The 114,076-nt window shown below is 61.7% G+C and carries 109 protein-coding genes and 2 tRNA genes (1 of these 111 running past the window's edge); 61 read left to right on the forward strand and 50 right to left on the reverse strand.

Annotated features, from left to right (window positions below; all coding sequences use genetic code 11):
* The 7 genes from VZC39_RS14975 to VZC39_RS15005 form a co-directional block, all read left to right on the forward strand.
* Window positions 1–197 carry the end of a methyl-accepting chemotaxis protein gene (locus VZC39_RS14975; RefSeq protein WP_349919059.1) on the forward strand. Its footprint begins 1,681 nt before the window's first position, so 197 of the gene's 1,878 nt are visible here — the last part of the coding sequence; its start codon lies off the left edge, out of view; its stop codon occupies window positions 195–197.
* 522 nt (window positions 198–719) lie between these two features.
* Complete coding sequence (gene frdA, locus VZC39_RS14980; RefSeq protein ID WP_349919061.1) at window positions 720–2,504, forward strand: fumarate reductase (quinol) flavoprotein subunit; 1,785 nt, start codon at window positions 720–722, stop codon at window positions 2,502–2,504.
* Window positions 2,497–3,231, forward strand: coding sequence for a succinate dehydrogenase/fumarate reductase iron-sulfur subunit (locus VZC39_RS14985; protein ID WP_349919062.1), 735 nt, complete (start codon window positions 2,497–2,499; stop codon window positions 3,229–3,231). The genes frdA and VZC39_RS14985 overlap by 8 nt, the downstream gene beginning before the upstream one ends.
* 11 nt (window positions 3,232–3,242) lie before the next feature.
* On the forward strand, window positions 3,243–3,641 hold the full coding sequence (locus VZC39_RS14990; protein ID WP_349919063.1) for a fumarate reductase subunit C: 399 nt from the start codon (window positions 3,243–3,245) through the stop codon (window positions 3,639–3,641).
* 10 nt (window positions 3,642–3,651) lie between these two features.
* Window positions 3,652–4,008 (forward strand): fumarate reductase subunit FrdD, encoded by a 357-nt coding sequence (gene frdD / locus VZC39_RS14995; RefSeq protein WP_100861283.1) that lies wholly within the window; start codon window positions 3,652–3,654, stop codon window positions 4,006–4,008.
* Window positions 4,009–4,258: 250 nt separating this feature from the next.
* Entirely contained in the window at window positions 4,259–4,978 is a 720-nt protein-coding gene (locus VZC39_RS15000; protein ID WP_434663596.1) for a nucleoside recognition domain-containing protein, read from the forward strand.
* On the forward strand, window positions 4,975–5,442 hold the full coding sequence (locus VZC39_RS15005) for a YjiG family protein (protein WP_349919066.1): 468 nt from the start codon (window positions 4,975–4,977) through the stop codon (window positions 5,440–5,442). The genes VZC39_RS15000 and VZC39_RS15005 overlap by 4 nt, the downstream gene beginning before the upstream one ends.
* A 70-nt stretch (window positions 5,443–5,512) precedes the next feature.
* On the opposite strand, the gene VZC39_RS15010 is transcribed toward VZC39_RS15005, so the two are convergent.
* Window positions 5,513–6,724 (reverse strand): winged helix-turn-helix domain-containing protein, encoded by a 1,212-nt coding sequence (locus tag VZC39_RS15010; RefSeq protein WP_349922518.1) that lies wholly within the window; start codon window positions 6,722–6,724, stop codon window positions 5,513–5,515.
* A gap of 68 nt (window positions 6,725–6,792) precedes the next feature.
* Window positions 6,793–7,434, reverse strand: a complete 642-nt coding sequence (locus VZC39_RS15015; RefSeq protein ID WP_349919068.1) for a class I SAM-dependent methyltransferase — start codon at window positions 7,432–7,434, stop codon at window positions 6,793–6,795.
* A gap of 244 nt (window positions 7,435–7,678) precedes the next feature.
* Here VZC39_RS15015 and VZC39_RS15020 point away from each other — a divergent pair, with 244 nt between their 5' ends.
* The 3 genes from VZC39_RS15020 to VZC39_RS15030 all read left to right on the forward strand — a co-directional run bounded on the left by VZC39_RS15020 (window position 7,679) and on the right by VZC39_RS15030 (window position 10,722).
* Complete coding sequence (locus VZC39_RS15020; RefSeq protein ID WP_349919070.1) at window positions 7,679–8,497, forward strand: SDR family oxidoreductase; 819 nt, start codon at window positions 7,679–7,681, stop codon at window positions 8,495–8,497.
* An 81-nt stretch (window positions 8,498–8,578) separates the two neighbouring features.
* A complete protein-coding gene (locus tag VZC39_RS15025) occupies window positions 8,579–9,265 on the forward strand; it encodes a response regulator (protein WP_349919072.1) in 687 nt (228 codons plus the stop codon).
* On the forward strand, window positions 9,262–10,722 hold the full coding sequence (locus VZC39_RS15030) for an ATP-binding protein (RefSeq protein WP_349919074.1): 1,461 nt from the start codon (window positions 9,262–9,264) through the stop codon (window positions 10,720–10,722). Before VZC39_RS15025 ends, VZC39_RS15030 begins: the two co-directional genes overlap by 4 nt.
* 45 nt (window positions 10,723–10,767) lie before the next feature.
* Here VZC39_RS15030 and VZC39_RS15035 read toward each other — a convergent pair whose 3' ends face one another.
* Entirely contained in the window at window positions 10,768–11,283 is a 516-nt protein-coding gene (locus VZC39_RS15035) for an ATP-dependent zinc protease family protein (protein WP_349919076.1), read from the reverse strand.
* A gap of 401 nt (window positions 11,284–11,684) precedes the next feature.
* Between VZC39_RS15035 and VZC39_RS15040 the strand changes: the two genes are divergently transcribed.
* From VZC39_RS15040 to VZC39_RS15065, 6 genes are all read left to right on the forward strand, one after another.
* Window positions 11,685–12,728 (forward strand): GMP reductase, encoded by a 1,044-nt coding sequence (locus VZC39_RS15040; protein WP_434663599.1) that lies wholly within the window; start codon window positions 11,685–11,687, stop codon window positions 12,726–12,728.
* 90 nt (window positions 12,729–12,818) lie between these two features.
* A complete protein-coding gene (gene earP, locus VZC39_RS15045) occupies window positions 12,819–13,994 on the forward strand; it encodes an elongation factor P maturation arginine rhamnosyltransferase EarP (RefSeq protein ID WP_434663602.1) in 1,176 nt (391 codons plus the stop codon).
* Between the two features lie 43 nt (window positions 13,995–14,037).
* A complete protein-coding gene (gene efp, locus VZC39_RS15050) occupies window positions 14,038–14,604 on the forward strand; it encodes an elongation factor P (protein WP_349919081.1) in 567 nt (188 codons plus the stop codon).
* A gap of 196 nt (window positions 14,605–14,800) precedes the next feature.
* Complete coding sequence (locus tag VZC39_RS15055; protein ID WP_349919083.1) at window positions 14,801–15,409, forward strand: DUF2238 domain-containing protein; 609 nt, start codon at window positions 14,801–14,803, stop codon at window positions 15,407–15,409.
* A gap of 115 nt (window positions 15,410–15,524) precedes the next feature.
* Complete coding sequence (locus tag VZC39_RS15060; RefSeq protein WP_349919085.1) at window positions 15,525–16,274, forward strand: DUF3530 family protein; 750 nt, start codon at window positions 15,525–15,527, stop codon at window positions 16,272–16,274.
* Window positions 16,275–16,360: 86 nt separating this feature from the next.
* Window positions 16,361–17,317, forward strand: a complete 957-nt coding sequence (locus VZC39_RS15065; RefSeq protein ID WP_349919087.1) for a D-2-hydroxyacid dehydrogenase — start codon at window positions 16,361–16,363, stop codon at window positions 17,315–17,317.
* A gap of 53 nt (window positions 17,318–17,370) precedes the next feature.
* On the opposite strand, the gene VZC39_RS15070 is transcribed toward VZC39_RS15065, so the two are convergent.
* Together VZC39_RS15070 and VZC39_RS15075 are read right to left on the reverse strand one after the other, a co-directional pair.
* Complete coding sequence (locus VZC39_RS15070) at window positions 17,371–17,847, reverse strand: glycine zipper domain-containing protein (protein ID WP_349919089.1); 477 nt, start codon at window positions 17,845–17,847, stop codon at window positions 17,371–17,373.
* Window positions 17,848–18,076: 229 nt separating this feature from the next.
* On the reverse strand, window positions 18,077–19,636 hold the full coding sequence (locus VZC39_RS15075; protein ID WP_434663606.1) for a diguanylate cyclase domain-containing protein: 1,560 nt from the start codon (window positions 19,634–19,636) through the stop codon (window positions 18,077–18,079).
* A 289-nt stretch (window positions 19,637–19,925) separates the two neighbouring features.
* Here VZC39_RS15075 and VZC39_RS15080 point away from each other — a divergent pair, with 289 nt between their 5' ends.
* Both VZC39_RS15080 and VZC39_RS15085 read left to right on the forward strand, forming a co-directional pair.
* Window positions 19,926–20,528 (forward strand): nitroreductase family protein, encoded by a 603-nt coding sequence (locus VZC39_RS15080; protein WP_434663609.1) that lies wholly within the window; start codon window positions 19,926–19,928, stop codon window positions 20,526–20,528.
* Between the two features lie 104 nt (window positions 20,529–20,632).
* Window positions 20,633–22,096 carry a diguanylate cyclase gene (locus VZC39_RS15085; protein ID WP_434663610.1) on the forward strand — a complete coding sequence of 488 codons (1,464 nt, stop codon included), beginning with the start codon at window positions 20,633–20,635 and terminating at the stop codon, window positions 22,094–22,096.
* Between the two features lie 47 nt (window positions 22,097–22,143).
* Here the strand turns inward: VZC39_RS15085 and VZC39_RS15090 are convergent, their stop codons facing one another.
* Window positions 22,144–22,815, reverse strand: coding sequence for an HAD-IA family hydrolase (locus VZC39_RS15090; RefSeq protein ID WP_434663612.1), 672 nt, complete (start codon window positions 22,813–22,815; stop codon window positions 22,144–22,146).
* Window positions 22,812–23,057: a hypothetical protein gene (locus VZC39_RS15095; protein WP_434663615.1), complete on the reverse strand. Its 246-nt coding sequence runs from the start codon at window positions 23,055–23,057 to the stop codon at window positions 22,812–22,814. Before VZC39_RS15095 ends, VZC39_RS15090 begins: the two co-directional genes overlap by 4 nt.
* A 149-nt stretch (window positions 23,058–23,206) precedes the next feature.
* Here VZC39_RS15095 and VZC39_RS15100 point away from each other — a divergent pair, with 149 nt between their 5' ends.
* Window positions 23,207–24,106 (forward strand): LysR family transcriptional regulator, encoded by a 900-nt coding sequence (locus tag VZC39_RS15100; RefSeq protein WP_434663617.1) that lies wholly within the window; start codon window positions 23,207–23,209, stop codon window positions 24,104–24,106.
* Window positions 24,107–24,242: 136 nt separating this feature from the next.
* Here the strand turns inward: VZC39_RS15100 and VZC39_RS15105 are convergent, their stop codons facing one another.
* The 3 genes from VZC39_RS15105 to VZC39_RS15115 form a co-directional block, all read right to left on the reverse strand.
* Entirely contained in the window at window positions 24,243–24,911 is a 669-nt protein-coding gene (locus VZC39_RS15105; RefSeq protein ID WP_434663619.1) for a cold-shock protein, read from the reverse strand.
* Between the two features lie 106 nt (window positions 24,912–25,017).
* Window positions 25,018–25,584 carry a cysteine hydrolase family protein gene (locus VZC39_RS15110; RefSeq protein ID WP_434663621.1) on the reverse strand — a complete coding sequence of 189 codons (567 nt, stop codon included), beginning with the start codon at window positions 25,582–25,584 and terminating at the stop codon, window positions 25,018–25,020.
* A 152-nt stretch (window positions 25,585–25,736) separates the two neighbouring features.
* Window positions 25,737–26,900 carry an FAD-dependent monooxygenase gene (locus tag VZC39_RS15115; RefSeq protein ID WP_434663623.1) on the reverse strand — a complete coding sequence of 388 codons (1,164 nt, stop codon included), beginning with the start codon at window positions 26,898–26,900 and terminating at the stop codon, window positions 25,737–25,739.
* A gap of 253 nt (window positions 26,901–27,153) precedes the next feature.
* Between VZC39_RS15115 and miaB the strand changes: the two genes are divergently transcribed.
* The 5 genes from miaB (at window position 27,154) to lnt (ending at window position 32,841) form a co-directional block, all read left to right on the forward strand.
* Window positions 27,154–28,587: a tRNA (N6-isopentenyl adenosine(37)-C2)-methylthiotransferase MiaB gene (miaB, locus tag VZC39_RS15120; RefSeq protein ID WP_349919106.1), complete on the forward strand. Its 1,434-nt coding sequence runs from the start codon at window positions 27,154–27,156 to the stop codon at window positions 28,585–28,587.
* A 43-nt stretch (window positions 28,588–28,630) separates the two neighbouring features.
* The gene (locus VZC39_RS15125; protein WP_434663626.1) at window positions 28,631–29,674 is read left to right on the forward strand and encodes a PhoH family protein; all 1,044 of its coding nucleotides are present in this window, start codon (window positions 28,631–28,633) and stop codon (window positions 29,672–29,674) included.
* Window positions 29,671–30,135: an rRNA maturation RNase YbeY gene (ybeY, locus tag VZC39_RS15130; protein WP_434663628.1), complete on the forward strand. Its 465-nt coding sequence runs from the start codon at window positions 29,671–29,673 to the stop codon at window positions 30,133–30,135. The genes VZC39_RS15125 and ybeY overlap by 4 nt, the downstream gene beginning before the upstream one ends.
* A 98-nt stretch (window positions 30,136–30,233) precedes the next feature.
* Window positions 30,234–31,115 (forward strand): CNNM family magnesium/cobalt transport protein CorC, encoded by an 882-nt coding sequence (gene corC / locus VZC39_RS15135; RefSeq protein WP_349919112.1) that lies wholly within the window; start codon window positions 30,234–30,236, stop codon window positions 31,113–31,115.
* A 196-nt stretch (window positions 31,116–31,311) separates the two neighbouring features.
* On the forward strand, window positions 31,312–32,841 hold the full coding sequence (gene lnt / locus VZC39_RS15140) for an apolipoprotein N-acyltransferase (RefSeq protein WP_434663631.1): 1,530 nt from the start codon (window positions 31,312–31,314) through the stop codon (window positions 32,839–32,841).
* Window positions 32,842–32,919: 78 nt separating this feature from the next.
* Here the strand turns inward: lnt and VZC39_RS15145 are convergent, their stop codons facing one another.
* A complete protein-coding gene (locus tag VZC39_RS15145) occupies window positions 32,920–33,402 on the reverse strand; it encodes a zinc ribbon-containing protein (RefSeq protein WP_349919115.1) in 483 nt (160 codons plus the stop codon).
* A gap of 145 nt (window positions 33,403–33,547) precedes the next feature.
* Between VZC39_RS15145 and leuS the strand changes: the two genes are divergently transcribed.
* From leuS to VZC39_RS15220, 15 genes are all read left to right on the forward strand, one after another.
* Window positions 33,548–36,127 (forward strand): leucine--tRNA ligase, encoded by a 2,580-nt coding sequence (gene leuS, locus VZC39_RS15150; protein ID WP_434663634.1) that lies wholly within the window; start codon window positions 33,548–33,550, stop codon window positions 36,125–36,127.
* A 94-nt stretch (window positions 36,128–36,221) separates the two neighbouring features.
* Entirely contained in the window at window positions 36,222–36,704 is a 483-nt protein-coding gene (gene lptE, locus VZC39_RS15155; RefSeq protein ID WP_434663635.1) for an LPS assembly lipoprotein LptE, read from the forward strand.
* 13 nt (window positions 36,705–36,717) lie between these two features.
* Window positions 36,718–37,752 carry a DNA polymerase III subunit delta gene (holA, locus tag VZC39_RS15160; RefSeq protein ID WP_434663638.1) on the forward strand — a complete coding sequence of 345 codons (1,035 nt, stop codon included), beginning with the start codon at window positions 36,718–36,720 and terminating at the stop codon, window positions 37,750–37,752.
* Window positions 37,746–38,393, forward strand: coding sequence for a nicotinate-nucleotide adenylyltransferase (nadD, locus tag VZC39_RS15165; protein WP_434663639.1), 648 nt, complete (start codon window positions 37,746–37,748; stop codon window positions 38,391–38,393). The genes holA and nadD overlap by 7 nt, the downstream gene beginning before the upstream one ends.
* A gap of 185 nt (window positions 38,394–38,578) precedes the next feature.
* Window positions 38,579–38,917, forward strand: a complete 339-nt coding sequence (rsfS, locus tag VZC39_RS15170) for a ribosome silencing factor (protein ID WP_349919125.1) — start codon at window positions 38,579–38,581, stop codon at window positions 38,915–38,917.
* Between the two features lie 20 nt (window positions 38,918–38,937).
* Window positions 38,938–39,405: a 23S rRNA (pseudouridine(1915)-N(3))-methyltransferase RlmH gene (gene rlmH / locus VZC39_RS15175; RefSeq protein WP_259230594.1), complete on the forward strand. Its 468-nt coding sequence runs from the start codon at window positions 38,938–38,940 to the stop codon at window positions 39,403–39,405.
* Between the two features lie 146 nt (window positions 39,406–39,551).
* The gene (mrdA, locus tag VZC39_RS15180) at window positions 39,552–41,474 is read left to right on the forward strand and encodes a penicillin-binding protein 2 (protein ID WP_434668486.1); all 1,923 of its coding nucleotides are present in this window, start codon (window positions 39,552–39,554) and stop codon (window positions 41,472–41,474) included.
* Between the two features lie 95 nt (window positions 41,475–41,569).
* A complete protein-coding gene (gene rodA / locus VZC39_RS15185; RefSeq protein ID WP_434663643.1) occupies window positions 41,570–42,673 on the forward strand; it encodes a rod shape-determining protein RodA in 1,104 nt (367 codons plus the stop codon).
* Window positions 42,673–43,671, forward strand: a complete 999-nt coding sequence (mltB, locus tag VZC39_RS15190) for a lytic murein transglycosylase B (RefSeq protein ID WP_434663645.1) — start codon at window positions 42,673–42,675, stop codon at window positions 43,669–43,671. Before rodA ends, mltB begins: the two co-directional genes overlap by 1 nt.
* The gene (locus VZC39_RS15195; protein WP_434663647.1) at window positions 43,613–44,542 is read left to right on the forward strand and encodes a septal ring lytic transglycosylase RlpA family protein; all 930 of its coding nucleotides are present in this window, start codon (window positions 43,613–43,615) and stop codon (window positions 44,540–44,542) included. The genes mltB and VZC39_RS15195 overlap by 59 nt, the downstream gene beginning before the upstream one ends.
* 162 nt (window positions 44,543–44,704) lie before the next feature.
* Window positions 44,705–45,934: a serine hydrolase gene (locus tag VZC39_RS15200; RefSeq protein WP_434663650.1), complete on the forward strand. Its 1,230-nt coding sequence runs from the start codon at window positions 44,705–44,707 to the stop codon at window positions 45,932–45,934.
* Between the two features lie 263 nt (window positions 45,935–46,197).
* Window positions 46,198–46,461 (forward strand): DUF493 family protein YbeD, encoded by a 264-nt coding sequence (gene ybeD / locus VZC39_RS15205; RefSeq protein WP_349919136.1) that lies wholly within the window; start codon window positions 46,198–46,200, stop codon window positions 46,459–46,461.
* 81 nt (window positions 46,462–46,542) lie between these two features.
* Complete coding sequence (gene lipB / locus VZC39_RS15210) at window positions 46,543–47,220, forward strand: lipoyl(octanoyl) transferase LipB (protein WP_349919138.1); 678 nt, start codon at window positions 46,543–46,545, stop codon at window positions 47,218–47,220.
* 79 nt (window positions 47,221–47,299) lie between these two features.
* Window positions 47,300–48,265, forward strand: coding sequence for a lipoyl synthase (gene lipA, locus VZC39_RS15215; protein WP_349919140.1), 966 nt, complete (start codon window positions 47,300–47,302; stop codon window positions 48,263–48,265).
* A 154-nt stretch (window positions 48,266–48,419) separates the two neighbouring features.
* Window positions 48,420–48,926, forward strand: a complete 507-nt coding sequence (locus VZC39_RS15220; RefSeq protein WP_434663653.1) for a GNAT family N-acetyltransferase — start codon at window positions 48,420–48,422, stop codon at window positions 48,924–48,926.
* A 195-nt stretch (window positions 48,927–49,121) separates the two neighbouring features.
* On the opposite strand, the gene recJ is transcribed toward VZC39_RS15220, so the two are convergent.
* Window positions 49,122–50,852 carry a single-stranded-DNA-specific exonuclease RecJ gene (gene recJ, locus VZC39_RS15225; protein ID WP_434663656.1) on the reverse strand — a complete coding sequence of 577 codons (1,731 nt, stop codon included), beginning with the start codon at window positions 50,850–50,852 and terminating at the stop codon, window positions 49,122–49,124.
* Window positions 50,853–51,249: 397 nt separating this feature from the next.
* Here recJ and mscL point away from each other — a divergent pair, with 397 nt between their 5' ends.
* A complete protein-coding gene (gene mscL / locus VZC39_RS15230; RefSeq protein ID WP_434663658.1) occupies window positions 51,250–51,657 on the forward strand; it encodes a large-conductance mechanosensitive channel protein MscL in 408 nt (135 codons plus the stop codon).
* 68 nt (window positions 51,658–51,725) lie between these two features.
* Here the strand turns inward: mscL and xerD are convergent, their stop codons facing one another.
* Window positions 51,726–52,637 carry a site-specific tyrosine recombinase XerD gene (gene xerD, locus VZC39_RS15235; RefSeq protein WP_434663661.1) on the reverse strand — a complete coding sequence of 304 codons (912 nt, stop codon included), beginning with the start codon at window positions 52,635–52,637 and terminating at the stop codon, window positions 51,726–51,728.
* Between the two features lie 194 nt (window positions 52,638–52,831).
* Here xerD and fldB point away from each other — a divergent pair, with 194 nt between their 5' ends.
* The 4 genes from fldB to VZC39_RS15255 all read left to right on the forward strand — a co-directional run bounded on the left by fldB (window position 52,832) and on the right by VZC39_RS15255 (window position 56,979).
* A complete protein-coding gene (gene fldB, locus VZC39_RS15240) occupies window positions 52,832–53,350 on the forward strand; it encodes a flavodoxin FldB (protein ID WP_434663663.1) in 519 nt (172 codons plus the stop codon).
* Between the two features lie 241 nt (window positions 53,351–53,591).
* Complete coding sequence (locus VZC39_RS15245; RefSeq protein WP_434663666.1) at window positions 53,592–54,992, forward strand: TldD/PmbA family protein; 1,401 nt, start codon at window positions 53,592–53,594, stop codon at window positions 54,990–54,992.
* A complete protein-coding gene (locus VZC39_RS15250) occupies window positions 54,992–56,332 on the forward strand; it encodes a TldD/PmbA family protein (RefSeq protein WP_434663668.1) in 1,341 nt (446 codons plus the stop codon). The genes VZC39_RS15245 and VZC39_RS15250 overlap by 1 nt, the downstream gene beginning before the upstream one ends.
* A 353-nt stretch (window positions 56,333–56,685) precedes the next feature.
* Window positions 56,686–56,979 carry a hypothetical protein gene (locus VZC39_RS15255; protein ID WP_434663671.1) on the forward strand — a complete coding sequence of 98 codons (294 nt, stop codon included), beginning with the start codon at window positions 56,686–56,688 and terminating at the stop codon, window positions 56,977–56,979.
* A 75-nt stretch (window positions 56,980–57,054) separates the two neighbouring features.
* On the opposite strand, the gene VZC39_RS15260 is transcribed toward VZC39_RS15255, so the two are convergent.
* A complete protein-coding gene (locus VZC39_RS15260) occupies window positions 57,055–57,981 on the reverse strand; it encodes a L,D-transpeptidase family protein (protein WP_349919155.1) in 927 nt (308 codons plus the stop codon).
* A gap of 453 nt (window positions 57,982–58,434) precedes the next feature.
* Here VZC39_RS15260 and yegQ point away from each other — a divergent pair, with 453 nt between their 5' ends.
* The gene (yegQ, locus tag VZC39_RS15265) at window positions 58,435–59,799 is read left to right on the forward strand and encodes a tRNA 5-hydroxyuridine modification protein YegQ (protein ID WP_349919156.1); all 1,365 of its coding nucleotides are present in this window, start codon (window positions 58,435–58,437) and stop codon (window positions 59,797–59,799) included.
* A gap of 1 nt (window position 59,800) precedes the next feature.
* Complete coding sequence (locus VZC39_RS15270) at window positions 59,801–60,049, forward strand: YfhL family 4Fe-4S dicluster ferredoxin (RefSeq protein WP_349919157.1); 249 nt, start codon at window positions 59,801–59,803, stop codon at window positions 60,047–60,049.
* Between the two features lie 123 nt (window positions 60,050–60,172).
* Here the strand turns inward: VZC39_RS15270 and VZC39_RS15275 are convergent, their stop codons facing one another.
* Complete coding sequence (locus VZC39_RS15275; protein ID WP_349919158.1) at window positions 60,173–60,565, reverse strand: DUF1090 domain-containing protein; 393 nt, start codon at window positions 60,563–60,565, stop codon at window positions 60,173–60,175.
* Between the two features lie 162 nt (window positions 60,566–60,727).
* Between VZC39_RS15275 and VZC39_RS15280 the strand changes: the two genes are divergently transcribed.
* Entirely contained in the window at window positions 60,728–61,081 is a 354-nt protein-coding gene (locus VZC39_RS15280; protein WP_349919159.1) for a DsrE/DsrF/TusD sulfur relay family protein, read from the forward strand.
* Between the two features lie 3 nt (window positions 61,082–61,084).
* Here VZC39_RS15280 and VZC39_RS15285 read toward each other — a convergent pair whose 3' ends face one another.
* From VZC39_RS15285 to rlmE, 16 genes are all read right to left on the reverse strand, one after another.
* On the reverse strand, window positions 61,085–62,296 hold the full coding sequence (locus VZC39_RS15285; protein WP_434663676.1) for an MDR family MFS transporter: 1,212 nt from the start codon (window positions 62,294–62,296) through the stop codon (window positions 61,085–61,087).
* A gap of 153 nt (window positions 62,297–62,449) precedes the next feature.
* Window positions 62,450–64,585, reverse strand: a complete 2,136-nt coding sequence (pnp, locus tag VZC39_RS15290) for a polyribonucleotide nucleotidyltransferase (RefSeq protein ID WP_434663679.1) — start codon at window positions 64,583–64,585, stop codon at window positions 62,450–62,452.
* A gap of 180 nt (window positions 64,586–64,765) precedes the next feature.
* Window positions 64,766–65,035 (reverse strand): 30S ribosomal protein S15, encoded by a 270-nt coding sequence (gene rpsO / locus VZC39_RS15295; RefSeq protein ID WP_100861224.1) that lies wholly within the window; start codon window positions 65,033–65,035, stop codon window positions 64,766–64,768.
* A gap of 206 nt (window positions 65,036–65,241) precedes the next feature.
* Window positions 65,242–66,192, reverse strand: coding sequence for a tRNA pseudouridine(55) synthase TruB (truB, locus tag VZC39_RS15300; protein WP_349919162.1), 951 nt, complete (start codon window positions 66,190–66,192; stop codon window positions 65,242–65,244).
* Window position 66,193: 1 nt separating this feature from the next.
* Window positions 66,194–66,628, reverse strand: coding sequence for a 30S ribosome-binding factor RbfA (gene rbfA / locus VZC39_RS15305; RefSeq protein ID WP_100861222.1), 435 nt, complete (start codon window positions 66,626–66,628; stop codon window positions 66,194–66,196).
* A 55-nt stretch (window positions 66,629–66,683) separates the two neighbouring features.
* Window positions 66,684–69,386, reverse strand: a complete 2,703-nt coding sequence (gene infB / locus VZC39_RS15310) for a translation initiation factor IF-2 (RefSeq protein WP_349919164.1) — start codon at window positions 69,384–69,386, stop codon at window positions 66,684–66,686.
* 20 nt (window positions 69,387–69,406) lie between these two features.
* Complete coding sequence (nusA, locus tag VZC39_RS15315; protein WP_349919165.1) at window positions 69,407–70,909, reverse strand: transcription termination factor NusA; 1,503 nt, start codon at window positions 70,907–70,909, stop codon at window positions 69,407–69,409.
* A gap of 14 nt (window positions 70,910–70,923) precedes the next feature.
* Window positions 70,924–71,382: a ribosome maturation factor RimP gene (rimP, locus tag VZC39_RS15320; protein WP_349919167.1), complete on the reverse strand. Its 459-nt coding sequence runs from the start codon at window positions 71,380–71,382 to the stop codon at window positions 70,924–70,926.
* A 166-nt stretch (window positions 71,383–71,548) separates the two neighbouring features.
* A tRNA-Met gene (locus VZC39_RS15325) sits at window positions 71,549–71,625 on the reverse strand.
* A 91-nt stretch (window positions 71,626–71,716) separates the two neighbouring features.
* Window positions 71,717–71,801: transfer RNA gene (locus VZC39_RS15330), tRNA-Leu, on the reverse strand.
* Window positions 71,802–71,810: 9 nt separating this feature from the next.
* A complete protein-coding gene (secG, locus tag VZC39_RS15335; RefSeq protein WP_025326063.1) occupies window positions 71,811–72,137 on the reverse strand; it encodes a preprotein translocase subunit SecG in 327 nt (108 codons plus the stop codon).
* On the reverse strand, window positions 72,138–72,902 hold the full coding sequence (tpiA, locus tag VZC39_RS15340) for a triose-phosphate isomerase (RefSeq protein ID WP_349919168.1): 765 nt from the start codon (window positions 72,900–72,902) through the stop codon (window positions 72,138–72,140).
* 131 nt (window positions 72,903–73,033) lie between these two features.
* Window positions 73,034–74,368: a phosphoglucosamine mutase gene (glmM, locus tag VZC39_RS15345; protein WP_349919169.1), complete on the reverse strand. Its 1,335-nt coding sequence runs from the start codon at window positions 74,366–74,368 to the stop codon at window positions 73,034–73,036.
* A gap of 17 nt (window positions 74,369–74,385) precedes the next feature.
* On the reverse strand, window positions 74,386–75,231 hold the full coding sequence (folP, locus tag VZC39_RS15350; protein WP_349919170.1) for a dihydropteroate synthase: 846 nt from the start codon (window positions 75,229–75,231) through the stop codon (window positions 74,386–74,388).
* Between the two features lie 83 nt (window positions 75,232–75,314).
* Window positions 75,315–77,267: an ATP-dependent zinc metalloprotease FtsH gene (gene ftsH, locus VZC39_RS15355; RefSeq protein WP_349919172.1), complete on the reverse strand. Its 1,953-nt coding sequence runs from the start codon at window positions 77,265–77,267 to the stop codon at window positions 75,315–75,317.
* Window positions 77,268–77,312: 45 nt separating this feature from the next.
* Window positions 77,313–77,942, reverse strand: coding sequence for a 23S rRNA (uridine(2552)-2'-O)-methyltransferase RlmE (gene rlmE, locus VZC39_RS15360; protein ID WP_349919173.1), 630 nt, complete (start codon window positions 77,940–77,942; stop codon window positions 77,313–77,315).
* 97 nt (window positions 77,943–78,039) lie between these two features.
* Here rlmE and yhbY point away from each other — a divergent pair, with 97 nt between their 5' ends.
* The gene (gene yhbY / locus VZC39_RS15365; protein ID WP_349919174.1) at window positions 78,040–78,336 is read left to right on the forward strand and encodes a ribosome assembly RNA-binding protein YhbY; all 297 of its coding nucleotides are present in this window, start codon (window positions 78,040–78,042) and stop codon (window positions 78,334–78,336) included.
* Window positions 78,337–78,444: 108 nt separating this feature from the next.
* A complete protein-coding gene (locus VZC39_RS15370; protein ID WP_349919176.1) occupies window positions 78,445–79,038 on the forward strand; it encodes a PilZ domain-containing protein in 594 nt (197 codons plus the stop codon).
* Window positions 79,039–79,089: 51 nt separating this feature from the next.
* Here VZC39_RS15370 and greA read toward each other — a convergent pair whose 3' ends face one another.
* The 3 genes from greA to pomA all read right to left on the reverse strand — a co-directional run bounded on the left by greA (window position 79,090) and on the right by pomA (window position 81,372).
* Complete coding sequence (greA, locus tag VZC39_RS15375) at window positions 79,090–79,566, reverse strand: transcription elongation factor GreA (protein WP_349919177.1); 477 nt, start codon at window positions 79,564–79,566, stop codon at window positions 79,090–79,092.
* 133 nt (window positions 79,567–79,699) lie between these two features.
* Window positions 79,700–80,605, reverse strand: coding sequence for a flagellar motor protein MotB (locus VZC39_RS15380; protein ID WP_349919179.1), 906 nt, complete (start codon window positions 80,603–80,605; stop codon window positions 79,700–79,702).
* Window positions 80,606–80,613: 8 nt separating this feature from the next.
* Window positions 80,614–81,372 (reverse strand): flagellar motor protein PomA, encoded by a 759-nt coding sequence (gene pomA, locus VZC39_RS15385; protein WP_349919181.1) that lies wholly within the window; start codon window positions 81,370–81,372, stop codon window positions 80,614–80,616.
* A gap of 232 nt (window positions 81,373–81,604) precedes the next feature.
* Here pomA and xseB point away from each other — a divergent pair, with 232 nt between their 5' ends.
* Genes xseB through dxs form a run of 3 tightly spaced genes read left to right on the forward strand, consistent with a single transcriptional unit; the run spans window position 81,605 to window position 84,634 of the window.
* Window positions 81,605–81,856 (forward strand): exodeoxyribonuclease VII small subunit, encoded by a 252-nt coding sequence (gene xseB, locus VZC39_RS15390; protein WP_349919182.1) that lies wholly within the window; start codon window positions 81,605–81,607, stop codon window positions 81,854–81,856.
* A complete protein-coding gene (gene ispA, locus VZC39_RS15395) occupies window positions 81,857–82,747 on the forward strand; it encodes a (2E,6E)-farnesyl diphosphate synthase (RefSeq protein WP_349919184.1) in 891 nt (296 codons plus the stop codon).
* Between the two features lie 21 nt (window positions 82,748–82,768).
* Window positions 82,769–84,634 (forward strand): 1-deoxy-D-xylulose-5-phosphate synthase, encoded by a 1,866-nt coding sequence (gene dxs / locus VZC39_RS15400; RefSeq protein ID WP_349919185.1) that lies wholly within the window; start codon window positions 82,769–82,771, stop codon window positions 84,632–84,634.
* A gap of 71 nt (window positions 84,635–84,705) precedes the next feature.
* Here the strand turns inward: dxs and VZC39_RS15405 are convergent, their stop codons facing one another.
* The 15 genes from VZC39_RS15405 to torS all read right to left on the reverse strand — a co-directional run bounded on the left by VZC39_RS15405 (window position 84,706) and on the right by torS (window position 102,162).
* On the reverse strand, window positions 84,706–85,647 hold the full coding sequence (locus tag VZC39_RS15405; protein WP_349919187.1) for an ABC transporter permease: 942 nt from the start codon (window positions 85,645–85,647) through the stop codon (window positions 84,706–84,708).
* 5 nt (window positions 85,648–85,652) lie between these two features.
* A complete protein-coding gene (locus VZC39_RS15410; RefSeq protein WP_349919188.1) occupies window positions 85,653–86,627 on the reverse strand; it encodes an ABC transporter permease in 975 nt (324 codons plus the stop codon).
* A 100-nt stretch (window positions 86,628–86,727) separates the two neighbouring features.
* Entirely contained in the window at window positions 86,728–88,284 is a 1,557-nt protein-coding gene (locus VZC39_RS15415; RefSeq protein WP_349919190.1) for an ABC transporter substrate-binding protein, read from the reverse strand.
* A gap of 82 nt (window positions 88,285–88,366) precedes the next feature.
* Window positions 88,367–90,091, reverse strand: a complete 1,725-nt coding sequence (locus VZC39_RS15420) for an ABC transporter ATP-binding protein (protein ID WP_349919192.1) — start codon at window positions 90,089–90,091, stop codon at window positions 88,367–88,369.
* A 645-nt stretch (window positions 90,092–90,736) separates the two neighbouring features.
* Window positions 90,737–91,219 carry a phosphatidylglycerophosphatase A family protein gene (locus VZC39_RS15425; RefSeq protein ID WP_349922521.1) on the reverse strand — a complete coding sequence of 161 codons (483 nt, stop codon included), beginning with the start codon at window positions 91,217–91,219 and terminating at the stop codon, window positions 90,737–90,739.
* A 55-nt stretch (window positions 91,220–91,274) separates the two neighbouring features.
* The gene (gene thiL / locus VZC39_RS15430) at window positions 91,275–92,234 is read right to left on the reverse strand and encodes a thiamine-phosphate kinase (RefSeq protein WP_434663689.1); all 960 of its coding nucleotides are present in this window, start codon (window positions 92,232–92,234) and stop codon (window positions 91,275–91,277) included.
* A gap of 56 nt (window positions 92,235–92,290) precedes the next feature.
* Complete coding sequence (gene nusB / locus VZC39_RS15435) at window positions 92,291–92,704, reverse strand: transcription antitermination factor NusB (RefSeq protein ID WP_349919195.1); 414 nt, start codon at window positions 92,702–92,704, stop codon at window positions 92,291–92,293.
* A gap of 11 nt (window positions 92,705–92,715) precedes the next feature.
* Window positions 92,716–93,180, reverse strand: a complete 465-nt coding sequence (gene ribH, locus VZC39_RS15440; protein WP_349919196.1) for a 6,7-dimethyl-8-ribityllumazine synthase — start codon at window positions 93,178–93,180, stop codon at window positions 92,716–92,718.
* Window positions 93,181–93,407: 227 nt separating this feature from the next.
* Complete coding sequence (ribBA, locus tag VZC39_RS15445; RefSeq protein WP_349919198.1) at window positions 93,408–94,517, reverse strand: bifunctional 3,4-dihydroxy-2-butanone-4-phosphate synthase/GTP cyclohydrolase II; 1,110 nt, start codon at window positions 94,515–94,517, stop codon at window positions 93,408–93,410.
* 289 nt (window positions 94,518–94,806) lie between these two features.
* Window positions 94,807–95,460: a riboflavin synthase gene (locus VZC39_RS15450; RefSeq protein ID WP_349919200.1), complete on the reverse strand. Its 654-nt coding sequence runs from the start codon at window positions 95,458–95,460 to the stop codon at window positions 94,807–94,809.
* A 207-nt stretch (window positions 95,461–95,667) separates the two neighbouring features.
* The gene (gene ribD / locus VZC39_RS15455; RefSeq protein ID WP_349919202.1) at window positions 95,668–96,777 is read right to left on the reverse strand and encodes a bifunctional diaminohydroxyphosphoribosylaminopyrimidine deaminase/5-amino-6-(5-phosphoribosylamino)uracil reductase RibD; all 1,110 of its coding nucleotides are present in this window, start codon (window positions 96,775–96,777) and stop codon (window positions 95,668–95,670) included.
* A gap of 67 nt (window positions 96,778–96,844) precedes the next feature.
* Complete coding sequence (nrdR, locus tag VZC39_RS15460; RefSeq protein ID WP_349919204.1) at window positions 96,845–97,294, reverse strand: transcriptional regulator NrdR; 450 nt, start codon at window positions 97,292–97,294, stop codon at window positions 96,845–96,847.
* Between the two features lie 150 nt (window positions 97,295–97,444).
* Window positions 97,445–97,873, reverse strand: coding sequence for a hypothetical protein (locus tag VZC39_RS15465; RefSeq protein ID WP_349919206.1), 429 nt, complete (start codon window positions 97,871–97,873; stop codon window positions 97,445–97,447).
* 106 nt (window positions 97,874–97,979) lie between these two features.
* On the reverse strand, window positions 97,980–99,233 hold the full coding sequence (glyA, locus tag VZC39_RS15470; RefSeq protein ID WP_349919207.1) for a serine hydroxymethyltransferase: 1,254 nt from the start codon (window positions 99,231–99,233) through the stop codon (window positions 97,980–97,982).
* Between the two features lie 127 nt (window positions 99,234–99,360).
* Window positions 99,361–102,162 carry a TMAO reductase system sensor histidine kinase/response regulator TorS gene (gene torS, locus VZC39_RS15475; protein ID WP_349919209.1) on the reverse strand — a complete coding sequence of 934 codons (2,802 nt, stop codon included), beginning with the start codon at window positions 102,160–102,162 and terminating at the stop codon, window positions 99,361–99,363.
* A gap of 70 nt (window positions 102,163–102,232) precedes the next feature.
* Between torS and torT the strand changes: the two genes are divergently transcribed.
* The 3 genes from torT to VZC39_RS15490 all read left to right on the forward strand — a co-directional run bounded on the left by torT (window position 102,233) and on the right by VZC39_RS15490 (window position 104,104).
* Complete coding sequence (gene torT, locus VZC39_RS15480) at window positions 102,233–103,276, forward strand: TMAO reductase system periplasmic protein TorT (RefSeq protein WP_349919210.1); 1,044 nt, start codon at window positions 102,233–102,235, stop codon at window positions 103,274–103,276.
* Window positions 103,277–103,386: 110 nt separating this feature from the next.
* On the forward strand, window positions 103,387–103,683 hold the full coding sequence (locus VZC39_RS15485; RefSeq protein ID WP_349919211.1) for a hypothetical protein: 297 nt from the start codon (window positions 103,387–103,389) through the stop codon (window positions 103,681–103,683).
* A 16-nt stretch (window positions 103,684–103,699) separates the two neighbouring features.
* Window positions 103,700–104,104, forward strand: a complete 405-nt coding sequence (locus VZC39_RS15490) for a GFA family protein (RefSeq protein WP_349919213.1) — start codon at window positions 103,700–103,702, stop codon at window positions 104,102–104,104.
* 81 nt (window positions 104,105–104,185) lie between these two features.
* Here VZC39_RS15490 and torR read toward each other — a convergent pair whose 3' ends face one another.
* On the reverse strand, window positions 104,186–104,899 hold the full coding sequence (torR, locus tag VZC39_RS15495; protein WP_434663695.1) for a two-component system response regulator TorR: 714 nt from the start codon (window positions 104,897–104,899) through the stop codon (window positions 104,186–104,188).
* Between the two features lie 146 nt (window positions 104,900–105,045).
* Here torR and torC point away from each other — a divergent pair, with 146 nt between their 5' ends.
* The 6 genes from torC (at window position 105,046) to acs (ending at window position 113,885) form a co-directional block, all read left to right on the forward strand.
* Window positions 105,046–106,209 (forward strand): pentaheme c-type cytochrome TorC, encoded by a 1,164-nt coding sequence (gene torC, locus VZC39_RS15500; protein WP_349919217.1) that lies wholly within the window; start codon window positions 105,046–105,048, stop codon window positions 106,207–106,209.
* Window positions 106,210–106,232: 23 nt separating this feature from the next.
* The gene (gene torA, locus VZC39_RS15505) at window positions 106,233–108,725 is read left to right on the forward strand and encodes a trimethylamine-N-oxide reductase TorA (RefSeq protein ID WP_434663698.1); all 2,493 of its coding nucleotides are present in this window, start codon (window positions 106,233–106,235) and stop codon (window positions 108,723–108,725) included.
* Window positions 108,726–108,822: 97 nt separating this feature from the next.
* Entirely contained in the window at window positions 108,823–109,491 is a 669-nt protein-coding gene (gene torD / locus VZC39_RS15510) for a molecular chaperone TorD (protein ID WP_349919220.1), read from the forward strand.
* A gap of 48 nt (window positions 109,492–109,539) precedes the next feature.
* Window positions 109,540–109,908 carry a hypothetical protein gene (locus VZC39_RS15515; RefSeq protein ID WP_349919221.1) on the forward strand — a complete coding sequence of 123 codons (369 nt, stop codon included), beginning with the start codon at window positions 109,540–109,542 and terminating at the stop codon, window positions 109,906–109,908.
* Between the two features lie 96 nt (window positions 109,909–110,004).
* A complete protein-coding gene (locus tag VZC39_RS15520) occupies window positions 110,005–111,762 on the forward strand; it encodes a putative bifunctional diguanylate cyclase/phosphodiesterase (RefSeq protein ID WP_434476156.1) in 1,758 nt (585 codons plus the stop codon).
* 176 nt (window positions 111,763–111,938) lie between these two features.
* On the forward strand, window positions 111,939–113,885 hold the full coding sequence (acs, locus tag VZC39_RS15525) for an acetate--CoA ligase (protein WP_349919222.1): 1,947 nt from the start codon (window positions 111,939–111,941) through the stop codon (window positions 113,883–113,885).
* Window positions 113,886–114,076 lie beyond the last annotated feature (191 nt).

Raw genomic sequence — 114,076 nt, forward strand, 5'->3', positions numbered from 1 at the left:
CCGACATGGCGACCCAGATCTCCAGCGCCGCCGAGGAGCAGCGGGCGGTCACCGACGAGGTCAGCCGCAATATCCAGGCGGTCAAGGATGTCTCGGACGAGCTGGCGGTGGATGCGGACAGCTCCCGCAACCTGTCGGCCCAGCTCAAAAATATCTCAGGCGAGCTGAACAATCAGGTGGGCATGTTCCGGATTTGATCTCATTCCGACAAGATGACAGAGAGGGCCTGATGGGCCCTCTTTTTTAGTAAAACCCTTTTCATTTCAATGGTTATAATTGTCCTTCACCACCGCTATGCTGTGATCTGCCTCCCCCTTCGGCCAATGAGATGACGCATTAGAATCCCATCGCGGCTATATTCGCATTACTTTTTCGAAGCCTTTTGGCCACAAACAAGATGTGAATAATTATTATTAAATTTTCTTGATAAAAAACTTAAAAACTTTATGGGTAATACCTAAAAAGAGAGGTATTTCTCATTTTACTGAAAGAAAAATACGTACAATCTTGGGGTTAAAGCAATGAAGGCAATGGCTGCGGCCGATCCGGAACAGCGATGGATGGCGATAACGACGGCATTTTTCTCCAAGGAATGGGGTGGTTTCAACGAAAACCACCATTGCCACGCACTAAAACAAAGCAGTTTGACTTGCATCAAGCCTGAATTTTTTTCATAGAGCAAAATCGTGCCTAGCAAATCTATCCCTAAGGAGGCAGATGTGGATATTATCAAGACCGATGTCGCCATCATCGGTGCCGGTGGTGGTGGCCTGCGTGCCGCTATCGCCATCGCGGAAGCTCACCCGGAACTGGATATCGCCCTGATTTCCAAGGTTTACCCGATGCGCAGCCACACAGTGGCCGCAGAAGGCGGCGCCGCCGGTGTCGTCCGTGACGATGACTCCCTCGAGAACCACTTCAACGACACCGTATCCGGTGGCGACTGGTTGTGTGAGCAGGACGTGGTCGATTACTTCGTCCACAACGCCACCAACGAGATGATCCAGCTGGAGCACTGGGGCTGCCCCTGGAGCCGCAAGCCGGACGGCAAGGCGAACGTGCGCCGCTTCGGCGGGATGAAGATCCCCCGCACCTGGTTTGCCGCCGACAAATCCGGTTTCCACATCCTGCACACCCTGTTCCAGACCTCTATCAAGTATCCGAGCATCAAGCGCTTCGACGAGCACTTCTGCATGGACTTGATCGTGGAAGATGGCCGCGTGCAAGGTGTCCTGACCTTCGACATCCAGAACGGCATCACCCGCTTCATCCAGGCCAAATCCGTCATTCTGGCCACCGGCGGCGCCGGCCGTGTCTATCGCTACAACACCAACGGCGGCATCGTCACCGGTGACGGCATGGCGCTGGCCTACCGCCACGGCGTGCCCCTGCGCGACATGGAATTCGTGCAGTATCACCCGACCGGCCTGCCCGGTACCGGCATCCTGATGACCGAAGGTTGTCGTGGTGAGGGTGGCATCCTGGTCAACAAGGATGGCTACCGCTACCTGCAAGACTACGGTCTGGGCCCGGAAACGCCGGTCGGCCAGCCGAAGAACAAGCACATGGAACTGGGTCCGCGCGATCGCCTCTCCCAGGCATTCTGGCAAGAGCAGCAAAAAGGCCGCGTGATCCAGGGCCCCATGGGGGATGTGGTTCACCTGGACCTGCGTCACCTCGGCGAGAAGTACCTCAAAGAGCGTCTGCCCTTCATCTGCGAGCTGGCCAAGGCCTACGTGGGTGTGGATCCGGTGAAAGAGCCGATCCCGGTACGCCCGACCGCCCACTACACCATGGGTGGCATCGAGACCAACGGTCAGTGCGCGACCCGCATGCCGGGTCTGTATGCCCTGGGCGAGTGTGCCTCCGTCGGTCTGCACGGCGCGAACCGTCTGGGTTCCAACTCCCTGTCCGAGATCGTGGTGTTCGGCAAGGTGGCCGGTGAGCACGCCGCTGAATTCGCCAAGACCCAGGATCACGGCAACACCCAGGCTCTGGCCGCCAAGGCAGAAGCGCTCATCAAGCAGCATCTCGCCCTGCTGGACATCGACGGCACCGAGAACCCGGCCGATATCCGCAACGAGCTTGGCATGTCCATGGAAGCCGGGGTCGGTATCTACCGTACCGAAGAGCTGATGCAGGGCACCATCGACAAGATCAACGAGCTCAAGGCCCGCTACAAGAAGATCAAGATCAACGACAAGTCCTCTGTCTTCAACACCGACCTGCTGTACGCCATCGAACTGGGCTACATGCTGGACGTGGCCGAAGCCATGGCTCACTCCGCCATCAACCGTAAAGAGTCCCGTGGTTCCCACCAGCGTCTGGACGGTTATGAGGAGCGCGATGACGTGAACTTCCTCAAGCACACTCTCTCCTTCTACAACGATGAAGGGGCCCCGACCATCGATTACTCCGATGTGAAGATCACTAAATCCCAACCGGCAAAACGTGTGTACGGTTCCGAGGGTGAGAAACAAGACGAGGCTAAGAAGAATGGCTGAGATGATCGAAATTGAGATCCTGCGCTACCGACCGGAGCAGGACAACGAGCCCTGGATGCAGACCTTCCAGGTGCCCTACCTGAAAGAGATGTCCCTGCTGGACGCCCTGCAGTACATCAAGGATCAGCTGGACTCCACCTTGAGCTTCCGCTGGTCCTGCCGGATGGCGATCTGCGGCTCCTGCGGCATGATGGTCAACGGCATTCCCAAACTCGGCTGCAAGACCTTCCTGCGGGACTACCTGCCGGGCAAGATGACCATAGAGCCGCTCAACAACTTCCCCATCGAGCGCGATCTGGTGGTGGACATGTCCGACTTCATCGAGAAGCTGGAGAGCATCAAGCCCTACATCATCCCGAGCGAACCGCGCAGCCTGTGCGACGGCGAGTACACCCAGACCCCGGCAGACATGGCGAAGTATCACCAGTTCTCCATGTGCATCAACTGCGGTCTGTGCTACGCAGCCTGCCCGCAGTACGGCATCAACAAGAAGTTCACCGGTCCGGCGGCACTGGCACTGGCCTATCGCTACAACGCCGACAACCGCGACAGCGCGTCCAAGGAACGGATGAAGATCCTGAGCCAGGACGAGGGCGTCTGGGGCTGTACCTTCGTGGGTTACTGCTCTGATGTCTGTCCGAAGGGTGTGGATCCGGCCGCCGCCATCCAGCTTGGCAAGGTCGAGAGCGCCAAGGACTACATGATCGCCATGTTCAAGCCGGATTGAGGAGTGAGACCATGAACAACACCCAGAGCAAACGTAAGCCCTACGTGCGCGAAATGAAGAAAGACTGGTGGCTGAAGAACGCTTTCTACACCGGTTACATGATCCGCGAAGGCACCAGTATCTTCGTCTCCATCTACGCCGTGGTGCTGATGTGGGGTCTGATGCGACTGGTTCAGGGTCAGGAAGCGTTCAACGGCTGGCTGGAATCCCTGCAAAGCCCGATCGCCATCCTGTTCCACGTCATCGCGCTGGCAGCCTGCCTGTTCCACGCCAAGACCTGGTTCGCCCTGGCCCCCAAGGCCATGCGCATCTTCCGTGGTGAAGACCTGGTGCCGGAGAAGCCGATCGTCATCGCCCAGTACCTGGCACTGGCGGTGGTATCCCTGCTTGTTCTGATCATCGTGGCCTGAGGAGAAAATCATGAGACGTTCTGACGAACCCATCTACTGGGGTCTGTTTGGTGCCGGTGGCATGGTCGTTGCCATGCTGCTGCCGGTGCTGGTCCTCATCACAGGTCTGCTGGTGCCCATGGGCATCATGGACGTGGAGACCATGAGCTACGAGCGCGTGCTCGCCTTCGCCAGCTCCTGGTGGGGTGCCTGCATCCTGCTGGTGGTCATCGCCCTGCCCATCTGGCACGGCATGCACCGGATCTACCACGGTCTGCACGATCTGGGGATCCACACCACCAAGCTGCACCACTATGTGTTCTATGGCTTCGCTTTCCTGGTGTCCGCCATCACCGTCGGTCTGCTGATGGTGCTGGTATTCCAGTAAACCGATGCTGACCACTTGAAAAACCGGGCCCAGAGCCCGGTTTTTTTATGCCCAACGCTCCCGCCATCCGGACTCGCCCCTCCCTGACAACCTCCTGCAAATCAATATTCCAAATAACAAAAGATCCACACCACAAAACACTGATAAATACATCATTTGCAGTGATGTGAATTGATAATTATCAACATGGCAGTCAATAGCTCCAACATAATCAACCCCGAGCCAAACTCTTTCCATATGGAGCCAAATCATGACTAACAAGAAACGCTCGGTGACCCTGGGCAGTTACCTGGCACTGGCCTTCGCCATCGTCTTCTTCTCGGGGCTATTGCAGTCCAATCAGTGGTACGGGGTGTTCGATTTCACCACCCTCAACGGATCGTTCGGCACCATGGTGCACAGCGTCAGCGACAGTGGTGACGGCATCAAGACCGCCATGACCGACATGCGGGGCAAGGGGGGCAACGGCGCCCGGGACGGCTTCCTGTTCGCCCTGACCCTGATCCCCACCGTGATGTTCGCCCTCGGCATGATCAACGTGCTGGAGCACTACGGCACCCTAGAGGCTGCCCGCAAGCTGCTGACCCCGTTGCTGCGCCCCTTGATGGGAGTACCGGGCAATACCGGCCTCGCCCTCATCGCCTCCCTGCAGAGCACGGACGCCGGCGCCGCCATGACCCGTCAGCTTAAGGATGAAAAGCTCATCACCCAGCGCGAGACCGACGTCTTCACCATGTTCCAGTTCTCCGCCGGCGCCACCATAGTGAACTTCTTCTCCTCCGGCGCCGTGCTCTTCACCCTGACCCTGGCGGACGGCACCCCGGCGGTGGCCTCCTCCATCGGCCTCGCGGTGATCGTGATGTTCGCCTTCAAGTTCGTCGGCGCCAATCTGTTCCGCTTCTACCTCAACCTGACCGAGGGTAAGTCCAGCGAGAACGCCCCCACTTCAGCCCAGGAGCAAGCCAAATGAGCCAGGCCAACGTCAAGAAACCCATCGTCACCGACATCTTCGTGGAAGGGGCCAAGAAGGGCTGGGTCATCGCCACCACCTCCACCGTGCCCAACGTGCTGATGGCCTTCGTCATCATCAAGGCGCTGCAGATCACCGGTGCCCTCGGCGCCATGGTCACGATTTTCGCCCCCATCATGGCCGTCTTCGGCCTGCCCGGCGAGGCGGCCGCCGTGCTGATCGGCGCCTGGATGTCCATGGGCGGTGCCGTCGGCGTGGTCATCACCCTGTTCGACCAGGGCATACTGACCGGCACCCACATCGCCATCCTAGCCCCCGCCATCTACCTGATGGGCTCCCAGGTGCAGTACGTGGGCCGCATCCTCGGCTGCATCGGTACCGAGGGACGCTACATCCCCATCATGATCGCCATCTCGGTGCTCAACGCCTTCGGCGCCATGCTGGTGATGAACCTGATCCTCTGACGCGCCCCCGCCCAACAAAAAAGCCAGCCGCGGATAACGGCTGGCTTTTGTCATTGAGACGAGGTGAGGTCTACGCCTGCCACAGGGCCAGCAGGGGTGCCGGAATGGCGCCAAGGCGCAGGCTCGGGGTCTGGTGCCAGTCCGCCAGCTTCTGGATAGCGTTGAGGAGATCCTGGGCCAGACTCTGGCTCACCTTGACCCCGTCCTCCAGATAGAGGCTCTTGACCTCGAACACACCTTCCTTGCGATGGGCCTTGGCGTCCATCCTGCCCACCAGCTTGCCGCGACGCAGCAGGGGCAATACGAAGTAGCCGTACTGGCGCTTGGGGGCCGGGGTGTAGCACTCGATGCGATAGTCGAACCCGAACAGCTCGCTGGCCCGCTTGCGATCCCACACCAGGGGATCAAAGGGCGACAGCACGGCGCTGTGGGTCGCCTTGAGGGTCCCTGCCTGCGCCCGCGCCAGCTCGTCTGCCAATGCGGCGTGCACGAAGGCGCCGTGCTGCCAGCCTTCCACCCGCACCGGCGACAGCTCCCCCTCGTCCGCCAGTCGATGGAGCAGCTCATCGTACTTGCCCCGGCGCAGTCGATAGTAGTCCGCCACCCAGCCGGTCTTGACCAGCCCCAGTGCCCGGCAACTGGCGCGCACCATGTCTCGCTGCACGCGCTCCTTGCTCGGCAAGTCCCGGCCGTCGTCCCAGTCCGGGCGCACCCGCTCGGCGAGATCGTAGATGCGCTGGAAGTTGTGGCGCTCCTTTACCATCAGCTGGCCGGCGGTGAACAGCACCTCCAGGTGGCGCTTCTCGGGTTTCCAGTCCCACCAGCCATTGCCCTTGCCCGCCTTGCGCTCGAAGTCGCTGGCCCGCACCGGCCCGCTCGCACGCACCCGCTCGAGGATCTGCGTTATCTCGTCTTGGTGGGTCTCGAGCCACTGGGCGGAGAACTTCCAGCCCATGGCGGCGGGATCCAGCATGCGGTGGCGCAGCAGCCGATAGTCCTCACGGGGTACGAAGCAGGCCTCATGGGCCCAGTATTCGAAGATCTCCCCTCGCGCCAGCAGGCTGTCCAGCCAGCTCGGCTCGTAGTGACCGAGACGGCTGAACAGCACCAGATAGGGGCTGCGAGCTACCACCTGGATGGTGTCTATCTGCAGCAGCGCCATGCGGCGGATGCAGGCCAGTACATCGGCCGAGGTTGCCTTGCGTCTGGGGGGCGTCAACAAGCCTTGAGCGGCGAGTTGCAGGTGGCGGGCATCTTGCAGCGAGAGATGGGGGATGGACATGGCGAAACCGGCTCCTTGGTAGCAGGTCATCAGCATGCCCAACTCGGCGGCAAATGGAAACGGCGGCCTCAGGGTTTGGTGAAGACCACCACATCCGAATGGGGGAACGCGACCCCGGCCTGCCAACGGCTCCCCAGGGTGTGAAACGACGCCTCGGCGAAGAAGGTGATGTGGGTGGGATCGTGGCGATAGCGCCAGGTTTTGAAGCGATCGTCCCCCAGCACCCGCTGGGTCTGCAGTACCAGCACGCCGCCGGATTTCAGGCAGTGCCAGAGCCCGTCCAGCACGGCCCTGGGGTCGGCCAGGTGCTCGATCACCTCGGTGCTGGTGATGAAATCATACTGGCGGTTGAGCAACTCGGGTTCGTCGGCATAGAACTTGTCGTAACCCGCCATCTGGTAACCCGCTTCCCGCCCCATGGCGATGAGGGCAGGCCCTGGGCCACAGCCAAAGTCCAGGCCGCTGGCAGGGGGCGATACCCGGGACAGCACCTCCCCGAAGGCGCGCATCAGAAACCCGCGATAGCCGGGATCGTCCACCCGGTTGTCGTGACCGTCATAGACCGCCTTCTCCGCCCCGGCATCCAGATGATCCGCCGCCTCCAGCCAGACCAGTTCGCAGCCCTGGCAGCGATGGTAACGCTTGCCCGCCACGGGCAAGGGGTAGCTGTGGGGATGCTCGCAGAGCGGGCAGGAGGGGGAGGCAGACATCGTGGGTTCTCGCTGTGGGTGAGCTCGGTGTTGATGGCCCGCAGGTTGCCTGCCCCGGGCGGCGCTGACAAGGTTTTTTACCCAGAGTCTTCCCCGGAAGAACCAAGCTCCTCTCTTATCAAGCCCTTAATCCTCTCTTAAGTCTCGCCCGTTAACCTTGGGCATCATGGGCAAGGCAGCGATCCCCCGATGATCGCCCCTGCCTACTCGCCCCTTCGGCTGGCTTATCGATGGACACCTCACCATGAACCTGCAAGGAAAAACCGTGCTGCTCACCGGCGCCAGTGGCGGCATAGGGGAGGCGCTGGCCCAGGAGCTGGCAGCGCAAGGAGCAAACCTGTTGCTGCAAGGGCGCAAGGGTAGCGCGCTGGAGCGCCTGCGCCGGGAGCTCCCCCATCCTGAGCGCCATCAGATAGCAATCGCCAACCTCGCCCTGCCCGGCGAACGGTCCCAGCTGTTGCAACATCCGGCGCTGGACGAGGGGCTGGACGTGCTCATCAACAATGCCGCCACCCTCCAGTTTGCCTGGCTGGAAGATCAGAGCATGGAGCAGGTGGAGCGCCAGTTGCGTCTCAACGTGGAGGCCCCCATCCAGCTAACCCGCGCCCTGCTGCCCCGGCTGCGCAAGCCCGCCATCATCATGAACATCGGGGCCAATCTCGGTGGCGTCGGTTATCCGGGGTACAGCGTCTACTGCGCCAGCAAGTTTGCCCTGCGCGGATTCAGCGAAGCCCTGGGCCGTGAGCTGGCGGGGGCCGGCATCCGAGTGCTCCATTTCGCCCCGCGCACCACCCGTACCCGGCTGGACTCCGAGGCCGCCTACGCCATGCACCTGGCCATCGACACCCCCATCGACAGCCCCTATGACGTGGCCGAGCAGGCCATCATCGCCCTGTGCAGCGAGACTCGTCGCCGCTGGCTGGGCTGGCCAGAGGGACTGATGGTTCGCCTCAATGCCCTCTGCCCCTGGCTCATCGACTGGCAGATGGCCCGCAAGGCACCACTCATCGAGCGTTATGCCCGCCATGGGCCCGCTGGCGATACGGAGCACAACGCCAGGTAAGGGTCGCCACCTGTCACCCCTTATGATGTAAACTGAGGCCGCCCACCGCTGTGGCGGCCCGACCTATGGAGAAAAACGACGATGCGGATCCTGCTGGTGGAGGATGATGTAATGCTGGGGGATGGCATGCAGGATGCCCTGCGCCACAGCGGCTATACGGTGGACTGGCTGCAACTGGGGTTGCCGACCCTGGCGGCCCTCAAGAGCGATGAGTTTGCCGCCATGATCCTGGATCTCAACCTGCCGGACATCGACGGCCTCAGCCTGCTGCGCAAACTGCGCCGGGAAGGCCATCAGTTGCCGGTGTTGATCCTCACCGCCCGCGATGCCCTGGACGACAGGGTGATCGGGCTGGACGCCGGTTCCGATGACTACATGGTCAAACCCTTCGCCCTGCAGGAGCTCAATGCCCGCCTGCGGGCCCTGGTGCGCCGCAGCAAGGGACAGGCCCAGGCCATGATCAGCTACGGCGAGATCCTGATCCAGCCGGACGCCCAGCAGGCCAGCTACCGGGGCGAGATCGTCAGGCTCACCCCCCATGAATACAAGATCCTGCTGGAACTGGTAAGCCATTCTGGCCGGGTGCTGAGCAAGGAGCAGTTGCAGCAGAGCCTCTATGGCTGGGACGAGGGGGCCGAGAGCAATGCGGTGGAGGTGCACATCCATCACCTGCGCAAGAAATTCTACCCCGAGCTTATCCGCAACATTCGTGGCGTCGGCTACATAGTGCCGCCCCTGGATAATCCAGTAACGGGCGCCCAGTCATGACCCGGGTCCGCTCCATCCGCCGCTTCCTGCTCTCGGGCATTCTGGCCCTGGTCAGCGTCAGTCTCGCCGTCAGCGGTTTCATCGGTTATCTGGAGGCCAACCACGAGATGGAAGAGCTGTTTGATGCCCGTCTCGCCCAGTCTGCCCGCATCACCAACCAGCTGCTCAAGGGCTACATGGCCCAGCACAGCCGCTTGCCCGAGGGCGGCGCCATCTATCAGGAGTGGGAACAGAACGCCCCCGAGCCCTACCAGAAGGACACCAGCCTCAATCTGCTGGCGCGGGATCGGGAGTTCACCCCCTATGGCCATGAGTTTGAGCGCAATCTCTATTTCCAGTTGCTCAACGAGCAGGGGGAGATCCTGGTGCGCTCCCCCAGCGCGCCGACCCAACCATTGACCACCCTGGAGCGCGGTTTCAACAGCGAGACCAAGGATCATCACGAATGGCGTACCTTCACCCTCTACAACGAGGAGGAAGGCACTTGGCTCATCGCCGCCGAGCGGGATGACGAGCGTGGCGAACTGGCCAGTACCATGGCCACCCTGACCATGCTGCCCCTGTTCATCACCCTGCCCTTCCTGCTCGGCCTGCTCTGGTGGCTCATCTCCACCGGTCTCTCTCCGCTGCGCCAGGTGGCCCAGGCCATCAGCGAGCGTCACCCCGCCAATCTGAGCCCCCTCAACTTGACCATCAAGGCCAGGGAGCTGACGCCCATCGTCAACGAGATAAACCGCCTGATGCACACCCTGGCGGACACCATAGCGCGGGAGAAGCAGTTCACCAACGAGGCGGCCCATGAGCTGCGCACGCCGCTCGCGGTACTGCGCATTCACAGTGAGAACCTGATGGCCGCCGAGGATCAGCAGGAACGCGACCAGGCCCTGCACAAGATGCTGCTGGCGTTGGATCGCAGCGATCGGCTGATCCGCCAGTTGCTGACCCAGGCCCGCATCGACAATCAGCAGTCCCTGGCCCTCACCCCCCTCGATCTCAGCACCCTGCTGCAGGGGGCCCTCGCCGCCCTCGCCCCCCTGGCGCTCAAGAAGGGGCAGCAGCTATCCCTTGAGGGGGAAGAGCACCTGCAGGTCATGGGCCAGAGCGTGTTGATGGACCTGATGTTCAGCAACCTCATCGACAACGCCCTGCGCTATACGCCGGCCGATGGCGAGATAGCGGTCGTGGTCACAGCTGAGGGGAACCGGGTCAGAGTCGACGTCAGGGACAGCGGCCCCGGCATCCCGGCCGCCGCCCTCTCCCGCCTGTGCGAACGCTTCTTCCGGGTCAATCCCCAGCAAGGGGACGGGGTGGGCCTCGGCATGGCCATCGTCTCGCGCATCGCCGAGCTCCATGGCGCGGATCTGGACGTGCACAACCGCCCCCACGGCGGTCTGGAGGTCAGTATCTGGCTTCCCATCCCCCACGCTGCCACCGCCCCAGCCCGTCAGCCCCAATAGAAAACGGCCCCGCGGGGCCGTTTTCATTCACAAAAAGCGAAGGGATCAGTCGCAGCTCGGCTGCACGGTGAAGGTGCGGCTGGAGTCCACCGGTCCCAACTCGGCCAGCAGGCGCCGCCCCAGCAATACCGGATAGTTCATGTCGCTGCGATCCCGCAGGGTGAACCACTCCTTGTAGACCTTGTAACCGAGACAGATGGATATGGTCACCGTGGGCCGCTCCTCCATACCCCCTGCGCCGCGCACGGTGACGGTGCGCTCAACCGGTCGCTCCAGCGTCTGGCGCACCTCCTTGTCGGTATTGGCATCGGTCAGCACCAGAGAGAAGCGTACCCAGGGCTTGCCATCGCGTTTGAAGTGTTGCAGCGAGCGCGCATCCATCGAGGAGGTGAGAGCGCCGGTGTCGAGCTTCATTTTCACCGCCACCCCCTTGTTCGCACGGGTATCCGGCATGATCAACCCCTTCTCGACCCAGCCGTAGACGGTGGGGGCGGCCTGGGCTGCCACAGGCAGGCAAAGCAGGGTCAATAACAGCCAACTGGCCTTGTGTGATCCGGGCATGATCTTTTCCTCATCGGGCTCGGCCTCTGGTGGCTCGCCCTGTCAGAGTGAGCAGACGCAAGGGGAGTGTCAACTGGCAAGATCCCCGCAGCAGTCAGGGGTGAGCAATGGGCGAGGGTTTGGCCAAGTCCCGCGACAGCGGCTGACTCCGGGGAGAAAAAATGGGCAACGAGGAGATGAGATGAGTCCCTGACGTGGCGCTGGATGACACCCGTCGCTGAGCTCAGGTTGTGACGCCAAAGGCTACCACAAGGATTTGCAAATTATCAGTCTTGTTCTGACGGGATTTTTGCCTAGACTGTTGTAAACCGGAGGCCTTGAAAACCTGCGGTTTTTTTGTGCCTGCCGATAATTTGCCACTGCAAAGTGACGCACCAACAAGGCTCAAAAAGGAATTCTCAATGCGTATCGAAGAAGACTTGAAGCTCGGTTTCAAGGATGTACTGTTCCGCCCCAAGCGCTCTACTCTCAAGAGCCGTTCCCAAGTCAGCCTGACCCGTCAATTCACCTTCAAGCACACCCAGACCCAGTGGCAGGGGGTACCCGTCATCGCCGCCAACATGGATACCGTGGGCAGTTTCGCCATGGCAAAAACTCTGGCCAGCTTCGAGATGATGACGGCGGTGCACAAGCACTACAGCCTCGCGCAGTGGCAAGCCTTCGTGAACGGCACCGACCCGGCCCTGCTCGGCCATGTGATGGTCTCCACCGGCACCTCGGAGGAGGACTTCACCAAGACCCGCCAGATCCTGGCCATGTCCGACGCCTTGCGCTTCATCTGCGTGGATGTCGCCAATGGCTACTCCCAGCACTTCGTCGAGTTCCTGCGCAAAATTCGCGAAGCCTGCCCGAACCACGTCATCCTGGCAGGCAACGTGGTCACCGGCGAGATGGTGGAGGAGCTGATCCTCTCCGGTGCCGACATCGTCAAGGTGGGCATAGGCCCGGGCTCGGTCTGCACCACCCGCGTCAAGACCGGGGTCGGCTACCCCCAGCTTTCCGCCATCATCGAGTGCGCCGATGCGGCCCACGGCCTTGGCGGCCAGATCGTCGGTGACGGCGGCTGCACCTGCCCGGGGGATGTGGCCAAGGCCTTTGGCGGCGGTGCTGACTTCGTGATGCTGGGCGGCATGCTGGCGGCCCACGAGGAGTGCGGCGGCGAACTGGTGGAGGTCGATGGATCCCCCTTCATGAAGTTCTACGGCATGAGCTCGTCCAGCGCCATGGACAAGCACGCAGGTGGCGTCGCCGACTATCGCTCCTCCGAGGGCAAGACGGTACTGCTGCCCTACCGCGGCCCGGTGGAAAATACCGTGCGCGATATCCTCGGCGGTGTGCGCTCCACCTGTACCTATGTCGGTGCCAGCCAGCTGAAAGAGCTGACCAAGCGAACTACCTTCATTCGGGTGCGTGAGCAGGAAAACAACGTCTACGGCAAGGAGTAACGCCCGCTTAGACCCCGCCGTCGACCGTTAGAAGCCAAGCCACCGGTGTGCTACCCTGCGCACCGGTTTTTTGCATCTGGATGCCCTGACATGACCCCCTCCCTCCCCCCGTTTGACTGGGATATCTTCTGCACCGTCGTGGATAATTTCGGCGACATCGGCGTCACCTGGCGGCTCGCCCGTCAGTTGCAGCAGGAGAATCATGGCCTCGTCAGGCTCTGGGTGGACGATCTGGCGAGCTTCGCCCGCATCTGCCCCGGACTGGATCCGGCCCAGGACAGCCAATGGGTGGAGGGCATCCATGTCCAGCACTGGCACGATGTCCTGCCCGCCGATGCCATACCTGCCAGGGTGGTGATAGAGGCCTTTGCCTGCACGCTGCCCACCCCCTTCATCGAGCGCATGGCCCAGCAGAGCCCCCCGCCCTGCTGGATCAACCTGGAGTACCTGTCGGCCGAGTCCTGGGTCGAGGAGTGCCACGCCCTCGCCTCCCCCCAGCGGGTCGGCAATCAGAGTCTCGACAAATACTTCTTCTTCCCGGGCTTCACCGCCAGGACCGGGGGGCTCTTGTGCGAACAGGGGCTGATTGCGGCGCGAGAGCAGTGGCAACAAGATGAGGCGGGGCTCGATGCCTACTGGGCCAGCCTGGGATTAGCCCCCAAGGCACAAGATGAGCTGAGAATAAGCCTCTTTACCTACGAGAGCGCGGCACTTGGAAGCCTGGTGCAAAGCTGGTGCCAGAGCACTACTCCGGTCACCCTGCTGCTGCCGCTCGGGCGCTCCCTCAATGACGTACTCACCGGCGCCGGGCTGGAGGAGGCCATCACGACAGCCAGCGCGGGAGATCGGCTGCAAGCGGGTAACCTTTGTATCAAGCTGCTGCCGATGACGGATCAGGCCGGTTACGATCGACTGCTCTGGAGCTGCGATCTCAACCTGGTACGCGGGGAGGACTCCTTCATACGGGCCCAGTGGGCCGCCCACCCCTTCCTGTGGCACATCTATCCCCAAGACGATGAGGCCCACATCGCCAAGCTGGACGACTTCCTCACGCACTATCTGGCGGCGTTGCCCGCAGATGCGGTCCAGTGGCTGCGCGATGTCAGCCACGCCCTCAATCACGGGCACGATGTCGGCGAACTCTGGGCACAATGGCCACAATACGCCACAGTTTGGCAACAACATGCGCGAGCCTGGTCACAGAAGCTGCTCGTCGACGGGGATCTCGTCACTCGGCTGGTGAAATTTTTAGAAAGCCGTATATAATCTGGCAGTTTTTATCTGCCCGTATACGAACAGGAATTTTTACATGAAAACCGCACAGGAAATCCGCGCTGGTAACGTCGTCATGATCGGTACCGAGCCGATGGTGGTCCAGAAAGCCGAATTCAACAAATCCGGCCGTAACTCCGCCGTGGTCAAGATGAAGCTGAAAGGCCTGCTGAACGGCAGCGCCACCGAGACCGTATTCAAGGCTGACGACAAGCTGGAAGTCGTTCAACTGGAGCGTAAAGAGTGCACCTACTCCTACTTCTCCGACCCCCTGTATGTCTTCATGGATACCGAGTACAACCAGTACGACGTCGAGAAAGACAACCTGGGTGACGCGCTGAACTACCTGGTAGACGGCATGGAAGATCTGTGTGAAGTGACTTTCTACAACGAGAAAGCCATCTCCGTAGAACTGCCGACCACCATCGTTCGCGAAGTTGAGTACACCGAGCCGGCCGCCCGTGGCGACACCTCCGGTAAAGTGACCAAGCCGGCCCGCCTGAAGGGCACCACCTACGAGCTGGCCGTTGCCGCCTTCGTAGAGATCGGCGACAAGATCGAAATCGATACCCGTACCGGCGAGTTCAAGCGTCGCGTCAACTAAGTTGACTGCGAAGCCAGTTCGGACAAAAAGCGAGCCCAAGGCTCGCTTTTTCTTTATCTGCCCTAGGTTCGCGGCTGGTTCAGCCCCGGTCAATGACCCTAGGCCCAGGATCAGAGAAAATGCCATTGCCCCTTTTCATTGGCCACAATTGCGGCTACATCATGACATCAGGTTTCTTCTTCATCACAGGCGCCCTATGACATCTTCTCAAAAAATCCTGCTGCTGTTGCTCACCCTGATCCTGCTGGCGCTCTCCGGCTGGCAACCCTATGACCGGCTGACCTGGCTGCTGGAAATCGTCCCCGTACTCATCGTCATGCCGCTGCTGATCCTCACCCACAAGCACTTCCCCCTCACCACCCTGCTCTATCTCGGGATCACCGTGCACGCCGCCGTGCTGATGCTGGGGGGGACCTATACCTATGCCAGGGTGCCGCTGGGTTTCGACCTGCAACAGTGGTTTGAACTCAGCCGCAACCCCTATGACAAGATTGGCCACTTCTTCCAGGGTTTCGTCCCCGCCCTCGCCTGCCGGGAGATACTGCTGCGAGGTCACCATGTGCAGGGCAAGCGCATGCTGGCGTTCCTCGTCATCTGCGTGGTGCTGGCCATCAGTGCCAGTTATGAGCTGATCGAGTGGGGAGCGGCCCTCGCGCTCGGTCAGGGAGCCGACGAGTTCCTCGGCACCCAGGGGGATCCCTGGGACACCCAGTCCGACATGTTCTGTGCCCTCGTTGGCGCCATCAGCGCCCTGCTGCTCCTGACTCCCCTGCACGACAGGCAGCTCGCCAGACTCACTTGCTGAGGGCTGAGGGGAAGGGATGGCCCTTCCCCTGTCAGCACGATCCTGTCGCGTCATCGCACGTTTCCCTTCAGAAAACGGGCCCGCCGCCGCTAACCCAGTGAACCGGGGAGCGCCTATGGTCAAATCATCCTTACTGCTGTTGTTGAGCCTGCTGGCAAGCACCACCGTGCCGGCCAGCGAGATCACGCCCCCAGCCCCCCTCGATCACTGGCAATCGGGGGACTGGCAGGGTCTGCCGGACAGCACCCAGGTGGACAAGCAGCGGGTCTTGTTCGCCAGACACAGCAGCGACAACTACCTGGGGCTCGCCATCCTGTTGCCGGACTGGCAACGCAGCGGCCAGCTCTGGCAGCTGACCCGGGATCTGGGCCGGCTCGGCTTCGATACCCTCTTGCTGCTCCCCTCCCCCCAGCAGTTCGAACTGGATCCGGCGGCCGAGAAGAAACAGGCATCCATCGACAGCTTCCGCCAGCAATTTGCCGAGCGGATCGTCAAGCTCAGCGACGCCAAGTTGCAGGAGGGGGGCTTCAAGCTGTTGTTGGCCCAGGGCACCAGCGCGGCCTGGGCCGCCAACCTCATCACCAGCGAGCAACTGCCCGCCCCTGACGCCCTGGTGCTGCTGGATGGTTTCTTCCCCAACCCGCAGAGCAATCAGACCCTGGCCAAGCAGGTGGCCCAGGTCAGCATCCCGACCCTGGATCTCTATCAGGAGGAGGGGGCCCGCTGGCCTCTGCTGGCGGCCGAGGCCAGGCGCAGCGAGAGTCGGCGCAGCCACAAACTCAACTACCGCCCCTACGCCCTGATGGCGCTCGACGAGACCCCTGGTCGCATCCAGGGCTGGTTGACCCATCTCGGCTGGATCTGAGACATCCAGCGACAACGGCCACAGGCTGCACTGGTCAGCCAGCCCCCCTTTTTGGCATCATGGCCTCATCAATGGCAGGAGGCTTCATGCAGCAAATCGTGTTTCTCGACAGCGACACCCTGGACGCCGGCATCAAGCTGGGTCGCCCCGATTTTCCCCATCACTGGCAAAGCTACCCCCGCACTGCGCCGGATCAGGTGGTGGAGCGGCTCCAGTGCGCCAGCATCGCCATCATCAACAAGGTGCGCATCGGCGCCGCCGAGCTGGCCAGACTGCCGGATCTCAAGTTGATCGCCCTGGCGGCCACCGGCAGCGACAACCTGGATCTGGACGCCTGTCGCGCGGCTCAGGTCGCCGTGTGCAACATTCGCAACTACTCGGGCCCCTCGGTGCCCGAACACGCCATGGCGCTGATGCTGGCCCTGTCGCGCAATCTGTTCGCCTGGCGCCAGTCCCTGCTGGAAGGCCGCTGGCAGCAGAGCGGTCAGTTCTGCTTCTTCGATCACCCCATCTCGGATCTTCACGGCAAGCGTCTCGGCATCATCGGCAAGGGCACCCTGGGGCAGGCCCTGGGTCAACGGGCCAGCGCCATCGGCATGGAGGTCTTCTACGCCCAGAGCCAGGTCGGGGCGCCCGGAGATGATGACCGCCTGCCCCTTGAGACCCTGCTGCAGAGTTCGGATGTCATCAGCCTGCACTGTCCGCTGACCCCCTATACCCGTCACCTCATCGGTGAGCGGGAGCTGGCCATGATGAAACCGGGCGCCCTGCTCATCAACGTGGGGCGCGGTGGCCTGGTGGATGAACAGGCATTGCTGATGGCGCTGGCCAACGGTCGGCTCGGTGGCGCCGGCTTCGATGTGGTGAGTCAGGAGCCGCCCCCGCCGGATCATCCCCTGATGCGGGCCCTGCAATACCCGAACTTCATCCTGACCCCCCACGTGGCCTGGGCCAGCGATGAGTCGATGCAGCGCCTCGCGGATCAGCTGATCGACAATATCAACGCCTTCTCTCTGGGGCGCCGTCAGCACCGCCTGGTCTGAGGGCCGGGATCAAAAAAGGGGCCAAGGGCCCCTTTTTTCATGTGCAGATGCAATCAGTCATCGTCATGCCATCTGTGCTTGCGGTGTTTCTTGTACTTCTTGTGGTGCTTGTGATAGCGCCTGTCGTCGTAATAGCGATCGTTCTTGCTCTCGTGACCGTCACCGGTACGGGCACCGATGGCGGAGCCACCGGCACCGCCGATGCCGGCCCCGATCAGGCGGCCGGTATCCCCCCCCACGCTCTTGCCGATGGCGGCGCCACCCAGGGCACCGACCGCACCGCCAAGGGCGGCCTCGTTCTTGTTGCCTCTGTCGGCGGTCGCCGCGCCACCAGCCGCACCACCGAGGGCGGCCCCCACCAGGGCACCGGTGTCACCACCGAGCTGCTTGCCTATCATGGTGCCCGCCACCCCGCCGGCCCCGCCGCCGAGTATGGTATTGAGGGTTTCCGAAGCCTGCGCCGCACCGCTGGCCAGCATCAGTGCTCCCAACAGCGCCATCGCGCCCATGCCGTGTTTTTTCGCGTCCATGGAGTACTCCTGTCAAACCTGATTGATTATTTTCCTGCACTATACAAAGCGCCGGACGCTCCGCTACTGGGACAAGCAGCATGCCATCGGCCAACAGACTGTCTCTGCTCTGCGACGCTGTTAAATTAAACAGGTTAACCATTTGAAAATTCATTAAAAAAAAAGGTCACAGTGGAAATTATCCCCCCTGTGACCCACTTTCCATTTACCACTGACTATTTTTGCTTCATCACGCTCGGACAGATACTGTCACGACCCCTCCCTCGAGGGGCTGATCCCGCGCGGCAGGCAGGTGCCAGCAGTCTCTTCCCTGATGCTTGCTCCGATACAGATACTCGTCGGCCCGTTCAAACAGGCAACCCTCTGTGTCCGGGTAGTGCGCCCCTCCCGCGCTCAGGGTGATGGACTCCTTGAACTCGCGCCACTTCAGCCCTCGCACCCTAGCGAGGAGGTGGGTCAGCCGGGATTCAACCTCGTGGCGATCCCAGAGCAAAATAGCGGCAAACTCATCACCGCCGATACGGTATACCTGCTCATCCCCAAGAGTCCGGGCCAATATGGTAGCGATGCGGTAAAGCACAGCATCCCCGACGCCATGTCCCCAGTTGTCATTGATCCGCTTGAAGCGATCCACGTCGATCAACACCAGCCAGTAGGGCGTGCCCGCCTGCTCGAGCTTGCACCTGTACTCATCGAAGGCGCGCCGGTTCATGATGCCGGTGAGAGGATCGTGCAACAGGGCATCCTGCCCTTGCAGCAAGCTGGTTCTGACCTCATCGAGGCCGCCCAGGCTATCGTGCACGAACCAGGTTCTGGGCCGGCCAGGAGTGTTCGCCATGGCCGTGTTTTGCATGATGCCTTGCAGCGAGCCTTCCACCAGCGCCTGCTCCTGGCGGAATATCCGCACCAGGAAGATCAGGCTGCAGAGCCAGAGAGCGAGCAGTGCCAGCAGGGGCAGCACCACCATCAGCAATGTCTCCCGCAAGCTATCGTGAAACTGGGCCGGTGGCAGGTAGATATTGAGATCCCAGCCCACATCGGCCAGCTCGGTCTTGAGGTGACGGCCATGTCGGATAACGTTCAGCCCGAGGGCCCCCGGCTCCGCGTTTTCGTCCTGCACTGCCGGAATCAAACCCAAGTTGTCCCCCACTATGACCTGGCCAGTCTTGCGCGCCGTGAGGTAGATGGCGACCTGCTCATCCCCCATGGCCCGGTGCAGCGCTTTTTGCAAGCTGTCAAACGATAGGTCCACCATCAGCAGGCCCAGTAGCTTGCCATCCCCTTCGACTCGCTTGATCAGAGTAAGACTCTGATTGTCGGAGTTGAAGTCCTGATAAGGGCCAAACCAGAGCAGCTCGCCGCTATCGCTGTTCATGGCTTGGTACCAGGGTCGTTGTCGCGGATCGTAATACATGGGCAAGGCCCTGGCGGGGTAGCTGCTGATCTCGTCAAAGCGGGCGTTGTAGAAGTAGAGATAGTGAGCGTCGTGCTTGAACTGGTGGGCGATGGCCCAGATAGGATTAACGGCCGACTCGCCCCTAGCGATGGCCTGTTTGTCCAGCGACGCCTCCAGCACGGCGAGCTGACGCTGGTTGTCCAGCACCATCTCCTGGATCAGGGTGGCATCGATGGAGGCGAGCATCTGCTCATAGCCAGCCACCGTCTTGTCGATGCTGCGCAGGTAGCTGGCCATGGCCAGCAGCAAGGTGGAGATGAGCACCAGAGCACCGAGGAAGAAGGAGAGCGGGGTCAGTATGTAGTAACGTTTTTTGATGATCCCGCCAGCCATGCCGCCCTCTATAAAATATGATACCGCCTCGATTCTATGGTGAAATATGCTTCAAATTAATTGATTGAAATCATTAACACCTCCGTTTATTGATAAAAGCGACATTGTTTATCCCGGCCACGATTTCCGGTTTTGTCATGTGAATATTCATAAAAAGTAGAAACAGTCATTACCCAGCGTTGACGGCTTATCGTGCGGAAGGTGTTATAGTCGATCACTCGAGAAATCGGAGCCAGACGGCCTCTTTGGCCGCCACTGGTTTGATGGTTTATCAAACAAAGGAGATGTTATGAGCAGTCCATTTATCGAACAGATCAAGGTACGTCGTTCCATCTATGCCCTGGGTGACCAGGTTTCTCAAACCCCGACCCAGCTGACCGCCCTGATCCAGGAGGCCATCAAGCAGAGCCCTTCCGCCTTCAACTCCCAAAGCTCACGCGCCGTCATCCTGTTTGGCGAGCAGCACCACAAGGTGTGGGATCTCGTCAAAGCCGAGCTGAAAAAGATTGTGCCGCCCGAAGCCTATGCCCAGAGTGAAGGCAAGGTCGACGGCTGCTTCCGCGCCGGCTTTGGTACCGTGCTCTTCTTTGAAGACACCGATGTCGTCAAGGGACTGCAAGAGCAGTTTGCGCTCTATGCCGACAACTTCCCGGTCTGGTCCGAACACTCCACCGGCATCGCCCAGTTCTCCGTCTGGACCGCCCTGGCCCAGGAAGGGATTGGCGCCACCCTGCAGCACTACAACCCGCTGATCGACGAGGCCGTGCGCAAGCAGTGGGACCTGCCCGCCAGCTGGCGCCTGCGCGCCCAGATGCCCTTTGGCAGCATCAAGCAGGCCGCCGGTGACAAGACCTTCATCGGTGACGACGTTCGCTTCCGCGTATTCGGTTGATTGACTCAAGCCTCCCCCTCGGGGGAGGCTTTCCACTGATTTCCCCCCGTCGCCTCTGACTTGCCCCCATACTCATGACACCCGACCAAGATGAGGAGAGTCTCATGAAAGAGGCCCGCCCACAGAGTGCGCCATCCAGACTCTTCCCACTCTACGCCCTGCTCTGGGTCACCGCCCTTGTCTGCCTGTTTTCCCTCATCGGCATCTTCACCCGCCCCCCCGAGCTGCTGGCCGCCTTCTGGCCCGCCAATGCGGTTCTGCTCGGCATCATGTTGCGCTACCCGCGACTGGCCTCACCGGCAGGCTGGCTCGGCGGGATCGCCGGCTACCTCATCGCCGCCCTCTTCACCGATGACAGTGCCATCAAGACGACCCTGCTGACCCTGGGCAACCTGGCGGGGGTCGGCGTCGGTTATCTGCTGTTTCGTCGCCTTGATCACGAAGATATCCGCCTCAGACGCCCGACCTCCATCGTCTATCTGCTGCTGATCACCATTGCCGCCTCCCTCGCCGCCGGCCTGGTCGGCGCCTTCATCAACCCAGTGCTGTTCAGCGGTGACATCCTCTACGGACTCGGCTTCTGGTTTGCCAGCGAGCTGGTCAACTACATGGCCATCTTGCCGGTCATCCTGGCCCTGCCCTCGCTCGCCGTCATGACCCGGTGGCGCACCGACTTCTACCGGCCAGACATCTCGTGGGCCAAGCTGCTGCCGCTGCTGAGCTTCTTGGCCACCCTGCTGCTGGCCCTGCTGATCGAGGGGCCCGGATCCATCGTCTTCCCGGTGCCCGCCCTGCTCTGGTGCGCCGTCAGCTATTCGCTGTTCAGCACCACCCTGCTCTCCCTGTGCTTCAGCACCCTGACCCTGATCGCGCTCTCCAGCGGCTACCTGACCATCAATCACGACGCCCAGACCCAGTACTGGATGTTTTCGGTCCGCATCGGCCTCATGCTGATCGCCCTCACCCCCCTCACCGCCGCCAGCATCATGGCCGCCCGCAACGCCCTGCTGAACAAGATGGAATATCTGGCCCATCACGATCACCTGACCGGCGCCCTCAACCGCACCGGCTTCTGGCCCCAGGCCCAGACCATGCTGGCGCACCAGGCGCTGCGGCAGCAGTCCGTCGCGGTCTGCATGCTGGATCTGGACAACTTCAAGCGCATCAACGACAACCATGGCCACGAAGCGGGTGACACCCTGCTCAAGGCCTTCAGCGATACCGTTCGCCAGCACTTGCGCAAGGGAGATCTGTTCGCCCGCCTCGGGGGGGAGGAGTTTGTGGTGCTGCTGCCGGCGACCACCCGGCCCCAGGCGCTGGAGGTGGTCGAGCGGCTGCGTGAGCAGGTGGCCGCACTGAGCGTCAGGGACGAGGCCCAGCAGGGGGTCAGCGCCACCGTCAGCATCGGCATCATCTGCCAGCAGGGCGGCCCCTATAGCCTTGACAGGCTGCTCTCAGGGGCGGACAAGGCGCTTTATCAGGCCAAGCGCAACGGTCGCAACCGGGTGGAGCAACATCCCGATGACGAGCAGGATAATCCCGTGCCTACCCGGCCACTCAGCCTCTGATCCATTCGGTTGATGGCCTCCTTTGCCACAGTATCATCTACCGAAATTCAACCAGGCAGCGGTTCACACTGCTCAGGCAGCATCAGCCGCAGGCCCTCGACCTCATCCGTTACCTGCACTCGCCGCCAGTCAGGGATCCAGCCGCTCGCCCGCTCATGGTGCAGGCGAGTTCCCCCGACCTGCACCACCCGGCAACCGGCCTGCAAAGCGCTGGCGATGCCCGCCGGTGCGTCCTCGAACACCAGGCAATCGGCGGGATCCAGACCAAGGCGGGTGGCTGCCAGCAGATAGGGCTCGGGATCCGGTTTGCCCCGCACCACGTCATCCCCACCCACCATCAACCCCGGCTGCGGCAGGCCGGCATCGGTCAGTCGACCCCGAGCCACCCGCTTGCTGGCGGAGGTGACCAGGGCCCAGCGAGCGGCGGGCAGGCCATGGAGCAAGGGATGAGCCCCCTCAATAGGCTCGGCCACGCCCCCATGTAGCAACTCCAGCTCATCCAGCCGCGCCATCTCCTGCGCCATGTCCAGCCAGGGGGCCAGCGCCTCGATGATCTCCCTGGCCCGCACGCCGTGACACATGGCGAGCACGGGCCCGGGCGCCAGCCCGTGGTGCAGGCACCACTGGCGCCATACGGTCTCCACGCCTGCGGTCGACTTGATCAGGGTGCCATCCATGTCCAGCAGCAGAGCCTTGGCCCGCAGCACGATGGCACTCATGTCGTCGCCCCCGCCAGCACGGGTTCGACACCGGACAGCGAAGTGACGAGAGCCTGACGCTGGGCCCTCCCCTCGTAACAGGCCAGGGCCTGCTCGGTGTCGCTCGCCCACACCAGCAGGGGAGCGACCACGAAGCCTTGCGACAACAGGCTGGTCAACAGCTCCCCCGTCTCGGCCGCCGCCAGCGGCTGGGCCATGATGAGGCTGCCCTTGATTAAAAACAGATAGCGTTCGCTTTGCATGGTGTGACTCCTCGTTCCCCGTTCAGGCCGACCTCCGGCCCGCTGCGACACCATTAGAACAAGGCAAATAGATAATTTATAATCACTAAATCGCCACATTTGATAATCAAACGGAATGGATAACCAAGCGGAATGGATAACCAAGCGGAATGAAATTCGATCTGAGGCAGTTGCAGGCATTCGTGACCCTGGCGGAGACGGCCAACTACCGGGAGGCCGCCAACCGGCTGTTCATCACCCAGCCGGCGCTCACCAAGCAGATCCAGGGGCTGGAGCTGGCCCTTGGCAGCACCTTGTTCAACCGGGGTCGCCACGGCGCCGAGCTGACCGCCATCGGCGTGCAGTTGCTCAGCCAGGCCCGCGCCCTGGTCGATCATGGCAGGGAGTTCGAACGCCATGCCCTGGCGCTGGCGAGCGGCCTCGCCGGGCGGCTCAAGATGGGATTCGGCCTGTCGAGCTTCGTGCTGGCACCCTCCCTGGTGGCCCGCTTCAAGCAGCAGATCCCCGAGGTGATGGTGCATCTGCAGGACATGCCCTCCGCCATCCAGCACGAGATGCTGCTCTCCGGCCAGTTGCAGGTCGGTTTCATGCGAAGGCCACAGGCGCCACAGCTGCACGAACACAGGTTGCTGACGGACAGCCTGGTGCTGGCGGTCCCCACCCAGCTGATAGGGCCGGATCCCGCCGCCTTCGAGGTGGAGAAGGCGCTGGTAGAACAGCCCCTGCTGCAGATGGTGGGCCATCGTTGTCCCGGCCTCACCCAGCAGATCGCCAACTACCTCGGCGCCAACCGGCTGACCGGCGTCATCCAGGAGGCGGAGGACATCCAGACCCTGGTGGCCCTGGTCGCCGCCGGGATCGGCAACGCCATCCTGCCCCGCAGCGTCAGCTTTATCGCCGGGCCTGACGTCACCCTCTACCCCCTCTTCGGCCCCTATTCACAGTGGGAAATCAGCCTGGTGTGGAATTCGACCTTCGCCGATCCCATCCGGGATCAGTTTCTGGCGCTGGTCAAGGCGGCCCACCCGCAGATCAGATCTGCCACCTGAGGCATGAGGCATGAGGCATGAGGCATGAGGCATGAGGCATGAGGCATGAGGACTCTGCCATTGCGGCCACTCTCGTCAATCAAACAGGTCAGTCAGCCCAGGTCGGCTGACCGTTTCTCCCGCGAGCCTGGGTCGCTCAGTGGCCACACCACTGGCTTTCGCAGGGAATGCCGTTGCCTCTGCCGTGGCCATCCATCTTGGTATTGGGGCAATTTTGCAAAAACCAGGTGGCCTCCTCGCACGAGGTCATCTGGGAGCAGTACTGCCTGCCGTCGCATTGTTTGATAAAGGTGGGAGCCGACGGGGCGCTATCGAAAGCATTGACCTCAGCACTCATGGGCGAGGAAGCCGGCAGGGGGGAGGGTGACTCGACCGAGAAGCGGGAATAGAGGGAAAACAGGCCCGCCAGCACCAGCAGGGGGATCAGCTTGCCCCGCCAGTTGCTCTTGCGCCTGTAGGTGGGACGGGGCCGCGCCGTCGCTGGTGCAGTGACCCTGACCGACTCGTTGCGCCGCGGCGCCGATCGTTCTGGGGCGGGGGTGAAGCCATCGGCAAGGGACAGGGGCCGCTCGGGGAAGAACACCTGCTGGGCGCAGGGCTTGCCGTCCTTGCCGGTCCCGAGCAGATAAGAGACTCGCTCCCCCACCTTGGGGGGCCCGCCATCATGGTTGATCGCCGAGGCGTGCACGAAGAGATCCGGCGTCCCTTGCGCCTCGCTGCCCACCCCCTGGGCCCCCGACTCCGGCTTGATAAAGCCAAAGCCCCGCGACGCGTTCCAACTCACTATCCTGCCCTGATAACGCATGTCCTCATCCTTGTGGTCAGCGGTGTGTCACCATGTTGCCCGAAATGCGCGCGGTATCAATAGCCGCCGTGCCGTTTCAGACCAACAGGGCGGGACAGGGGCGGCCTCAGCCCAGCTGATCCACCTTGATGATCTCGGCGATGCGCCCAAGCTGGCGCAAGGAGCCGTGATGATCCATGGCATCGGCGGCGGCGCAGGCGTCCTCCAGAATGGTGATGGCGTAATCCCTGTCGTGTCCATCCCGGGTGGCGGCCTGGATGGCCCAGCTGGTGCTGACCCCGCACAGATAGAGGTGATCGATCCGGTTGGCCCGCAGGGCAGGCTCCAGCGCCGTGCCGTAGAAGGGGCTGACCCTCGGCTTGGTCAGCACCAGATCGCCGGGCTGCACATCCAGCTCGGGGTGAAAGTCGGTGCCGCTGCCCGCCAGCGACAGGGCGCCAAACTGCTTGGCCCGCCCGAACATGGGGGAGTCCTTCGGCTGCAACTGGTAACCGGCGTCGAAGCCCACCTTGATGAGGATCACCAGCCAGCCCTGGGCCCGAGCATGGGCCAGCGCCTGATTGGCGTGAGCGATGGCATCCTGCTCCACCACATGGGCCGCCGAGGCGGCGATGCGCCCGTCCGGGTGCGCGATGTCGTTGATAAAGTCGATGACCAGCAGTGCCTTGTTCATGATGTGCTCCCGTATGGTGAGATATCGTTCAGCCCTCGCGTCTGCTGACATCATCAGCGGCGCGGCCTGCAGCCATATAAAACACTAAATCCATCAATCCTTAAGACTTATAATTCACCAAATGCAAATAAAACAGTGGAACTCACTGCCATCTAGACCAGCCCCAGCGCATAGCGCAGCGCCATCTCCTTGAGGGGGCCCGCCTTGTCCGCCAGACTGAGCGCCAGGTTGCGAGCAAAGCGCAGCGGCCCAATCTCGTTGCTGAAGACCCCGTAGAAGAGATCCATCCCCGACTGCATCAGCAGGTTGTCCGGACGACGGCGACGCGCGTAGCGTTCGGCCAGCGCCATCTCATGCCAGTCGCTTCCCGCCCTGGCGAGCAGTTCCACCCAGCAGGCCACATCCTTGAAACCGAGGTTGACCCCCTGCCCCGCCAGGGGATTGATGGTGTGGGCCGCATCCCCGAGCAGCACCACCCGGCCGGCGTGATAGTCGTTGGCGTGGCGGCGCACCAGGGGAAAACTGCCTTTGCCGGTGACGGCGAAGCCACCGAGCCGGGCCGGGAAGTGGCGACGCACCTCGGCGGTCAATGCCTCGTTGCTCATGGCCGAGAGGGCACGGATCCGGGCCGGACTGTCGTACCACACCAGGGAACCATGCTGGCCCGGCAGCGGCAGGAAGGCGCGCGGGCCGCTCGGGGTGAACTGCTGCCAAGTGATGTCTTCTTGCGCAAAGTCGGTGTCGATATTGATCAGCATGCAGTGCTGGCGGTACTCGAAGCGTGACACCCCGATGCCGGCGAGCCGACGGGTGTGGGATTCGGCACCGTCACAAGCCAGCACCCAGCGCGCCCGCAACTCGGTGCCATCGTCCAGCAGCAGGGTCGCGTGTTCGCTATCCTGGGTGAGGCGCTGCACCGCCGCCGGGGTATGGGTCTGGATGTTGGGGAAATCGTCCATTCTGTTGAGCAGGGCGAGCTGCACCAGTCGATTCTCGATGATGTAACCAAGCTGGGGCAGCCCCAGGGTGGCGGCATCGAAGCGGGTGGCAAAGCCGTCCAGCTCCCAGGTCTCCAGCCGGCGATAGGGGCACAGCCGCATCTGCTGCAGTGCCTGCCAGGCCCCCGCCTGGGCCAGCAGGCCCACCGAGGCCTGGCTGATGGCGCAGACCCGCAGATCCAGCGGCTGCTCGGGGGCATAGGGCTCGGGCAACCGGGTCTCGATGACCCGAACGGAGAGCCCCTCTGCCGCCAGCAGGCAGGCGGTGGCGGCCCCCACCATGCCCGCGCCGACGATGGCGATATCGCAATGTTCCATGACGTACTTCCTGAAATGGGCGCCCCGCAAACCCACGGCGGGGCTAAACCGAATGGAGGCATGATAGCGCAAGGAGGGGGGATAAACAGTGAGAGAGGCGGCGAATTGCCGTGCCCAATCAGAGACAAAGCCACTGTTGGCGCGGCCAGCCAGCCCATGGGCCTGCCGGATATTAACTAGTCAGCCCCGCCATTGCGGAGTAAAATGCCCGGTCCTTTGACCCCGTCGATAGCAAAAACAGTCAAGAGTAGCGATGAGCAAGAAACTTCATATCAAGACCTGGGGCTGCCAGATGAACGAGTACGACTCGTCCAAGATGGCGGACCTGTTGGACGCCAGCCATGGTTATCAGCTGACCGAGGAGCCCGCAGAGGCGGACGTCCTGCTGCTGAACACCTGTTCCATCCGCGAGAAGGCCCAGGAGAAGGTGTTCCACCTGCTCGGTCGCTGGAAGAAGCTCAAGGCCAAGAAGCCGGGTCTGGTGATCGGGGTGGGCGGCTGCGTCGCCTCCCAGGAAGGGGACAACCTGAGAAAACGCGCCCCCTACGTGGACATCGTGTTCGGCCCCCAGACTCTCCATCGCCTGCCCGCCATGATCAAACAGGTGCAGGAGGGCCATGGCGCCCAGGTGGACATCGCCTTCCCCGAGATAGAGAAGTTCGACAACCTGCCGGAACCGCGCGCCGAGGGGGCCACCGCCTTCGTCTCCATCATGGAGGGCTGCTCCAAGTACTGCTCCTTCTGCGTGGTGCCTTACACCCGCGGTGAAGAGGTGAGCCGGCCGCTGGACGACGTGCTCTACGAAATCGCCCAGCTCGCCCAGCAGGGGGTGCGCGAGGTCAACCTGCTCGGCCAGAACGTCAACGCCTATCGCGGCCCGACCTTCGAGGGGGATGACTGCACCTTCGCCGAGCTGCTCAGACTGGTGGCCGCCATCGACGGCATCGACCGCATTCGCTACACCACCAGCCACCCCATCGAGTTCACCGACGACATCATCGAGGTCTATCGGGATACCCCCGAGGTGGTCAGCTTCCTGCACCTGCCGGTGCAAAGCGGCTCGGATCGCATCCTGACCATGATGAAGCGTCCCCACACCGTGCTGGAGTACAAGTCCAAGATCCGTCGCCTGCGTCGCGTGCGCCCCGACATCACCATGAGCTCGGACTTCATCGTCGGCTTCCCGAACGAGACCGACGAGGACTTCGAGGCCACCATGAAGCTGATCGAAGAGATCAACTTCGACATGAGCTTCAGCTTCATCTACAGCCCGCGCCCCGGCACTCCGGCCGCGGACCTGCCGGACGATGTGGACATGGAGGTGAAGAAGGCTCGTCTCACCCGGCTGCAGAACCAGATCAACCACCAGTCCATGCTCATCGGCCGCGCCATGCTGGGTTCGGTGCAGCGCATCCTGGTGGAGGGGCCCTCCAAGATGGATCCCATGCAGCTCTCTGGCCGCACCGAGAACAACCGGGTGGTCAACTTCGAGGGCTCCCACCGCCTCATCGGCGGCTTCGCCGACGTGGAGATCACCGACGTGCGCCCCTTCTCCCTGCGCGGCCGTTTCATCCGCGGCGAGGACGAGATGAACCTGCGCATCGCCACGGCGCCGAGCGAGATCCTGGCCCGTCGCCCCGACAACGTCCCCGATCCCCTGGGCGTTGCGGCCTTCACTCCCCATTAATCGCCCTTCCCCTGCGGGGGAAGCGCCTTGAGACGAGGTCAATTTGAGCCGACATATCGCGACCCTGAACCTGCACCTTGAGCCCGCCGACAACCAGCGGCTGGCCAGCCTGTGCGGACCCTTCGACGACAATCTCAAGCAGCTGGAGCGTCGCCTCGGCGTCGAGATCAGCTACCGTGACAACCACTTCCAGCTGCTCGGCAAGCAGGCGCAGATCGACGCCGCCGCCGTCATCCTCAAGCATCTTTATGTGGAAACCCAGCCCCTCAAGGGCGGCAAGGTGACCGACATCACCCCGGAGATGGTGCACCTGGCGGTGCAGGAATCCCGGGTATTGGAGCAGGACGAGGAAGAGGCCCCCAGCCTGCCTTATGGCAAGGAGGTCACCGTCAAGACCAAGCGCGGCCTCATCAAGCCGAGGAGCCCGAACCAGGCCCAGTACATCGCCAACATAGTGCGCCACGACATCAGCTTCGGCATCGGCCCGGCCGGTACCGGCAAGACCTATCTGGCGGTGGCCGCCGCGGTGGACGCCCTGGAGCGCCAGGAGATCCGCCGCATTCTGCTGACCCGTCCGGCGGTGGAAGCGGGCGAGAAGCTCGGCTTCCTGCCGGGCGATCTCTCCCAGAAGGTGGATCCTTACCTGCGCCCCCTCTACGACGCCCTGTTCGAGATGCTGGGCTTCGAGCGGGTGGAGAAGCTGATGGAGCGCAACATCATCGAGGTGGCGCCGCTTGCCTATATGCGCGGGCGCACCCTGAACGATGCCTTCATCATCCTGGATGAGGCCCAGAACACCACCACGGAGCAGATGAAGATGTTCCTGACCCGCATCGGCTTCAACTCCAAGGCGGTGGTCACCGGCGACATCACCCAGGTGGATCTGCCCCGCAGCACCAAGTCCGGTCTGCGCCACGCCCTGGAAGTGCTGCAGGGGGTCGATGGCCTCTCCTTCAACTTCTTCGAATCCAAAGACGTGGTGCGTCACCCCGTAGTGGCCCGCATCGTGCAGGCCTACGAGGCGTTCGACGCCCAACAGGCAGCCGACAAGGCCGCCACCAACATCAAGCAAGAGAATGCCCAATGAGCCTGACCCTGGATCTGCAACTGGCCTGTGCCAACGCCGAAGGATTGCCCACCGAAGCCCAGCTGCAAGGCTGGCTCGAGAGCACCATTCTGGGTTTCCAGGACGAGGCCGAGGTGACGGTGCGGCTGGTGGACGAGACGGAGAGCCGTGAGCTCAACCACACCTATCGCGGCAAGGACAAGCCCACCAACGTGCTCTCCTTCCCGTTCGAGGCCCCTCCCGGCCTGGAACTGCCCCTGCTCGGGGATCTGGTGATCTGTCGCCAGGTGGTGGAAGCCGAGGCGATCGAGCAGAACAAACCCCTCATGTCACACTGGGCCCATATGGTTGTGCACGGCAGTCTGCATCTGCTAGGTTATGACCATATCGAGGACGAGGAGGCCGAGGAGATGGAGCAGCTCGAGCGCGACATCCTGCAGGAGATGGGCATCCCCGATCCCTACCTCGACGACGAAGAGTAAGGCCATGGGGATGGTCACCTGATTGAAACAGGCTGTTACTATCCTCATATAGTGCCAAGACAACGATCCTGTGTTCACACGAGTAACCAAGAGAGAAAATGACCGACGATCACCCTAGTACCGGCTCGCCGAAGAAAACCTGGCTCGACAAGCTCAGCCAACTCTTCCAGGGCGAGCCAAAAGACCGCAACGATCTGGTGGAAGTCATCGCCGATGCCGAAGAGCGAGACCTCATCGATCAAGACACCAAGGACATGATCGAGGGCGTGCTCGAAATTGCCGAGCTGCGCGTACGCGACATCATGATCCCCCGCTCCCAGATGGTGACCATCGAGAAGTCCCAACCGGTGGACGAGTTCCTGCCGGTCATCATCGAATCCGGTCACTCCCGCTTCCCGGTGATCAACGAAGACAAGGATCATGTGGAGGGCATACTGCTCGCCAAGGACCTGTTGCCGTTCGGTTTCGGCGGCCAGCATGCCAGCGAGCCCCTGCAGCTCGAGAAAATCCTGCGCCCCACCGTGATCGTGCCGGAGAGCAAGCGGGTCGATCGCCTGCTCAAGGAGTTCCGGGAAGAGCGCTACCACATGGCCATCGTGGTGGACGAGTTTGGCGGTGTCTCCGGTCTGGTGACCATCGAGGACATCCTCGAACTCATCGTCGGCGAGATTGACGACGAGTTCGATGACATCGAGGACGAGCCGGAAGAGATCCGCCGCATCAGCAAGCGGGTCTTCTCCGTCAGTGCCCTCACCGAAATCGAAGACTTCAACGACTTCTTCGGCACCCAGTTCAGCGACGAAGAGGTCGATACCGTGGGCGGTCTGGTGATGCACGCCTTCAGCCACCTGCCGAAGAAGGGCGAGGAGATCGAACTCGACGGCTACCTGTTCAAGGTGATGCACGCGGACAGACGTCGCCTGCAGCAGCTGCAGGTGAAGATCCCGGAGAATCACGCGGCTGCCCAGCCGGAGTCCTGATTCACCCTCCGCGCATCGCATGTTCAACGCCCCTGCCAAGGGGCGTTTGTCATTCTGACCTGCGCCCTTTTCTCTCATCATCTCCCTGTCACTTGCCTGTGATACTCCGCTCGCCGGGAGGCTCGCCGTTGGCAGCGTTTGCGGTTAAGATGTCGGCCACTTAACTTTTTTCAGTCCAATTCGAGCCCCTAGCCCAGTGAAATCCAAATTTCTGACCAGCCTCTTCGCCCTGGCCTCCGGTGCCATCGCCGTCCTGGCCTTCTCCCCGTTCGGCTACTGGCCCCTGGTGATCCTCTCGCTGCTCGGCCTCTATGCCCTGCTGGACAAGGCGACCCCCCGCCAGGCGGCCTGGTGCGGTTTCGGCTATGCCATGGGCCTCTTCCTGCCGGGCCAATGGTGGATCCACGTCAGCATGACGGAATTCGGCGGTATCCCGCTGCCGGCGGCGTTTGTGCTGCTTGCCGGGCTTTGCGCCTATCTTTCTCTCTACCCGACCCTGGCCTGCTGGTTGTTTGCGCGGTTTTTCAGCGGTCGTCACTGGAGTCGCTGGCTGCTCGCCTTTCCGGCGCTCTGGCTCGGGGCCGACTGGCTGCGGGGCTGGGTGATGACCGGCTATCCCTGGCTCTGGTTCGGCTACACCCAGATCGACGGCCCCCTCAAGGGCTTCGCCCCCATCCTGGGGGTGCAGGGCATCACCCTGGCCCTGCTGCTGTGCACCTCCGCCCTCTGGCTGGTATGGCAGAGCCGCAAACCGGCCTGGCTGCTGCTCCCCGTCGCCCTGGTGGGTACCGCTCACGCCCTGATGCAACTGAACTGGGTAACCCGGGGCGAGCCGGTCAAGGTGGCCCTGGTGCAGGGCAACATCGCCCAATCTCTCAAGTGGGATCCGGAGGCGCTGATCCCCACGGTGCGCACCTATCAGGATCTCAGCCGCGAGAATCAGGATGCCGACATCATCGTCTGGCCGGAGTCCGCCATCCCTGCCATCGAGAAGGAGATGGGCACCTATCTGGAGAGCCTGGACAAGGCGATGAAGGTCAATGACACCGGCCTGCTGGCGGGGATCATCCACTACGATCTGCAGCAGCAGCGTTTCTACAACACCGTGCTCGGCATGGGGGTACAGGATGCAGAAGGCAAGGAGTCCTACCACTACGAGCACAAGAACCGCTACTACAAGTACCACCTGCTGCCCATCGGCGAGTTCGTGCCGTTTGAAGATCTGCTGCGCCCCATCGCCCCCTTCTTCAACCTGCCCATGTCCTCCTTCAGCCGGGGTGACGAGGTGCAGCCGAACCTCATCGCCAAGGGGCTCAAGTTCGCCGCCGCCATCTGCTACGAGATCATCTTCCCGGACGAGGTGCGCCGCAACGTGCAGCCGGACACCGACTTCCTGCTGACCGTCTCCAACGACGCCTGGTTCGGCACCAGCATCGGCCCCTGGCAGCACATGGAGATCGCCCGCATGCGCGCCCTGGAGCTGGCCCGCCCGCTGCTGCGCGACACCAACACCGGCATCACCATCGTCACCGAAATCGACGGCAGCATCATCGCCCAGATCCCGCAGTTCGAGGCCGGGGTATTGCGCGCCGAGGTGCGCCCGGCCCATGGCCAGACTCCTTATCTGCGCTTTGGCAGCTGGCCCATGTATGGCATCGCCGCCCTGCTGCTGGGCCTTGGCCTGGCCCTGCGCCCCCGCGCCCACCCCTGGGCCCGCAAGGACTGAGTGCCAACCGGCCGATAGCCAGCCATAAAAAGAGGCGCCCAATGGGCGCCTCTTTTCTATCGGCTCAGCCAATATGACTCAGGGTGAGAGCGGCTCACGGTGATACTCGTTGGCCCCGCACTCCGGACAGGTGCCGAGTCGCTCGGGGTGCAGCACGGTGTGGCGCCACTCGCAGTGATCGCACACCAGCACGCCGAGCCCGACCCAGTCACCGGCCCGGTAGATGCCCTTGTGCTCCAGCTCGTCGGCGAGCTCGCGCCACTCCACCTGGGCACGGTCGGTCACATCCGCGAGCCAGGACCAGGCGGTGTCCTTGAGCGCCAGCATGAAGGCAGACTCAGGGGCCTCGGCCCGGCCTTCGTCATAGTTGCCGAGATCGCGCTTCACGTACTCGGCGATCAGCGCCAACTCATCCTGGGTCAGATCGCTGGCCGCTTCCAGATAGGCCTGCACCTTGGCGATCATCCGGTTCAGGCGCTCCCCCTGAAACTCCTCCGTCTCCTCCCACTGCTTCTTGAGCTGGGCGATGAAGGCTTCATACCCTTTTTGCTGTTTGTCCATGGCCGTTACTCCTCTGCTGCACGCTGATCATGGCCGGCCCGAGATCCGGCGGATGCTGGCGGTTGTTGCCGCCGCAGGATATGGGTATTCTATCGGGATTTCCCAGCTGATTTATCTATTCATTTCACAGATCCGGATGTCACCAATGCAAGAGCAATACGTTCCCCAATCCATAGAACCAGCAGTGCAGCAGCACTGGGATGCCAAGAAAACCTTCAAGGCCGTGGAAAAAGTAGACAAAGAGAAGTTCTACTGCCTCTCCATGTTCCCCTATCCGTCTGGTCGTCTACACATGGGGCACGTGCGCAACTACACCATAGGTGATGTGATCTCCCGTTATCAACGCCTCAATGGCAAGAACGTGCTGCAACCCATCGGCTGGGATGCCTTCGGTCTGCCGGCCGAGAACGCCGCCATCAAGAACAACACCGCGCCGGCGCCATGGACCTACGAAAACATCGAATACATGAAGAACCAGCTGAAAATGCTGGGTCTGGGCTATGACTGGGATCGGGAACTGGCCACCTGCAAGCCGGATTACTACCGCTGGGAGCAGTGGTTCTTCACCAAGCTCTACGAGAAGGGTCTGGTCTACAAGAAGACCTCCTCCGTCAACTGGTGCCCGAACGACATGACGGTGCTGGCCAACGAGCAAGTGATCGACAACTGCTGCTGGCGTTGTGATACCCCGGTTGAGCAAAAAGAGATCCCCCAGTGGTTCATCAAGATCACCGACTACGCCGAAGAGTTGCTCAGCGATATCGACAACCTGGATGGCTGGCCAGAGATGGTCAAGACCATGCAGCGCAACTGGATTGGCCGCTCCGAAGGGGTCAACATCAGCTTCAAGGTCGACGGTCAGGCTGACAGCCTGGAGGTTTACACCACTCGTCCCGACACCTTCATGGGCGTGACCTATGTGGGTATCGCCGCCGGTCATCCTCTGGCAGCCCTGGCGGCCGAAGGCAACCCGGCGCTTGCCGCCTTCATCGAAGAGTGCAAGCACACCAAGGTGGCCGAAGCGGACATGGCGACCATGGAGAAGAAGGGCATGGCCACCGGCCTCTATGCCATTCACCCCCTGGATGGTCGCAAGGTACCGGTCTGGGTCGCCAACTTCGTGCTGATGAACTACGGCACCGGCGCCGTGATGGCGGTACCCGGCCACGACTTGCGTGACCACGAGTTCGCCACCAAATACAGCCTCGAGATCAAGCCCGTCATCAAGCCCGTCGAGGGAGACGTCCCGGACGTCATCGCCGCCGCCTACACCGACAAGGGTGTGCTGTTCAACTCCGGCGAGTTCGACGGCCTCGAGTTCCAGGCTGCCTTCGATGCCATCGCCACCAAGCTGGAGAGCCTGGGTTGTGGCAAGCGCACCGTCAACTACCGCCTGCGCGACTGGGGTGTCTCCCGTCAGCGCTACTGGGGCGCCCCCATCCCGATGCTGACCCTGGCTGACGGCAGCGTGGTGCCGACCCCGGAAGATCAACTGCCGGTGCTGCTGCCGGAAGACGTGGTGATGGACGGCATCCAGAGCCCCATCAAGGCCGACCTCGAGTGGGCCAAGACCACTTACAACGGCCAGGAAGCGTTCCGCGAAACCGATACCTTCGACACCTTCATGGAGTCCTCCTGGTATTACGCCCGCTACTGCTCCCCGGACTACGACAAGGGCATGCTGGATCCGGCGGCCGCCAACCACTGGCTGCCGGTGGATCAGTACATCGGCGGCATCGAGCACGCCTGTATGCACCTACTCTACGCCCGCTTCTTCCACAAGCTGCTGCGCGACGCGGGTCTCGTGAACAGCGACGAGCCGTTCAAGCGTCTGCTCTGCCAGGGCATGGTGCTGGCGGATGCCTTCTACTACAAGGACGAGAAGGGCGGCAACGTCTGGGTCAGTCCCCTCGACGTAAAGATCGAGCGTGACGACAAGGGCCGCATCACCAAGGCCGTCGATCTGGAAGGCCGCGAAGTGATCCACTCCGGCATGACCAAGATGTCCAAGTCCAAGAACAACGGCATCGATCCCCAGCTGATGGTGGAGCGTTACGGCGCCGATACCGTGCGTCTGTTCATGATGTTCGCCTCCCCGGCCGACATGACCCTGGAGTGGTCCGACTCCGGCGTGGAGGGCGCCCAGCGCTTCCTGCGTCGCCTGTGGCGCATCACCTTCGAACACGTCAGCGCTGGCGCCGCCCCTGTCCTGAGTGTGGCCGCGCTGAACGCCGAGCAGAAGGCGGTGCGCCGCGAGCTGCACAAGACCATCGCCAAGGTGAGCGATGATGTAGGTCGCCGTCAGACCTTCAACACCGCCATCGCCGCCATCATGGAGCTGATGAACAACCTGGCCAGACTCGGCAACGACGAGCAGGACCGCGCCCTGATGCAGGAAGCGCTGGAGGCCGTGGTGGTCATGCTCTACCCCATCACCCCGCACATCGGCTTCGAGCTGTGGAAGATGCTGGGCCAGGAAGGGGACATCGACGTGACCGGTTGGCCGGTGGCCGATGAAGCGGCCATGGTCGAGACCGAGAAGCTGGTGGTGGTACAGATCAACGGCAAGAAGCGTGGTGAGCTGACCGTACCGGCCGAGATCAACCAGGCCGACATCGAGAAGCTGGCCATGGCAGATGCCTCGGTGCAGAAATTCACCGAAGGCCTGACCGTGCGCAAGGTGATCTACGTACCGGGCAAGCTGCTCAACATAGTCGCAAACTGATGATTGCGGACCGAACCTCGGTCACTGCACATCCATGAATGATGACGGCGGGCTGACGCCCGCCGTTGTTCAAAGATTTCAAAGAGGATTTTTCATGGGCATGCCCTTTACTCGCTGGATTGCCATCATCTTGGCGGGGCTGCTGCTGCAGGCCTGCGGTTTTCAGATGCGCAGCACCGCCATCCCCCCCGAGCTGATGACCATGAAGGTGGTCGGTGACAACAAGAGCGACTTCTATCGTCTGGTGACCACTCGTCTCAAGGCGGCCGGAGTCGAACTGGCTGACAAGGAGGGCATTCCGGTGCTGACCCTGGCAGGCGTGCGCAGCAGCAGTCAGGTCGCCTCCGTCGACGCCATCGGTCAGGATCGGGAATATCTGCTGGGTTACAGCACCCAGTTCAGCGTGACCGTGCCGGGCAAGCCAACCCAGGTCTTCCCCATCACCTTCAACCGCAGCTTCCTGAACAAGCCGGATGCCGCACTCGCCTCTTCTCGCGAGCAGGAGCAGCTCGGCAAGGAGATGCAGGAACAGGCCGCAAATCTGGTGATCCGCCAGCTAAGCCAGGTCAAGTTCTGATGCGAGCATCCTGATGAGAGTCTATCCGGAGCAGTTTGCAGACCATCTCAAAGCAGGGCTAAAGCCCTGCTATCTCGTTTTTGGTGACGAGCCACTGCTCAAGCTGGAAGCCGTTGACGCCATTCGTCAGGTGGCCGTCAAGCAGGGCTTCGATGAGCGCCACAGCTTCGTGGTCGAGGCCGGTCTGGACTGGAATCAGGTCTACGACGCCTGCCAGGCCATGAGCCTCTTCTCGGCCCGCCAGATCATCGAGCTTGAGCTGCCTGCCAAGGTCGACAAGGATCTCGCCGCCCGCATCACCGAGATTGGCAAACAGTTGCACCCCGATCTCCTGCTGGTGCTCTCGGGCAACCGCCTCAACCAGACCCAGATGAAAGCCGCCTGGTTTGACAAGCTGAGCCAGCTCGGCACCTATGTACCGGTCAATCACCCCGAGCCCCGCTTCTTTCCGCGCTGGATGAGCGCCCGCTTCCAGCGCTTCGGCCTCAAGGCCCTGCCGGATGCGATCAACTTCATGTGCCACGCCTACGAAGGCAACCTGCTGGCCGCGAGCCAGGAGATCGAGAAGCTGACTCTGCTCTCCCCGCCCCAACCCATCAGCGTCGCCTATCTGCAGGAGACCATCATCCGTCATGCCCACTTCACTCCTTTCCAGCTCATCGACTGCCTGCTGGAGGGCAAGGTGAACCGGGCCCAGCGCATCCTGCTGGCCCTGCGGGCCGAGGGCACCGAACCCGGCATGCTGGCCTGGACCCTGTGCCGCGAGCTGGAACAGCTGACCGAGCTGGCGCTGGCCGCGCGGGCGGGTCAGCCCCTGGTGGAGCACTTCTCCCGCCTGCGCATCTGGCAGAGTCGCCAGCAGCTCATTCAACAGGCCCTGACCCGGTTGCCCTTCGCCAAGATACAGCAGCTGTGGCAACTGATGGCCCGGCTCGACGACGCCCAGCGCCGTTTCGACACCGAACAGGCCTGGCTGATGCTGCAAACCCTGGCACTGGGTTTTCGCGATGGCGCACCGCTCCCGATGCTGGAGCCGCAATCGTGCTGACCCCCCCCATCGGCCTGTTGGGAGGCACCTTCGATCCCATCCATATCGGTCATCTGCGCCCGGCCATCGAGGCCCGCGAGGCACTGGATCTGGCCGAAGTGCGCCTGCTGCCGAATCATATTCCGCCCCACAGGGCCAGCCCTCTCTGCTCGAGCGAACAACGCCTCGCCATGGTCAGGCTGGCGGCGGCAGAGACGCCGGGATTCGTGGTGGATGAGCGGGAGCTTGGACGAGACAAGCCTTCTTACACCATCGACACCCTCATCGCGCTGCGAAAGGAACTGCCTGACACCCCGCTCTGCTTCCTGATGGGCATGGATTCCCTGCTCGGCCTGCCGAGCTGGCATCGCTGGCAGGAGCTGCTCGCTTACGCCCATCTGGTGGTCAGCGTCCGTCCGGGCTGGCAGCCGGATTACCCGGCCGAAATAGAGGATCTGCTCCGCCACCACCAAAGCCGGGACAAACAGGATTTCCATCGCCATCGCCATGGCCGAGTCTGGCTTTGCGACAACCTGCCCATCGAGCTTTCAGCCACTCGGCTGCGGACCTTGCTGGCAGAAGGGCGGGATCCCAGGTATCTGCTGCCGGCCTCGGTTGCGAGCCATATCGCCAAGCACGGACTCTATCAGCCGACACCCTGAGGCGCAGCGAGAGCCTGGGCGACTATTGCCCACGCAGGTTGCGCACTATAGTGATCAACAGGGCCCGCCTCCCTTGAGGCAGCCCAGGATGTCATCCCCTTTGCCGGACTGGGAAACGGGAATGACCATGATATAATCCGCCGCCCTGCAGTTACGCAGCGCGCCGGACAGAGTAGGAGAAGACATTGCAAGGCCAAGAATTACTCGCCTTTATCGTCGACAAGATCGATGACATGAAGGGTCGCGACATCATCACCCTGGATGTGCGCGGCAAGTCCAGCATCACGGACACCATGATCATCTGCTCCGGCAACTCCAATCGCCACGTCACCGCCATCGCCCACAACCTGGCAAGCGAAGCACGCCACGCCGGGCTGGATCTGCTCAGTGTGGAAGGAGAGCTCACCGGTGAATGGGTACTGGTGGACATGGGATCCGTCATCGTGCACGTGATGCAGGATGAATTTCGCGATTTCTACCAACTGGAAAAGCTCTGGGGCGGCGCCCAAGTACAGGTGCAATAAGGGTGCAAGTGTAAAGAACGATGAAGATCCAGTTGATTGCGGTGGGCACCAAGATGCCCGCCTGGGTAGAGCATGGCTTCGAAGAGTATCGCCGCCGTTTCCCCAAAGACATGCCGTTTGAACTCGTCGAAATAGGCGCGGGCAAACGGGGCAAGAATGCCGACATTCCCCGTATCCTGCAAAAGGAAGGGGAAGCCATGCTGGTCGCCGCAGGCCGCTCCCGCATAGTAACCCTGGACATTCCCGGCAAGCCCTGGACCACGGAGCAGCTGGCCGTGCAACTGGAGGCCTGGAAACTGGATGGTCGCGATGTGGCCTTGCTGGTGGGAGGCCCCGAGGGGCTTTCGCCCGAATGCAAGGCCGCTGCCGAGCAGAGCTGGTCCCTGTCGCCGCTCACCCTGCCCCACCCGCTGGTGCGGGTGCTGGTGGCCGAGAGTCTCTATCGCGCCTGGAGCATCACCACCAACCATCCGTATCACAGGGAATGAAGCATGCACAGCTGGCGCATCACCCTACCATGTCATCCATATCACAGAGCGTGAAGCATGTTTCCCCTGCACCGCCTCTCCCGTCGTATTCATGGCACCAGACTCCGGTCTGGTGCCATCGCTCATAAGGTAGCGGCATGCTGAAGATGAAGAATCGCATCGAGATGCGCGATCACAGCGCCGAAGGACGGCTGTTCTTCCGGCGCACCCTGGTCGCCTACATCGGCATGGTGGTACTCATGCTGGTGCTGCTCGGCAACCTCTACTACCTGCAAGTAGAGTCTTACGACACCTATCAGACCCGTTCCAACGACAACCGGATCCGGGTCGTGCCCGTGGCGCCGCCCCGGGGCCTCATCTATGACGCCAACGGCGTGCTGCTGGCGGAGAACCGCCCCGTCTACAGCCTGGAAATAGTGCCGGAAGAGACCGACGATCTGGAGAAGACTGCCGACGCCCTCATCGAGCTGCTGAAGCTGCCGGAAGGGACCAAGGAGAAGTTCCTGGCCGAGGTCAAGCGCCAGCGCCGCTTCAAGCCAGTGCCCCTGTTCGAGAAGCTGACCGAGTATCAGGTCGCCCTCTTCTCGGTCAATCAGCACAACTATCCGGGAGCCAGCATCGAGGCCTACCTCAAGCGTTACTATCCGTTCGGGGATACCCTCACCCACGCCCTAGGTTATGTGGCCAAGATCAACACCCGCGACGTGGAGCGCCTCGAGAAGGAGGACAAGCTCGCCAACTATGCCGCCACCAAGGACATCGGCAAGCAGGGGGTGGAGAAATTCTACGAGGATCAGCTGCACGGCGTGGCGGGTTATCAGGAAGTCGAAGTCAACAACCGCGGCCGGGTGGTGCGCACCCTCAAGTTCCAGCCTCCCGAGCCCGGCAAGGACATCTACCTCAACATCGATATCCGCCTGCAGTTGAAGGCCCAGGAGCTCTTGGCCGGTCGCCGTGGCGCCATCGTCATGATGGAGCCGAACACCGGCGCCATCCTGGCCATGGAGTCGAGCCCGAGCTATGACCCCAACCTGTTCGTGACCGGCATCTCCAGCACCAACTACTCGGCGCTGCTCAATGACCCCGCTCGTCCACTGGTGAACCGCACCACTCAGGGGATCTACGCCCCTGCCTCCACCGTCAAACCCATGATGGCGGTAATGGGGCTCAACGAAGGGGCCATCACCCCGAACTACCGCTACTTCGGCGGACCCAGTTTCTCCATCCCGGGCACCACCAAGAAGTTCCGGGACTGGCGCCGCTGGGGTCACGGCTGGCTCGATGTCTATCGCGCCATCGAGGTGTCAGCGGACACTTACTTCTACGATCTCGCCTACCGGGTCGGCATCGACAAGATCAACAGCTACATGACCAAGTTCGGCTTCGGTCAATACAGCGGTGTCGATCTCTACGAAGAGACCAAGGGGGTCATGCCATCCCGTGACTGGAAGATGGCACGCTGGCGTCAACCCTGGTATCAGGGGGACACCATCTCCATCGGCATTGGTCAGGGCTACTGGAGCTCGACCCCGATCCAGCTGGCCAAGGCGATCAGCATATTGACCCAGAACGGCCACGACGTGACACCGCACCTGCTCAAGAGCACCGCCTCGGCAGAGGGCGTGATCAATGCCCCCATCAATCCGAACATCGCGATCAAGGCCAAGAGCGACACCTACTGGCAGGTGGCCAAGGACGGTATGTGGCGCGTCATCAACGGCCACGAGGGGACGGGTCGGCGTGCCTTTGCCAACACCCCCTATGTGGCAGCGGGCAAGTCAGGCACCGCCCAGGTCGTGGGCCTGAAAGAGAATCAGGTCTACAACGCGGCCACCACCAAGGTGGAGCACCGTGACAACGCCCTGTTCGTCGCCTTCGCCCCCTTCGACGCCCCCAAGGCCGTGGTCGCCCTGGTGTTGGAGAACGCCGGGGGCGGCAGCGCCATGGGGGCGCCGGTCGCCCGCCACATGCTGGACGCCTACCTGCTACCGCCCGAGCCCCAGTTGCCACCGGCTCCCCAGCCGTCAGCTCCTGATACGGCCCCCAGTGGATCAACCCCCAGTGAGTAAGACAATGCAGGGACAGCGCCTTGACCCCCAGTGGCAGATCAGCCTGCCACTGGCTCTTCTCACCCCCTCATTGATGCAGAACGAGGTCTCCTCCCATGAGTAACTCCGCCCGCCAGCAGAGCATCTGGTACCGGCTGCATATCGACCTGCCGCTGCTGCTCGGACTGCTGGCCCTGATGACCCTCTCCATGGTGGTGCTCTACTCCGCCTCGGGTCAGGATTTTGATTCCATCGTGCGCCAGCTGGTGCGTGGCGGCCTGGCGTTCGCCCTGATGATAGGCCTGGCCCAGCTGCCGCCGTCCCTCTATGCGCGCTGGTCCGTGCCGCTGTTCGCCGTGGTGGTGGTGCTGCTCATCGCGGTGGACGTATTCGGCCACATCGGCAAGGGGGCGCAGCGCTGGCTGGATCTCGGCTTCATGAAGTTCCAGCCCTCCGAGGTGATGAAGCTCTCCATGCCCATCATGGTAGCCGCCTGGCTCAGTCGTCACTCCCTGCCTCCCAAATTCAGCCACGTGCTGATCGCCCTGGTGATGGTGTTGCTGCCCACTCTGCTCATCGCGGCCCAGCCCGATCTCGGCACCTCCATCCTGGTGGCCGCTTCCGGCTTCTTCGTCATCTTCCTGGCGGGGATCAGCTGGTGGCTCATCGGACTGGCGGCCGTGCTCATCGCCGCTTTCATGCCGGTACTCTGGTTCTTCCTGATGCACGACTACCAGCGCCAGCGGGTGCTGATGCTGCTGGACCCGGAGAAAGACCCCCTCGGCCGCGGCTATCACATCATCCAGTCCAAGATAGCCATCGGCTCCGGCGGCGTATTCGGCAAGGGCTGGCTGCAGGGCACCCAGTCCCAGCTGGAATTTCTGCCTGAGCGTCACACCGACTTTATCTTCGCGGTATTCAGCGAGGAGTTCGGCCTGGTGGGGGTCGCCCTGCTGCTGGTGATCTACCTCTACATCATCAGCCGTTGCCTGTTCATCTCCATGCAGGCCCAGAACAGCTTCGAGCGCCTGCTCGGCGGCGCCCTGACCCTCACCTTCTTCGTCTATGTGTTCGTCAACATGGGCATGGTGAGCGGCATCCTGCCAGTGGTGGGGGTGCCTCTGCCTCTGGTCAGCTACGGCGGCACCTCCATGGTGACCCTGATGGCGGGCTTCGGCATCCTGATGTCCATCCAGACCCACAGACGATTGCTCGCCTGATGAAGATCTGCTGGCTGGCGCTCTGCCTCTTTTCGCTCACGGCAGGGGCGAGCGTCTCTCCCGAACGGCTGGCCGAGCTTGCCAGCCAGCAGCAGGTCCCCCTCGCGGCACTGCAGGATGCCACCGCCAAGGCCCAGCTGCGTCAGGAGATCCTCGATACCATAGCCCGCCCCTGGGAGGCCAAGCCCTGGCATCGCTACCGGCCGCTGTTCGTCACCCCCGAACGGATCCGGGACGGACTCGCGTTCTGGCAGCGCCACGCCGCCCTGCTGACCCAGGCGGAGCAGGCTTACAGGGTACCGGCATCGGTCATCGTCGCCATCATCGGCATCGAGACCTTCTATGGCCGCCAGATGGGCCGCCACTCGGTGCTCGACAGCCTCTATACCCTGGGTTTTCACTACCCGGAGCGCAGCGATTTCTTTGCCAAGGAGTTTGCCCAGCTGGTTTTGCTAGCGCGGGAAGAGAAGTGGCCGCTCACCTCATTGAAGGGCTCCTACGCCGGGGCCATGGGCATGGGGCAGTTCATGCCCTCCAGCTATCGCCACTACGCCGTCGATTTTGACGGGGATGGCAAGCGAGACCTGTTTGCCAATCCGGCTGACGCCATCGGCAGCGTGGCCAACTACTTTGCCGAACATAAATGGCGCTGGGGAGAACCCGTGGTCGAACCCGCCTTGATCGGGCTGGCTCCTGTGAGTACTCTGCTGACACTCGGCCCCGAGTTCAGCCAGCAGTGGCAGGAGCTTGCCGCCGCCGGCATCGAACTCGCCGCCCCACCGGCCCCGGACACGCCAGTCAAGCTGCTGGCATTGGAGCAGGCGGACGGGCCCGAATACTGGGTCGCGCGCCACAATTTTTATGTGATCACCCGCTATAACCGCAGCCCTCTCTATGCGATGGCGGTGCATCAACTCAGCCAAGCAATCCAGGACGCTTATGCATTACAGCCACAGACTTCTTCCCCTCAGCCTGACCTTGTTGCTGGCCGCCTGTAGCAGCCAGCCAGAGCCACAGCCCCTTCCCGAAGCGCCCGTCCAGCAGGAAAAGCCGCAAGTCATCGAGATCCCCCAGGCCACCGGCGCCATCCCGCGCCCCGAGCCCCTGAGTGCCAGCGGCAACCGTGACTACTGGATCGGCAAGCAGAAGTACGAGGTGTGGCGCGACATCAAGCACTATCAGGAAGAGGGGACAGCCAGCTGGCTCTCACAGGATCTGGATGGCCAGAAGACCGCCAACGGCGATCTGCAAGACAGCAAACTGTTCAGCGCCGCCCATCGCAACCTGCCGCTGCCGAGCTATGTGCGGGTCACCAACCTCGGCAACGGGCTGGAGACGATCGTGCGCATCAACGATCGCGGCCCCTTCGGCAGCGATCGCCTCATCGACCTCTCCCACGCCGCCGCCAAGCAGCTCGACATGGTGGAAGGGGGAGAGGCCCGGGTGCGACTTGAGCTCATCAGCGACACCCCGGATCAGATGGTGGAGATGGTGCCCATGACGCCGATGCAGCCCATGCAACCGGCCGCGCAGGCCGACAATGCACTCTTGGAACCCACACCTGCCGCACCGGCGCCCGCCCCCAAGGCCGTGCCTGCCGCGACCATCAAGCCGGTCGCCACGGCGACCACCTCAACCCAGGCCACCAGCGGTCAGGGCAAGCTTATCCAGGTGCTGGCGAGCGGATCCCAGCCCAGAGCCGAGGCCATGGGCAAGGTGATGACCCAGCGCTACGGGGTGCCCTATCAGGTGGTGGCCCATGACGCCATCTTCCGGGTCTTGCTGGGGCCGGTTGCCAGCGACCAGCAAGCCGCCCTGCTTGAGCAGATCCGCCAGGGTGGGCTGGAGCAGGCCTTTATCGTTCCCTGATGAGCGCGGCATCACGTCGTATCCCGGCGTGATGCCGCCCATCGGGCCAGAAAATCCCGGCCAGATCGCATGTCGGGCTATGACCGACGGGCACATCTGGTATAGTGAAGCCCGCTTTTTTTAACATTGGGTCTACCCCATCCAGGCACCAGGAATTTCAAGATGTCCAAATTTGCCCGCTCCGTCATTCTGGCCTCCCTGTTAAGCGCCACCGCCCAGGCCAATCAGCCAGTGCCGACACCGGATTCAGCTCTGCCGTCTGCCCAGCCGGTCCCGACCCTGAACGCCGCCCCCATGGTCGTGCCTGCCGCGCCGGAAATCGCCGCCAAGGCTCATATCCTGATCGACTACTACTCCGGTCAGGTACTGGCCGAGCAGAACGCCGAAGAGCGTCTGCCGCCCGCCAGTCTGACCAAGATGATGACCTCCTACATCATTGGCCAGGAGCTGGCCAAGGGGAACATCAAGCGTACCGACATGGTGACCATCAGCCAGAACGCCTGGTCCAAGAACTACTCCGACTCCTCCAAGATGTTCATCGAGGTGGGCAAGCAGGTCTCCGTCGATGATCTCAACAAGGGCATCATCATCCAGTCCGGCAACGACGCCTGCGTCGCCATGGCCGAATACCTGGCAGGCAGCACTGACTCCTTCGCCAGCCTGATGAACAGCTGGGCCGCCAAGCTCGGCATGAACGACAGCCACTTCATGAACCCCCACGGCCTGGATGCCGAAGGGCACTACAGTACCGCTCACGACATGGCGCGCCTGGGTCAGGCCCTCATCCGCGATCTGCCGGAGGAGTACAAGATCTACGCCCAGAAGTCCTTCGTCTTCAATGGCATCACCCAGCACAACCGCAACCGTCTGCTGTGGGATCAATCCCTGCAGGTGGATGGCATCAAGACCGGTCACGTCAGCCAGGTCGGCTACAACCTGGTCTCCTCCGCCACCAACAATGAAGGCATGCGCCTGATCGCCGTGGTGCTGGGCGCCGGCAGCGAAGCCACCCGCGCCGCCGAGAGCAAGAAGCTGCTCACCTACGGTTTCCGCTTCTTCCAGAGCCTGACCCCGTACAAGGCCGGCACCGAGCTGGTGACCCAGAAGATCTGGATGGGTGACAAGTCCGAGGTGAAACTCGGTGTGGATCAGGACGTCTCCGTACTGGTGACCCGTGGTCAGGGCAACAACCTCAAGGCCGACTTCCAGCTCGAGAGCGAGCTGAAGGCACCGCTGGCCAAGGGTCAACGCGTCGGTACCGTCTTCCTCAAGCAGGGTGACAAGGAGATCAAGCAGGTTCCCCTGGTCGCCCTGGAAGAGGTACAGGAAGGTGGCCTGATGAGTCGCCTGTGGGATTACGTGGTGTTGCTGGTTTCCAGCTGGTTCAAGTGATCCACGCACAATATTGACCAAACAGCGGCGCCAACAGGCGCCGCTGCTGCCTTTGGCCTGTCCAACCAGTCAATAACCCTGCAAACTGCAGGTTCCGCCGACAAGGGATTTGTGGTAAAAAGCAGCACTTCCACGACTTGTCACCTCCCCCGGGCCTTGATCCCGGCGTGGGCCGTGCCCATATTGACAGGAACTGGCGGCCCCAAGGGGCCATGCAAGATCAAAGATAACGTCGCCTCGTGGACGACGAAAAAGGTGAGCAAATGAATACCAAGTTTGATGAACTGCTGGAGTTCCCCTGCAAGTTCCCGTTCAAGGTGCTCGGCGTGGCCGACCCTGCCCTGCCAGACATGGTGGTCGAAGTGCTGCAGCAGCACGCTCCCGGCACCTACAGCCCGACCGTTCAACCCAGCTCCAAGGGCAACTATCACTCGGTCCGGGTGACCGTTACCGCCCAGAGCAAGGAACACATCGAGACCATGTACGCCGCCCTTGGCAAGATTGAGCTGGTTCGCTACGTCCTGTAAATCGCCTCTCTCGCCCCGCCCAGGGGTGAGTGATTATCGCGTGTCCGGTTTTCCGGTTAAAGCGCCCGTCAGTGAGGAAAGATGTCACTTCAAACGCCTGCTCAGCCAGCGCTGCTCGTCAGACAGCTTGGTCGCCGCCCCTACCAGCCGGTGTGGGATGCCATGAAGGCTTTCACCGACAGTCGCACCCCCGATACCCCGGACGAGTTCTGGGTGGTGGAGCACGATCCCGTCTACACCCAGGGGCAGGCCGGCAAGGCCGAGCATCTGCTCGCCCCCGGTGACATTCCCGTGGTGCAGAGCGATCGCGGGGGCCAGGTGACCTATCACGGCCCGGGCCAGCTGGTGCTCTACGTGCTGGTGGACGTGCGTCGCAGCAAGCTGACGGTACGCGAGCTGGTCACCTGCCTCGAGACCGCCATCATCAATACCCTGGCCAAGAGCGATATTTCGGCCTATGCCAAACCGGATGCGCCGGGTGTCTATGTGAAGAATGCACAGGGGATGGAAGCCAAGCTGGCCTCCCTGGGGCTGCGTATTCGCAAGGGCTGCTCCTTCCACGGGCTGGCACTGAACGTTGACATGGACATGACCCCCTTCCTGCGCATCAACCCGTGCGGCTATGCGGGCATGAGCATGACCCAGACCAGTGCCCTCGGCGGCCCGAAGAGCGTGGCCGAAGCACAATCCCTGCTGGTGGTGGAGCTGGCCAGGCTGATCGGCTACCAGACGATCACCAATACCGAAGCGGCGGCATGAACAGACCCATGCTGCGCGGTCATGAGGGCCTGGGCCCGATGACCATCAATCAGACAATAACAAACACCGAGAGTGAATCATGAGCAAACCCGTTCGTATGGAGCCGGGCGTCAAGCTGCGCGATGGCGACAAGATGGCCCTGATCCCGGTGAAATTCATGCCGGATCCCGACGAAGAAGTGCTGCGCAAGCCGGACTGGATGCGGATCAAGCTGCCGCCGTCCAGCCAGAAAATCGAGCACATCAAGAGCACCCTGCGCAAGAACAAGCTGCACTCGGTGTGTGAAGAGGCCTCCTGCCCCAACCTGGCGGAGTGCTTCAACCACGGCACCGCCACCTTCATGATCATGGGCGCCATATGTACCCGTCGCTGCCCCTTCTGCGACGTCGCCCACGGTCGCCCGCTGGCGCTGGATCCCGATGAGCCGAAGAAGCTGGCACTGACCATCAAGGAGATGGGCCTCAAGTACGTGGTGATCACCTCGGTGGACCGTGATGACTTGCGTGACGGCGGTGCCCAGCACTTCGCCGACTGCATCAAGCAGATCCGCGAGCACAGTCCCCAGACCCGCATCGAGATCCTGACCCCGGACTTCCGTGGCCGGATGGAGCAGGCGCTGGAGGTATTCCGCGAGACCCCGCCGGACGTGTTCAACCACAACCTGGAAACCGCACCGCGCATGTACCGGGTCGCCCGCCCGGGCGCCGACTACAAGTGGTCCCTCGAGCTGCTGCGCCGGATCAAGGAGATGCACCCCCATGTGCCGACCAAGTCCGGCGTCATGATGGGTCTGGGCGAAACCAACGAGGAGATCGTGCAGGTGCTGACCGACCTGCGCGAGCACGGCGTCAACATGCTGACCCTGGGCCAGTATCTGCAGCCGAGCCGCCACCACCTGCCGGTCAAGCGCTACGTGCCGCCCGCAGAGTTCGACGAGCTCAAAGAGGTCGCCATGGGGCTGGGCTTCTCCCACGCCGCCTGTGGCCCCTTCGTGCGCTCCTCCTACCACGCGGATCTGCAAGCCAAGGGCGAAGAGGTCAAATAACCTCTCACGCCAGGGGAGCATTCCTCATGATGAAAAAGAGCGCCTTATGGCGCTCTTTTTCATTGAGGACTTCGGACTTGGCACCCCCGTCCCTTGGCGGGTGCCAGGCTCCGGGGTTAAGGTAGCGACTCCTTTTCTTTGAGCGAGGCACAGGATGCCCATCCCTATCGTTCATCTGATCCCCATGAGTGAGGCGGATTTCCCCGCCTATCGCGACTACTTCATCGACGACTACGCCAAGGATCTCGCCAGCAATCACAGGTTGTCCCTCGCAGAAGCCCATCAGCAGGCCGGGGACGCTTTGCAACAGTACCTGCCGCAAGGTGCCGCCACGCCGGGCGAGAGCCTGCTCTGCATCATTCCAGTGAGTGACAGTGTCGAGAGCGCTATCGCACCGACAGCGACCATCGCCGGCTATCTCTGGCACCGCATCGACACCGCCGCTCACACCACCTTTATCTATGACTTCTACATACAGCCAACTCATCGCAAACTGGGGTATGGCAAGGCCGCCATGGCGGCACTGGAGGCCGAGTTGAAGCGCCTTGGCGTCAGCCAGATCAAGCTGAGGGTTGCTTATGACAACCCCAGAGCCAGGGCGCTCTACCAGGAGATTGGCTTTCACATCACGGGTTACAACATGGCCAAGACTCTGAGTTGATGGCCCCCGCCATCCACTCTCTTTCGTCATGTCATGGTGAGCCGACGCTCACAGCGAGACCCAGTCAAAGACGTGAAGCCCAGCGACATCAGCCCCGCCACGGATAGACAGGTCAGCCCGGTCTAGCCATTTCCCATAACAAAACGGCCACCCAGGGGTGACCGTTTTACGAGAAGTGCGTTGAAGTGACGACGACTAGCTGCCGGCGGCTTCCAGATGCTCCACTAGCAGTTGCACGCTGCGATTGCCCCGCCACTCGTTCACATCGAGGCGATAGACCAGTCGCACCCGCTTCACCGACGCATCGGGCCAGCGTTTGAGATCGACCCCGAAGGCGATGGCATCCACCGCGTGGCCGGAGTCCGTGGTCAGCATCATCTTGAGGTGCTTCTCCCCCACCAGCCGCTGCTGCACCAGCACGAATTCACCGTCGAACAGCGGCTCCGGGAAGGCCTGCCCCCAGGGGCCGGAGGCACGGATGAGCTCGGCCAGCTCCAGACTCAACTCGTCGGAGAGCAGTTCGCCATCGGTGAGCAGCACCCCGGTCAGCAGCTCCGGGGTTACCAGCTCGCCGATGATGGCCTCGAAGGCGCGGCCAAAGGCCTCGACATTGGCCTTGGGCAGGGTCAGCCCCGCCGCCATGGCGTGGCCGCCGAACTTGCCCATGAGGCCGGGATGGCGAGTATCGAGCAGCTCCAGCGCGTCCCGCAGGTGCACGCCCGGGATGGAGCGCCCCGAGCCCTTGAGCTCGCTATCGCTGCTCTCGGCGAAGGCGATCACCGGTCTGTAGTACTTCTCCTTGATCTTGGACGCCACCAGCCCCACCACCCCCTGATGCCACTCGTCCCGGTGCAGCACTATGCCGTTTGGCACCTCGCCATCCCGGAAACGGATCTGCTCCAGGGTGGCAAGGGCCTCCTGCTGCATGCCCTGCTCTATCTCCTTGCGCTCCTGGTTGAGACTGTCCATCTCGGCGGCAAGCTGACGCGCCAGATTGATGTCATCGCACAGCAAACAGGCGACCCCGAGGGACATGTCATCGAGGCGACCCACCGCGTTGAGGCGCGGCCCGAGCGCAAAACCGAGATCGGCGGCGCAGAGGCGCCGGCCATCCCGGCCCGACACGTCCACCAGCGCCTGGATGCCGGGGCGACAGCGACCGGCCCGGATCCGCTGCAGACCCTGATGCACCAAGATGCGGTTGTTGCCATCCAGTGCCACCACGTCGGCCACGGTGCCAAGGGCCACCAGATCCAGGTAGTCCGCCACATTGGGAGGGCGAATGCCCAGACGCTCGTACCAGCCGCTCTGCCGCAGGTGGGTGTTGAGGGCCGCCATCAGGTAGAAGGCGACCCCGACCCCGGCCAGGGATTTCGAGGGGAAGTCGCAGCCACGCTGGTTGGGGTTCACGATGGCGTCGGCATCCGGCAGATCCTGACCCGGCAGGTGATGATCGGTGACCAGAACCTGCATGCCGGCGGCCTTGGCCGCCGCGACCCCGGCGATGCTGGAGATACCGTTGTCCACCGTAACAAGAAACTCTGCCCGGCGAGCTATTGCCAGTTCAACTATCTCCGGCGTGAGGCCATAACCGAATTCAAAGCGGTTGGGGACCAGAAAGTCGACATGTTCCGCCCCCATGGCCCGCAGCGCCAATACGCAGAGGGCCGAGCTGGTGGCGCCGTCACAGTCGAAATCGCCGACGATCAGGATCCGCTTTTGGGCCGTCAGCGCCGCCGCCAGCAAGGGCACCGCCTGCGCCATGCCAAACAGGCGCTGGGGGGGCAGCAGATGGCTGGCACTGCGTTCCAGCAGAGCGGGATCCACGACCCCGCGACTCGCAAAGATCTGGCGCAGCAACGGATGCAGATTGGCGGGAAGGTGGGAGTCATCCACCCGGGGACGACGACGAATTTGCAGGGGCATCGATAACATCCAGTAGCGTGAGCAGTGGTTCAGGGCAGCATGAGGGGAAGACCTCCCCGAGCCTGCCTTGAGGCCGAGCCCTGGCTCGGGCCGACACATAGGAGAGAGAGGATCGCATCATCGGCCGCCACAGTGCAACCCGACAGGGACCAACAATCTCCTCTGCGGTGACCCATTCCCCCGACAGGCGAACTGTGTGCAAATGGTTAATCAGCAATGAGTTAATAATGCCGGATGTTAAAAATTCCTATTCAGGAAGGTTGCCAATTGGACCGAGGCCCCGCAAGCTTATCGGGACGACAGGAAACACGATGGTCATCCCTCTGTTTTCCTGATGCTTTATTATTCAAATCGAGGGGCGGTAGCGGCCGCCCACATCCCATTTTTGGAGGGGAACATGAGTCTGATTCAAGAGTTCAAGGCCTTTGCGGCCAGAGGCAACGTCATCGATATGGCGGTCGGTATCATCATTGGTGCCGCCTTCGGCAAGATAGTCTCCTCCTTCGTGGGAGACGTCATCATGCCCCCCATCGGCCTCATCCTGGGCGGGGTGGATTTCAGCGATCTCGCCGTGACCCTGAAAGCCGCCGAAGGGGATGTGCCCGCCGTGGTGATCGCCTACGGCAAGTTCATCCAGACCATCATCGACTTCCTGATCATCTCCTTCGCCATCTTCATGGGGCTCAAAGCCATCAATACCCTGAAGAAGAAACAGGAAGAGGCCGCGGCCCCCGTCGGTCCCACCAAGGATCAGGAGCTGCTGACCGAGATCCGGGATCTGCTCAAATCCCAGCAGGGCAAATAAGCCCACCTCCTGTCGTGCATTAAAAAAACCGCCTGATGGCGGTTTTTTTATGGGCATAATCCTGGCGCTCAGGCCCTGGGATGGTGCTCCCCGTGCAATGCCTTGAGCCGCTCATTGGCCACATGGGTGTAGATCTGGGTGGTGGAGAGATCCGCGTGCCCCAGCAGCATCTGCACCACCCGCAGGTCGGCGCCGTGATTGAGCAGGTGAGTGGCGAAGGCGTGACGCAGGGTATGGGGGGAGAGCTCACCCCGGATCCCGGCGCGCTGGGCATAGATCTTGATGCGATGCCAGAAGGTCTGGCGGGTCATCATCCTCGCCTGCTTGGAGGGGAAGACCACATCCGAGCTGGTGCCGCCGAGCAGCAGGGTCCGCCCCTCCCTGAAGTAGCGCTCGAGCCAGTGAATGGCCTCCTCCCCCATGGGCACCAAGCGCTCCTTGTTGCCCTTGCCGACGACGCGCACCAGCCCCTGGCGCAGGCTGACATGTTCGGCGGTGAGCCCCACCAGCTCAGAGACCCGCAAGCCGGTGGCGTAGAGCAGCTCCAGCATGGCCCTGTCCCGCAGCTCCAGCGGGTCATCCACCAGAGGTGCAGTGAGCAGCGCCTCCACCTCCGCCTCGCTCAAGTCGGCGGGCAGCTTCTTGGGGAGTTTTGGCCCCTCCAGCAGCACGGTGGGATCGTCGGTTCTCAGTTTCTCCCGATTGAGGTACTGATAAAAACGGCGCAGAGCCGACAAGAAACGGGCCGTAGAGCTCGGGGCAAACTGCTGGTCCACCCGCCAGGCGAGGTAGTGCTGGATATCGTCGATGTTCGCCAGCAGCAGGGAGCTGCCCGCCTTGTCGAGCCAGAGCGCAAACTTCTCCAGATCGGTGCGATAGGAGCTGACCGTGTTGTCCGACAGTCCGCGCTCCAGCCAGAGGGCGTCGAGGAAGGGCTCTATCAGGGGGTGATCGTGCTGGGCGGGGACTGGCTTGGTCATGGGGCTACCGTCTTTGGCAAACGAGGGGCCATTGTAGCGCGACCCGCCGCCCTAGGCACAGGTCGTGACAGACGCCTCTTGCCCGATGAAGGGCGGCCGGCAATCTGCTAGACTGGCGCTCTTCCCCCGGGCCACCCTCTGGGTCCCGGCACCGGCAGCCCCACCGGCGGCCTACAGCGTTCAAGAGAAGTACGATGAAGATAGGTTTGTTTTACGGCTCCACCACCTGCTACACCGAGATGGCTGCCGAGAAGATCCGTGCCCTCATCGGCCCGGAGCTGGTCGATCTCCATAACATCAAGGATGTGCCGCTGGCCCGCATGCAGGAGTACGACATCCTGATCCTCGGTATCTCCACCTGGGATTTCGGCGAGCTGCAGGAAGACTGGGAATCCCGCTGGGAAGACATCCAGGACCTCGAACTGGAGGGGCGCATCATCGCCCTGTTCGGCATGGGGGATCAGCTCGGCTATGGGGAGTGGTATCAGGATGCCCTCGGCATGCTGCACGATCAGTTGTTGCCCAAGGGGGTCAAGCTGGTGGGCTACTGGCCCAATGAAGGCTACGAGTTCGACGCCTCCAAGGCACTGATCGACGATGGCCGTCACTTCGTCGGCCTCGCCCTCGACGATGCCAATCAGTACGACCTGACGGATTCCCGCATCGAGCAGTGGGTCGACCAGATCCTGGGCGAGATCCACGAGCTGCTGTAATCCAGCGCAGCGCCCGGCAGTGAGCGTCACCTCGTCCCCTGCCTGATCCCAGAATTCCCCCGTTCCGAGCGGCCCGCTGGCGGCTCGGACGTATATGGCACACCTGTTTTTTCAATCGGGCTCATCGCCTGCCGAGTAGCGACAATTTCATGCTGGTCTGCAACAATGCAGGCGACGCTCCATAACAATCCCAACCAGAGCGTCGGAAGCAAACAGGAAACAGACCAGAAAAGGATATTCTATGACGCCATTCTCCCTGTTGGCCCCCGCCATCGCCCGCGACGTGCTCGATCACGCCCTGGCGCTGGGTGCCGACTTCGCCGAGCTGTTCGTGGAGCGCAAGCGCCGCAGCCAGCTCAGCCTGCTCTCCAGCCAGATCGAAGCCATCAGCGGTGGCCTCGATTTCGGTATAGGGGTGCGCCTGTGTTACGGCCACAAGGTGCTCTATGGCTACACCAACCTGGCCGATCGCAACGAGCTGCTGCGCATCGTCAGCCTCCTGGCGGCCAAGGACAGGCGGGATCCCGTGGTGACCGCCACCGCCTTTGATTTCATCCGTCTGAATGATCGCAATCCGGTTGCCCTGCCGCTGTCGGCCGACAAGCAGCTGGAGCAGAAGATAGCCTACCTCCATGCCATGGATGCCGCCGCCCGCGCCGAGAGTGCCAAGGTGAGCCAGTTCTCCGGCAGCACCCTTGGCTGGGAGCAGGAGGTGGAGATCTTCAACAGCGAAGGCTTGCAGGTGAGCGATCGTCGCCACTACAACCGCATCACCGCCCAGACCATCGCCCTGGATGGCGGTGAGCAGAGCGTGGGCTATGAAGCCCCTGGCGCCATGATGGGCTGGGAGCATGCCGCCCTCATCGATCCCCGGGAACTGGCCCTCTCTTCCACCCGCCAGGCGCTGGTGAAACTTGGCGCGGCGCCCTGCCCGAGCGGCAACCTGCCGGTCATTCTGGAGAGCGGCTTTGGCGGCGTCATCTTCCATGAAGCGTGCGGTCACCTGCTGGAGACCACCTCGGTGGCCAAGAAGGCCTCTGTATTCCACGACAAGATGGGCCAGCTCATCGCCAACCCCGTGGTCAACGCGGTGGATGAAGGGCTGCAGGGCAACGCCTGGGGCTCCATCAACGTCGATGACGAGGGGATGGCGGTTCAGCATACCCAGCTCATCAAGGACGGCGTGCTCACCGGTTTTCTGGTGGACAGAATGGGGGCGCTCAAGACCGGCTATGCCCGCACCGGCTCAGGGCGGCGCGAGTCCTACCGCTTCGCCCCGGCGTCGCGCATGCGCAACACCTACATAGAGGCGGGCCACCACAGCCTGGATGAGATGCTGGCGAGCGTGGAGCACGGCATCTATGCCAGACGCATGGGAGGCGGTTCGGTGCAACCGGGCACCGGCGAGTTCAACTTCAACGTGCAGGAGGCCTATCTCATCGAGAAGGGCAAGATCACCCGCCCCCTCAAGTCGGCGACCCTGATCGGGACGGGCCCGCAAGTTCTGCAGGAGATCTCCATGGTGGGCCGGGATCTGGCCATTTCGGCCGGCATGTGCGGTTCCGTCTCGGGCTCCATCCCCGCTTCCGTCGGCCAGCCGCCGCTCAAGGTCGACAACATTCTGGTGGGAGGTAACGCCTGATGAGCACCATCGACATGACACCACTGCTCCACCGCCTGCTGGACAAGGTCGCAGACCTTGGCGCCGAGGCGGACATCATCGCCAATCAGGACAAGGCCTTCTCCCTCAAGGCGGACAAAGGTGAGCTCAGCGAATACAAGGTCACCAGCAGCCAGCAACTCGGCATTCGTCTCATCAAGGATGGTCGGGTCGGCCTCGCCTACTCCGAATCTCTGGATGAGTCGGCGCTGGATACCATGCTGCAGGATGCCCTCGATGCCTGCCGTTTCGCCAAGGTGGATCCGGATCAGCGCATCTCGGTGCAGGGAAGCCGTCTTAGCACGGATTGTCCCGAGATTTATCAACCAGACAACACCCCGGTGGAAGAGAAGATTGCCCTGGCCCTGCGCCTCGAGTCAGACATCCTGGCCCTGCCGGATGTGACCGGCGCCCCCTACAACAGCGTCTATGAAGGGGAGAGCCAGCTCTGCCTCGCCAACAGCCTGGGCACCCTCTGCCAGCACAAGGAGTTCAGCGTCGGCTGCTATAGCTCGGCCCTGATCGAGCGCGATGGTCGCCATTCTATGCACTATCAGGGGCAGCAGGCCCGCCGCTTCGATGAGCTGAACCCGGGTGCCCTCGTCACCCAGATCCATGCCATGGCCGATGACCTGCTGCCCGGTGAAGCCGTGCCGAGCGGTCGCTACAGCGCGATCTTCACGCTCGACTGCCTGGCCAGCCTGTTTGGCTGCTTCCAGGCGGCGCTCTCGGGCAAGTGGGCCCAGCAGGGGATCAACCCCTGGCGCGGCAAGCTCGGCCAGAGCGTGGCCTCCCGCTGGCTCACCCTGGAGAGCCGGATCCATATGCCGGGAGGCATGCGGATCAAGGGCTTCGACGGAGAAGGCACGCCGACCCAGGACGTGCTGCTCATCGGTGAAGGGGAACTCAAGACCCTGCTGCACAACAGCGCCAGCGCCCATCACTTCGGCGTAGTCAGCAATGGCGCGGCGGCCCGCAGTGCTCGCGGCGCACTGGATGTGGCCCCTCGCCACCTGGTATTCGGTCTCGGCCCCCACACGCAGGCCGAGGTCAAGGCAGGCGAATACCTGGAACTGGTCAAGCTGGATGGTCTGCACTCCGGCGCCGATGCGGTGAGCGGCGACTTCTCGTTTGGCGCCTCAGGCTTCCTGTGCCGGGACGGTGAGCGGATACAGCCAGTGCGGGGCATCACGGTGGCGGGCAACTTCTACCGCCTGCTGGGCGAGCTGGAGGCGGTCGGCGATGTGCTCCATCACGATGATGGCAAGGGCTTCTATGCTCCCCTGATCCGCTTCGGCGGCCTCAGCATCGCAGGCAAATGACCTGGGGAAATAGCTTGTTGCTGCGCGTCGCTATCGGCCCGCCTGGGCGACCTTCGCATCGCAGCCCCTCCCCGATATGCATGCGGCGCCATCAGGCGCCGCTTTTCATGAACAATTTTCTGCCCATAGCACGCAGCCCGGCCCCCTTGCGTATTGCAATGTCGGCATCATGAACCCTCCCCCCTTTATTTCCTCTGCTCAGGCGACTGACGCCAGGCGACCCTCGGCATTGGCAACCCGAAAGCCATCCAGAAAAATTGTGCTCTTGTCATCCCCCTTTGTGGTCGATAACGACCTTGATGACACTGCAATGCGCAGCGTCCTGCAAACAGGCAAGAGATCGGGAGATCACCATGAAAGCCACCACCATGACCCTCACCCTTGTCGCATTGGGGTGCTTGCCAACACTGTCGGCCTCGGCGGCCAACGGTGGTCAGCTGACGATCAGGGGCGCCATCGTGGCAGCAAGCTGCGACGCGAGTCAGCAAAGAGAGAGCATGCAAGTCACCTGCGATTCGGGCACACAGTCGGTCAACCTGACACACCTGGCGCAGGAGCCCTCCCGCGACCTGACCCGGGTGCAACTCATCCACCAATGGATTGCCCCACAACACACCAGAGCCATCATCACCCTCAACCACAACTAAACGACCGTCAGCCATGGCTGAAAACAACAACGGCGACCCTGGGGTCGCCGTTGTTGTTTTAACTGCCTTGCCGGATCAGGCCTCGGGATTGAGGCGGGTCGGCAAGCCACTACGCTGTTCCAGTACCTGTTTGACCAGGTTGGAGTCGCTGTCGGCGTGAGCGATAAAGCGGGTGATGGCCGGGGTCATGGGGAGCGGCACGGAGGCGGTGGAGTTGAACTCCGCCTCGGTACGGGACAGGGGCTCATGCACTTCCATGTAACGACCGCCATCCGGCTCGACGGTGGATTTGACCGGCTGGTTCACGAACTGGACACGGGTACCGACCGGTACCTTGTCGAACAGGTACTTGATGTCATCGGCGCGCAGACGCACGCAGCCGCTGCTCACCCGCAGACCGATGCCGAAGGTGGCATTGGTGCCGTGGATGGCGTACAGGTTGCCGATGTAGAGGGCGTGCAGACCCATGGGGTTGTCCGGGCCGGCCGGCCAGACCGCGGGCAGGGTCTTGCCCTGGGCGGCGTAACGGCGACGGATGTTCTCGGTCGGGGTCCAGGTCGGGTTGGCGCGCTTGCGCTCCACCTTGGTGATCCAGTTCTCCGGGGTATTCACCCCCAGCTGGCCGATACCGATGGGCAGCACCTGCACCACGTTCTGACCTTTCGGGTAGTAGTAGAGACGCATCTCGGCCACGTTGATGACGATCCCTTCGCGGGGCGCATTCGGCAGGATCAGCTGATGGGGGATGATCAGCTTGCTGCCCGGGGTCGGCAGATAGGGATCCACGCCCGGGTTGGCTTCCATGATGTTGGTCAGGCCCAGCTGGAAGTCGGAGGCGATCTGCTCCAGCGGACGGTTGTCCGCAGGCACCACGTACTCCTGGTTTTCTCCGATCAGGCGGCTGTTGGCGGCGGGCAGCACGTATTCAACGGCGGCGGCCTGCTGGCTGACCAGGGTCAGAGTACAAAAAAGGGCCGAAGCGGCAATGCGAAGGGGATTCATAAAATTCCTGTGTAGTTCCTGTACCTGTGGGCCTGAGACCATGTTGTCCTCGGTGGGCCTGGCTGCGCGTTGCCTGCGCTCGAGACCAATCACCGAGCGCGCATTCTTTCCCGAGTCGGCCAAAATTTCAACTTGAAGCGGTGGCTTTTTCACGGAAAAGATCCATTCTCCAGTCAACTCTCGGTTACGCAGTGCCTTCGATACCCTAACATCGCCAGTCTGAGCGTAAAATGAACAGCAATGCCACCTTGAAATACCCGCTGAAATTGCATGATGGGCCGGTGACGAGTACAATCTCGCACCCTTTATATCGGGAGTATCGAACCATTTCGTGCTCCGGGTGAACCGTCATCGGAGGCTGTGCGTCGAGTCTGGTCGCGCAGTGCCGATGAACCTATACGACGCCATCAGGTGGCGCCGTCCTGATTTGCAATCAGATACGAAGAGTCCAACATGTTCAAACCAGAATTGCTCTCCCCCGCCGGGACCCTCAAGAATATGCGTTACGCCTACGCCTATGGTGCCGACGCCGTCTACGCGGGCCAGCCGCGCTACAGCCTGCGGGTGCGCAACAACGAATTCGATCACGAAAACCTGCAGCTTGGCATCAACGAGGCCCACGCCCTCGGCAAGCAGTTCTACGTGGTGGCCAACATCCAGCCCCACAACTCCAAGTTGAAGACCTTCATCCGCGACATGCGCCCCGTGGTGGACATGAAGCCGGATGCGCTGATCATGTCCGACCCCGGTCTCATCATGATGATGCGCGAAGCCTTCCCGGACATGCCCATCCACCTGTCGGTGCAGGCCAACGCGGTCAACTGGGCCACGGTGAAATTCTGGCATCAGATGGGGCTGACCCGCGCCATCCTCTCCCGCGAGCTCTCCCTGGACGAGATCGAAGAGATCCGCATGCAGGTGCCGGAGATGGAGCTGGAAGTCTTCGTCCACGGCGCCCTGTGCATGGCCTACTCCGGTCGCTGCCTGCTCTCCGGCTACATCAACAAGCGCGACCCCAACCAGGGCACCTGCACCAACTCCTGCCGCTGGGAGTACAAGGTGCACGAGGGCAAAGAGGACGAAGTGGGCCAGATCGTTCACCGTCAGGAGCCTATTGCCGTACAGAAGGTCGACCCGACCCTGGGGGCCGGCAAGCCCACCGACGCCCTGGTGCTGCTGGAGGAGTCCAACCGCCCCGGTGAGTTCATGACCGCGTTCGAGGACGAACACGGCACCTACATCATGAACTCCAAGGACCTGCGCGCCGTCGAGCACGTGGAGCGCCTGACCAAGATGGGGGTGCATTCGCTCAAGATCGAAGGCCGTACCAAATCTTTCTACTACTGCGCCCGCACCGCCCAGGTCTATCGCAAGGCCATCGATGATGCCGTCGCCGGTCGTCCGTTCGATCCGACCCTGATGGGCACCCTCGAGAACCTGGCCCACCGCGGCTACACCGAGGGCTTCCTGCGTCGCCACAACCACAGCGAGTACCAGAACTACGACTACGGCTACTCCGTCTCCGACACCCAGCAGTTTGTCGGCGAGATCACCGGTCGCAACGGTGACATGGTGGAAGTGGAGGTGAAGAACAAGTTCCTGGTGGGCAACAGCCTGGAGCTGATGACCCCGCAGGGCAACCTCAGCTTCAACCTGGAACAGATGCAGAACCGCAAGGGCGAGCTCATCGACACCGCGCCGGGCAACGGTCACGTGGTCTATGTACCGGTGCCCAAAGAGGTCGACATCAACTACGGCATCCTGCTGCGCAACCTCGGCGAGCGCCAGGACACCCGTCAGCCCCACTCGGCTGCCTGAGATGGCCCTGCTCATCACCAGCAAATGCATCAACTGTGACATGTGCGATCCCGAGTGCCCGAACCAGGCCATCACCCTGGGAGCCAAGATCTACGAGATAGATCCGGATCGCTGCACCGAATGCGTCGGTCACTATGAGAAGCCGACCTGTATCAGCGTCTGCCCCATCGACTGCATCATCTGGGATCCCGCCCATGTGGAGACGGAAGATCAGTTGCTGGACAAGTTCGTCCGGATGCACAGGCAGTAACGAGGCGGCAGATCCGCTGCCGGGCATCCGAGACAGGATGTTCTGGTACTCCTCACCAGGATCTGCAGTGTCACCATAGAAAAAGCCGGGCATGCCCGGCTTTTTCTATTGCGCTGCTCGCCCTCAGGGCTTGATCAATTTCTGCAACGCCTCGAGCTCACGCTGGCCTTCCAGCAGCTCAGCCTGGGATTCTTCCAGCTTGACCTGCTTCTTGGCGATCTTGTCCGGCTTGCCAGATACCCGCGCACTCTGCAGATCCGCCAGCCGCTCTTCCACTTCTTCTTTCTGATCCGCGACCTTCCGCTGCTGCTCCTCGACAAGCTTGGCATCGGTGCAGTGGGCCTCAATATTGCGCAGGGCCTGCTCAAGCCCGGCCACCTGATCGGCATTGTTGTGGGCCTTGGCGATCACGAGTTGCTCCGACACCGCCTGATGCTTGGCCTTGCAACCGATGTTTTCACTGCCATAGGCCTGTCCAGCCAACAGTAATATGCCAATCCCGGCAACTTTCAACATAACAACCTCATAGTGCTTTCATACTGGATGGCCGCCCATGAGACCTCACTCATGCCGTCAGGTCAAGTCAACCCCCTCTGGGTTACGACAGAGTTTTGCACCAGGTCATGCTGAGCGAATCCGTCTGACGCTACAATGAGGCTTTTCCCTGTGGAGAGACCCATGAAGCAGCAAGTCGTCATCATCGCCAACGGCGCCCCCTACGGCAGCGAATCCCTGTTCAACGCCCTGCGCCTGGGGATAGCCCTCAACGAGCAGGGCGGTGTCGTGCTGAAGCTGTTCCTGATGTCCGATGCCGTCAGCGCGGCGCTGGCAGGCCAGGCACCGGCCGAAGGTTACAACCTGCGCCAGATGCTGGAGATCCTGCTGGCACAGGGCACCCTCATCCGGCTGTGCAAGACCTGCACCGATGCCCGCGGCATCAGCCCCCTCCCCCTCATCGAGGGCATCGAGATAGGCACTCTGCCCCTGCTGGCCCAGTGGACCCTGGCAGCCGACAAGGTGCTGACCTTCTAACTTCTAGGTCTCGGCCCGGATCCGGGCCGCTCGCGGTGCCCTGGTGCCCCATCCATAGAGTTGCAGGATGGCCAGACAAAGCAGGGCCATCACACCGTAAAGCAAGCTGCCTCCCCAGTGGGTCAGGATCCAGCCCCCCAGCAGGGCCCCGATGGCGATCCCGAGTCCGGACATGGAGGCCGCCCCGAAGTAACTGCCCTTGAGGTGCTCCGGTGCCATCTGATCGACCAGCACGTTGAGCAGCGGGAAGAGAATGCACTCGCCGATGCTGAGCAGGATCACCGCCACCATCCAGTGCCACCAGATGGCGGTATCCCCGAGCGCGAATTGCAGCTGGGCACCGAGGAAGAAGGCCACCCCGAGCTGCAACCGCCGCTTGGTGGACCAGTTGGCCGTCAGGTGCAGCAGGGGGAATTGCAGTATCACTATGGTCAGCGCGTTGATCGCTACCAAGTAGCCGATGAGGTGTTCCACCTCCGGGGCTCCCGCCCGCGTCAGGTACTGGATAAGGGGTGACTCGAACTGGGCATAGACCAGCATCAGCAGCAGGTTGGCCAGGGTCAGCAACAGAAAGCCCCGATCCAGCCAGAGCACCCGCAGTACGGCACGCATGTCGGGGCCGGCCGCCCGGCTCGCCTGACAACCCGCCAACCGGAAACCGATGATGAAGATGAGACCGAGCAGCAGATAGCTGGCGCTGAGCAACAGGAAGGTCTCCTGGCGCGCACTCAGGCCATAGCTGACCCCGAGCAAGGGGCCGATGGCCGCCCCCAGGTTCAGCAAGAAATAGCGCAGATGCAGCGCCAGTTCCCGCGCCTTGGGCTCGGCCAGGCTATCGGCCATCAAGGCCTTGCCCGGCGAGTCGATGAGACCATAGGAGAGACCGCTGCCGATCACCCCGAACGCCAGCCAGAATACCTGATGGGAGAGCCCGAGCAGCGCGACGCTCAGGGCGGAGACCAGACAGCCGAACAGCAGGATGTTGCGCCGTCCCCATTTGTCCGACAGCCAGCCGCCATAGAAGCTGACCAGGGTGGAGAGCGCCGCCGTCGCCCCCAGGATGAGGCCTATCAGGGTCGCCGACAGACCGTAATCACGGTAGAGCAAGATGGAGAGGAAGGGCCAGACCATGAAGAAGGTGGTACGCACCATGAAGGTGCCCAGGATGACGATCCAGACCAGGGGAGTAAATTGCCTGAGATAGGCCCATGACATACTGCAATTCCTTTTGACAGCGAGGCGGGGAATCGTCCCTTATAACAAGTGGTGCCGAAAGGAACAATGCCCTTTGTCGGCGGAACACCACTGCGATGCCATGACGCATAAAAAAGCCGACCCTGGGGTCGGCTTTTTCACTCTGCATAGGCCTTATTCGGCGGCAGGTGCCTCGACGGCTTCGACAGCCGGTGCGGCGGCTTCGGTCGGTGCGTTCGCTTCCTTGATGGAGAGACGCACGCGACCCTGACGATCCACTTCCAGTACCTTCACCTTCACCACGTCACCGATCTTCAGGAAGTCGGCCACGTTCTGCACGCGGGCATCGGTGATCTGGGAGATGTGTACCAGACCGTCTTTACCCGGCAGGATGTTGACGAAGGCGCCGAAGTCGGCTAGACGCACGACCTTGCCTTCGTAGATGCGGTTCACTTCGATCTCGGCGGTGATGGCCTCGATGCGACGGATTGCTTCCTTGGCGGCATCGTTGTCAACGGCGGAGATGCGGACGGTACCGTCATCATCCAGCTCGATGTTGGTGCCGGTCTCTTCGGTCAGGGCGCGGATCACGGAACCACCCTTGCCGATCACGTCCTTGATCTTCTCAGGATTGATCTTGATGGTGTGGATGCGCGGGGCGAAATCGGAGATCTCGGCACGCGGCGCCTGGATGGCTTCGTCCATCACCTTCAGGATGTGCAGGCGAGCGCCACGGGCTTGCTTGAGGGCAATCTCCATGATCTCTTTGGTGATGCCTTCGATCTTGATATCCATCTGCAGGGCGGTCACACCCTCGGTGGTACCGGCAACCTTGAAGTCCATGTCACCCAGGTGGTCTTCGTCACCCAGGATGTCGGACAGCACGACGAAGCCCTCTTCTTCCTTCACCAGACCCATGGCGATACCGGCGACGGAGGCCTTGATCGGCACACCGGCATCCATCAGCGCCAGGGAGGAACCACAGACAGAAGCCATGGAGGAGGAACCGTTGGATTCGGTGATTTCAGAAACCACACGCACCACGTACGGGAACTCGGCGGCGCTCGGCATTACGGCAGCAACGCCGCGCTTGGCCAGACGGCCGTGACCGATTTCGCGACGCTTGGGGCTGCCCATCATGCCGGTCTCACCGACACAGTACGGCGGGAAGTTGTAGTGCAGCATGAAGCGGTCGGCACGGTGGCCGGACAGCTCGTCGATGTTCTGGGCGTCACGCTCGGTACCCAGGGTCGCAACCACGATGGCCTGAGTCTCACCACGGGTGAACAGGGCGGAACCGTGGGCGCGCGGCAGGATGCCGGTACCAACGGACAGGGCGCGGATCATCTCCGGATCGCGGCCATCGATGCGCGGCTCGCCACGGACCACACGGCCACGGACGATGCGGCTTTCCAGGCTGTGGAACTCTTCGCCGATCTTCTTGGCATCTTCTTCCACGCCGGAGGCGATGACTTGCTCGACCACACGGGCCTTGATGGCACCGATGGCTTCGTAGCGCACGGCCTTCTCGGTGATGCGGTAGGCTTCGCCCAGCTCGGCAGAGGCCAGTTCGGCCACCTTGGCTTTCAGGGCTTCGTTGACGGCAGGCGCAGTCCAGGCCCAGGGCTTGGTGCCGACTTCGGCGGCGAATTCGTTGATGGCGTTGATGACGGTCTGCATCTGATCGTGACCGTAGACAACGGCGCCCAGCATGGTCTCTTCAGACAGGATGGCCGCTTCGGATTCCACCATCAGCACCGCATTGGCGGTACCGGCAACCACCAGATCCAGATCGCTCTCTGGCAGTTCCTTGGTGGTCGGGTTCAGCACATACTGACCGTTCATGTAACCCACGCGGGCTGCGCCGATGGGACCGCCGAACGGGATGCCGGAGATGGCCAGGGCCGCGGAGGCACCGATCATGGCGACGATGTCCGGGGAAACCAGCGGATTCACGGACATGACGGTGGCAACCACCTGAACCTCATTGAGGAAGCCTTCCGGGAACAGCGGGCGAATAGGACGGTCGATCAGACGGGAGATCAGGGTCTCGCCTTCACTCGGACGACCTTCACGACGGAAGAAACCACCCGGGATACGACCAGCAGCATAGGTACGCTCCTGATAGTTGACGGTCAGCGGGAAGAAATCACGGCCGTGGTCGGCCTCTTTCTTGCCGACAACGGTCACAAATACGCAGGTATCGTCCATGCTGACCATGACGGCCGCAGTGGCTTGACGGGCCATCACACCGGTTTCCAGGGTAACGGTGTGTTGACCGTACTGGAATGACTTTACAATAGGATTCACGTGAATTTCCTTTTTACAATTTGGCGCTTTAAATTCGCGTGCAAGTATACTTGATTCGAATCAAAAGGTAAGCGGAGAGACAAATTCTGTGAGGCAGGCAACGGCTTGCGGCACCTGAAAATCAGGCAAGAAAAAAGGGGAACCCTGAGGTTCCCCTTTTTCGCGAAATCTGATGGTCGATTAACGACGCAGACCCAGCTTGGCGATCAGAGCAGCGTAACGCTGAACGTCTTTACGCTTCAGGTAGTCCAGCAGCTTACGACGCTGGGAAACCATGCGCAGCAGACCGCGACGACCGTGGTGATCCTTCGCGTGCTCCTTGAAGTGACCTTGCAGATGGTTGATCTGGGCAGTCAGCAGGGCAACCTGCACTTCGGGGGAGCCAGTGTCGTTGGCAGCGCGGGCGTTGTCAGCAACGATGGAAGCTTTGATCTCAGCATTTAGAGACATGGTATTACTCCAGTAGAGAGTTTAAAGGTTCACAGCCGATCTCTAATTCAGCCATGAAATGAGGGCGGTATCATAATCGCACCCGCTCGCTTTCGCAACGAGAAAGCGCGGCAAGCAGCAAGATGGATGCCTGCCAGCCGCCGATACCGCCTGAACCCGGTTCACGGCCTGTCGTCAGACCCTGAACCGGTGTTGAGGGTCAAGAATCACTCTTCGTCGTGGTAGCGCACCAGACGCTTGGGCGCCACGCGACCGTCGTCGTCGATTTCACCCACTCCGATGAACTCGCGCTCCGGACCCACCGTCATGCGGACCTGACCGCTCTGCGGCGCGCCTGCGACCTGCACGGCCTGGCCCTGGTTCACATAGGCGGCAACCGCGGCCAGCATGTTCACCTCGGGCAGGGACGCCACGGCGGTATCCATCGGCAGCAGCAGGGGATCGAGCTGTTCACGCGGAGGAATGCTCTCGGTCTTGGCCTGCTCGAAGATGCACTCGAGCTGATCCAGGGTCAGCATCCGATCATAGGGATAGGTTGCAACCTGGGTACGGCGCAACTGGGTGACGTGCGCGCCACAACCCAGCACCTCGCCAAGGTCATCCACCAGGGAGCGGATGTAGGTCCCCTTGCTGCAATGCACCTCGAGGCGCACCTCATCCCCTTCGAAGCTCAGCAACTTGAGCTCGAAGACGGTGATGGGGCGGGCTTCGCGCTCGATCTCGATGCCTTCACGGGCGTACTCGTAGAGCGGACGACCGTTGTGCTTGAGCGCGGAATACATGGACGGCACCTGCATGATGGGGCCGCGGAACTGGTCCAGCGCCTCGATCAGGGTACCCACGGCCACGTTCACCGGACGAGTGGAGACCACTTCGCCGTCGGAGTCGCTGGTGTTGGTGCGCTCGCCGAGCTTGGCAGTCACCTCATAGCGCTTGTCCGCCTCCAGCAGATACTGGGAGAACTTGGTCGCCTCACCCAGGCAGATCGGCAGCATGCCGGTCGCCAGGGGGTCCAGGGCACCGGTGTGGCCGGCCTTGGCGGCATTGTAGATGCGCTTGACCTTCTGCAACACATCGTTGGAGGTCAGGCCGGTGGGTTTGTCCAGCAGCAGGATACCGTGTACGTCACGGCCCTTGAAACGACGTCTTCGAGACATCTCAGGCTTTGTCCTCAGTAGTATCATCCGGTGCGGCTTCGTCTTCGTCACGGCCGGCTTCGGTCATGCGACGCTTGTCTTCACGCACAGTGTTGGTCACCAGGTTGGAGAGGCGCATCCCCTCGACCAGGGTCTGGTCGTAGTAGAAACGCAGCTCCGGCACCACCCGCAGACGCATGGCGCTGCCCAGCAGGCTGCGGATGTAGCCGGCGGCTTCGGTCAGGCCCTTGAGCCCTTCCGCGATGCGCTCGGCGTCATTCTCCAGCTGCAGGAAGGTGACGTAAATCTTGGCATAGTTCAGGTCCTTGGACACTTCCACATCGGAAACGGTCACCATGCCGATACGCGGGTCTTTCACCTCGCGCTGCAGGATCAGCGCGATTTCACGCTGGATCTGCTGCCCGACCCGACGGGTCCGGCTGAATTCTCTGGCCATATTCTATCCTGCGATAAAAGGGGGCCGTGGCCCCCTATTTTGATTCACGCTCGGCTTACAGAGTCCGCTGGATTTCAACGGTCTCGTAAACTTCGATCTGGTCGCCTTCGCGTACGTCGTTGTAGTTCTTGACCGCGATACCACACTCGTAACCGTTGCGGACCTCGTTGACGTCATCCTTGAAGCGACGCAGGGATTCCAGCTCGCCTTCATAGATAACCACGTTGTCACGCAGAACGCGAATACGGTTGGAACGCTTGACCACACCCTCGGTGACCATACAGCCGGCAACGGCGCCGAACTTCGGTGACTTAAAGACGCTACGCACTTCAGCCAGACCGATGATCTCCTGACGATACTCAGGGGCCAGCATGCCGCTCATGGCCTGCTTCACTTCGTCGATCAGGTCATAGATGACGGAGTAGTAACGCAGATCCAGGCTCTCGGCATCGATGACCTTGCGCGCGGAGGCGTCGGCACGAACGTTGAAGCCCACCAGGATGGCGCTGGAAGCGGCAGCCAGGGTCGCGTCGGTTTCGGTGATACCACCCACGCCGGAGCCCACGATCTTGACCTTGACCTCGTCGGTGGAGAGCTTGACCAGCGCATCGCAGATCGCTTCCACGGAACCCTGCACGTCGGCCTTGATCACCACGTTCACTTCGGACACTTCGCCCTCGGTCATGTTGGCGAACATGTTCTCCAGCTTGGCCTTCTGCTGGCGAGCCAGCTTGACTTCGCGGAACTTGCCCTGACGATAGAGCGCCACTTCACGGGCTTTCTTCTCGTCACGCACGACGGTGGCTTCGTCACCGGCAGAGGGAACGCCGGACAGGCCGAGGATTTCCACCGGCAGGGACGGACCCGCTTCCTTGATCTCGCGACCCAGTTCGTCACGCATGGCGCGGACACGACCGTATTCCAGACCGCACAAGACGATGTCGCCCTGGCGCAGGGTACCTTCTTGTACCAGTACGGTGGCAACCGGACCACGACCCTTGTCCAGGAAGGACTCGATAACGACGCCGTTGGCCATGCCATCGAACACCGCTTTCAGCTCCAGAACTTCGGCCTGGATCAGGATGGCTTCCAGCAGCTCATCGATGCCCTCGCCAGACTTGGCGGAGACATGGACGAACTGGCAATCGCCACCCCAGTCTTCAGACATGACGTTGTAACGGGCCAGCTCGGTCTTGACGCGATCCGGATCTGCTTCCGGCTTGTCGATCTTGTTGACCGCGACCACCAGGGGCACACCGGCCGCCTTGGCGTGCTGGATGGCTTCGATGGTCTGCGGCATGACGCCGTCATCGGCTGCCACGACCAGTACCACGATATCGGTCGCCTGGGCACCACGAGCACGCATGGAGGTAAAGGCTGCGTGACCCGGAGTATCCAGGAAGGTGATCATGCCGCTTTCGGTTTCGACGTGATAAGCACCGATATGCTGGGTAATGCCACCGGCTTCCCCTGCGGCGACCTTGGCTTTGCGGATGTAATCCAGCAGCGAGGTCTTGCCGTGGTCAACGTGACCCATGATGGTCACGACCGGCGCGCGCGGCTTGGCTTCGGAGGTCTCGTCACGATCGGACAGTACCGCCTCTTCCAGCTCGTTCTCACGGCGCAGCACCACCTTGTGGCCCATCTCCTCGGCAACCAGCTGAGCGGTTTCCTGGTCGATGACCTGGTTGATGGTGGCCATGGCACCCATCTTCATCATCACCTTGATGACTTCGACGCCCTTGACGGCCATCTTGTTGGCCAGCTCGGCCACAGTGATGGTTTCACCGATCACCACGTCGCGGTTCACCACGGCAGCCGGCTTGTTGAAGCCGTGCTTCATGGCGTTGGGCATGGCAACCTTGCCACGCTTGCCCTTGCGAGCGCGCGGGTCACGGGAGTTGCGATCGTTACGATCGTCGTCACGGCGACCGACTTTCTTCGGTCCCTTGGCGGCGGCGGCGGTACGACGGCTGGTCTCTTCTTTGCGATCCAACTCATCCTCAGCCGCTTGCGCGTGCTTGTTGGTGGTCAGATGGTAGTCGCTGCTCTCTTTGGCACGAGCGGCTTCTTCCTCGGCCCAACGGCCGGCATTCTGTTCCGCCATGATGCGAGCCTCTTCGGCTTTCTTGGCGGCGAGTTCTTCAGCCTTGGTCAAGGCTGCCTGTTCTTGCTGGCGCTTCAGTTCTTCTGCTTCGCGCTTGGCCATCTTTTCTGCCTCTTGCTGAGCTGTGCTAACGGCTGCTTTGACGGGCTGTTGAGCCCGTCCGGCCTTCTGTTGTGCCTCGATCCGCGCCTTTTCCTCAGCTTCACGACGAGCCTGCTCAGCCTCACGGCGAGCCTTCTCCTCAGCCTCGCGACGAGCCTTCTCTTCGGCCTCGTGGCGAGCTTTTTCTTCTGCTTCCAAACGCGCTTTTTCCTCGGCTTCCGCCTGACGCTGTTCATCTTCCAGCGCCGAGCGTTTTACATAGGTGCGAGTCTTGCGTACTTCTACCTGCACTTCTTTGTTCTTGCCGCCAGTCCCCTGAACACTCAGGGTGCTCTTGGTCTTGCGCTGCAAGGTCATGCGGGCAGGCGCGGTGATCTCGTCACCTCCATGCTGTTTCTTCAGATGAGCCAGCAGAGTCTGTTTCTCAGACTCGCTGATCATGTCGTCGGCCTTGCTCTTAACGATACCGGCATCGGCGAACTGCTGGAGAAGACGATCAACCGGCGTGTCGATGTCACTGGCAAGTTGTTTGACTGATACTTCTGCCATTCATTTTCCTCCGTTTGATCTTAACTAGACTGCTCTTCTCCGAACCAACAGATATTGCGAGCAGCCATAATCAACTCACCTGCCTTCTCGGCGGTCAGCTCTTCAATGTCGGCAAGGTCATCAATACCTTGCTCTGCCAAATCTTCCAGGGTACCCACACCGCGAGCCGCCAGGGCATAGGCCAGATCACGGCTCAGGCCGGCCAGATTGAGCAGGTCTTCGGACGGCTCGACGCCTTCGAAGGACTCTTCTTTGGCCAGGGCCTTGGTGGTCAACACATCCTTGGCACGCTTGCGCAGCTCTTCGACCATGTCTTCATCCAGACCGTCGATGGCCAGCAGCTCGTTGACCGGGACGAAGGCGATCTCTTCCAGAGTGGAGAAACCTTCTTCCATCAGCAGGCTGGCGAAATCGTCGTCGATGTCGAGAGCGCTGGTGAACAGGGTCAGGATGCGATCGTTCTCGGCCTGGTGCTTGGCACGCATGTCCTCGACGGTCATGACGTTCAGCTCCCAACCGGTCAGCTGGGAGGCCAGACGCACGTTCTGACCGTTGCGACCGATGGCCTGGGCCAGGTTCGCGGCTTCCACGGCGATGTCCATGGTGTGGTTGTCTTCATCGACGATGATGGAGGCCACATCGGCAGGCGCCATGGCATTGATCACGTATTGAGCGGGGTTGTCATCGTACAGCACGATGTCGGCACGCTCACCGCTCAGCTCGGCAGAGACGGCTTGCACGCGGGCACCGCGCATGCCGATGCAGGCGCCGATCGGGTCGATGCGACGATCGTTGGTCTTGACCGCGATCTTGGCGCGGGAACCCGGGTCACGGGCGGCGCCCATGATTTCGATCATCTCTTCACCGATCTCCGGCACTTCGATGCGGAACAGCTCTTTGAGGAAGTCCGGGCTGGAACGGCTGACGAACAGCTGGGAGCCACGGGCCTCCGGGCGGACGGCATAGAGCAGACCACGGATGCGGTCGCCCGGACGGAAAGTCTCGCGCGGCAGCATGTCGTCACGGAAGATCACCGCCTCGGCATTGCTGCCCAAGTCCAGGATCACGTTGTCACGGTTGCTCTTCTTGACCACACCGCTGATGATGGTGCCTTCCTTGTCCTTGAACTGGTCAACGACTTGGGAGCGCTCGGCTTCGCGCACTTTCTGCACGATGACCTGCTTGGCGGTCTGGGTGGTGATACGGTCGAAGGTGACAGAGTCAATCTGGTCTTCTACGTACTCGCCGATCTGGATTTCCGGCTGCTCAATCTGAGCGGCTTCCAGGGTGATCTCGGCGTAGGGGTTCTCCATCGCGGCCTGATCGGCGATGACGACCCAACGGCGATAGGTGTCGTAGTCACCGGTCTTGCGATCGATCTCGACGCGAACTTCAATCTCGCCTTCGTACTTTTTCTTGGTCGCAGTCGCCAGCGCCGTCTCCAGAGCCTGGAAAATCTTCTCACGGGGAACCGCTTTCTCGTTGGACACAGCGTCAACGACCAGCAAAATCTCTTTATTCATATCCGATAGCCTCGTTAACCAAAGTTCGGCACTATGTTCGCTTTTTGGATATTGGTGAAAGCCAACACCTCGTCCTTACCATCTACCGTCAGGGTGATCATGTCCCCCTGCACAGCTTTGATTACGCCTTTGAACTTGCGGCGGTTGTTTGTTGCCATCCGAAGCGAAACCGCCGCCTCTTGGCCAACGTATTTTTCGAACTGGGTGACCTTGAACAGCGGGCGATCCAGACCGGGAGAAGAAACCTCAAGGTAGTACTCCTCGGTGATGGGATCTTCAACGTCCATGATGGCACCTACCTGGTGGCTCACCTCGGCACAGTTTTCAACCGTCACGCCTTGTTCGCTGTCGATGAAAACGCGCAGGGTCGAGTGTTTACCCGCACGGATAAACTCGACACCCCACAATTCGAAACCCAAGGCAACGACAGGAGCCTCGAGCAGATCGGTCAAACGTTGTTCCAACGTAGCCAAAGTCACCCTCCGAAAAACAAAAAAAGGGCATATAGCCCAGATAGAGATCGATTCAGAGTAAATTGCACATAACAAAAAGCCCCGATGTCAAATCGGGGCTTGGCGCGTTACCCTGATTGTCGCCTCGCAGCGACCGCCTTCCTGAGCGTAGGAAATGCGTGAAATTTGGTTGCGGGGGCCGGATTTGAACCGACGACCTTCGGGTTATGAGCCCGACGAGCTACCATGCTGCTCCACCCCGCGTCCGAAATCGTGCGAGATTATAGCCACTTCATTCTCGTCACACAAGACTGACTGGCTATAACACCCCGGTTACCCGGGTTCACTGCTTAATTGGTGCCGTGGGCGGGACTCGAACCCGCACACCCTAGAGCACTACCCCCTCAAGATAGCGTGTCTACCAATTCCACCACCACGGCAAAAACTCTTTATTCAGGAACGTCAGTATCTTTCTTCACTGGCGCTTTGGTCTGCTCAACTTGTTGAGTCTGTTGCAGATTTTCCCACTCGCTACCCTGTTTTACCTTGTTGCTGGACATGGATCCGAGCACCAGGCTAATCAAAAAGAACAGAGTCGCCAAAATTGCAGTTGTGCGGGTCAGGAAACTGCCTGAACCACCGGAGCCGAATACTGTATTCGATGCCCCTGCGCCGAAGGAGGCGCCCATATCAGCCCCTTTACCTTGCTGAATCATCACCAGGCCAATCAGGGCCAGCGATACCAGCAGATAAACGACTAAAAGAATTTCGTACATTTAACTTGCACCCTTTGCCGCTTCAACGATTCCTAAAAACGCCTTGTCATCGAGACTCGCTCCGCCGATCAGACCACCGTCTATATCAGTCTGGGCAAACAAATCTCGTGCATTGGCCGGTGTCACGCTCCCACCATAGATGATTCTGACTTTCTCACCTATTACCGGAGTATCCTCCGCCAAGCGACCGCGTATAAAGGAATGAACCTCTTGTGCCTGCTCGGGTGTGGCGCATTTACCTGTACCTACAGCCCAAATCGGCTCGTAGGCGATGATAGCATTATCGAAAGCCATCGCGCCATTTTTCTCTATGACGATATCCAGCTCTTCGGCGATCACCTCGAAGGTTCTTCTCGCCTGCCTCGCCGCACCCGACTCCCCCAAACAGAGGATGGGGATCAAGCCTGCTGCTCTGGCTGCCGCAAACTTCTCCGCGACGATAAAACTGGTCTCACCAAAGAGACGCCTGCGCTCGGAATGCCCTACCAATGCGTAGCGACATCCTGCCTCAATCAACATCTCACACGAGACTTCACCCGTATAAGCGCCCCACTGGTGCTGACTCACATTCTGAGCCCCCAACCTCATTACCTTCTGCTCATTGAGCAGTGCAGCTGTGAAGTCGAGATGCACATGGGATGGACACAAGACCACGTCTACTTCTTCATCCATGCCTTGAAGGCACTGACTCGTAAACTGCTCTAACTGCGACCTACTACCGTGCAACTTCCAATTGGCTGCTACAAACGGCTTGCGATGTCCCATCGGCAACTCCCTTGCGAAAGCGGGGCTGATAATATCCAGAGGATGCTCAGCTGACAAGTGCTATTTTCAAATTTTCGAATCGTTTGAACAAGATACGAACAGGGCGACTAAAAAGCCGCCCTTAATGCTCATTAAAACGCCGATTCGACCTGTTTGGCGATGCGATTCGCCATATCCAGAACCTGCTGCTCGTGCTCACCTTCCACCATCACCCGGATCAGGGGCTCGGTGCCGGATTTACGCAGCAAGACACGACCACGACCAGCCAGTTCCTGTTCCACCTTGGCCACTTCCTGCTGCACGGCGTCGGCCGTCAGCGGATCCTTGCCTTCGGCAAAACGTACATTGACCAGCACCTGCGGGAACTTGCTCATGCCGGAGCGCAACTTGGCCAGCGGCATTTCGGCGGTGCAGATCGCAGTGAGTACCTGCAGTGCCGCGACGATACCGTCGCCGGTGGTGGTCTGATCCAGGCAGATGATGTGACCGGAGTTTTCGCCGCCAATCCGCCAGCCCTTCTCGTTCATCATCTCCAGCACGTAGCGGTCGCCCACCTTGGCACGGGCGAAGGGGATGCCGAGGGTTTGCAGTGCCAGCTCCAACCCCATGTTGGCCATCAGGGTACCAACTACGCCGCCCTTGAGGCGGCCGTTGCGCAGGGCATCGCGAGCGATGATGTAGAGGATCTCGTCCCCGTCGATGATGTAGCCGGTGTTGTCCACCATCACCAGGCGGTCACCGTCACCGTCGAAGGCGACGCCGAGATCGGCCTTGCATTCCAGCACCTTGGCAGCCAACGCCTCGGGAGCGGTGGAGCCGACACCGTTATTGATATTCAGACCATCCGGGCTGCAACCGATGGCGATCACCTCGGCCCCCAGCTCACGAAACACGGAGGGAGCGATGTGATAGGTGGCACCATGGCCGCAATCCACCACCATCTTCAACCCTTCCAGGCTCAGGTGGCTGGGGAAGGTGCTCTTGCAGAACTCGATGTAGCGACCGGCGGCATCGTCGATGCGCTGGGCCTTGCCGAGCTCGGCCGACTCCACGCACTTGAGTTCGTGATCCAGCTCGGCCTCGATGGCAAGCTCGACGTCATCGGGCAGCTTGGTGCCGTCGGCGGAGAAGAACTTGATGCCGTTGTCGTAATAGGGATTATGGGAGGCGCTGATGACGATACCGGCCTCGGCACGGAAGGTACGAGTCAGATAGGCTACCGCCGGAGTGGGCATGGGCCCCATCAAGATCGCCTTGAGACCGGCGGCGGAGAGTCCAGCCTCCAGCGCCGATTCCAGCATGTAACCGGAGATGCGGGTGTCCTTACCGATCAGCACCTTCTTGGTGCCCTTCTTGGAGAGCACCTTGCCGGCAGCCCAACCCAGCTTCATCACGAAATCCGGGGTAATGGGGTATTCACCCACCTTGCCGCGCACGCCATCGGTGCCGAAGTACTTTCTGGTCATTGTCTGTTCTCTTTTTCTTATTTGGATACGAAATCTTGTCCCGTCATGGTCATCCAGCCCACGCGCAGCGCGTCCATGGTGGCGCGTACGTCGTGTACCCGGATGATCCTGGCACCCTGTTGCAACCCGATAAGGGCACAGGCCAAACTGCCCGCCAGCCGTTCATCGACCGGGCAGCCGAGCAGATTGCCTATCATAGACTTTCGCGACATACCCACCAAGAGCGGCAGATTGTAATCGAGCAACTTGTGCTGATCCGCCAGCAGTTGATAGTTGTGGGCCAGCGTCTTGCCAAAACCGTAACCAGGGTCCAGCAGCAGATGCTCGCGTCTGATCCCCGCCGACAGACAGGCGGCGATGCGCTCGTCAAAAAAAGCCCTCACCTCCCCCAGCAGATCATCATAGTGAGGTTCGGCCTGCATGGTGCGCGGCTGCCCCTGCATATGCATGAGACAGACGGGCACATCAGCCTCCGCTGCCGCAACCAGGGCTCCCGGCTCCAGCAAGGCTCGTACGTCATTGATGAGGTGTGCCCCTGCGGCGCAGCCCTCTCTCATCACCACGGCCTTGGAGGTATCAAGGGAGATCATCACCTCCAGCTCTTGCACTATCCGCTCGACCACGGGGATCACCCGGTCCAGCTCCTCCTGGTCAGTCACATCGGGTGCGCCTGGGCGAGTCGATTCACCGCCGATATCGATGATGGTCGCCCCCTCCGCCATCATCTGGCGCACACGGCTCAGGGCCAGCTCCACCTGATTGAAACGACCACCATCGGAGAAGGAATCCGGTGTCACGTTGAGGATCCCCATCACATGGGGACGCTCGAGGGAAAGACTGCACCCTTTGCTGCTCAATTGCATCTTCACTTCCATCTGCTGAGAAAATCACGCATGTCCGTATAAAGAAAAACCCCGGGCAAGCCCGGGGTTTGGATGATCACGACTTATTTGGCTGGCACGTCGTTCGCCTTGTCGATGTCAGTCAGCGGAGCGCTGCTGTCATCGGCCTGAGCTTTCGCTTCCGGCTCGCTGCTCACGCTGGCGCCACCTTGCGGGGTATCACCGTGTTCATCGTGCCAGTTGCTGGGAGCACGGACCTCGCGACGGGCCATCAGATCGTCGATCTGCTTGGCATCGATGGTCTCGTACTTCATCAGCGCATCTTTCATGGTGTGCAGTACGTCCATGTTGTCCAGCAGGATCTGCTTGGCACGGTCGTAGTTGCGATCGATGACCTGCTTGACCTCCGCATCGATGATGCGAGCGGTGTCGTCGGACATGTGCTTGGCCTTGGCCATGCTGCGACCGAGGAAGACTTCACCGTCCTCTTCCGCATAGAGCATGGGCCCCAGACGCTCGGACATGCCCCACTGGGTGACCATCTTGCGAGCGATGTCGGTGGCACGTTCGATGTCGTTGGACGCGCCGGTCGATACCTTCTCGGCACCGTAGATCAACTCTTCCGCCAGACGGCCGCCGTACAGGCTGGAGATCATGGACTCCAGATGCTGCTTGGAGTGGCTCCAGCGATCCTGCTCGGGCAGGTACATGGTCACACCCAGCGCACGACCACGCGGGATGATGGAGACCTTGTAGACGGGATCGTGATCCGGGACGACGCGACCAATGATGGCGTGACCCGCCTCGTGGTAAGCCGTCATCTCCTTCTCGGACTCCTTCATCACCATGGAGCGACGTTCCGCCCCCATCATGATCTTGTCCTTGGCCTTCTCGAACTCGCTCATGGAGACGACACGACGGCTCTCACGGGCAGAGAACAGGGCGGCTTCGTTGACCAGGTTGGCCAGATCAGCGCCAGAGAAGCCCGGGGTACCGCGAGCGATCAGGGCCGCATTGACGTCATCCGCCAAGGGAACCTTGCGCATATGCACCTTCAGGATCTGCTCACGACCACGGACATCCGGCAGACCGACCACGACCTGACGGTCGAAACGGCCCGGACGCAGCAGTGCAGGGTCCAGTACATCGGGACGGTTGGTCGCGGCGATAACGATGACGCCTTCGTTGCCTTCGAAGCCATCCATCTCGACCAGCATCTGGTTCAGGGTCTGCTCACGCTCATCGTGACCACCGCCGAGACCGGCGCCACGCTGGCGACCGACCGCATCGATCTCATCGATGAAGATGATGCAGGGAGAGGATTTCTTGGCCTGCTCGAACATGTCGCGCACCCGGGAAGCACCCACACCCACGAACATCTCGACGAAATCGGAGCCGGAGATGGTGAAGAAAGGCACCTTGGCTTCACCCGCTATGGCCTTGGCCAGCAGGGTCTTACCGGTACCGGGCGGGCCGACCAGCAGCACGCCGGTGGGGATCTTGCCACCCAGCTTCTGGAATTTGGTCGGATCACGAAGATAGTCGACCAGCTCCTTCACCTCTTCCTTGGCTTCGTCACAACCGGCGACGTCGACGAAGGTGGTCTTGATCTGATCTTCGCTCATCAGGCGAGCCTTGCTCTTGCCGAACGACATGGCACCCTTGCCACCGCCACCCTGCATCTGACGCATGAAGAAGACCCAGACACCGATCAGCAACAGCATCGGGAACCAGGAGATGAGAATGGACGTGATCAGAGACGGCTCTTCCGGCTTCTCACCCACGACTTTGACGTTGTGGTTGAGCATATCGTTGAGCAATTGGGGATCCGGCGCCGGGATGATGGTCGTGAAACGTTCACCGGTGCGCTTGACGCCATTAATGACCTTGCCATCCATCCGCACTTCACGGATCTGCTCTTGGGTCACTTCTTTAACGAAGCTGGAATAGTCCAGCTGGCGACTGTTGGTATCGCTGGGGCTGAAGCTATTGAACACCGACATCAACACGACGGCGATGACCAGCCACAGGATTAGGTTTTTCGCCATGTCACTCAAATCAATGACCTCGCAGACTGACAGTTAACGATGAGGGTTAGGGTACTACAGTTTAAAACCGGTAGCCACAATGTAGACTTCTCGTGAACGGGCACGGGACGAGTCGGGTTTTCGAATCTTGACGGCAGTAAAAAGTTTACGGATTTCATTGAGATAGGCATCAAATCCCTCTCCCTGGAACACCTTGACCACGAAACTGCCGTTGGTGCGCAGCACCTGGTTGCACATGTCCAGCGCCAGTTCGACCAGATACATGGAACGGGCCTGGTCGACCTGCTGGGTGCCACTCATGTTGGGAGCCATATCGGACATCACCACATCCACCTTGTTCGGGCCTACACGTTCCAGCAAGGCGCCGAGTACAGTTTCCTCCCGAAAGTCCCCTTGCAGGAAATCGACACCGGCGATGGAATCCATCGGCAGAATGTCACAAGCGATCACTCGTCCGTTGTCACCCACCTGATCGATGGCGAACTGGGACCAGCCACCGGGGGCCGCCCCGAGATCCACCACCGTCATACCCGACTTGAGCAGCCTGTCCTTGCCCTGGATCTCGTCAATCTTGAACACGGCGCGGGAACGCAGTCCCAATTTCTGGGCTTTTTTGACGTATTGATCGTCAAAATGCTCTTTTAACCAGCGGGTTGAACTCGGGGAATGCTTTTTCTGGGTCATGATTGTCGACTTTAAAAAACCACAAGGGCTATTAGTATTAAGGGCTAAGTGGGGGTAGAATACGCCCCTTTCAACCCTGACTTATGAAGAAATTGCCATGATTCTCAACAATAAACAGAGACAGTACCTCAAGGGCCTCGCCCACAGCCTGAAGCCGGTCGTCCTGCTGGGACAACACGGTCTGACCGAAGGGGTGCTGGCCGAGATCGATCTGGCCCTGGCCCACCACGAACTGATCAAGGTTAAGGTTGCGTCTGAAGATCGTGAGATGAAACAGCTGGTGATGGACGCCATCGTCCGTGAGACCGGCGCCACCAAGGTACAGAGCATGGGCCACGTGCTGACCATCTACCGTCAGGCCACCGAACCCAAGATCCAATTACCGCGCAAGTAACAGGAAAGAGCATTCGCTCTTTCCTTCATTTCTTTCCCTTCTTCCCAAGTCGCTTGCCAAAATAGTCATCAGGCCCTTAACCTGCGATGAATACTTGCGGATACCTCTATGGACAAGCAACCAATCCTCACCGATGAGGAGCTGACCATGCTGCGGGAGCTGGGAAACGCCGAGGAGATGGCCACCGGCCAGTTCCTGCGGGGTTACCTGAACCCTCCCCTGCAAAGCCTGCTGCAACGTGCCGACGCCCTGGTGCTCGAAGCCCGCATCGCCGGCCATCAGTTGCGCTTCCCTCTCTACAACACCGAGCAGGAGGAGGGCCACGGCGAACTGCGCATCGCAGCCCCGGCCATTTCCGAGCTGGGCCATGCTCATCTGCGCCCCTGGCGCCTCGATGTCAGCGCCAGCTTGCAGACGGCGGATGGAACCTATGAAGTTCCCAGCCTCTCGGTGGGTGGCCTCATCGCAACGGGATTGCCCCCAACCCTTGGCAGGGGCAATACGTTCGACGGGATCCTGCTGATCGAAAGCCTTCTCCCTCTGCCAATCACCGCCACCCTGATAAGACCCATCAGGTCCCATCGACCGGGACAGGATTGGGCGCTGCAGTACCAACTAGGTCAGGTAGACAGGGAGCGACTGCGGGACTGGATCTTCCTGCGCCACCAGGATGCCTTCACCCGGGAATATCAGGCGGAGTGAATGCAAACAGGGGAGCCGGGCTCCCCTGTTTCGTCAGTCACATCCCTTAGTTTAGAGATATTCGACTGCCAGGATCTCGTACTCCACGTCACCCGCAGGGGTCTTGACGATGGCCACGTCGTCCACTTCCTTGCCGATCAGGGCACGGGCGATGGGAGAGTTCACGGAGATCATGTTCTGTTTGATGTCCGCCTCGTCATCACCCACGATGCGGTACACCACTTCCTCTTCCGTCTCGCTTTTCAGCAAGGTCACGGTCGCACCAAAAATGACGCGGCCATTGTTGGCGATCTTGGTGATGTCGATCACCTGGGCATTGGAGAGCTTGCCTTCAATCTCCTGAATGCGGCCTTCACAGAAACCCTGTTGTTCACGAGCGGCATGGTATTCGGCGTTTTCTTTCAGATCACCATGCTCACGGGCCTCAGCGATCGCTTCGATAATCTGGGGACGCAGCTCGCTCTTCAGATAGTCGAGCTCTTGGCGCAGCTTCTCGGCGCCGCGAACAGTCATCGGAGTATGATTCATAGTCGAAACCTGGGTTGCTTTATAAAGAGAAGCTGCGGCAATCAAAGAGAGCCGCAGCTATCGGTTCGGATGGGGCATCTTAATATGAAGCTGCCACAAAATCCATGGAAGCCCCTGAGAGCGGGATCGCGCTTTAGGGGGAAACCGGCCCGCCTTCCGACACGCCGATGGGAGCCGAGACGGTCGGCTTGCCCTGCATGATGGAGATCTCCACCCGTCGGTTCATGCGCCTGTTCTCCGGGCTGTTGTTGGGCACCAGCGGCTGGGAATCCGCCATGCCCTGCACCACCAGTCGGTTGGAATCAAACCCCGGCACCTTGATCATCTGGTGGGCCACCGCCACTGCGCGCTGGGAAGACAACTCCCAGTTGGACTGGAACAGTTCGTCCTGGGTGGCCACATCATCGGTATGACCGGAGACGGTGATCTCCCCCGGCACATCCTTGAGCAGCGCAGCCACCTTGCGGATCACCGGCCAGAACTGGGGCTGAAGGAAGGCAGAGCCAGCAGGAAATGCCGCCTTTTCACGTATGCGAATGATGATCTGCTGCCCCAACGCCTCTATCTCGATGGCGCCGTCCTGGATCTGGGCCTGCATCTGCTCGGCCAGGGATTTCGCCAGGGCGTTGGACTGCTCCTGCGCCTTCTGGGCCTGATGGGCGCTGTCGCCCCCCGTCAGGTTGCCGTCCGTCTTGTCCTTGCCGCCGGCCTGATCCGAGTCGCCGGGCTGGAATTCCAGCTCGGTCTGGGTCAGATCGATGGTCTGCTGCATGATGGTATCGATAGGGGTCGGCTCGGGCCGCCCAGGCCTGAACTCCTGCGCGATGACGGAGGTGCCCTTGGGGATGTCCTTCACCTCCAGGATGTTCTGCACCCCAAACGCCTTCTCCATGGATCCCGCTATCTGCTTGAACTTCTGCACATCCATCTCGGCAAAGGAGAGCAAGAGCACGAAGAAGCACATCAGCAGCGACATCAGATCGGCGAAGGTGCCCATGTAGCCGGGCAGACCGGGAGGCGGACACTTGCACTTTGACATGACGGCTCCTACTCGATCCCGTTATTGCGCTTGGACTGGTGCAGGTAGTTTTGCAGCATGGCCTGGATCACCCGCGGATTCTGACCGTCCTGGATCCCCATGATGGCGTCCAGGATCAGGGTACGGCTCAGCCGCTCCTCGCCGCTGCGCAGTTCCAGCTTGTCGGCGATGGGAATGGCGATCATGTTGGCCTCGATGGCGCCATAGAGGGTGGTCAGCAAGGCCACCGCCATGGCCGGACCGATGGACTTGGGATCGCTCATGTTGGCCAGCATGGCCACCAGCCCCACCAGGGTACCTATCATGCCCATGGCCGGCCCCAGATCCCCGAGGGAGCGAAACACCTTGATGGCGGTGACATGACGTTCAGAGGTCAGGTCGATGTCCTTTTCCATCACGGCCCGCACCACATCGGCGTCGTGACCATCCACCAGCATGTCGATGCCCTTCTTCATGAAGGCATTGGGGATCTCCGCCGCCTCCAGGGCCAGGAAACCGCCCTTGCGCGCGGCATCGGCCAGTTCGACAGCCTTGGCGATGAGGTCATCAAGCTTGTCCCCCTTATACATGAAGGCTTTGCCCGCCACCTTGAAGGCCATGAAAAACTGGTTGAGGTTGAACTTCATCATGCAGATGAACAGGGAGCCCAATATGGTGATATAGACCGACGGCATATCCACATACATGGTCACCGGACCGCCCAACAACATGCCATAGATGACGACGCCAAAGCCCAGCACTATGCCTATCAGACTGCCTAAATCCACGTCCCTACTCCTGTCATCTAAGTTGCCATTTTTTATACTGCGTTGAATTTTCTGCTATTGCGCCGCGAGCAGCAAGCCCGATACAAGGCAATAACCATCAGGCAATCACTGGATGCCAGTCCCAGCTTATCGGCCAACCGCGCGATAGTTTGAGCACTCTGCGCTTTTCTGCCTCCCCCCGCTGCCCGGTCGATGTTAAGATGAGCCGTTTTTTCAATCCCCGAGGATGGACATGGCCAGTAAAAAAATCGACCGCCTGAGTTTTGACGCCACCCTGGAAGAGCTGGAAACCATAGTGCATCAGCTCGAACAAGGCTCACTCCCCCTCGAGGAGGCACTCAAGCAGTTTGAACAAGGCATTCACCTGGTACGGGCTGGCCAGCAGAAGCTGGAGCAGGCCGAACAGAAAATCCAGATCCTGCTGACCCAGGCCGACGGCAGCGAACAGGCGGTTCCCTTCGCCCCTGAGCAAGGAGAGGAGTGAGTGACCCTGGACGACTTCACCCGCCTGCACCGCCAGCGCATCGACGACTGTCTCTCGGCGCAGCTTGACGCCCTTCCCCCCATGGCCCCCCGTCTGCGGGATGCCATGAAATACGGGCTGCTGCTCGGTGGCAAACGGGTGCGTCCCTTCCTGGTCTATGCCGTGGGCGAGATGCTGGGCGTTCCGAGTGAGCGACTCGACGGCCCCGCCGCCGCGGTGGAGTGCATCCACGCCTACTCCCTGCTGCACGACGACCTGCCCGCCATGGATGACGACGATCTGCGTCGCGGCCAACCGACGGTACACAAGGCTTTTGATGAAGGCACCGCCATCCTGGCGGGAGATGCCCTGCAGACCCTGGCGTTTTCCATCCTGGCCGACCACCCCCTTCCCGAGACGCTGCTGGCCAACCGGGTACGGATGCTGAGCACCCTGGCCCGTGCTTCCGGCTACCTCGGCATGTGCGGTGGTCAGGCACTGGATCTGGAAGCCGAGAGCCGCCGGGTCAGCCTCGCCGAACTCGAACAGGTGCATCGTCACAAGACCGGCGCCCTCATCGAATGCGCCGTCACCCTGGGTGCCCTGTGCAAGGAAGATGTCGCGCCACAGACCCTGGCCGCCCTGCAATCCTATGCGGCCGCCATCGGTCTCGCCTTCCAGGTGCAGGATGACATCCTCGACATCACCGGCGATACCGCGACCCTGGGCAAGCCGCAAGGCTCGGATCTGGCGCTGGAAAAGAGTACCTATCCGGCCCTGCTCGGACTCGACAATGCCCGTGAGCTGGCTCGCGAACTGCATGACAAGGCCTTAACAGCCCTGCAATCCTTGCCCTACAATACCGACATTCTGGAAGCGTTTGCCGATTACATCATCGAGCGAACCCACTAAACGCTGGATAACAGTAACAAGATGAGCGTTGATATAAGCGAATACCCCAACCTGGCCCTCGCGGACACGCCGGTCGAATTGCGATCCCTGCCCTTCGAGCGCCTGCCCGTGCTGTGCAACGAGCTGCGCGAATACCTGCTGCGCTCGGTGAGCCGCTCCAGCGGTCACTTTGCCTCCGGTCTTGGCACCGTCGAGCTGACGGTCGCCCTGCACTATGTCTACAACACCCCCTTCGATCGGCTGGTCTGGGACGTGGGCCATCAGGCCTATCCCCACAAGATCCTGACCGGTCGGCGCGATCGCATTCACACCATCCGCCAGAAGGATGGTCTCCACCCCTTCCCCTGGCGCGACGAGAGCGAGTATGACGTCCTCAGTGTCGGCCACTCCAGCACCTCCATCGGTGCCGCGCTCGGCATGGCCGTTGCCGCCGAGCACGAAGGGCTGGGACGCAAGGTGGTCGCCGTCATCGGCGACGGGGCCATCACCGCCGGCATGGCGTTCGAGGCCCTCAACCACGCGGGCGACGTCCACAAGGACATGCTGGTGGTGCTCAATGACAACGAGATGTCCATTTCCGAGAATGTCGGGGCGCTGAACAACCACCTGGCCCGGCTGATGTCCGGCAAGCTCTACACCACCATCCGCGAGGGTGGCAAGAAGGTGCTGGCGGGGGTTCCCCCGGTCAAGGAGCTGGCCAAGCGGGCAGAAGAACATCTGAAAGGCATGGTGGTGCCCGGCACCCTGTTCGAGGAGTTCGGCTTCAACTATATCGGCCCCATCGACGGCCATGACATCGGCGCCCTGGTCGAGACCCTGCGCAACATGCGCAACCTCAAGGGTCCCCAGCTGCTGCACGTCAAGACCAAGAAGGGCAAGGGTTACGAGCCCGCCGAGAAGGATCCCATCGGTTATCACGCCGTGCCCAAGTTCAATCCGGACGACTGCACCCTGCCCAAAAGCAGCGGCGGCAAGCCGACCTTCTCCGCCATCTTCGGCCAGTGGCTGTGCGACATGGCCGCGAAGGACGAGAAGCTGGTCGGCATCACCCCCGCCATGCGCGAGGGCTCGGGGCTGGTCAAATTCAGCCAGCAGTATCCGGATCGCTATTTCGACGTGGCCATCGCCGAGCAGCATGCGGTCACCTTCGCCGCCGGGCTCGCCATCGCGGATCAGAAACCCGTGGTGGCTATTTACTCGAGCTTCCTGCAGCGGGCCTATGACCAGTTGATCCACGACGTGGCACTGCAGAAGCTGCCGGTGCTGTTTGCCATCGACCGGGCCGGTCTGGTGGGCGCCGATGGCCCCACCCATCAGGGGGCCTTCGACATCAGCTTCCTGCGCACCGTGCCGAACATGGTGGTGATGACCCCGTCCGATGAGAACGAGTGCCGCCAGATGCTCTACACCGGCTACCGGTGCAACCTGCCTGCGGCGGTGCGCTACCCCCGTGGCAGCGGCTGCGGCATCGAGGTCCAGAATGAGATGACGGCGCTGGAGATAGGCAAGGGGCGCATTGTCCGTGACGGCAAGGGCATCGCCATCCTGGCATTCGGTACCCTGCTGCACCAGGCCAAGGCCGCCGCCGAGGCGCTGGATGCCACCCTGGTGGACATGCGCTTCGTCAAACCCATGGACGAGGCGCTGGTGCTCTCCCTTGCCGCGACCCACGACCAATTCGTCACCCTGGAAGACAACGCCATCATGGGCGGCGCCGGCTCCGCGGTGAACGAGCTGCTGATGCGCAGCAAACAGTGCAAACCGGTACTGAATCTCGGGCTGCCAGACCGCTTTATCGAGCAAGGCACCCAGGAGGAGATCTACACCCTGCTGGGGCTCGATGGCACTGGTATCCTCGCCAGCATCGAGGCCTGGCAACAGGCCTGATGACCATCCAGTCACGAAAAAGGGCGCCATCATGGCGCCCTTTTTGATTGCTTCAATTATCGACTCGGGTCTTAGCCTTTGTAGATCTTGGGGTTGAACACATCCCGCAGCCAGTCACCGAGCAGGTTGATCACCAGCACCAGCACCACCAGGCAGATCCCCGGGAAGGCGGTGATCCACCAGGAGCCGGAGAAGATGTAGTTGAAGCCCACACTGATGAGGGACCCCAGAGACGGCTGATCCACCGGCATGCCGAGCCCCAGGAAGGAGAGCGCGGCCTCACTCATGATGGCGTTCGCCACCTGCACGGTGGAGATGACCAGGATGGGCGACAGGCAGTTCGGCAGAATGTGGCGGAACATGATGCGCGGGGCACGGAACCCCATCACCTGGGCCGCTTCCACATACTCCTTCTTCTTCTCGGCCAGCACCGAGGCGCGCACCGTCCGGGCATATTGCGGCCATTCGGCGATACCGATGATCACCACCAGCATCAGGATGGCGAACTTGGAGTAAAACTCCGAGCCAAAGGTCGCCTGGAAGATGGCGGAGATGATGATGGCCACCATCATGGTGGAGAAAGAGAGCTGCACATCGGCAAAACGCATCAGCAGGTTGTCGATACGGCCACCGAAATAGCCCGCCAGCAGGCCGATGACGATGCCGAGCAGCAACTGCAGTGCCACCGCGAACAGGCCGATGGTCAGGGAGATGCGGGCACCGTACAGAATTGTGCTCCAGATATCGCGGCCCTGGTTGTCGGTGCCGAGCCAGAAGCGCTCCTCGCCCCCTTCCAGCCAGGAGGGTGGCAGTTCCGCATCCATCAGATCGAAGCTGGTCAGATCGTAGACGTTATGGGGGGCCAGCCAGGGCGCCAGCAGGGCCCCCAGCACGAACACCACAAACACCGCGAAGCTGAACATGGCTACCTTGTCCCGCAGGAAGTAGTAGACGATGTCAGAGTTCTTGAAACGTGCCCAACGGCTTGGGCTTGCAGTCATAGCCTTACTCATGATGCTTACCCCTTGGCGGTCAAGTTAACGGTCGGGTTGATGAACCCGTAAAGCAGGTCGACCAGGGTATTGGTCACCACGAAGATGAGACCCACGAAGATGACGTAGGCGGTGATGAGCGGCGTATCGACCCGGTGGATTGCCTCGAGGAACAGGAAGCCGGTCCCCGGCCACTGGAATACGCTCTCGGTCAGAATGGTGTAGGCCACCATGGTACCGATCTGCACGCCGCCGACGGTGATGACCGGCAGCATGGTGTTCTTCAGGGCGTGCTGATAGTAGACCTTGTTGTTGTCCAGCCCCTTGGCGCGGGCAAACTTGACGTACTCGGAGGAGAGTTGCTCCAGCATCTCTGAGCGCACCAGCCGGATGAACAGCGGCAGCATGATGGAGGAGAGCGACACCGCGGGCAGGATCAGGTGCAAGATCCCGTCCCAGGTGAAGAAGCCCGACTCCCAGCCCAGCAGGTTGTAGGTCTCGCCACGGCCATAGGCCGGCAGCCAGCCCAGCTGGATGGAGAAGAGATACATCAACATGATGGCCGTCAGGAAGACCGGGATCGAGATACCGATGCTGCTGACCGCCATGATGAGCTTGGTGAGCACGCTGCGTGGCCTGATCGCCGAATATACCCCCAGCGGAATGGAGACAACGACGATGATGATGGCGGCGGCAAACACCAGCTCAAGGGTAGCCACCAGCTTGTCGAGGATCACCTCGAGAGCCGGTCGCTTGAAGAAGTAGGAAGTGCCCAGATCCCCCTGCACCGCGTTCTGCAAGAAGCGGCTGTATTTCACCAAAAAGGGATCGTTGAGGCCCATCTTGTCGCGCAGCTCCTGGCGCACGGACTCGGAGACGGATTGTCCCACCAGCTCGCGCAGCGGATCCCCCAGGTTGTCCTGGATGGAGAAGGCGACCAGGCTGATGACGAACATCACTATCACGGCCTGATAGAACCGTTTCAGCAGGAATGTAAACATGCTTGTCCTTCTACGTGGCCTGTGTCGTGGCACAGGCTTCTGTTAATGGCGGGGGCGCCAGCAATGACCACCCCCGCCAGGTCCTTCCTTAGCGCTTCGCTTACTTGTTGACCACCAGGTCACCCAGGTAAGGGAAGTTCATCACGTTGACCACCGGCTTGATATCGACGTTCTTCTTGGCACCGTAGGCCAGATCTTCCCAGTGCAGCGGCACATAGGCGGCGTCGTCGATCAGCATGGCTTCCACCTTCTGCAGGATGGCGGCGCGCTTGGCCGGATCGGTCTCGGTGTTCGCATCCATCACCATCTTGTCAGCTTCTGCGTTGGCATAACCGCCGCAGTTGTACTGACCCATGCCGGTCTTGGCATCCTTGGTGAAGGTCAGGAACTCGAAGAAGTTCGCAGTATCTTCGGTATCCGCGTGCCAGCCGATCAGCTGCATGTCGGAGGCGCACTTGTCAAACTCCGGCCAGTACTGGGCCACCGGCATGGTCTTCAGATCCACCTTGATGTTGATCTTGGACAGCATGGCGGAGACAGCCTGGGCGATCTTGACGTCGTTGACGTAGCGGGCGGCCGGGGAGATGAAGCTCACCTTGAAGCCTTTCTCGTAACCGGCTTCCTTCATCAGCTCCTTGGCCTTGGCCAGATCATACTGGGGCTTGAGCGCCTCGTTGTAGCCGGCATAGCCTTTCGGGCTCAGCTGGCCGGCCGGGGTGCCGAAGCCTTTGTTGATCTTGTCGACGATACCCACCTGGTTGATGGCGTAGTTGATCGCCTGACGCACGCGCTTGTCTTTCAGCGCCGGGTTGGTGTTCTGGTTCAGCTCGATGATGATGGCGCGGGTACCGGACAGGGTCACCAGCTGGGAATCCTTGCCGTTCTTCACACGCTCCAGATCGTTCGGGGCAACCGGGTAGATCATGTCAACGTCACCACCCAGCAGGGCGGCTACGCGGGTCGCGTCTTCCTTGATCGGCACCACGGTCAGGTTCTGGACGTTGCCCTTGGAGGCCTTGTCCCAGTAGTTGGCGTTGCGCACGTATTCCAGCTTCACGCCCTGCTCACGGAACTTGACGCTGAACGGGCCGGTACCGGAGACGTGGGTGGAGGCGTAGGAGTCGCCGTTCTTGACGATCTCGGCCTTGTCTTTGCCGGCTTCATCCTTGCCGGTGTAGAACTTGGAGTCCATCGGGAAGATGTAGGTGACGGTCTGCAGCACCAGCGGGAACGGCTTGGCGGTGATGAGATCCACGGTGAAATCATCCACCTTCTTCACTTCGGCGATGGGGTCGAAGATGGCCTTGAAGTCCGGGGAGGCCTTCAGACGGTTGACGGTCCACACCACGTCATCGGCGGTGAAGTCGTTGCCGGAGTGGAACTTGACGCCCTTGCGCAGGTGGAAACGTACGGTCTTGTCGTCGATACGCTCATACTTTTCGGCCAGACGCGGCTCGAATTGCAGATCCTGGGTGTAACGCATCAGGGGATCGAACACCAGGTGAGACATCTCCAGGGTCTGACCGGAGAGCTGCTCCTGCGGATCCAGCGAGGTGGCGTCGGAGGCGACGGCTACCTTGATGTCAGCGGCAGAGACGTTGAACGCGAGGCCAGCGGCGAACAGCGCCATGGCGATCTTGGATAATCCTTTCTTCATGTCTTTCTCCATGCTTTTGGCTTTTTATTGACACTTTTTTTGACAAACAGATCGGCGAAGCCTTTTTCCTGACTCGGCTTTCCTAGCTTGCGATCTCCAGCCCCTCGCGGGACATTCCCTTAAATTCCGGCATGAGGGAAATCAGCTTGCGGCTGTACTCATGCTCGGCATTGGTAAAGAGTTTCTCGGTCTCGGCCACTTCCACCAGATGACCGTGACGCATCACCCCGATGCGATCGCACATCTGGCGGATGACCGGCAAATCGTGACTGATGAACAGCATGGTGAGCCCGAGTTCCTGCTGCAAGTCTTTGAGCAGGTTGAGGATCTGGGCCTGCACCGAGACGTCCAGCGCCGAGGTGGGCTCGTCGCAGATGAGGAAGCGCGGGCGGGTCGCCAAGGCACGGGCAATGGAGATGCGCTGACGCTGGCCACCGGAGAACTCGTGGGGATACTTGACCCCGGCACCGCGGCCCAGCCCCACGTGATCCAGCAGATCGCTGACGATGCCCTCGATCTGGCTCTCGCTGCTCGCCAGCTTATGGAAGCGGATGGGCTCGGCGATGATGTCACGCACCTTCATGCGCGGGTTCATGGACGAGTAAGGGTTCTGGAACACCATCTGCATCTGGCGGCGCAGCGGACGACGGGCATGCTCGCTTTTCAGGGCGGTGAGATCGATGCCCTCGAACACGATGTTGCCGCTATCAGGCGGATAGAGACCGGTGATGGCGCGGGCGATGGTGGACTTGCCGGAACCGGACTCCCCCACCAGACCGAAGGTCTCGCCCTCGAAGATCTCGAAATTGATGTTGTTGCAGGCGTGCACGAACTGGCGACGGCTCGGGAAGATGGAGTTCTTGGTGACGAACCTCAGATCCACGTTCTCCACCCGCAGCAGCGCCCCTTCATAGGCGCGCTCATCCTGACTCTGGCCGAGCCAGTGGGTCTTGAGATCGATGCTGGTATCCGCCGCACCCGCCTCTTCGATGTAGGAGACCAGGGGGAAGCGCACCAGCTTCACATCGGAGCGGGGCACCGCCGAGATGAGGCTGCGGGTATAGGGATGGTTCGGGGCCCCCAGTACCTGTTCTGTGGTGCCGAACTCCACCAGATCCCCGCGATACATGACCGCCACCTTGTCAGTGACGTTGGAGACCACGCCCATGTCGTGGGTCACCAGCATGCAACCCACCTGACGCTCCTTGCACAGGGTGCGGATGAGCTGGAGGATCTGATCCTGAATGGAGACGTCCAGCGCCGTGGTCGGCTCATCGGCGATGATGAGCTCGGGATCGCCGGAGAGGGCGATGGCGATGACCACCCGCTGACGCATGCCGCCGGAGAACTGGTGAGGGTACTGCTTGATGCGTACTTCCGGTTGCGGGATCCCGACCGCAGCCATCAACTCGAGGGCCTTGGCAAGGGCGGCCTCGCGAGAGAGTTCGGTATTGGCCAGGATGGTTTCAACCAGCTGATGTTCGACGGTGAACAGCGGGTTGAGGGACGTCATGGGATCCTGGAAGATGAAGCCGATGCGAGAGCCGCGGATGGCTCGCATCTCGTTCTGGCTCTTGCCAGAGATGAGTTCGCCGTTGAGATAGATATCGCCACGGGCGATGCGACCGGGCGGGCTCAACAGATCGATGACGGCATTGCCGATGGTGGATTTGCCGGCACCTGACTCACCGACCACTCCGACGACCTCCCCCTTTTCGACAGAAAAAGAGAGATCCTTCACCGCGGCCAGCACCCCGTAGCGGGAGGGGTACTCGATCCGCAAGTTTTTCACTTCGAGCAAGGACATGTTTACCTCTGCGGGGGACATCCGTCCCAAATAATTCGTCCGTAAATCAGCGCAGATGCTGGTGGTGCCTTGACAGTTATCTTGAGTGTTCGTGTTGCATGAAAAACGCTCAATCCATGAGGCAGTCAAACCAGCGATCCGGGCGGGTTTTTTGCATTTTTTTGGAATAACCCGCGAGTAAGTTAGTCGGTTTGCCCGCGGGTGTAAATGATCCCGTTATACAATTTCGCAATACTTTGCGCAGATAACGCTTTCATCATAGGTATAAAATAGCGACAAACATCACACTACCAGATGTTGTGATGGTAATGCCATAAAATGCATCATTTTAATGTCAACAAAATCATAACAACCAATCATATCCACTACGCCACCCAAGTATTCAAGTCTCGAATGAGTAGTGAATATTTATGTGAAATGATTTTTTGGCGGCAGCATATATGGATGAAGGAAAAATAAGCAGAGATAAATAGGGAGAAGGCAGCATCTTCCACCGCCCCCGGAAAGGCTCGGCGAAGGGTCAACGAGGGGATTGCATACAAAACGACGCAGGCCCGGCAATGGCCGGACCTGCGTCGCTAGCGAGGGGCTCGCCGGTCTACCCCCTCGAGGCGACCTTGAGCTGAGGCATTCACCCCTTGGCCGTCAGTGCACCCAGTACGCCAACAGCTGCATGCAGCACAGGGCGAACAGGCCGGCGATGAGATCGTCCAGCATGATGCCAAGACCGCCGTGGATGCGGCGATCGAACCAGGAGATGGGCCAGGGCTTGATCACGTCGAACAGCCGAAACAGCACGAAACCGGCCAGTATCCAGGCCCAGCCGGCCGGGGCCGCTATCATTGTGACGCCAAAGCCAATCACCTCGTCCCAGACGATGGCGCCGTGATCCGGCATGCCGATGGCGTCGGTGGCTCCCTGACAGAGCCAGATCCCCACCAGGAAGCCCACCGCCAGCAGGGCGATGAACCAGGGGGTGGAGAGCCCGCTCACCAGCCAATAGAGCGGGACTGCCACCAGCGTCCCCATGGTGCCCGGTGCCCAGGGAGAGAGCCCGGCGCCAAAGCCCACCGCCAGCAGATGGCGCGGGTTTCTCAGGTTCAGCCGTTTCAGTTCGGGTTTTATCATCATCCTTGTCGATTCCAGTCAGTCGGCGCCAGCTGGCGGCCCCAGTTCCACGCCATCATGCGAAGTGATCCCATCCCTTGAGCTCCAGCGCCACCGGTTGATCGTCCAGCAGATAGTCGATGCCAGGCTCCCCGGCCAGGATGCGGCCGATGCGGGTAAACTTGACCCCGCAGTTGGCCAGCGCCGTGTCCAGGGCACCGTGATGCTCCTGGGGCACGGTGAAGCAGAGCTCGTAGTCATCGCCACCCGCCAGCGCCAGTTGCCAGGCCGCCTCGGCGGAGACCGCATCCTGCAACACCGGTGAGAGGGGCAACAGGTTGAGATCGATCTGGGCCCGCACGCCGGAGGCCTTGAGGATGTGGCCGAGATCCGAGGCCAGGCCGTCGGAGAGATCCAGCGCGCTGTTTGCCAGCCCGCGCAGGGCCTGACCCGCCAGGATGCGGGGATGGGGATGATCGAGCCTGGGCAGCACGGCCGCCAGCTGGTTCTCGTTCAATACCCGCTTGCCGAGCAGATGGGAAAGGGCGAGGGCCGCATCCCCCAGGGTGCCGGTCACATAGATGCCGTCCCCCGCCTTGGCGCCGCTGCGCAGCAGGGCGCGGCCGGTGGGCACGGATCCCTTCACCGAGACGGTGATAGAGAGGGGCCCGCGGGTCATGTCTCCCCCCACCAGGGCCACGTTGTAGTACTCGGCGAGTTCCAGGAATCCCTCGGCAAAACCGGCGACCCAGGCCTCGTTGATGGCGGGCAGGGTCAGGGCCATGGAGACCCAGCGCGGCTCGGCGCCCATGGCAGCGAGATCGGACAGGTTGACCGCCAGCGCCTTGTAGCCGAGATCCACCGGATCCATGTCGGGGAAAAAGTGGACGCCGCTCACCAAGGTATCCGTGCTCACCGCCAGCTGGGTATCCGCAGGCAGGGTCAGCAGGGCGCAATCATCTCCCGGGCCCAGCACCACATCCTTGCGGGCGTGGGGGACCTTGAAGTACTTCTCAATCAGCTCAAATTCACCCATACAGTAAAAAGCCAGCGGTTAGGCTGGCTCCTCTCTTAAGGCTGATGGACAGCGGATCAACGCTTTGGCAGCGTCTTGATCACCTTGTCCAGAACACCGTTGACAAACTTGTGGCTGTCATCGGCGGCGAAGGCTTTGGCCAGCTCGATCGCTTCGTTGATCACCACGCGCGGCGGCACATCATCGCGACGGGTCAGCTCGTAGGTCGCCAGACGCAGGATCGCCTTGTCCACCATGTCCACTTCTTCCAGCGGACGGGAGAGGAAAGGTGCAAACACCTTGTCCAGCTCGTTGCAGTGGAGGGCTACCCCGAACAGCAGATCGCGGAAATAGTTCAGGTCCACACCCTTGGTGTCCTGATCGATCTTGAACTGCTCTTCGATGTCGCCCACGTTGGCCTGGGTCATCTGCCACTGGTAGATGGCCTGGGTGGCGCAATGACGGGCCTTACGGCGCTCGGACGGTTTCAATGTTTTATTCCTTAAAGCTGTTTCAGGACGTTGATCATTTCGAGCGCGCTCAGCGCAGCCTCTGCACCCTTGTTACCCGCCTTGGTACCGGCACGCTCGATGGCTTGTTCGATGTTTTCTGTGGTCAGCACGCCGAAGGCGACGGGAATGTCATACTCCATCATCACCTGGGCCAGGCCCTTGCCGTTCTCGCTCGCCACCAGTTCGAAGTGGTAGGTGCCGCCACGGATGACGGTGCCGAGGGCGACGATGGCGTCATATTGACCACTCTTGGCCAGCTTCTTGGCCGCCAGGGGGATCTCAACGGCACCCGGTACGCGCACCAGGGTCAGATTGCTCTCCTGGACCTGGCCTTGACGTTTGAGCACGTCCAGCGCGCCATTCACCAGGCTGTCATTGATGAAGCTGTTGAAACGGGCAACGACAATAGCAACACGCGCCTCGGGAGCGGCGATATTTCCTTCGATAATCTTCATTGGAAATCCTGTCTCTGTGCAATCAATGGGGCCGTCAATGGGGCCGCGGCCAAAAGTGCGCACATTCTAGCACAACAGACCCGCGACAAAAAACCATGCCCGCACAAGGCGGGCAGGCATTGAAGGTTTTATCCGTTCGCGGCGCTCATCCGGGGATTCACCGCCCCATCCCGCCCCTTCCGGCTGACGTTCGGCACGGGGCTGGCATCGGCGAATCGCCAACGCGCTTATTCGCCGACGTATTCCACCACTTCCAGGCCGAAGCCACCGAGGGCGTGATACTTCTTCGGTGAGCTCAGCAGGCGCATCTTGCCGACGCCGAGGGTCTTCAAGATCTGGGAACCCACGCCGACCCGGCGCGAGGTGCCCTGCCACCTGGCCCCTTCCGGTGCCAGTCCCTTGTCGGCGGCTTCGAACGCCTTGACCCGGGTCAGCAGCTCGTTGCCATCGGCCTCCGCCCCCAGGATAACCAGCACACCGCCCTCGTCGGCGATGCGGGCCATGGATTTCGCCAGCGGCCAGCTGCGGGCGCTGTGGCGATCGGTCAGCAGCAGATCGCTCAGCACGTCGTGCAGGTGCACCCGTACCAGGGTCGGCTCATCGGCCTGGATCTCCCCCTTCTTCAGGGCGAAATGGACCTGGTTGTCGATGGTGTCGCGGAAGGTGATGAGGTCAAACTCGCCATGTTCGGTGGGCAGCTTGCACTCGGCCACCTTCTCCACCGTGGTCTCGTGCTGGTTGCGATACTCGATGAGATCCGCGATGGTGCCGAGCTTGATGCCGTGCTGTTCGGCAAACACTTCCAGATCCGGGCGACGGGCCATGGTGCCGTCTTCGTTGAGGATCTCGACGATGACGGAGGCCGCCTCGTAACCGGCAAGACGCGCCAGATCGCAGCCCGCCTCGGTGTGGCCGGCCCGGGTCAGCACGCCGCCATCTTGCGCCATCAGCGGGAAGATGTGGCCAGGCTGCACCAGATCGGCGGCCTTGGCATCGGGCGCCACTGCCGCCTGCACGGTCACCGCGCGATCGGCGGCGGAGATGCCGGTGGTCACCCCTTCGGCCGCTTCGATGGTCACGGTGAAGGCGGTGGAGAACTGGGCATTGTTGCGGTCCACCATCAGCGGCAGCGCCAGCTGCTTGCAGCGATCCCGGGTCAGGGTCAGGCAGATGAGGCCACGGCCGTAGCGGGCCATGAAGTTGATATCCTCGGGGCGGACACAGGAGGCGGCCATGATGAGGTCCCCTTCATTCTCCCTGTCTTCGTCATCCATCAGGATCACCATCTTGCCAGCCTTGATATCGGCAATGATTTCCTGGGTTGTGCTCAGCGCCATGGGCTACTCCATCAACATGCTTCGGGATTGAGCCTGCGGGCTCGATTTGATTCGGGTAATGCTGCTCTAGATGGGGGCACCGGCCCCCGTTTCAACCTGAGCGGGATCACAGAAAACCGTTTTGACCCATCAATCAGCAAGGTGTGCCGGTGCATGAGCGGCCGGGCTCCCTGCCAAGGCCCTCCAGCCCCACTGAATCGCCGCCATCAAGCAGCAACTTCAACTGCAAAACAGAGAATCCATAGCAAAGTACAACTGTCATTTTCAACCAGACAGAGACTTGCACTGCCTACAAGAAGCCGGATTGGGCCAGTTTTTCCAGGGTCAGGGTCGAGCCGCTCTGTTCCTGGGCCCTGCCCTGCATCAGCCGCTCCAGATAGCGGGCTATCTGATCCACCTCGAGGTTCACCTTATGGCCCGGCTTCCAGTTCGCGATCGTGGTCTCCTGGGCGGTGTGGGGCACTATGGTGAGGCGGAACAGATTGCCCTCTACGGCGTTGACCGTGAGGCTGATGCCATCCACCGCGATGGAGCCCTTCTCGGCGATGTAGCGGGCAAGATCGGTCGGTGCCGCAATCCAGTACTCGATGGCGCGGCCGCTGCCGGACTTGCTCTTCACCTCGCCGATGCCATCCACGTGGCCCGAGACCAGATGGCCGCCGAGGCGGGAGGTCGGCATCAGGGCTTTTTCCAGATTGACCGCATCCCCCACCTTGGCCTCGGCAAAACCGGTGCGGGACAGGGTTTCCAGCGACACGTCGGCGGTATAGCTCTTGTCGCCGAGGGCCACCACGGTCAGGCAGACACCGTTGGTGGCGATGGAGTCGCCCAGCTTGACGTCACTGAAGTCCAGGGTCGGGGCATGCACGGTGAGGGCCATGTCCTCCCCCTGACGACGCAGGGCAGCCAGGGTTCCCATGGCTTCGATAATTCCGGTAAACATGCAGATCACCTTGATGACGGGGCCTGACCCCGTCTCTGAAAATGTGGAAAGTGCGCCTCGCAGGTCTAGGTGGTCGTGGTGAGGATATAGCCCTCACACGGCCACCCAGCCTTGAAGCGCGTGGCTAGGCAATCTTGCCCGTGATGCGGATTGCCTGGTTCAATCGGCCACCCGCCGCACCTTTTTGAGCCGGCGCCAGGCGGCTGGTTAAGCAATTTTGGCCGTGATGCGGATATCCTGCCCCACCAGCCGCACATCCTTGAGGTTGAGCTTGGGTGCCTGGAACAGCCGGGTCAACTCGGGCAAGTGGAACAGACCACGTCCCTCATCGCCCAGGAGCTTGGGCGCCTGATAGAGCACCAGTTCGTCCACCAGCCCCTTGCCGAGCAGGGCACCGCACAGGCGCGGCCCCGCCTCCACCAGCACGGAGTTGATGTTGCGCTTGGCCAGCAGCATGAACAGGCTCACCAGATCCAGCTTGCCGTCGAGCAGCGGCAGCTCCAGCTGCTGCACCCACTCGGGCCAGTCCCCATCCACCTTGTGACGAGCCAGCAGCACGGGCCCCGTGGTCTTGAACAGAGGCAAGTCCGGGGTCAGCCGGTTCTGGGAGTCGATAACCACCCGCAGCGGCTGGCGCAGGGTTTCCTTCGGGTAGACCGCCTTCACCGAGGGGGGCAGCTCGTCCCAGCGCACGTTGAGCGAGGCACCATCGGTCAGCACCGTCTCGGCACTCGACAAGACGGCGTCGTGGCGGGCACGCAGGCGCTGCACATCGGCGCGGGCCAGGGGGCCGGTTATCCACTGGCTCTCGCCGCTCGCCATGGCGGTGCGACCATCGAGGCTCGCACCCAGCTTCACCGTCACCTGAGGGAAGGCGGTGCGCATCCGCTTGAAGAAGCCGGGATTCAGGGCCTCGGCCTCGGCGCTCAGCAGGCCGAAGTCCGCCTTGATGCCCGCCTCGGAGAGCATGCGCAGGCCGCGCCCGCCCACCTGGGGATTGGGATCCACCATGGCGGCGACCACCCGGGTCACCCCGGCCTTGATCAGCGCCTCGGCGCAGGGCGGGGTGCGGCCGTGATGGGAGCAGGGCTCCAGGGTCACGTAGGCGGTAGCGCCACGGGCCTCTTCCCCGGCGGCGTGCAGGGCATAGACCTCGGCGTGGGGTTCACCGGCACGCTGGTGCCAGCCCTCTCCCACCACCACGCCCGCCTTGACCAGCACGGCGCCGACGCAGGGGTTGGGGGCCGTGGTATAGCGACCGCGGCGGGCCAGCTCGAGGGCCCGGTTCATCCATTGATAATCGTCTTGACTAAACATCTGGGCTCCCGTTCAACGCGAGAAAATAGGGGTTCTAACGCATTCTGTGGGTGGGTGGGTGGCTGGCTTACTTCTCCAGCTTGGCAATCTCTTCACCAAATTCGCGGATATCTTCGAAGCTGCGATAGACGGAGGCGAAACGGATATAGGCCACCTTGTCGAGGCTCTTGAGCTCGTCCATCACCAGGTTGCCGAGCAGCTGGGAGGCCACTTCCCGCTCGCCGGTGGCGCGCAGGCGGGACTTGATGTGATTCACCCCCTTCTCGATCGCCTCCATGCTCACGGGTCGCTTCTCCAGCGCCCGCAGAATGCCGCCCCTGAGCTTCTCCTCGTTGAAGGGCTCGCGGGAGCCGTTTGACTTGATGATGCGGGGCATCACCAGTTCGGCCATCTCGAAGGTAGTGAAGCGCTCGTGACAGAGCAGACACTCGCGGCGGCGGCGCACCTGATGGCCTTCCGCCACCAGACGGGAATCGATCACCTTGGTATCAACGGCACTACAGAACGGGCAATGCATCAGACCTCCGGCGCACACTCCAGGAAACTAAGGGACACCTGCCACTCGGGTCAGGATCTTGGCCTGCCAGTGTAACACGGCCACCCAAAACCGGTAAAAGCCCAGAAAAAACAATGCCACCCGAGGGTGGCATTGGCATGTTCGAGGCACTCAGTCGTCATAGGGCAGGCTGTCGGGATCACAATCCACATAATCGGGCGCCGGATCCTGCGCAAACTGCACCGCGTGGATGTGCGTGTTCCCCAACATCAGCGCCTTGCCGACCCGATGCATGCCATCCATGACCCGGCCCGCGCTGTCGAGAATGATGGGATAGGCGAGATCGGCGGCCAGCATCAACTGACAATGCAGGGCGATGCTGCGCACCGTGGGCGCCTCGCTGCCGTGACCGTACCAGTGCTCCTTGTCCAGCTCCGTTATCTGAGCCAGCGGCAGGGCTCGCACCGGCAACCCGCGGCCGAGCCTGATCAGCCGGCGCACATCCCAGGCCAGCAGCCCCTCCGGGCTTGGGCGAAAGTGATACTGGGCGCGGACGGACGAGACAAGGTCGTCATCGCTAAGCGAGGTCTGATTGGGCATAGGCTGATTCTCTTGGCTGGCTGGGCACGGCGCCCAGGTGACGCCCCCCTATCAACAACAATGCCACCCGAGGGTGGCATTGTTTTATACCAGAAACACTGGCTTATCAGGCATAGACCGGCAGACGACGGCAGATATCCAGCACCTGCTCGCGCACGTTGGCCAGTACTTCGTCGTTGTCGTGGTTGTCCAGTACATCGCAGATCCAATGGGTCAGCTGGATGGACTCGGCTTCCTTGAAACCGCGACGGGTGATGGCCGGGGTACCGATACGCACACCCGAGGTCACGAAGGGGGAGCGTGGATCGTTCGGTACCGCGTTCTTGTTGACGGTGATGTTGGCTTTGCCGAGGGCCGCATCGGCCTCTTTGCCGGTCAGCTCACGACCGATCAGATCCACCAGCATCAGATGGTTGTCGGTGCCGCCGGAGACGATCTTGTAGCCACGCTCGATGAAGGTGGCGGCCATCGCCTTGGCGTTCTTCACCACCTGGGCCTGGTAGGTCTTGAACTCGGGCTCGAGGGCTTCCTTGAAGGCCACGGCCTTGCCGGCGATGACGTGCATCAGCGGGCCGCCCTGACCACCCGGGAAGACGGCGGAGTTCAGCTTCTTGTACAGATCTTCGTCGTCGGCGGCGGAGAGGATCAGGCCACCACGGGGACCGGCCAGGGTCTTGTGGGTGGTGGAGGTGACCACGTGGGCATGGGGCACGGGGTTCGGGTAGACGCCAGCGGCGATGAGACCGGCCACGTGAGCCATGTCGACGAACAGATAAGCACCGACCTTGTCGGCGATCTCGCGCATCTTGGCCCAGTCAACCACGCCGGAATAAGCGGAGAAGCCGCCGATCATCATCTTCGGCTTGTGTTCAACCGCCAGACGCTCCATCTCGACGTAGTCGATCTTGCCGGACTCATCGATGCCGTAGGGAATGATGTTGTACAGCTTGCCGGAGAAGTTCACCGGGGCGCCGTGGGTCAGGTGACCGCCGTGGGCCAGGTTCATGCCGAGCACGGTGTCGCCCGGTTGCAGCAGGGCCATGTAGACGGCGCTGTTGGCCTGGGAGCCGGAGTGCGGCTGCACGTTGGCATAGGTGGCGCCGAACAGTTCCTTGGCGCGCTCGATGGCCAGGGTCTCGACCACGTCCACATACTCGCAACCACCGTAGTAACGCTTGGCCGGATAGCCTTCGGCGTACTTGTTGGTCAGCTGGGAGCCCTGGGCTTCCATGACGCGGGGGCTGGTGTAGTTCTCAGACGCGATAAGCTCGATATGCTCTTCCTGACGACGGGTCTCGTCTGTGATGGCCTGCCACAGCTCTGGATCATAGCCGGCGATGGTCATGTCACGTTTCAACATCCGTATATCTCCTGAAAATCGTTTGCGCGATAGGTGAAGTGGGCCGCGGCATTGTAACGTGAGCGGGATCAAAGAGACAGTCCAACCACCTAAAAAAATGTTGAATCCATGTTACTAAAGGCGAATTTCATCCCTCGGTGGCCCCCGCTTTCGCCATCAGCCAGCGCCGCAATCCATGGATCGCCGCCTCGAATGCCGGGGTCAGGGAGCGCGGATCCCCCTCCTCCGCTTCCAGCTCGGCGCAGCGCTCCGCAAACTCGGTCAATCCCAGCGCCAGGGCGCTGCCCTTGAGCTTGTGGGCCAACTGGCGATGCACCTCACCGGGTTCGCTCATGGCCAGTTCGGCCACCAGTTCGGCGCCTTGCGACTCGAACAGGGCGACCAGTTGGCGAATGCGCGGCAGACCCAGCACCGGCAGATCCGCCTCCAGCACCCCATTGTCCGAAGCGGGGTCTGTCTCCCTTGCTGACTCGCCGGATCCTGTCTTGCATTGACGGGCGATGGCGCTGGCCAGGGTTGCCAACCGCATGGGCTTGCCCACGAAGTCGGCGAAGCCGGCAGCCAGGCAGTGACGAATATCTTCGGGATACATCTGGGCCGAGACCGCGATGGCAGGCAGGGGGCGTCCATGGACCTCCTCGCTGATGGCATCGAGATCCTCCCGCAGACTGATGCCGTCCATGTCCGGCAGGTTGATGTCGAGCAGGGCCAGATCGAAGGGGCGCTCACTGATCCAGGCCAGCGCCGTGCGTCCATCCTCCGCCAGGGTGACCCTGTGGCCGAGGCGCGCCAGCATGCCCTGGGCCACCAGGCGATTGATCTCGTTGTCCTCCACCAGCAGGATCTGCCGGGGCTGACTCAGCATGACGGGCTGGGGCTCGGCGGGCAGCAGGGCCGCCGAGCGTTGCAGCGGCAGGCTGAAGCTGAACCGGCAACCTTCCCCCGGCTGGCTGCTCAGCTGCAATTCCCCTCCCATGGCGCTCACCAGCCGTCGGCTGATGGCAAGACCCAGCCCCGTGCCCCCCTGATGGCCGAGATCCCGCTTGCGCTGGCGGAACGCCTCGAACACCGCCTGCTGCTCCTCTGCCGGGATACCGGGGCCGGTATCCTCGACCACGAACTCGATGCAGGGCTCGGCACAGGGACCGGCGCACCCCAGCGGCATCACGGACAGGGTGATGCGCCCCGTGCGGGTGAATTTGACCCCGTTGCCCAGCAGGTTCCCGATCACCTGGCGCAGTTTGCCCATGTCCCCCTCCACCACGGCAGGCAGGGTGTCACCGTAATTCAGTTCGAGGCACAGCCCCTTGGCCTCGGCCTTAGGCCGAAACAGGGTGCAGAGATCCTCCGCCAGTTGCCGCAGCGGGAAGGGCTCCCGGCGCGCCTCCACGTGCCCCGCCTCAATCTTGGAGTAATCGAGGATGTCGTTGAGGATCTCCAGCAAAGATTCGCCGCTGTGGCCGATGGCGGCCAGATAGCGCTGCTGTTCCGGGTTTAAGCGGGTATCTTCCAGCAGGCTGAGCCCCCCCAGGATGCCGTTCATGGGAGTGCGGATCTCGTGGCTCATGGTGGCGAGGAAGACGGACTTGGCCCGGTTGGCCTGCTCCGCCTCATCCCTGGCCTGGCGCTGCTTCTCCACCTCCTCGTTGAGGCGCTGGTTGGCATGGCTGAGCTGGCCGGTGCGCTCCTCGACCCGGGACTCCAGCTCCCGTTGATAGCGGCCTAGCTCGATGGCGTTGTCGCGAAACACCTGCAAGGCCCGGCCGAGTTCGGCCAGCTCGTCCTGGCCCTGGTGCATGCCGGTTGCCTGGGGGGTCAGATCACCGTGCGCCAGCCGGCTCATCCCCTCCACCGCGTGTTGCAATGGCCAGACGATGCGGCCGTAGACCATGCGCCACATCAGCAGGATCAGCAGGCCCAGGGTGAGCAGGCCGATCAGTACCAGGGCGCTGGCCAGCAGTTGCAACTGCTCGCGCAGCACTTGCTGACTCTGGCTGAGGGCCTCCCGGGTTCCCGCCACCAGGCTGTCGACCTGGCGGTTGAGGCTGCCCATCATCACCTCGTTGGCCGAGGCCAGCACTCGCAGCGCCTCCCCTTTGCCTATCCAGTCGCTGCGCAGTTGCACCAGCTTGTCGCTCTGTGCCAGCAAAGCCAGCGCCTGCTCCACCGAGGCCCGGCGGCCGGGATCCGTCACCGCGCCCGCCCGCAGTTGCAAGATGGCCAGGGCCTTGCGGCTCTCCTGTTGCAGCTCCTGCAAGGCGGGTTGCTGTTCGCTGCGCCAGATCTCCTCGATGCGCTGCTGCTGCATCAGGGTGCGGTGACGCAGCTCCGTCATCTGCTCCAGCCAGTCGAGATCCTGTTCCAGCAGCCGATCCAGCGCGGCATCCGCCTGTTTGCCCTGCAACCGATAGAGGGAGCCCATGCCCGCCACCATCACGGTTTCGGCGTTCTCCATCTGGCTGCGGGCGAGCTCCGCCGCCTCCCCTGCGGCCTCCACCAACCGGGTACGCAGCGCCCCGCCTTCGGCCATGAGCGTGAGCCGCTCCCCCACCAGCCAGCCCTGCTGGCCGAGATTGCCGATGATGGTCTGGCTGAGGCGGTGCAACTGCGCCAGCTCCCCCTCGGTGCCGAGTTGCTCCAGTCCCTGCTGCATTTGTTGACCCAGCAGGGTCAGCAGGCGTCCCTGATGTTCCCGCTCGGCTTCGCTGCCCGCCATGGCCAGCAGGTGGGAGGCGTTCTGGATCTCGCCGCCAAGGCGCGCCAGAGTGCGGGCGCTCTCCTGGCCCGCCAGGGTCTGCTGCACCCCCTGCTCCAGCTGGCGCAGACGATTGAGGCCAACCCAGCCGAGCAGGGAGGCACTCAGGGTCAACATGGCCATCAGGGAGAAGGCCAGCAGCAGTTTGCCACCCAGGCCGGAAAACATTCTCACGGGGGATCCCTTGGTTATGGTCGATTTTGTCCGGATAATACGGCCTCACACTTTAACAAAACCCTCTGCCATGCGAAGCCTCTCTCTGTGCATTCTGCTAGTCCTGCTGGTTCGCCCCGCCGTCGCCTTCGAGGTGGATCACTGGCCGGATGGCGCCTTCACCGGCCAGCCGACCAGACTGAGCTGGCCGGCGCCAGCTCCGCTGGCCAAGCCCTTGACCCTGTGCGCCCTCTACCCCCATCTGCGAGATGCCTACTGGCTGTCGGTCAACCAGGGCATGGTGGAGGAAGCCAAGCGGCTCGGCGCCCGGCTGCGGATCCACGAGGCGGGCGGCTACGGCGCCCTGGCCGAGCAGCGCAAACAGTTGCAACAGTGCGTGGATGAGGGGAGCGATGCCATCTTGCTCGGCGCGGTCAGTTACGACGGCCTTGCCAATGCCATCAAGCAGACCCCGCTGCCGGTGTTCGGGCTGGTCAACGATCTCGCCCCCGGCCTCGCCATCGCCCAGGTCGGCGTGCCCTGGTACCAGATGGGCTGGCGCATCGGCCACTGGCTGGCAGAGCGCCACCCGGCAGATAGCACTCCCGTCACCGTCGCCCTCTTCCCGGGCCCGGATTCGAGGGGCGGCACCTCCTTCATCGAATCCGGCTTCATCGACGCCATCCGCGGCAGCGCCATCCGGCTGGTGACCACGGCGCACGGCGACAACAGCCGCGAGATCCAGCGTACCCTGGTGCAGCAGACGCTGGTCCACCATCCCGACCTCGACTACCTGGTCGGCGGCGCCATCGCCGCCGAGGTGGCGGTCAACGAGCTGGCCCAGCACCATGCCGACCATCCCAAAGTGCTCTCCATCTACTTCAGCCATGGGGTTCAGCGCGCCCTGCTGCGGGGCAAGATCCTCGCCGCCAACAGCGATCAGATGCGCGAACAGGGTCGCCTCGCGGTGGCCCAGGCTCTCTGCCTGCTCCGCCAGCCAGATGCCAGTGAAACCCGATGTCCGCGCGTCATGGGTCCGCCCATCCTGACTCTGACCGCCCCCCTGAGCGCGCCGGAGCACTCCCTGTCGGATGGGGATTTTCGCCCCGTCTACCGGGTCGGGCTGACCCCCTGACCCCGGTCCAAAACCCGAAGCGGATCACAATTCCCCCCTGCCGGTTCTTATAAGATATTCATTCGAATCATTTTTTATCCTAAGACCACGACGGCAAAGGGGGAATTGTGATGGATCATCTGCTGACTTTTATCATCCTGACCGTGTTCTTTCTGTTCTACTGGGTCTACTACAGCCACCAGCGCAAGCGTGTCCCCACCACCCAGTGGGAAGAGGTCCCGACCCGGGCCCAGTACCTGAGCGCCCACCCGGAGGCGGTGGACGGGGAGATCCTGTTTTGCCACCATTGCGGCCATCACAAGCAGCTGGAAGTCGGGCTGGTGCACCTTGCCGACTTCAGGCGCGAGTGGGCCTGTGCCAGATGCAAGCAGGTGCTGTTTCGCGCCGAGGATGACCAGCTGGCCTGAGAGACGAGGGAAAGGGATGAGAATGCTAGATGCGAGCTGCCTGTGCGGCGCCGTCAAGCTGCGCCTGCCGGACAGCTTCGATTACATGGGCAACTGCCACTGCGGCGAGTGCCGCAAATTCTCCGGCTCGGATTACGCCTCCGTGGGCGGGCTGGATGGGGACAAGGTGGAAATAGTGAAGGGCGGCGATGCCATCGCCCGCTTCCAGAAATCAGAAGAGACCAGCCTCGCCTTCTGCCGCCACTGCGGCGCCAGCCTGTTCAGCCAGAAGCGCAGCAGCGGCAAGATCAACCTGCGGCTCGGGGTATTGGACGAGGCGCCGAGCCAGCAGCCGGGCTTTCACATCTTCGTCGGCTCCAAGGCCCCCTGGCACCAGATAGGGGACGACTGCCCGCAATTTGAGACCCAACCACCAGCCTAATGACAGAATAAATATCTACTTATAAAGAAAATAATTATTAAATAACTCACAAATTTCATTTAAAACAGCTTAATTCACTGCCTAGGGGGCTATCTGACCGGCAAACAGATACCCCTCGCCATGGACGGTGACAAACAGCCGGGGATCCCGCGGATCCTCTTCCATCTTTCCCCGCAGCCGGCGGATCAGCACGTCTATGGTGCGATCGCTCGGCCCGTCCCCGCGATGGCTGGTGAGCGCCAGGATCCGCTCCCGGCTCAGCACCCGACCCGCGTGGGCGACGAACACCACCAGCACCTCGTACTCGGCCTTGGTGAGGCGCACCGGCACCCCGTCCTTGGTGAGCTGACGGCGGGGAATATCGAAGCGCCAGGGGCCGAAGCAGACCGCATCATCATCGGGCTCGCGCGCCTGCGCAGCCGGGGCCGCCAGCGAGATGCGCCACAGCAGGTTCTTGACCCGCACCAGCAGTTCCCTGAGCTCGAACGGCTTGGTGACATAATCATCGGCCCCCATCTCGAGCCCCACGATCCGGTCCACCGCATCGCTGCGCCCGGTCACCAGGATAATGCCCACCGTGCTGCGGGCTCTGAGCTCCCGGGTCAGCAGCAGGCCATCTTCCCCCGGCAGGTTGATGTCCAGCATCACCAGGTCGATATCCTGCTCCGCTAGGGTGGTACGCATCCCCTGCCCGTCTTCCTCCGCGGTCACGGCATAGCCCTCCCGTTCGAAATAGCCGGTCAGCTTCTCGCGGGTCACGACATCATCTTCGACGACCAGAATGTGGTGGCGCATGGCAGGGCTCGCAGCAGGGACAGGGGGGAACATTCTATTCATATTTTTTCATAAATACCCCTATTTCATTAATTTTTACCGGCAACCCTGTTCACAGCAGCTCCCTATCATGGCTCCCATCAAAAAAGCGATGTGAGAGACCTTCCATGAAAAAACTGTGGCACTTCCTGCGCACACCCAGCCGCCGCTGGTCGGTGCTGGCGCTGATCCTGGTCGGGGTCGGCGTGACCCTGGCCGGTACCGTCGGCCTGCACTATGGCTTCGAGAAGACCAGCTCCCTGGAGTTCTGCATCTCCTGTCACTCCATGGAGAGCACCGTCTACCCGGAGTACAAAGAGTCCGTTCACTTCAAGAACGCCTCCGGGGTGCAGGCGGTCTGTACCGACTGCCACCAGCCCAAGGACTTTGTCGGCAAGGTGGCCCGCAAGATGGAGGCCGCCAACGACCTCTATCAGGAGTACATAGGCCACAGCATCGACACCCAGGAGAAGTTTGAGGACAGGCGCTTGCACCTGGCCGAGAAGGTCTGGGCCCGCATGAGCAGCCAGAACTCCAAGACCTGCAAGTCCTGCCACAGCTACGACAACATGGATCACGCCAAGCAGTCCCCCGCCGCCGCCCTGGCCATGAAGGACGCCGCCGCCAAGAACATGAACTGCATCGAGTGTCACAAGGGCATCGCCCACGAGCTGCCGAACATGGCTGGCGGCTTCCGCGCCACCTTCGCCAACCTCAAGGCGGCAGCCCAGGAAGCCCCGGCCGCCGAGACCCTCTACACCCTGGCCGAGAAAGATCTCTATGCCAGCGAGCAGGGCACAGAAGCCGTCGGCAAGCTGCTGCCTGCCTCGCGCATCGAGGTGCTGGCCCGCAGCGGCGATCGTCTCCAGGTGTCGGTCGAAGGCTGGCGCGAGCGTGACGGCAAGGGCCGGGTACTGAGCGAATACATGGGCAAGCGGGTCTTCGTCGCCACCTTGCGCGACGAACTCAAGGCCGGTGAGCAAGTGCTCAAACAGGAGATGGACGAAGCCACCCAGATCCCCTGGGAGCAGGTCCGGGTTCAGGCCTGGGTCGATGGCAAGGGGCTCGAGCCCTCGCTGCAGCCCATCTGGGACTACGCCGGCGAGATGTACAAGTCCACCTGCAACTCCTGCCACGCGGCGCCGGATCCTGCTCACTTCACCGCCAACGGCTGGATCTCGGGGCTCAAGGCGATGTCCGCCTACTACCGCCTGAGCAAGGAAGAGGAGCGCACCCTGCTCAAATACCTGCAGAACCACGCCGCCGATACCGGCGGTCAGGGTAGCCACTAAGGATTCGAAAGAGGAATAACATCATGATCAACATTTCCCGCCGTGGTTTCCTGGGTGGCCTGCTGGCCAGCGGTGCCAGCGCCCTGATCGGCCCCTCCCTGCTCGGCCGCGCCGTCATGGCCGCCGAGTCCGGCGACAAGCTGGTGCAATCGGGCTCCCACTGGGGTGCCTTCCGCGCCCGGGTGGTGGACGGCCGCTGGGTCGAGACCCTGCCGTTCGAGCACGACAAGCACCCGACCGACATGCTCAAGGGGCTCAGCGAGGTGGTCTACAACCCCTCCCGCATCCGCTATCCCATGGTGCGCCTGGACTGGCTACGCAAGGGCTATCAGTCCGACACCCGCGAGCGCGGCCAGAACCGCTTCGTGCGGGTGACCTGGTCCCAGGCGCTGGACTTCTTCTATCACGAGCTGGAACGGGTGCAGAAAACCCACGGCCCGAGCGCCCTCTACGCCGGTCACTCCGGCTGGCAGTCGGTGGGCAAGCTGCACTCCGCCGGTGCCATGCTGGGCCGTGCCATGAACCTGCACGGCACTTATCTGGCCAAGGCCGGTGACTACTCCACCGGCGCCGCCCAGGTGATCCTGCCCCACGTGGCGGGCGCCATGGAGGTGTATGAGCAGCAGACCTCCTGGCCCCTGCTGCTGGAGCACAGCAAGACCATCGTCATCTGGGGATCCGATCCCATCAAGAACCTGCAGGTGGGCTGGCTGGTGCCGGATCACAGCGTCTACGACTACTGGGCACAGCTCAAGGAGAAGGTGGCCAGGGGGGAGATCCGGGTCATCAGCGTCGATCCGGTCAAGTCCAAGACCCAAAAATACCTGGGCTGCGAGCAGGTAGCGCTGAATCCTCAGACCGATCTGCCCCTGATGCTGGGTATTGCCCATACCCTCTACAGCGAGAAGCTGCACGACGAGAAATTCCTGAAGAACTACACCACCGGATTTGACAAGTTCCTGCCCTATCTGCTCGGCACGAGCGATGGTCAGGTGAAGGATGCCGAGTGGGCGGCCAAGCTGTGTGGCGTGCCCGCCGACCGCATCCGCGAGCTGGCCCGCACCATGGCCGGCGGCCGCACCCAGCTCATCGGCGGCTGGTGTGTGCAGCGCATGCACCACGGCGAGCAGTACGCCTGGATGCTGGTGGTCGTGGCCTCCATGCTGGGGCAGATCGGCCTGCCGGGGGGCGGTTATGGCTTTGGCTGGCACTACAATGGCGCCGGTACCCTCACCAGCACGGGCCCCATCATGTCCGGTTTCAGCTCCGTCATCCCCGGGGTCAAGCCCATTCACAACGGTGACTGGAAGGGCTACTCCAAGTTCATCCCAGTGGCGCGCTTCGTGGATTGCATCCTGAACCCGGGCAAGAAGATCGCCTTCAACGGCCAGACCATCACCTATCCAGAGATGAAGATGGCGGTGTTCTGCGGCAACAACCCCTTCCACCACCAGCAGGATCGCAACAAGATGGTGGCGGCCTGGCGCAAGCTGGAAACCGTGGTGAGCGTGGATCACCAGTGGACCGCGAGCTGCCGCTTCGCCGACATCGTGCTGCCCGCCACCACCACCTACGAGCGGGATGACATCGAGCAGTGGGGCTCCCACTCCAACGCCGGCATCCTGGCCATGCGCAAGATAGTGGAACCGCTGTTCGAGGCCCGCGACGACTACGACATCTTCGCCGATCTCTGCCGCCGCTTCGGTCGCGAGGCCGAGTTCACCGGTGGCAAGAGCAAGCTGGAGTGGATCCAGAGCATCTATGACGACGCCCGCCTGCAGGGCCGGGGGATCGGCATCCGTCTGCCCCGCTTCAGCCAGTTCTGGCAAGGTGAAGGCTTCGTCACCTTCCCCGCCGGCCAGCCCTGGGTGCGCCACGAGTCGTTCCGTCAGGAGCCGGATCTGGAGCCGCTCGGTACCCCATCCGGTCTCATCGAGATCTTCTCCCAGACCATCGCCAACTACGGCTATGCGGATTGCCCCGGCCATCCGGTCTGGATTGAGCCGTTCGAGCGCTCCCACGGCGGCCCGGGCAGCCAGCAGTATCCGCTGCACCTGCAATCCTGCCACCCGGACAAGCGGCTGCACAGCCAGCTCTGCTCCTCGGACGCCTACCGCGCCACCTACACGGTGCAGGGCCGTGAGCCCGTCTACATGAGCCCGCAGGACGCCAAGGCGCGGGGCCTCAAGGACGGAGATCTGGTACGGGTGTTCAACGGCCGCGGTCAGGTACTGGCAGGATTGGTGGTCTCCGATGACTACGCCTCCGGTGTGGTACGCATTCAGGAGGGGGCCTGGTACGGTCCGCTGGAAGGGGGCAAGGTGGGCACACTCTGTACCTATGGGGACCCCAACGTGTTGACCGCCGACATCGGCTCCTCCAGCCTGGCCCAGGCCACCACGGCCCACACCACGCTAGTGGAGATCGAGAAATTCCAGGGCCAGGCGCCTGCGGTCACCGCCTTTGGCGCACCGGAATCCGCGGCCGGCATCGACCCCATGTTCCCGGCACTGTGAGCGGGGCGGCCAAAACCGCCCCTTGAGTTTCCTTTATTTTTAAAGTCGTTAGAATCGGGGGCCATCAAGGCTCCCGATTGTCATCCACGGAGGAAAAATGCAGGAATTTATGGCTACCAGCGAACGCCGGGCCGAACTTTACTGGTGGTTTTCCACCCTGTTTGCCGCCGAACTCAGCGACGCCCAGATCGCCGAGTACGACAGCTATGACGTGCGCAGCTTCCTGAAGAGTCTCTCCACGCTGGATCCCATGCGTGACGCGGTGGGCGAACTCAATGACGCCATCACCCGCCTGCTGGTGCGCCCGGATCGCCAGCTGGAACTGGCCGCCGACTTCGCCGGTCTGTTCCTGGTGGATCCCAAGCAGGGCGCCCTGCCCTACGAATCCCTCTATCGCGGGGAGGCCAAACTGCTGATGCAGGCCCCCATGGCCGAGATGCAGGCGCGCCTCGCACGCCTCGGCATCGATGTCAGCGACAAATACAAGGAGCCTGCCGATCACCTGGCCATCGAGCTGGATCTGATGGGCAATCTCATCATTCGCGCCGCCGAAGCGACCACCGCCAGCGAGCGGGAACAGTGGCTCAAGGAGCAGGAAGAGCTGTTGCACCACCACCTGCTTGGCTGGTTCGCCGATTTCGAACAGGCCTGCCGCAAGGCCGACAAGTTCGGCTTCTACGGTGCCAGCGCCCGCCTGCTGGGGGTCTTCCTCCACATGGACGCCAACTACCTGAATCTGGTCAAACCGGCACAAGCCGCCGACTGATCCCATGAAGACGGCCCTGCTGCTCATATTCTGCCGGCGGCTGGCGGCATGAAGACGGCCCTGCTGCTGATCGCCTGCTGGCTGCTCACCTTCATTCCGACCGAGCAGGGCCTGCTCCCGCTGGCGGCCCTGTTGTTCAATCCGGACAGGGCCCTGTACGGGGGCGCCCAGCTCACCGGCTTCGCCGGCATACTGCTCACCCTCTACCTCGCGAACCTGGGAGTAGAGGTGGTGCTGCGCCGCCGCTTCCAGATAGCCGGCATGCTGGCCCTGCTGGTAGCCTGGATAGACTTCATCCACAGCAGCAACAGCCAGGCACACTGGCTGCCGCTGATGGCCTTCGCCCTCCCCTTCCTCGCCTTGGCCATGCTGGTACTGGTGCGCGGCCTGCAAGCCTTCGGCCGCCAGAAGGGCTGAGCCGCCCCTCCATTCCCGACACCTTTCCCTCCGACGACTTCCTGCCATACTGACAAACACGCCAAATTGATAAACAAATCAATTCAGGATCTGCCCATGACAAAAGCGCTACCCGGATCGGTCAAGGCCCCCCTGTTGTCCAGCCCCCTGCCTCCCCAGCAACTGCTACGCCTGTTCGACATGACGCCCTTCGGCATAGGAGTATTCGATCGGGAGTTCCGGTGTCGCAGCGTCAATGGCCCCTTCGCCGAGATCTGTGGCGTTCCCCTCGCCCTTGGTCAAAGCCTGCTTGAACTGGATGAAACCGAGCTTCCCCTGCTGACCCCGCTGCTCGGTACACTGATCCATCGCGGGATCCCCCAGACAAAATGGGACCTTGGCCATTTCATCACCGGCCATCCTGCGCAACCCAGACACTGGCAGGCAATCTGCAGCCCCATTCTGGACGCCAGCGGCGCGCCGGATGGTCTCTTGCTTATCGTGCGAGACATCGCTGAAGAACACCTATCCCATCATCAGGCCGATCGACTGCAACTGGCGGAGGCGCGACTTCACCACCTCGCCTACCACGACCCCCTCACGGATCTCGGCAATCGCGCCCTGCTGCAGGAGCGACTCCTGCAGGAAATCGCGCACTCCTGCCACCATGATGATGGCTTTGCCCTGCTGTTCATCGATCTCGACGGCTTCAAATTGATCAACGACACCCTGGGCCACGAGAGCGGCGATCTCCTGCTCAAGCTGCTGGCCGGGCGCATTCGCCACCATCTTCGCCCCCGGGATCTCGCCGCCCGGCTCGGTGCCGACGAGTTTTTGGTGCTGATCCCGGGCCTTCTTCAATCACAATCGCTGGCCGAGCGTATCGCGCAACTGCTGCAGGCATTGCACGAGCCAGCCGAGCTTGGACAGGAGCGGGTCACCCTCTCCGCCAGCATAGGTGTCGCCCTCTATCCGGAGCACGGTCAGACCCCGGACAGTCTCATCAGTGCGGCCAACAGCGCCATGCTGGCGGCCAAGCGACTCGGCCGCAATGGCCATCTGCTCTATGCCCCCGACATGGCCGAGCAGACGCGGGAACGCATGCTGCTGGAGCAGGGACTGATCGAGGCGGTGGCGCAGCAGCAGTTTCGCGTCCTCTACCAACCCATGGCCGATCTCACCAGCAACCGGCTGAGCGGGCTGGAGGCCCTGCTGCGCTGGCAGCACCCGCGCGAGGGGGTGATCTCCCCCGCCCGCTTCATTCCGGTGGCCGAGCGATGCGGCCTCATCGAACAGATAGGGGAGTGGGTCATGCGCACCGCCTGCCAGCAGGGACAGCGCTGGCTGACGCAGGGGCTGGACGTGCCCAGGCTCTCCGTCAACGTGTCGGTCAGGGAGATGTGCGCCCCCGATTACGTGGAGAAAGTAGCGGCCATCTTGTCGGAGACGGGGTTCCCGGCAGAGCGGCTGGAAATCGAGGTCACCGAGAGCATCATCCAGAGCGTGGATCAGAGCCTGCGCCTGTTCACCCGCCTCAAGGCGCTGGGAGTCCAGATCGCCATCGATGACTTTGGTACCGGCTTCTCCTCCCTCGGCCTGCTCAAGACCCTGCCCATCGATCGCATCAAGATAGACAGATCCTTCGTGCAGGCCCTGCCCGACGACAAGCACAGCCGGGAACTGTGCCGCACCATAGTCCATCTGGCGGAGAGTCTCGGCATGGCCGTCACCGCCGAGGGGATAGAGACCCAGCCCCAGCGCCGGTTTTTGCAGTCCCTGCGCTGCGAGGAGGGGCAGGGCTATCTGTTCAGCCACCCCCTCTCCAAATCCCATCTGGCCAGCAAACTCGTCCCCCGGCACGGGGCCTGGTACTGAGCCCGCCTGTTCCATAGAGAAAGGGAGCCATCGGCTCCCTTTCTCGTTCCAGATGCCTTCCTTCCCTGCCGGCAGAAGCCGCAGTTCATCGCTATCCAAAAGTCTAATTGCCCTCGGGCACCAAAGGTATAAGTTGTTACTCAAACATTACAAGAATGTATTAAAAGGAGTGACAGATGAGCGAGAGCAAGGTCTACCCGGTCAAGGCCCACATCGGTAAGAACGCCCTGCTGGACAAGGCAGGCTATGAGGCCATGTATCAGGCATCGGTGCAGGATCCCGAGGCCTTCTGGGGTGAGCAGGGCAAAATCATCGACTGGATGAAGCCCTACACCCGGGTCAAGAATACCTCCTACGATCCGGGCCATGTCTCCATCAAGTGGTATGAAGATGGCCTGCTCAACGTCTCTGCCAACTGCCTTGATCGCCATCTGGCCGAGCGCGGCGACAAGGTCGCCATCATCTGGGAAGGGGACAACCCGGCCGAGGATCGCAAGCTGACCTATCGCGAGCTGCACACCGAGGTGTGCAAGTTTGCCAACGTGCTCAAGGCCCAGGGGGTCAGACGCGGTGACATGGTCTGCCTCTACATGCCCATGGTGCCGGAAGCCGCCATCGCCATGCTGGCCTGTACCCGCATCGGCGCCGTTCACAGCATCGTCTTCGGTGGCTTCTCGCCAGAGGCTTTGGCCGGTCGCATCATCGACTCCGGCTCCTCCATCGTCATCACCGCCGATGAGGGCTTGCGTGGCGGTCGCCCCATCCCCCTCAAGAAGAACGTGGATGAAGCCCTCACCAACCCCGAGACCCGGGTCAACAAGGTCATCGTCCTCAAGCGCACCGGCGGCCAGGTCGCCTGGCACAGCCATCGCGATCTCTGGTGGCACGACGCCGTCGCGAGCGTCAGTACGGATTGCCCTCCCGAAGCCATGGGCGCAGAGGATCCGCTGTTCGTGCTCTACACCTCGGGTTCCACCGGCAAGCCCAAGGGGGTGCTGCACACCACGGGCGGCTACCTGGTCTACGCCAGCCTCACCTTCAAGTACGTGTTCGACTACCACGAGGAGGACATCTACTGGTGTACCGCCGACGTGGGTTGGGTCACCGGCCACTCCTATCTGGTTTACGGGCCGCTTGCCAACGGCGCCACCACCCTCATGTTCGAAGGGGTGCCGAACTACCCGGCCACCAACCGCATGAGTCAGGTGGTGGACAAACATAACGTCAGCATCCTCTACACGGCGCCGACCGCCATTCGCGCCCTGATGGCCAAGGGTAAAGAAGCGGTGGAAGGCACCTCCCGTTCCAGCCTGCGCATCATGGGATCCGTGGGTGAGCCCATCAACCCGGAAGCCTGGGAGTGGTACTACCGCACCATAGGGGACGAGCGTTGCCCCATCGTCGATACTTGGTGGCAGACCGAGACCGGCGGCATCCTCATCAGCCCCCTGCCCGGCGTCACCGATCTGAAACCCGGCTCCGCCACTCGCCCCTTCTTCGGAGTGCAGCCGGCCCTGGTGGACAACCTGGGCGAGCCGCTGGACGGTGCCACCGAGGGCAACCTGGTGATCACCGACTCCTGGCCCGGCCAGATGCGCACCGTGTTTGGCGATCACGAGCGCTTCGAGCAGACCTACTTCTCCACCTTCCCCGGTCGCTACTTCACCGGCGACGGTGCCCGTCGCGACAACGATGGCTACTACTGGATCACCGGTCGGGTGGATGATGTACTGAACGTCTCCGGCCACCGCATGGGCACCGCCGAGATCGAATCTGCCCTGGTGGCCCATCCGAAAATTGCCGAAGCCGCCGTGGTGGGAGTGCCCCACGAGATCAAGGGCCAGGGCATCTATGCCTATGTCACCCTGATCGCCGGGGAAGAGCCGAGCCGCGAGCTGCATAAAGAGGTGAAGGAGTGGGTGCGCAAGGAGATCGGCGCCATCGCCACGCCGGACGTGATCCACTGGGCCGAGGGGCTGCCCAAGACCCGCTCCGGCAAGATCATGCGCCGCATCTTGCGCAAGATAGCCACCGGTGAGACCGACAGCCTGGGGGATATCTCCACCCTGGCGGATCCGGGAGTCGTGGACAAGCTTATCCGCGAGAAGTCAGAGGCGGCTTGAGTCCACTCCTGACGTCCCACAAAGCCGGCCTCGCGCCGGCTTTGTCGTCTCTGTCGTCCGGCTTTAGCAATAGGGCCCAGATAGAACAAAAAACGAACAGATGTAGAGATTAGACCAGTAAAATGCTGCGATTTTTCACGAAATCAATATAATTGCGAAATCTGTGTGCCAGGGCACATCGAATTGCGCAG

This window comes from Aeromonas sp. NJAU223, assembly GCF_051125555.1.
GTDB lineage: Bacteria > Pseudomonadota > Gammaproteobacteria > Enterobacterales > Aeromonadaceae > Aeromonas > Aeromonas veronii_G.

Excerpts from the sequence above, each read along its gene's own strand:
- VZC39_RS14985 (WP_349919062.1), top strand. The coding sequence starts at position 2,497 with ATGGCTGAGATGATCGAAATTGAGATCCTGCGCTACCGACCGGAGCAG.
- VZC39_RS14990 (WP_349919063.1), top strand. The coding sequence starts at position 3,243 with ATGAACAACACCCAGAGCAAACGTAAGCCCTACGTGCGCGAAATGAAG.
- frdD (WP_100861283.1), top strand. The coding sequence starts at position 3,652 with ATGAGACGTTCTGACGAACCCATCTACTGGGGTCTGTTTGGTGCCGGT.
- VZC39_RS15000 (WP_434663596.1), top strand. The coding sequence starts at position 4,259 with ATGACTAACAAGAAACGCTCGGTGACCCTGGGCAGTTACCTGGCACTG.
- VZC39_RS15005 (WP_349919066.1), top strand. The coding sequence starts at position 4,975 with ATGAGCCAGGCCAACGTCAAGAAACCCATCGTCACCGACATCTTCGTG.
- VZC39_RS15010 (WP_349922518.1), bottom strand. The coding sequence starts at position 6,724 with ATGTCCATCCCCCATCTCTCGCTGCAAGATGCCCGCCACCTGCAACTC.
- VZC39_RS15015 (WP_349919068.1), bottom strand. The coding sequence starts at position 7,434 with ATGTCTGCCTCCCCCTCCTGCCCGCTCTGCGAGCATCCCCACAGCTAC.
- VZC39_RS15020 (WP_349919070.1), top strand. The coding sequence starts at position 7,679 with ATGAACCTGCAAGGAAAAACCGTGCTGCTCACCGGCGCCAGTGGCGGC.
- VZC39_RS15025 (WP_349919072.1), top strand. The coding sequence starts at position 8,579 with ATGCGGATCCTGCTGGTGGAGGATGATGTAATGCTGGGGGATGGCATG.
- VZC39_RS15030 (WP_349919074.1), top strand. The coding sequence starts at position 9,262 with ATGACCCGGGTCCGCTCCATCCGCCGCTTCCTGCTCTCGGGCATTCTG.
- VZC39_RS15035 (WP_349919076.1), bottom strand. The coding sequence starts at position 11,283 with ATGCCCGGATCACACAAGGCCAGTTGGCTGTTATTGACCCTGCTTTGC.
- VZC39_RS15040 (WP_434663599.1), top strand. The coding sequence starts at position 11,685 with ATGCGTATCGAAGAAGACTTGAAGCTCGGTTTCAAGGATGTACTGTTC.
- earP (WP_434663602.1), top strand. The coding sequence starts at position 12,819 with ATGACCCCCTCCCTCCCCCCGTTTGACTGGGATATCTTCTGCACCGTC.
- efp (WP_349919081.1), top strand. The coding sequence starts at position 14,038 with ATGAAAACCGCACAGGAAATCCGCGCTGGTAACGTCGTCATGATCGGT.
- VZC39_RS15055 (WP_349919083.1), top strand. The coding sequence starts at position 14,801 with ATGACATCTTCTCAAAAAATCCTGCTGCTGTTGCTCACCCTGATCCTG.
- VZC39_RS15060 (WP_349919085.1), top strand. The coding sequence starts at position 15,525 with ATGGTCAAATCATCCTTACTGCTGTTGTTGAGCCTGCTGGCAAGCACC.
- VZC39_RS15065 (WP_349919087.1), top strand. The coding sequence starts at position 16,361 with ATGCAGCAAATCGTGTTTCTCGACAGCGACACCCTGGACGCCGGCATC.
- VZC39_RS15070 (WP_349919089.1), bottom strand. The coding sequence starts at position 17,847 with ATGGACGCGAAAAAACACGGCATGGGCGCGATGGCGCTGTTGGGAGCA.
- VZC39_RS15075 (WP_434663606.1), bottom strand. The coding sequence starts at position 19,636 with ATGGCTGGCGGGATCATCAAAAAACGTTACTACATACTGACCCCGCTC.
- VZC39_RS15080 (WP_434663609.1), top strand. The coding sequence starts at position 19,926 with ATGAGCAGTCCATTTATCGAACAGATCAAGGTACGTCGTTCCATCTAT.
- VZC39_RS15085 (WP_434663610.1), top strand. The coding sequence starts at position 20,633 with ATGAAAGAGGCCCGCCCACAGAGTGCGCCATCCAGACTCTTCCCACTC.
- VZC39_RS15090 (WP_434663612.1), bottom strand. The coding sequence starts at position 22,815 with ATGAGTGCCATCGTGCTGCGGGCCAAGGCTCTGCTGCTGGACATGGAT.
- VZC39_RS15095 (WP_434663615.1), bottom strand. The coding sequence starts at position 23,057 with ATGCAAAGCGAACGCTATCTGTTTTTAATCAAGGGCAGCCTCATCATG.
- VZC39_RS15100 (WP_434663617.1), top strand. The coding sequence starts at position 23,207 with ATGAAATTCGATCTGAGGCAGTTGCAGGCATTCGTGACCCTGGCGGAG.
- VZC39_RS15105 (WP_434663619.1), bottom strand. The coding sequence starts at position 24,911 with ATGCGTTATCAGGGCAGGATAGTGAGTTGGAACGCGTCGCGGGGCTTT.
- VZC39_RS15110 (WP_434663621.1), bottom strand. The coding sequence starts at position 25,584 with ATGAACAAGGCACTGCTGGTCATCGACTTTATCAACGACATCGCGCAC.
- VZC39_RS15115 (WP_434663623.1), bottom strand. The coding sequence starts at position 26,900 with ATGGAACATTGCGATATCGCCATCGTCGGCGCGGGCATGGTGGGGGCC.
- miaB (WP_349919106.1), top strand. The coding sequence starts at position 27,154 with ATGAGCAAGAAACTTCATATCAAGACCTGGGGCTGCCAGATGAACGAG.
- ybeY (WP_434663628.1), top strand. The coding sequence starts at position 29,671 with ATGAGCCTGACCCTGGATCTGCAACTGGCCTGTGCCAACGCCGAAGGA.
- corC (WP_349919112.1), top strand. The coding sequence starts at position 30,234 with ATGACCGACGATCACCCTAGTACCGGCTCGCCGAAGAAAACCTGGCTC.
- VZC39_RS15145 (WP_349919115.1), bottom strand. The coding sequence starts at position 33,402 with ATGGACAAACAGCAAAAAGGGTATGAAGCCTTCATCGCCCAGCTCAAG.
- leuS (WP_434663634.1), top strand. The coding sequence starts at position 33,548 with ATGCAAGAGCAATACGTTCCCCAATCCATAGAACCAGCAGTGCAGCAG.
- lptE (WP_434663635.1), top strand. The coding sequence starts at position 36,222 with ATGGGCATGCCCTTTACTCGCTGGATTGCCATCATCTTGGCGGGGCTG.
- holA (WP_434663638.1), top strand. The coding sequence starts at position 36,718 with ATGAGAGTCTATCCGGAGCAGTTTGCAGACCATCTCAAAGCAGGGCTA.
- rlmH (WP_259230594.1), top strand. The coding sequence starts at position 38,938 with ATGAAGATCCAGTTGATTGCGGTGGGCACCAAGATGCCCGCCTGGGTA.
- mrdA (WP_434668486.1), top strand. The coding sequence starts at position 39,552 with ATGAAGAATCGCATCGAGATGCGCGATCACAGCGCCGAAGGACGGCTG.
- rodA (WP_434663643.1), top strand. The coding sequence starts at position 41,570 with ATGAGTAACTCCGCCCGCCAGCAGAGCATCTGGTACCGGCTGCATATC.
- mltB (WP_434663645.1), top strand. The coding sequence starts at position 42,673 with ATGAAGATCTGCTGGCTGGCGCTCTGCCTCTTTTCGCTCACGGCAGGG.
- VZC39_RS15195 (WP_434663647.1), top strand. The coding sequence starts at position 43,613 with ATGCATTACAGCCACAGACTTCTTCCCCTCAGCCTGACCTTGTTGCTG.
- VZC39_RS15200 (WP_434663650.1), top strand. The coding sequence starts at position 44,705 with ATGTCCAAATTTGCCCGCTCCGTCATTCTGGCCTCCCTGTTAAGCGCC.
- ybeD (WP_349919136.1), top strand. The coding sequence starts at position 46,198 with ATGAATACCAAGTTTGATGAACTGCTGGAGTTCCCCTGCAAGTTCCCG.
- lipB (WP_349919138.1), top strand. The coding sequence starts at position 46,543 with ATGTCACTTCAAACGCCTGCTCAGCCAGCGCTGCTCGTCAGACAGCTT.
- lipA (WP_349919140.1), top strand. The coding sequence starts at position 47,300 with ATGAGCAAACCCGTTCGTATGGAGCCGGGCGTCAAGCTGCGCGATGGC.
- VZC39_RS15220 (WP_434663653.1), top strand. The coding sequence starts at position 48,420 with ATGCCCATCCCTATCGTTCATCTGATCCCCATGAGTGAGGCGGATTTC.
- recJ (WP_434663656.1), bottom strand. The coding sequence starts at position 50,852 with ATGCCCCTGCAAATTCGTCGTCGTCCCCGGGTGGATGACTCCCACCTT.
- mscL (WP_434663658.1), top strand. The coding sequence starts at position 51,250 with ATGAGTCTGATTCAAGAGTTCAAGGCCTTTGCGGCCAGAGGCAACGTC.
- xerD (WP_434663661.1), bottom strand. The coding sequence starts at position 52,637 with ATGACCAAGCCAGTCCCCGCCCAGCACGATCACCCCCTGATAGAGCCC.
- fldB (WP_434663663.1), top strand. The coding sequence starts at position 52,832 with ATGAAGATAGGTTTGTTTTACGGCTCCACCACCTGCTACACCGAGATG.
- VZC39_RS15245 (WP_434663666.1), top strand. The coding sequence starts at position 53,592 with ATGACGCCATTCTCCCTGTTGGCCCCCGCCATCGCCCGCGACGTGCTC.
- VZC39_RS15250 (WP_434663668.1), top strand. The coding sequence starts at position 54,992 with ATGAGCACCATCGACATGACACCACTGCTCCACCGCCTGCTGGACAAG.
- VZC39_RS15255 (WP_434663671.1), top strand. The coding sequence starts at position 56,686 with ATGAAAGCCACCACCATGACCCTCACCCTTGTCGCATTGGGGTGCTTG.
- VZC39_RS15260 (WP_349919155.1), bottom strand. The coding sequence starts at position 57,981 with ATGAATCCCCTTCGCATTGCCGCTTCGGCCCTTTTTTGTACTCTGACC.
- yegQ (WP_349919156.1), top strand. The coding sequence starts at position 58,435 with ATGTTCAAACCAGAATTGCTCTCCCCCGCCGGGACCCTCAAGAATATG.
- VZC39_RS15270 (WP_349919157.1), top strand. The coding sequence starts at position 59,801 with ATGGCCCTGCTCATCACCAGCAAATGCATCAACTGTGACATGTGCGAT.
- VZC39_RS15275 (WP_349919158.1), bottom strand. The coding sequence starts at position 60,565 with ATGTTGAAAGTTGCCGGGATTGGCATATTACTGTTGGCTGGACAGGCC.
- VZC39_RS15280 (WP_349919159.1), top strand. The coding sequence starts at position 60,728 with ATGAAGCAGCAAGTCGTCATCATCGCCAACGGCGCCCCCTACGGCAGC.
- VZC39_RS15285 (WP_434663676.1), bottom strand. The coding sequence starts at position 62,296 with ATGTCATGGGCCTATCTCAGGCAATTTACTCCCCTGGTCTGGATCGTC.
- rpsO (WP_100861224.1), bottom strand. The coding sequence starts at position 65,035 with ATGTCTCTAAATGCTGAGATCAAAGCTTCCATCGTTGCTGACAACGCC.
- truB (WP_349919162.1), bottom strand. The coding sequence starts at position 66,192 with ATGTCTCGAAGACGTCGTTTCAAGGGCCGTGACGTACACGGTATCCTG.
- rbfA (WP_100861222.1), bottom strand. The coding sequence starts at position 66,628 with ATGGCCAGAGAATTCAGCCGGACCCGTCGGGTCGGGCAGCAGATCCAG.
- infB (WP_349919164.1), bottom strand. The coding sequence starts at position 69,386 with ATGGCAGAAGTATCAGTCAAACAACTTGCCAGTGACATCGACACGCCG.
- nusA (WP_349919165.1), bottom strand. The coding sequence starts at position 70,909 with ATGAATAAAGAGATTTTGCTGGTCGTTGACGCTGTGTCCAACGAGAAA.
- secG (WP_025326063.1), bottom strand. The coding sequence starts at position 72,137 with ATGTACGAAATTCTTTTAGTCGTTTATCTGCTGGTATCGCTGGCCCTG.
- tpiA (WP_349919168.1), bottom strand. The coding sequence starts at position 72,902 with ATGGGACATCGCAAGCCGTTTGTAGCAGCCAATTGGAAGTTGCACGGT.
- glmM (WP_349919169.1), bottom strand. The coding sequence starts at position 74,368 with ATGACCAGAAAGTACTTCGGCACCGATGGCGTGCGCGGCAAGGTGGGT.
- folP (WP_349919170.1), bottom strand. The coding sequence starts at position 75,231 with ATGCAATTGAGCAGCAAAGGGTGCAGTCTTTCCCTCGAGCGTCCCCAT.
- rlmE (WP_349919173.1), bottom strand. The coding sequence starts at position 77,942 with ATGACCCAGAAAAAGCATTCCCCGAGTTCAACCCGCTGGTTAAAAGAG.
- yhbY (WP_349919174.1), top strand. The coding sequence starts at position 78,040 with ATGATTCTCAACAATAAACAGAGACAGTACCTCAAGGGCCTCGCCCAC.
- VZC39_RS15370 (WP_349919176.1), top strand. The coding sequence starts at position 78,445 with ATGGACAAGCAACCAATCCTCACCGATGAGGAGCTGACCATGCTGCGG.
- greA (WP_349919177.1), bottom strand. The coding sequence starts at position 79,566 with ATGAATCATACTCCGATGACTGTTCGCGGCGCCGAGAAGCTGCGCCAA.
- VZC39_RS15380 (WP_349919179.1), bottom strand. The coding sequence starts at position 80,605 with ATGTCAAAGTGCAAGTGTCCGCCTCCCGGTCTGCCCGGCTACATGGGC.
- xseB (WP_349919182.1), top strand. The coding sequence starts at position 81,605 with ATGGCCAGTAAAAAAATCGACCGCCTGAGTTTTGACGCCACCCTGGAA.
- dxs (WP_349919185.1), top strand. The coding sequence starts at position 82,769 with ATGAGCGTTGATATAAGCGAATACCCCAACCTGGCCCTCGCGGACACG.
- VZC39_RS15405 (WP_349919187.1), bottom strand. The coding sequence starts at position 85,647 with ATGAGTAAGGCTATGACTGCAAGCCCAAGCCGTTGGGCACGTTTCAAG.
- VZC39_RS15410 (WP_349919188.1), bottom strand. The coding sequence starts at position 86,627 with ATGTTTACATTCCTGCTGAAACGGTTCTATCAGGCCGTGATAGTGATG.
- VZC39_RS15415 (WP_349919190.1), bottom strand. The coding sequence starts at position 88,284 with ATGAAGAAAGGATTATCCAAGATCGCCATGGCGCTGTTCGCCGCTGGC.
- VZC39_RS15420 (WP_349919192.1), bottom strand. The coding sequence starts at position 90,091 with ATGTCCTTGCTCGAAGTGAAAAACTTGCGGATCGAGTACCCCTCCCGC.
- VZC39_RS15425 (WP_349922521.1), bottom strand. The coding sequence starts at position 91,219 with ATGATAAAACCCGAACTGAAACGGCTGAACCTGAGAAACCCGCGCCAT.
- thiL (WP_434663689.1), bottom strand. The coding sequence starts at position 92,234 with ATGGGTGAATTTGAGCTGATTGAGAAGTACTTCAAGGTCCCCCACGCC.
- ribH (WP_349919196.1), bottom strand. The coding sequence starts at position 93,180 with ATGAAGATTATCGAAGGAAATATCGCCGCTCCCGAGGCGCGTGTTGCT.
- ribBA (WP_349919198.1), bottom strand. The coding sequence starts at position 94,517 with ATGGCGCTGAGCACAACCCAGGAAATCATTGCCGATATCAAGGCTGGC.
- VZC39_RS15450 (WP_349919200.1), bottom strand. The coding sequence starts at position 95,460 with ATGTTTACCGGAATTATCGAAGCCATGGGAACCCTGGCTGCCCTGCGT.
- ribD (WP_349919202.1), bottom strand. The coding sequence starts at position 96,777 with ATGTTTAGTCAAGACGATTATCAATGGATGAACCGGGCCCTCGAGCTG.
- nrdR (WP_349919204.1), bottom strand. The coding sequence starts at position 97,294 with ATGCATTGCCCGTTCTGTAGTGCCGTTGATACCAAGGTGATCGATTCC.
- VZC39_RS15465 (WP_349919206.1), bottom strand. The coding sequence starts at position 97,873 with ATGCCCAATCAGACCTCGCTTAGCGATGACGACCTTGTCTCGTCCGTC.
- glyA (WP_349919207.1), bottom strand. The coding sequence starts at position 99,233 with ATGTTGAAACGTGACATGACCATCGCCGGCTATGATCCAGAGCTGTGG.
- torT (WP_349919210.1), top strand. The coding sequence starts at position 102,233 with ATGCGAAGCCTCTCTCTGTGCATTCTGCTAGTCCTGCTGGTTCGCCCC.
- VZC39_RS15485 (WP_349919211.1), top strand. The coding sequence starts at position 103,387 with ATGGATCATCTGCTGACTTTTATCATCCTGACCGTGTTCTTTCTGTTC.
- VZC39_RS15490 (WP_349919213.1), top strand. The coding sequence starts at position 103,700 with ATGAGAATGCTAGATGCGAGCTGCCTGTGCGGCGCCGTCAAGCTGCGC.
- torR (WP_434663695.1), bottom strand. The coding sequence starts at position 104,899 with ATGCGCCACCACATTCTGGTCGTCGAAGATGATGTCGTGACCCGCGAG.
- torC (WP_349919217.1), top strand. The coding sequence starts at position 105,046 with ATGAAAAAACTGTGGCACTTCCTGCGCACACCCAGCCGCCGCTGGTCG.
- torA (WP_434663698.1), top strand. The coding sequence starts at position 106,233 with ATGATCAACATTTCCCGCCGTGGTTTCCTGGGTGGCCTGCTGGCCAGC.
- torD (WP_349919220.1), top strand. The coding sequence starts at position 108,823 with ATGCAGGAATTTATGGCTACCAGCGAACGCCGGGCCGAACTTTACTGG.
- VZC39_RS15515 (WP_349919221.1), top strand. The coding sequence starts at position 109,540 with ATGAAGACGGCCCTGCTGCTGATCGCCTGCTGGCTGCTCACCTTCATT.
- VZC39_RS15520 (WP_434476156.1), top strand. The coding sequence starts at position 110,005 with ATGACAAAAGCGCTACCCGGATCGGTCAAGGCCCCCCTGTTGTCCAGC.
- acs (WP_349919222.1), top strand. The coding sequence starts at position 111,939 with ATGAGCGAGAGCAAGGTCTACCCGGTCAAGGCCCACATCGGTAAGAAC.